Source organism: candidate division Zixibacteria bacterium HGW-Zixibacteria-1 (assembly GCA_002838945.1).
Lineage (GTDB): Bacteria > Zixibacteria > MSB-5A5 > GN15 > PGXB01 > PGXB01.
In genome coordinates, this window is record PGXB01000012.1 from 1 (window position 1) to 84830 (window position 84830).

Below are 84830 nucleotides of genomic sequence, written 5' to 3' on the forward strand. Positions count from 1 at the left end.
ACCAAAAGAACAAAACCGTTGGTTATACCAGTGTCAAGAATACAACAAGTGTTTCATATGTTCTGAGACATACTGTCTCGGATCTCATGATACTGTACATTCAATACGCCCCTACAATGGCGTCTGCGGCCGGAATTAGCATTAAAGTAATGCGGTTTTTGTGTGTGGGACGGTTTTATATCGTTTTTCTCGGCGGGTTACAAACCCGCCGCTACATATTGTGGCGATTCCCCAGGTCTCTGACATCATTTTTCCATTGCCAATTTTTCTAAAGAATCTATCTTTCATAAGTGGATTAACACATCATTGAATGACTCCACGGCGAAAATTTACGATGATAGACATGGGATTAATTGTAGGTCGGTGTTCCGAGCGCATGAGCGCCAGCGAATAAGCGAGTAACCCGACTTACTCGAATTGGACTACTTTTACCATAATGCAAGCTTTTATCATATACATTAAGAATTCAGTAAATGTAATGTCATTTATTATTATTCTAACAGCATGTAATGCCAAAATTGGAATAGATGACACAATACTATTATATGATGTTTCCTATGATGGAGAGTATGGTATTATAAAATATGTTCATATAGAGGGGGATGGATCCGATGGAAAACCGGTTCTTGTTGAAGAAAAATATTATCTTGTTGATCAGCTTAATCCCAGCGAAATGAAATGGCGAGTGCTCGATAGCCTGCCTAGTGGAAGCCTTAACCCATCACTTTCTGGATTAAACGGAGTTGTTTTTATTAGACATGATTCCGCGAAGGCGGAGATTATTTACAAGGAAATTGAATCAACCAATTTGACTACCACTCTGTTGAGTGGCAATTATCCCGATTTGATGTATTTTGACATTATCAGGACGTATGCTGTTCTCTATGACTCCGTCGACACCCTACTTTTTCTGGATCAAGGTCGGAGTAGTTTATTAATCAAATTAGCAGCCGAAAACAATTATGAAGTGTTAAGGAATTTTGGACAAGGCGGTGATATTTATTTGACGCCCGATTACTGCGAAATCATTATGGCCGGCTATTCCGTTGATCCGTATGGTTCGATACCTTCGAAAATACTTGTTTATGATATTGAAATTGATTCGCTTTGGACTTTTTATAAATCACCTAATATTATATCAAATCCCCAAAGAATGAGTCAAGGCGACAAGATATATTATTTGGAAAAGGAGTACAAGACTGGTGCCGCAAATATCTTCCGTCGAGATAATAGTGGCAATGTGGAACAGGTTACGACTTATATTTATCCATATAATGTTGAGTCTTTCTTTTTGACGAGTTGTTCGCTGGTCTGTGATATAAGCAAGCAGATAGACACAAATCGCTTCGAAACATTTTATGAAAATATAGGTCTGAAAAAGTAATAGTAGGGCTGGCGTGGCCCCGGAGCTTTGCTCCGGGTTTCAGAGAATGCAGCTTTTATCGATGAGATGGCGATGGTTGAGTAGGCGGGCGCGAAACGGGATATATGAATTTCCGCTTAGGATTGATTCAATTGAATATGATGTCAGGAGAATCATTGAGCATATTTAGAAACCCGGAGCGGAGCTCCGGGCCACACCTGGCCTAAGAAAGACGGGCAGATGTGGACATCTGCCGCGCACTAGAGTTCGAACCCACAGCCCGCCAAGGCGGATGAGGCACCCTCAATTAGGCTTGCTATTTAACTAATGAACTCCCAAAGCCTGGCTTTCATTTTATTTGTGATTAGGCCAGCTTTGTAAGTGAATTTCTTATCGGCTGTTATCGAGATTACCGGAAGGATTAGTTTAAGTGATGAGGTGACGAAGATTTCATCACTTTTAAGAAAATCGGCCAGTTTAATATCCTTTATTTTGATCGGGATTTTGTCGGTTTTGGCCAGCTCGATAATATGCTTGCGAGTCATGCCCTCAAGGCACCCGGCGGTCAGCGGGGTGGTAAACAGAACGCCATCCTTGACCCAGAACAGGTTGGCCGACGTGGCCTCGGCCACGTTGCCTTTGCGGTTGAGAAGGATACCGTCATCGAAACTCTCCGAATAGGCCCGTTTCCGTGAAGTCATCTCAATGATAAACGAAAGAGTTTTGACATTGCGGAAGGGGGAATGCTGATCGACGCGAAACGGGGAGACAGTCAGGCGGAAAGGTTGAGTGGGGATTTCATATTCGGTGACGATGACAATAATCCGCGGATCGGTTCGCTTACCGGCCCAGAAGGCGGAATCGCCGGCGGTAACGGTCACCCTCACTTTTTTGACAGGGGCGCTGTTTTTCAGATTGGCGGCGTTGATCCATTGGCGGATCTTGTCGCGGGTGACCGGCAGGTTGATGCCGATCAGGGCGGCCCCTTTTTCGAGCCGGTCGAGGTGATCATCAAGGAAAATCACTTTGTCGCCGATAGCCAGCAGGGTTTCAAACAGGCCGTCGGCATAAAAAAGCGAGTTGTCGAAAACCGAGATTTTGGCCCGGCTGTTCGGAACCGCTTTACCGTTGATGGAACAATTGATTTTCATGGAAGGTTAATATAAGGATTAAAATTATTTTCGACAATGGAGAATATATCGCGCTGCATTTTGTTGACAGAAACGGCGCAAACGGTATATTGGCCAGCCTATGATGGAATTTGTGAAGCTGCTGATTATTTTTGTCGGCATAGTTATCGGGCTGCGAAAAAAGATTTTCGTGGGATATTTACTGTTCGGGGCGGGAATCCTGACGGCCATTTTATTCAGGGCCGATTTCTGGCCGATGATTGATACCTATAAGCATCTTATACTGTCGAAATTTTTCTGGCGGCTGTATGCTATTATCATTCTGATTACCTTTCTGGGGCGGATACTCAAGGAGATCGGTTATCTCGATAAGCTGGTCAGCGCCGGGGAGGGGTTATATGGAGGGGCACGGACCGCATCGGCGGTGCTTCCGGCGATGATCGGATTGATGCCGATGCCGGGCGGGGCGCTTCTTTCGGCCCCGCTGGTGGGGCGGTTTTTGACCGATTCGAAATATTCGCCGGAGTTCAAGACGGTGGTCAATTACTGGCCGCGGCACGTGATGGAGTTTTGCTGGCCGATATATCCGGGGTTGGTGTTATCAGCGGCGCTGGCAACGGTTCCAATCGGAACCATTTCGCTGCTTCAGATGCCGATGACTTTTATCATGATCCCGATCGGCATCCTCTTTTTTATTCGCAAAATCGATGTCAATAATAAGGGAAATGGTCAGTTGTTCAGGCCGATAGGGCTGATAATTTTGCGAATCTGGCCGATTCTGCTGGCCATTATTATCTATGCCGCAACTGGACTGGAACTGCTCTGGTGTGTTCTGATTTCGATTATTTTGCTGATGGGCGTCGAGAGACCACCATGGAAAGTCATCAAAGATACCGGGAAAGAGGCTTTTTCGCCCCGGCTGGTTGTTCTGGTGTTCGGGGTGCTGTCTTTTCAGGCCATGCTGGAGCTGACCGGCGCGGTGGGCTCGATTCCCAAATTGACCACTGAGCTGGGGTTTCCGGCTGAACTGGTGATTATTATGGTCTCTTTCATATCGGGGCTTTTGACCGGTATTTTGTTTGCGCTGGTGGGGCTGGCCTATCCGCTTCTGGCCGGCTATCTTTATCAGCCCGATGTAAATCTGGCCAATATATTTCTGGCTTTCATATCCGGTTATGTCGGGATGATATTCTCGCCGACTCATTTTTGCCTTATTTTGACCAATGAGCATTACCGGTCGAATTTGGGCCAGGTTTACCGGATTCTGACCGGCCCGCTATTGCTGCTTTTTCTGGCCGGATTTGTCTTGTATTTGCTCGGGTACCCCTGGAATTTATTTTCCGGCTAAAGAAATATGTTGACTTTCAATAATTTAGAGATTTTTTCGTATTTATTCATGGAACTTTTAATTATGCCGAATGTAATATTAGAAAAGACAGGTGAATCGTAATGGCAAAAGAATCTGAAAAGCAGATAGATTACGACCTGATGGAAAGGATTCAGGGCGGGGACATGGTGGCGTTTAGCACGCTGGTGGATCGTTATAAGGATAGACTGATGAATATAATTGTAAGAATGCTGCACAGTACCGAAGAGGCGGAAGACATCGTTCAGGAGACCTTCTGCCGGGTATACCAGCATCGGGAATCCTTCGATTTTCGCCACTGTTTTTCGACCTGGATTTACACCATAGCTCTTAATCTGGCGCGAAACGAGCTGAGAAAAAGGAAACGGTTCAAATTTACGGATATTTTTGATATGCAGGGGAAGGAGATGGAGATTGCAGTGGAGATGGAGATTCCATCCAATTTACCCAAGGCAATCGAAACCGCCCTTGAGAATATACCTGAGAAATATCGGATGGCCTTTGTGTTAAGGGATATGCAGGAGCTTCCCTATGAGGAAGTGGCCAAAATTATGAATATCCCGCTCGGGACGGTTAAATCGCGAGTTAACCGTGCGAGAGCGATGCTTCGAGAGAAATTGAGACCTAGAATGGAGGAATACAATGCGTTGTCGAAAGGTACGCTCCTTCCTGTCAGCTTATTGTAATAATGAGCTGCCGGAAAAGCGACAGGCTTCTGTCAGGGAGCATCTTGGACGATGCGATGACTGTCGTCGCGAAGAAGCTGTTTTTCGCGAGCTGAAAGGGTCTGTTGATACATTGCCGAAATATCGGGTAACAGATGATTTCAACACCGGGCTTTTAAACCGGGTCGCGCAGGAACGGTTTAAGGAGACCAGAACCAAGGCTTATTTCCCGCGAAGGGCCCCGATTTTGGGCTGGGGAAGACTGGTTCCGGCGATGGCCACAGCCTGCCTGGTCTTGGCTTTTGTATTTTCAGGCGGTCTGGGAATTCTGGACAAGCATGATCAGCAGCCGACGTTTGCCAACCAGGACCAGGGCGGTCAGTATCTGGATGATCGGTATAAGGAAGTTCAGCCGGCAGACGATCATGTTTTGACCAAACACAGCTTGTCCAACTGGGCTTTCCAAAAACAGATGGCCAAGGCCAATCGGATTCGCAATTTGATGAATCAACTGGCCAACCAGAATAGTTTTGGAAACACGGCTCAGCTTGCCGGAAGCAGCTATTATGGTAATCGTCCACTGATGGTGCGTCTGCCGTTTGACAGACGGACAGTCAACGGCACTTATACTGCCCAGAGTGTATTGACGGCAGAGGAGGCCCAATAATCCCAAGAGTTCTTTAATGGTTTTCTTGTACTTCCAGCCGGGATAATATTGCTCCTTTTATCCCGGCTTTTTTATGCCCGGGCCGGACCATAATCGGGAAAAAACATAAACAGGAACAAGCTGAGTTTTATGGCATTTTGATATCAAAAAGATTATAATTAGCCACATGTTGAGTACGGAAAAACAAAAGGATTTTTTGAGTTCTCTGGCCGGCATCAGGGATGACGGCCGGGTGCGGCTGATTTCGATACTATCGGCCGCCATTGCGGTCAGTTCGGAAGAATTCACGGAAAGAATTATCGGTTATCTGAAGAACATGGAATTCAGCCGTGAAGCCATTTATGAAACGATTCTTCAGAGTTACTTATTCCTGGGTTTCCCGCGGATGATCGAAGCGGCGTTGGTCTATAACAATATTTATGGGGATATCAAAAAAGAATCCCGGGTCGAAAAAATATCGGGAAATGAAGCGGAAAAGTGGTTTCAGGATGGTATAAATTTATGCCGGAAGGTTTACGGGAAAAATTTCGAAAAGCTGGAGAAGAGATTCCTGGCGGTTTCGCCGGAGATGTTTCGCTGGATGGTATTGGAAGGGTACGGAAAGGTGCTGTCGCGGCCGGGCCTGAGCCAGATCGAGCGGGAATTAGCCGAAGTTGCGGCGCTGATTGTCGATATCAGGGAACGGCAGTTGATTTCTCATGTGCTGGGCAGCCTTAATGTCGGGGCCACGATGGACCTGATTAAAAGGGTCAATGAAGACATAAGACCAATTGCCGGCGATGAGGCATATAACATGGCCGCGGGAGTGATCAGCGGGATCGAGCAAAAAAATGAAACTGAGATATAGAATATTATTATCGATTCCAATCACGGCATTGGTATTTATCGTCACGTTCTACCTGGCGGTATTTCAGTTTAACTTAATCGAGTACATGGCCAATCGGGAGCTGGCCAATCGTATCGGAGACAATCTTCCGATGCGGGTGCATATCGGTGAAATTTCTGGAGATTATATATCACGGCTTTATTTGAAGGATATCTGGGTTATTTATGAGGACAGCCTGACGACGTACACGATGGCGCATATTCCGGAGTTATTCGCGCAGTATTCCGTGAGGCAATTCTGGATGGGACATATCGAATTCAAGAAGATCTATATCGATTCGGCCGAATTTACCCTGAGACAATCACCGGATAAAAAATGGCTGATACCGCGGCTGCTGAAAGCGTCCCAGCAGAAGAAGGATATGTTCGATTTTAACGTTAATGATGTCGGCCTGAATAACCTGAAATTGAATCTCATAAGAGCGGATGACAGTTTGACCTTCAGCAATATAATCCTCAAAGCGTCGATTGCAGGAAGCCAGAAAACTTATTCGGCCCAGATACAGGGACTTAATTTCCGCTCATCCGATTCGCGTTTCAATTTGCTGTCGGCCGACGGAAGCATCACATTAACCGGCGATCAACTTATGTTCCAGGATGTCCAGATAAGAACCGACTCATCGGATGTTACCCTGGGGGGCATGATTGTCATCGATAAAAGGCTGCAAACCGAATTTGAATTGAATGCGAGGAAGCTAAATATAAGGGAGCTTTCGCAGTTTATCAAAGCCAATCTGGACGGCAATGTCACGGCCAGCGGCAAAATGCATTACAGCGATGGCAGTATCGATGGTGCAATATCCTTATCGGGGACATTCATGAATCGCTATTTCGACTCACTTTTCGGGACCTTCACTTTCGCCGAAAATCGGCTCCATTTCGATACCCTGGAAGGTGTTGTGCTGAACGGCTGTGCCATCACCGGGAAGGGCAATATTGATTTTTCGGTCAAACCCGAAAAGTACGATCTCCTGGCCACGATCGACGGTTTCAATCTCAATAATCTGGTCTTCGACTCATACCGGTCAAATCTAAGTGGAGACCTGAATCTCAGCGGGCGGGGTTTCACCAGCCGGGATATGGTGCTCGATATTGTCGTCAACCTGGACGAGTCCTGGTTCGATGAGTACCATGCCTACAAAGTAATCGGCGATATGATCATCACGACCGACAGCCTCAACCTGAGGGACAAGTTTGCCGTCAAGTACCACGACAATACATTTATAGCGGAAGGCAAACTTGATTATACCGGCCCGGTGTCACTGACCGGCACTGCCAGCTTTAAAGACTTATCCGCTTTCAACGGCCAGACCTTCATAGAAGAAATGGGCGGAAGGGGAGATGCGGCATTCGATGTCTCCGGCGAGCTGAATAATCCCGATATCAGGGGTTTCTTCAAATCGGATTCGGTCTGGATCTATGGAATACATTCATCGGAGGCCATTATCGATTTTGACATCACCCACTTCTTATATGATCGGGATGGATATGTAAATACTCATCTGTTCCGGGGGGCAGCTTATGATGTTCCGTATGACACTATTTTTCTGCAAATGCATCTTGATTCCCAGTACGTTTTCATCGACAGTTCCGAATTATGTAATGAGTACGCCAACCTGGGCGGATATGGGACACTGGACTACCTGTCCTACCCGCAACTGCTGACCATCGATGATGTCGCCGTTACCCTGATGGGGTTGCCGTTGCGCAATGACGGCTATGTCCTGATAGATATCGATTCGACCGGCTATGATATCAAGAATTGCCGGCTGGTGCGACCGGTCGGATATATTGACGGCAAAGGGCGCATCAATTATGACGAGAGCATGGATTTCAAGCTTTCGGGAGCAGGGATTCAGATAGAACCATGGGTCAAACTTATCAACAAGGAATATGGACTCAGGGGATCGATCTCGGGCGAACTTGATTTGGCCGGAACGTTTCTGGAGCCCGAGCTTAAATTTACGGGCGGCATCGACACGCTGACCTATCAGGATCTCTGGCTCGGTGATCTTTGCCTGTGTTTTGACTACAAAGATGAATTGATCGATATCGATTCGATCGCATTGAGGAGCGAAAAAGGGTACTATAAGGCCGAAGGCGTCTATCCGATTAATCTTGCCTTCACCGAAATCGACGATCGCTTTCCCGACCGGGATCAGGACATCCGCATTCAGGCCTACGACCAGGAACTTAACCTGGTCAGCCGGATTATTTATGAGGTTGAAAGATTTGCCGGGACCTTTAATGCCGATTTCAGGTTGACGGGAACTCCCCGCACCCCTCATATAGATGGAACCGCCACGATCAGGAACGGTGTCCTGAAACCATATGATCTGGTGGATTCTCTTCAAAATCTTTACGCCGATATCAAGATGGTCAATCAGACCATTTTTATTGACAGCGTTTCCGGAATTTGCACCAATGGCAAAAAGAGCGGGACAGTCAATGCCCACGGAGAGGTAATTATAAAATCGATCGATGCCTTCGATTACAATGTTAATGTCTCGGCGCGGGATTTCCCGGTCAAATATGAGCTTGGCGATATCGAGGCACTGGCGGAAACGGCCGATTTTAAGATTCTGGGAGTGACGCCGCCCATCGTTTACGGCGATATCAAAACCAGATCGGTCGCTTACCGCGAAAATTTTGCCGAAGAGGACGAGGGGTGGATTTTATTATCGGCGCTTGAAGGGGAAAACACCTGGGATTTAAATATCAACCTCGAGGCGGTTTCGAACCTGTGGATCAAGAACGCTGACATCGATGCCGAGTTCGGGGGCAATCTGAATCTGATTCGCGAAAACGGGATTTATCGTTTTATCGGATCGATGGAGATTCTGCGCGGCAATGGATTTCTGGCGGGCCGCACTTTCAGAGTCGAGCCGGGCGGACTGATCAGTTACGAGGATATCGAATACCCCAATCCTATGCTTGATATTTATGCCACGACCAAAATCAGGGGCATGGCCCCGGATCAATCGGGCGAGGCCTCGACAACAACCGACCTGGAGCTGCGCATTCATGTCACGGGTACGCTCGACGAGCCGAATATTGCCACGGCGGAAGGATCCCAGTTCAGTACGGAGGAACTGCTGACGCTTCTGGTGCTCGATGATAACCAGCAGAACCCGGATGTCGGGTCGGTTTCATCGACCGCTTTCGGTTTTATGTCATCCCAATTCGGCCGCATCGGCGCCAAAACTCTCGGTGTGGAGACGTTCGAAATTGACCCGGTTTATGGCGACAAAGTAACGCCGCTCGGCACAAAACTGACGCTGGGTGCTTATGCCCTCCCGAATCTTTACATTTACGGCAGTCAATATCTGTCAGATAATCCGGGGTTGATCGGCGCCGGATTTGAGTACCGATTGAAAAGATTCCTGCTGCTCGAAGGGCGCGGGGATGAGGGTGATCTTTATCAACTGTTTTTGAATTTTTACTGGGATTATTGATTTGAAAACGATTTGCAGACTGATTTTCTTCGGCGTCCTGGTGCTGTTCTGTTCTGCGGCCAGGGCGCAATACACCGATGAGCAAATGTTGAATCGATGGCTCAGCAAGAAGCCGGTTATTGATTCCATTACCATAAAAATGGATGGTGACAGCCCCTTTACTCATAAGAAGATTCGGAGCGTTCTTTACTCTTACAAATCCGACATTCCACTGCTGAACCTGCTTAGTGCTATCAGAGGGGACAGGCGGCGGCGTGTCCAGCGAGAGACCATCATGCGCGACACGGCCGAAGTCAAATATCTTTTTCTATCGGCCGGATTCCTGGGAGTGCAGGTAAGGGAAAATTTCGAGCCGATTCTTCCGGACTCCAATGCCCTTGTCAGAATAAATGTCGAAACCGGGCGAAGATTCTATTATGATACCGTTCTGGTCGACGGCAGATATGAGCCGCGGCTCAATGGCGATATTATAAAATTGACCAGACCTTTCAGGAAGGAAAAGCCGGTCGATCCTTTTAAACTCAAGCAGGCCGAGTATGATATGAAATCGGTCCTGGCCAATAACGGTTATCCGTATGCCTCTGTCATATATAGTATTGATACCACCGAAGAAAATAACGAGGCGGTCATTAATTTTAATATCGACTCTGATTCACTGGTGCATTTCGGCGATGTCAGAATAGTCGGTGTCGATAAATTTGATACATCTCTGGTGGAACGCGAATTGACTTTCCGGAAAGGTGATCAATACCGCCGCAAGGATATTATCAAGTCGCAGAAACGCCTGCTTGAAACCGGCTATTACTTTACCCTGAGGTTGAACAGCACTGTCCAGGACACATCAGCCATGCAGGAGCGGCTGAATCCGGATTTCCTGCTCACTTTGCGCGAGAAGAGAGCCCAGCACATTTCGGTCAAGACCGGTGCGGCCCAGGATTCCCTGAAGGATTTGATCTGGTCGTTTTCGGGAGCATGGAGCAAGCGAAACTTTCTCCAATCACGCTATCTTGAACTAAGCGCCCGGTCATCGTTCGTAATATTCACCGAGTGGCGGTTGAATGAGCACAGCTATCGCGCTCGTATTACCGAGCCGTGGTTTCTGGGGCTGCGCATGCCGCTGACGCTGACGGCGCAGGTGGAGCCGGGGGTAAGGTCACTGGTTCAGCCCTATCGCAAGCAGACCTGGTATGTCTCGGTGACAACCACCTGGAACGTTACCGAGAAATTGAAACTGCTGACCGGGCTTCAGTATGAGAAGGTCAACATTTACGGGGTGAGCAAAGAGGCCGAATTGCAGATCAAGCAGGAAGAGGGAATAAAGGTTCGGCGGAAATTTTACGTCAATCTTGTCCGCGATTCCCGAAACAATCTTTTTGTGCCGTCACAGGGCTCGGTGACCGGGCTGCGGTTCGAGTATATCGGGGGATTTCTGGGCGGCGATGATTCGTTTTATCAACTGGAGTCAAGCTGGTCGCGGTATCGAAGGATTTGGCCGGGATGGATATCCGCCACCCGCTTCAAGGCCGGCTTTCTTCAGGAGATGAAGGATTCTCCCTCGGTACCGACCGATGACCGCTATTATATCGGCGGCGCCAACACGATCAGGGGATTTGCCGAAAACGAGCTGGGGCCGCGATCGGCGGCAGGGAATTTCAGCGGCGCCGACATTATTGTCATTTTTAACCAGGAGTTGCGTTATCCAATTATCGGCAAACTCTGGGGATCGTTATTCACTGACATCGGCAACGGCTACATAAATCGTGATGACATAAAGTTCAAAAATCTGGCTCTTTCATACGGTCTCGGCATTCAGTTTGTGTCCCCGGCCGGCCCGATTCGTCTCGATTATGCGCGGCACATCAGATCGGAGGGGATCGAGCCGGGGGATAAGGTTCACTTTACGATTCTTTACGCTTTCTAGGCCGCGTGCCGTATATACCTGATGATGTATGCGATAGGCCGATATTGACAAAATGGCGACAATTTATATATTATTTTCTAAATATAGTAATTTGGGTATAAGGATAGATCATTGAAGCAAATATATCTCGATAACAACAGCACGACGCCCCTGGATGAACGAGTTCTGGAAGCGATGCTTCCATATCTCAAAGACAAATACGGCAATGCCAGTTCGGTTCATAATTTCGGGCGGGAGGCCAAAACCGCCATCGAAGAGGCGCGGGAGAAAATCGCCGGTCTTCTTGGCGCAGACCCGGCGGAAATCTATTACACTTCGGGCGGGACCGAATCCGATAATCTGGCGGTGATCGGCACGGCCTTTTATAATGAAAAGAAAAAGAAGCATGTCATCACCTCCCGAATCGAGCATCATGCGGTTCTAGAGGCGGTCAAGTTTCTGGAGAAGCGCGGATTCGGCGCCGATTATATCGACACCGACAATGCCGGCATCGTTTCGGCCGACGAATTGAAAGAAAAGATGACGGAGCAGACCTCGATAGTATCCATTATGCATGCCAACAATGAGGTCGGGACCATTCAGGATATCCCGAGACTGGCCGAGATCGCCAAATCGAAGGGGGCGGTATTTCACACCGATGCGGTGCAGTCAGCGGGCAAAATAAAAGTTAATGTCGAGGACCTGAATGTTGACATGTTATCGATGACAGCGCACAAGATGTACGGCCCGAAGGGTACCGGAATATTATACATCCGCAAGGGATTCAAACTGACGCCGCTGTTTTACGGCGGGCATCATGAGAAGAAACGCCGTCCGGGAACCGAAAATGTGGCCGGCATCGTCGGATTTGCCAGGGCCCTGGAACTGGCCGAAAGCCGCCGCGAGAATGACCATAAGAAATGGACGGAGCTGGCTGAGTTGCTGATTGACGGGGTGCAGTCAAAAATATCGGATGTATCCCTGAACGGCCCCAGAGATGAGAGAAGGATTCCATCGACGGTGAATCTGTCATTCAAGGCGGTCGAGGGGGAATCGATAATTCTTTCGCTGGATATGAAAGGGATCGCGGTTTCATCCGGTTCGGCCTGCACGTCCGGTTCACTGGAAGCATCGCATGTTCTGACGGCCATGAATGTCCCGGTCGATCTGGCCCAGAGTTCGATACGGTTCTCGATGGGTCGTTTTACCACCCGGGATGATATTGAATATACGATTTCGGTTTTGCCGGAGATTATCGAGAGGTTGCGAGCGATGTCTCCGCTTTACAACCAATCGAAGCAATAGAGTGACATTAATCGGAAAATCAGGGGCCGGTTTTCCGGCCCTTATTTATTGAAAATATGACCGGTAAAGTTTTAGTGGCAGTTTCGGGCGGGGTCGATTCATCGACCGCCATGATGCTTTTGAAAGAAGAGGGGTACGACGTTGTCGCCGCCCACATGAAGCTGTGGGATTATGGCGAAGTCGGCGGGGAGAGCCGCCGCGACGGCCGCTGCTGCAGCCTTGAATCGATAAACGACCTGCGGTCAATCTGCACGGCCCGAGGCATCCCCTTTTATGTTCTCAATTTTGTCGATCGTTTTCGGGAGATTGTGATTGGCAACTTTGTTTCCGAGTACCGGGCCGGGAGAACGCCCAACCCGTGCATCTTGTGCAACACGCATCTGAAATGGGAGGGGCTTCTTAATAAGGCGCTGCAACTGGGATGCGATTACATTGCCACGGGACATTATGCCCAGGTCGTGTTCGATAAAGAATATTCAAGATATGTCATTAAGCGGGGCGTCGATGATTCCCGCGACCAGTCATATGCGCTCTGGGGACTGACACAGGCGGCGCTGGCACGAACATTGTTCCCGCTGGGAAAGTACCGCAAGAGCGAAGTGCGAGAGATGGCGGCACGGCTGGACCTGAAAAACGCCGCGGCGCCCGAGTCACAGGATATATGTTTTGTCGCCGACAATAATTATCATCGGTTCCTGAAGGAGTGGGAGGAAAAGGAAGGGAGAGGTTTCATACCGGGAAAGATTATCAAGTCAAACGGCGATGTGGTCGGCGAACATCAGGGCATCGCTTTTTACACGGTCGGTCAGCGGCGCGGAATGGGCATCTCGCATCCGACCCCGCTGTATGTCAAAAAAATCGATCCGGCCGCCAATACGGTTATCGTGGGTGACGATCAGGAATTATTCTCGGATACAATGACGGTCTCAAATATCAACTGGGTCGCGCTGGATAACCCGGGTCAGCCGTTCGAGGGGCAAATCAAGATCAGATATCTGCATAATCCGGCGGCGGGGAGTATAAATCCTCTTGAAAACGGCACGGCGGATGTCAAGTTTTCTCAAGCTCAGCGGGCAGTCACGCCGGGGCAGTCGGCCGTTTTCTATGATGGTGATGTGGTGCTTGGCGGCGGGCTTATCAATAGTTCAAAAAAATAGTTGAACTTCAGAGTATAATTTGTAAGTTTAAGCCGGACTATTGTATTCTTAATCAAGGAGAGAAGAATTATGCTGAAAGCTACATTTCTCGGTCATAGTTGTGTTATGGCCACGGATGGAAAAAATAGTATTATCATCGATCCTTTTCTGACCGGCAATCCCCAGGCAAATATGAAGGCCGAAAATGTAAAGGTCGGCTGGGTGCTGGTCACCCACGGCCACAGCGACCACCTCGGCGATGCCGTACCGATAGCCAAAGCCAACGACGCGACTATTATCGCCCCCAATGAACTGGCGGTTTATGTTTCCAAACAGGGCGCCAAAGCGCACAATATGCACATCGGCGGCGCCTACAATTTTCCGTTCGGAAGAGTCAAATTGACCATTGCACACCATGGATCAGGGGCCGGCGACGGCCTGGAATACACCGGAAACCCGTGCGGTTTCCTGATAACGATGGGCGGCAAGACGATGTATCACCCGGGCGACACGGGACTGTTTTACGATATGAAGCTGATCGGCGAAATGAATAAGATCGATCTGGCTTTTCTCCCGATCGGCGACAATTTCACCATGGGGGTCGATGACGCAGTCAAGGCGGTTGAATTTCTTAAGCCGAAAAAAGTGGTCCCGATTCACTATAAGACATGGGAAGTGATCGATACCGAGCCGACCGAGTTTGCCGAAAAGCTCAAAGGCTCAAAAACCGAGGTTGTTATTATTAAACCGGGTGAGTCGGTCGAAGCTTAACTTGTATAATAGATAGGATATTTAAATTTCAGGGAGGGTCGGCAGGAAGCTGTCCGCATCCATAAAATTGAGGTAATACTTTAATGAAACGCCTTAAGAAAATAATTCTCTGGGTGATAATAATCGGGATTATTATCGTTATTTTAGGCGCCGCCGGAGTGGCGCTGTTTTTCCCGAAGGAAAAGGTCAAGGCCATGGCCATCGAAAAGATTTCGACGGCACTTGACCGTGAAGTAACTATTGAGGGTATCTCGGTGTCTTTCTGGGGCGGCATTGGGGCTTATCTGGAAAACATCAAGATTGCCAATCCGGAAGCGTTTGAAGAAAAATACTTCCTGGATGCCAAAGCGCTGGATGTGAAGCTTCAATTCTGGCCGCTTCTCAAGAGACGGGTTCTGGTTGACCGGCTGATTCTGGTTGAGCCGCAAATAGCCCTGCGAAAACTCGAGAACGGCGTGACCAATTATAAGTTCGGTGTAGTCGATTCGCTGGCGCCGCAGGCGGTTAAAGAAAAATTGCCCGAGGAATCCAAGCTGGCGGTCTCGGCGGTTTCATTTGAAAATCTGGCCATAAAGGACGGTCGGATAAGCTATGTCGATGATTCTTCGAAAATGAAAATTATCGCCGCCGGATTCAAGCTTGACTCGAAAGTCGAGACGCCCCAGCCGGGTGTATTTCAATCTTCGGGAGAAATCAATATCGGCTCGCTGGCGGTAGCGATGGATACAGTGACTTACCCCGAGATGGCGGTAAAATTCAATTATAATACCACCTTCAATCAAAATGAAGACCGGATTGTGTTAAGTGACACAAAAATTGAAGTCAATGATGTTGCCCTGGCGGTTCAGGCGGAGATACCCAATTTCAGCCAATTGACCAAAGCCGACTTAAAGATTAAATCCGATAAGACAAAAATATCGAGCCTGATGGGGTTACTGCCGGATGACTATAAAGCAATGCTTGAAGGATACACAATTGAAGGCGATCTGGTCCTCGATGCCGACATAAACTACGACGAAAAAAGCATAGACACACTGGCCTATTCCGGGAACATGGCTTTGTCGGATGTAGCCGTGACCATGAGCAAATATCCGGGTAATTTATTGATTAAGAGCGGCAAGGCCGGATTCAGGAAGGATTATGCCGAAATTGATCTCGAGAATGCTTCATTTGAAAATAATCCTTTTAAGCTTTCCTGCAAGGTTAATGGTTTTGACAAGCCGGTGGTGGCGGGCGTTGTCAGCGGCAAGGTCGATCTGGCCACAGTGAATGGCTATCTTCCCAAGACGGGCAATCCCAAGGTCGCGGGAAATATGTCATTCGATATGAAATTCAGCGGCCCGGTTGGTAAATTGGCCGAGATGAAATTGGCCGGTGATTTGAATCTCGAGAAAGTCTCTTATTCGGCTGAGACACTTCCCGAACCGATCGAGTCGATGAATCTGAAGGCAAAGATAGATAACCGCAATGTCATCATCAATAATCTGGACGTAAAATTCCCGTCTTCGGATCTATCAATGAAAGGCACCCTGGCGGATGCTTTCCCGTATTTTATTCCGGGAAGCGGTGAAGGCGCCAAAAAGCCGTTCTTGACTTTTGAGATGTCATCCCGGCGATTCAATACCGACAAACTGTTCCCGGAGGTTGTCCCGGGCGAGGGGCAGAATCTTGCCGACCTGCCTCTTGATTCGCTTCCGCCAATTATTCTGCCCGATATTGACGGCAAAGGGACGGCCAAATTCGATACCCTGATATACACGAATGTAGAGTTTACCAACATAACCAGTGATGTGACCATAAAAGATCGCGTCATTCATGCCAACAACGCCAATGGGAATGTCTATACGGGAAAGGTTAAGGGAGAGGCGGCAATCGACCTGAATGATTTCGAGAAACCGGTTTACAGCGGCAATTATGACGCCTCGCAGATCGAGGTTAATGACTTCCTCAGCCGCTTTACCAAGTTCGGCGGCCATCTGTTCGGCAAGGTTAACATGAAGGGTGATTTTAATGCCTCGGGCTGGGAGCCGGAAGATTTGATAAAAACATTGACGCTTGACGGCTCGGCGCTTTTTAATGAAGCCAAGCTGGTCAATTTCGATGTTATTCAGAAGATGGCTCAGAGTTTTAATTTCAGCTCGGTCAAAGAGGAGACGATAAGGGATCTGGCCAGTTCCTTCAAAGTCCGTGACGGGCGGGTAATTTTCGATGCTTTAAAGTTCTTCAACAATATGGGGGACTGGAATATAACCGGTTCGGTCGGTTTCGACGGCAGCCTTGATTACAGCGGCGATGTTCTTCTGACAGAGAGCATGAGCAGTGAGCTGATGGCCAAATCCGACCTGGTTTCGGGCATCGCCGGCCTACTGAAAGATAAGAAGAGCGGCCGGGTTAAAGTGGGCTTCAAGCTGGGCGGGACCTATGCCGATCCCAAGCCGATGCTTGATTTAAGCCCAGCCAAAGAGCAGCTTGAGGACAAACTTAAGAATAAAGTGGGCGATGCTCTCAAGGGATTGCTTGGAAAGTAACAATATAATCAATCGCCGGATATTGCCGATACGTATTAATAATCGTTATGATTTTTAAGACTATATTGGAAGATATCAGGGCGATTTATCGCAATGACCCGGCGGCAAAAAACATCGAGTTTTTGCTGTATCCGGGGTTTCATGCCATATTCGTGCATCGCTTTGTTCATCCATTATATAAACTGGGCATACCCTTTATCCCGCGGTTGATATCACAGATTTCAAGGATGTTTTCCGGTGTGGAGATTCATCCGGGCGCCCGGATCGGCAAGGGATTCTTTATCGATCACGGGGCCGGAATCGTTATCGGTGAAACCGCCGAAATCGGCGAGAACTGCGTCATCTTTCACAATGTTACGCTCGGCGGAACGGGGCATCATTCCGGTAAAAGGCATCCGACTATCGGCAATAATGTGCTGATCGGTACCGGGGCGATTATACTGGGGCCGTTGACAATCGGGAATAATGTCCGAATCGGCGCCAATACGTTTCTGTACATGGTTGATATCCCAGATAACTGCACGGTGGTTGGGACACCGGGGCATATTACCCGGATGAACGATCAGGCGGTGAGTATCAAGCCAAAGCGAACGCGCTATCCGGTTGAAGAAGTAATATAGAATTGAAAAAGCCGCCGCCAGGGCGGTTTTTTTTGGGCAAAAGACTGACTAAAATCTTAATGGCGTCCGGTTTGCGGGAATCCCTAAATAATCTTTTTAATTGACAATTATTTCTAAAGAGCTATCTTCTTCAGTTAACTTTTTTCCTGAGTATTTAGAAGAGGTTACCATGCGCTGGACGCAAACATATATACCGACTTTAAGAGAGATTCCATCGGACGCGGAATTGATCTCGCATCAGTTTATGCTGCGAGGGGGCTTTATCCGTAAGCTGGCCGCTGGAGTTTACATATATCTTCCACTGATGCAACGAGTTATAGAAAAATTCTCGAAAATCGTGCGGGAAGAAATGAACAAGGCGGGCGCCATCGAAATAACGATGCCGGTTTTGCACCCGGCCGAAGTCTGGCTGGATTCCGGTCGTTATAATACGGTCGGCAAGGAGCAGATGCGGCTCAAGGACCGCCACGAGCATGAGATGGTGCTTGGCGGGACCCATGAAGAGGTCGTAACGACGCTTCTGCGCGGAGAACTGAAAAGCTACCGGCAACTGCCCATTAATCTATATCAGATACAGGTCAAGTTTCGTGATGAGATCCGGCCGCGGTTCGGGCTGATGCGCGGGCGCGAATTTATTATGAAGGACGCCTATACTTTTGACACCGATGAAGAGTCGTTTATGGTGGCGTACCAGAAAATGGTCGATGCTTATTTTGCAATTTTCAAGCGGGCCGGCCTGGATACCAAGAAAGTCGAGTCCGACACCGGCGCCATGGGCGGCAAAGCGGCGCATGAGTTTATGCTGATTGTCGATACCGATGGGGGCGAGGAAACGATTCTTTTCTGCGACAAATGCGAGTATGCCGCCAATGTCGAAAAAGCGGCTTTCCGCGAGGCTAATCCGGTCAAACCGGATAAGGATATGCTTAAGACAGAGGAAGTCGATACGCCGAATTCCTCGACGATCGAGGAAGTGACCGCTTTTCTTAAGGTTGATGCCAAAAGACTGGTCAAAACGCTTATCTATCTGGCCGACGACAAGCCGGTGGCGGCGCTGATTCGCGGCGACCGCGAGCTTAATCTGATCAAACTGAAAAACCAGTTGGGCGCGGTAGAACTGGAAATCGCCCCGGCGGCGGTGGTTGAAAATGTAACCAAATGCCCGGTCGGTTATGCCGGCCCGTTAGGCCTGATGAAAGAGGTTCCGATTATTGTGGACAATGAAGTCACCAGATTGAAGAATTTCATTGTCGGCGCCAATAAAAAAGAGACGCATATTTTGAATGTCAACCTGGGGCGGGATTTCAAGGCCACGGCAACGGCCGACATAATCAACGCTGTCGAGGGCGAGCTATGTCCTCTCTGCGAGGGGCATCTGACGGCCCGTAAGGGTATCGAGGTGGGAAACACCTTTATGCTGGGAACCAAGTATTCCGAGTCGATGGGCGCCCGGTTCAGCGACGCCGACGGCAATGAAAAGCCGTTTATTATGGGCTCCTATGGCATTGGAATAACCCGAACGCCGCAGGCGGCGGTAGAGCGCTACCATGATGAAAAAGGCATAATCTGGCCGAAAAATATAGCGCCGTATCTGGTTGAAATTATCCCGTTAAACTATGAGAAGGAAGATCATAAGGAAGCGGCGGAACAAATTTATGCTGAACTGGTTAATAGTAATATCGACTGCTTGCTGGACGACAGGCCGGAACGAGCTGGTGTCAAATTCAACGATGCCGATCTGGTTGGAATTCCACTGAGAATAATTATCGGAGACCGGGCCCTGAAGCAGGGGAAGGTTGAGTTAAAGAGCCGCGGCAGCGATGAGGTTATAATGGCCGATTTGAAAGATGTTTTGTCGGCCGTAAGGGAATACTTGGAGCGTATAAACTAGAATAAATAATTTGCTTTAGGATAGTGAATTTGTTATCATATTAGGTTACGCAGTCATTTTTTTATAATGATTGAGACCGGCGGGAAAACCGGATGTTGCTGAAGAGAAAAATAGAGGAATTAATCACACCGGTGATTGCAGAAGAAGGATTCGAACTGGTGGAGTTGAAGCTGGCGCGCTATAAGCGAAGCAGCCGCCTGCAGCTTTATGTGGATTCCAATAATGGAGTTACCATTGACGACTGCGCCCGCATTTCGCGGGCGGTGGACCCGGTTCTCGAAAGCAACGACATTTTCACGTATGCATATACGGTCGAGGTTTCTTCGCCGGGCCTGGATCGGCCGCTGACGACGGCACGCGATTTCAGGAGAAGAATCGGCGAGCGGGTGATGGTATATTTTAACGATTCCGGGCTGCTTCCCCAGGAGGGGGAACTGGTTGACGCCGATGATAGTCATATCGAGCTTCAGAAGGATGACAATCGAAGCCGCTATGACCTGATTAATATTAGAATGGGAAAAGTTATATTTTGACGGAGATAAATTAGATGGCCTATCACATAGTTGAAGCATTGGCACTGATTGCTCGCGAGAAGAATATTGATTTGGATACGGTTATATCCAAGGTCGAGGAATCGCTGCTGGCGGCGGCCAAGAAAAGATACCCCGATGCCGAGAATCTATCATTCAAGCTTAATCGCCAGTCAGGTGAAATAACCATGATAGCGGTAAAAAAGGTGGTTGACAAGGTCGCCAATAATTTGACGGAGATTTCGCTGACGGATGCCAAGGATATGGACGAAGATGCCGAACTGGACGACGATATGGAAGTTTTCCTGGAAGTGGATGAAGAATTCGGCCGAAATGCCATAGCTACGGCCAAGCAGGTCCTGATCCAGAAGGTTCGTGAGGCTGAAAGAGATAAAATTTACGACGAGTATATTACACGTGTCGGGCAGCTGGTTTCCGGGACGGTTCAGCAGATCGACAAGGGAAATCTGATAATAAACCTTGGCAAGGCCGAAGCAATTTTGCCCATCAAGGAACAGATTCCGCGCGAAAAGTATCGCCAGGGCGACCGTATTCGGGCCTTTATTCTGGATGTACAAAAATCTGTCGCCGGACCGCAGGTTATTTTATCGCGGGTTACCAATGATTTGTTACGCTGCCTGTTTGAACTGGAGGTTCCTGAAATTTTCGAGCGCGTTATCGAAATCAGGGCCATCGCCCGCGAACCCGGGGAGCGCTCCAAGGTAGCCGTTTACTCGGCCGATGAGCGAATCGATCCGGTCGGCGCCTGTGTCGGTATCAAGGGTGTCAGGGTTCAGTCCATTGTCAGGGAATTGAATAACGAACGTATCGACATTATACCTTTCAGTGCCAATCCTGAAGTATTTGTCACGCGTGCTCTGGCGCCGGCCAAGGTGGTCCAGATCGACACTTTCGATAATGAGCAGGCAATGACGGTGGCGGTCGAAGATGACAAATTATCGCTGGCCATCGGAAAGGCCGGCCAGAATGCACGTCTGGCATCCAAGCTGACCGGCTGGAAAATAAATATTATGTCCGAAACCGACTACAACGAGATGAAGAAGCGCGAAGCCGAGGAGATGGTTCCGGTCGGCAATCTGGAAGGAATCGGCACCAAAATACAGGAAAAGCTGGTTGATGCGGACATAAATACGGTGCAACAGTTGGCTAAGGCCAATATCGTTCAACTGACCAGAATCGAGGGTATCGGTCAGAAGACGGCCGAAAACCTGATCGATGGGGCCAAAGCCTTCATGAAGGATATTGAAGCCAAACGCGCGGAAGCGAAGAAGCAGGCCAATGAGGCCAGGAAAGCCGAGGCTGAACAAGAAGCTGCTGACGCCAAGGCCGCCGAGCAGGTCGACAGTGAGGACAAGGATGAGGATACCGACCAGGATGGGGACACTGTCATCGAAGAAATAAAAGATAATTAGGTCAGGAGGGACGCAGATGGCAAAAAAGAGATTATACGAGGTTGCAAAAGAGTACAAGGTGTCGTCGAATGCCCTTCTGACAATTCTTCAGGGATTGGGCTTTCAGCCGAAATCACATATGTCGGTTGCCACCGATGAAATGCTGGCCGCGATTAGAAGGAAATTCGACATAGAAAAAGCGGCCGCCAAAAAAGATATCGAGCAGAAAAAGAGGCCGAAAATACCTCCCAAGATAGAGAAGAAGCCCGGCGGGGCCACTTTCGATGAAAGACTGGCCAAGCTTTCCAGCGCCCTCAAGAAACACGACAAAAGCAAAAAGAAGAAATTCGACAAGAGGAAAAAGAGCAAAGAGGCCCGTCGCGTGGACCGCAAAGCGGTTGTCAAAAGTTTTCGTGCCACGATGGCCTCGATGGGTACCGGTAAAAGATCCAAGAAATACAAGAAGCGCGGAAAAGGACTCGATCGCGACTTCATTTCTGACGAAAACATGATTGAGGTCAACGAGTTTATGACCGTGGCGGAACTGGCCAATGCCATGGATAAAAAGCCGGCCGAAGTAATCGCCACCTGCTTAAAGCTGGGAATGATGGCTTCCATCAACCAGCGGCTCGATCTGGATACCATCGAAACACTGGCTCTGGAGTTTGGTTTCCATATTAAAGAGAAGGAAGAGATCGGCGTTGAGGCCCGGGAAGAAGAGCAGGAAGGGCAGCTTGAATCAAGAGCGCCGGTGGTTACCGTTATGGGTCATGTTGACCACGGTAAGACGTCGCTGCTTGATTACATTCGTAAAACGGAAGTCGCCGCGCAGGAAGCCGGGGCGATCACCCAGCATATCGGCGCTTATGAAGTTTCCGGACCGACCAATAAGATAGTTTTTATCGATACCCCTGGTCATGAGGCCTTTACGGCCATGAGGGCCTGCGGGGCGCAGATTACCGATATCGTCGTTCTCGTGGTTGCCGCTGATGACGCCGTGATGCCGCAGACGGTTGAGGCTATCGATCATGCCCGTGCCGCCGGTGTTCCAATCGTGGTAGCCATTAACAAGATCGATAAACCGACGGCCAATCCCGATATGATCCGCCAGCAGCTGGCGAAGCATAACCTGATGCCGGAAGAATGGGGCGGCAAGAATATTATGGTCGAGGTTTCGGCCAAGACGGGACAGGGCATCGAGACCCTGCTCGAGATGATTGAGCTTCAGGCCGGATTGCTCGATTTGAAAGCCGACCCGTATATCCGCGGCCAGGGTATTGTCGTCGAAGCGAATCTGGAAAAAGGGCGCGGTCCCATAAGCACCATCATCATTCAGACGGGTCACATAGAAGTGGGCGACCCGATCGTGGCCGGAAGTTACTACGGCCATGTCAGGGTAATGCTTAACGATCGCGACAAAAAGCTGCGTATCGCCGGACCGGCCACGCCTGTCCGTATAACCGGCCTTGGCGGCGTTCCGCAGGCGGGCGACAGCATCATTGTCGTAAGCGACGATCAAGAGGCCCGCGAGATCGCCCAGAAGCGCACCCAGTTGCGCCGGGAACACGAGATCCGCCGCGGTTTTGGACGAGCGACACTCGACAAAATCTATGAGCAGATCAAGGATGGTCAGATAAAGGAACTGCGCCTGGTTATCAAGGCCGATGTCGATGGTTCCGCCGAAGTGCTCGCGGAGACCCTGGGCAAAATCGCGACCGACGAAGTGCGGACGGTTATTATCCACAAAGGTGTCGGCGCCATCAATGAATCCGATGTCCTTCTGGCCGCAGCCTCAAACGCGATTATTATCGGATTTAATGTCTCACCCGACGGTCGAGCCAGAGACGCTGCCTCCCGGGAAAAGGTTGAGATTAAACAATACAGTATCATTTACGATGTCGAAGGCGATATCAGAAAAGCGCTGGAGGGAATGCTGGCGCCGGATATCAGCGAGGAATTTGTCGGGGTTGCCGAGGTTCGGCAGATATTCAGAGTGCCCAAAGTGGGCGTAATCGCCGGGTGTATTGTCAAAGAGGGCGCCATTCACCGGACCGATAAAGTTCATATAGTTCGAGACGGGCGCAAAGTATATACCGGGCACCTCAGTTCGCTGAAGCGGTTCAAGGATGATGTCCGCGAGGTCACCAACGGCTATGAGTGCGGAATCGGCGTCGAAAATTACCATGACCTTAAGGTCGGCGATGCCATTGAAGTTTATAAACTGGTCGAAACGGCAAGAAAACTGATTTAGAGACGGGTGCAGGTTGGTTGTTGGTACAATTGTAGTTGATCTGAATCTTCCCGGAGTAAACTCATTAAAAGAAAAAAGAAGGAGGCTTAAACCGCTTTTGGCAAAATTGCAGAGCCGGTTTAATGTTTCCGTGGCGGAAGTCGGTATGAACGACATTCACAGAAGCGCCCAGGTGGGCGTGGCACTGGTCAGCAACAGCAAGGTGTTTGTGGATCAGGTCATATCGAGCATCGTCGGGACGATCGCATCAACACCCGAGATTAATATGGTCGATTACCGAGTGGAGATTTTGTAGGTGAAAGCATGAAGCAGTTCAAGAGATCGGAAAGAATTCGCAGTCAGATGTTAAGGGATATTCAATTGCTCCTCGAGCACGATACCGCCGCCCATCTCGACTCCCTGGTAACATTCACCGATGTCGAAATTACCAAGGATTTGCGGTTCGCAAAAATCTTTTATTCCGTCCTCGGTGATGAAAAATCGAAGAGTAAAACGTCGGCCTACCTGGATAAAATCAGGAACCGCGTTCAGGCTCAATTGGGGCGGTTGTTGAATATCAAATATATGCCCGAGATCTCCTTCCAGTTCGACCCGTCGATTGAACATGGGATGAAAATAGAAAAGTTGTTCGATGAAATAGCTGATAAGAGAAATGATAAAGACGAAGAAAATACATAAAGAAATAGAAACCCTGATTACCGGTGCCGGAACCATCCTGATTTCATCGCACGTGGATCCGGACGGCGACTCGCTTGGCTCTCAGTTGGCTCTAAGAAGATATCTTGTCAGCCTGGGCAAAAAGGTGTGGATCGTCAATCATGGATCGATACCGAGCAAGTATATGTTTCTTCCCGACATCGACCGGATCGTTCGGATCGATAATTTCAAATCGGAGGACAGATTCGACCTGGCCATTATCCTGGAGTGTCCCGATCCTGGCAGAACCGGGGATGTGAAACACCTTATTGGCGCCAATATGCCGATGATAAATATCGATCATCATCCCGATAACAGCGGCTATGGTAAAATAGCCCATCTCGACAGCGGGGCTTCCGCCGTCGCGGAAATGCTGACCGAGTATTTTCTTGAGGTCGGTTATAAGATCGATGACCCGGCGGCGACACAGCTGTACACCGCCATCATCACCGACACCGGGCGCTTTCGGTTCAGTTCCACCACCAGGAAAACCATGGAGGTTGCCGGGAGGTTGATCGAACTGGGCGCCGATCCTCGTTACATAAGCGACAACATTTATTATTCTTTCAGCGAATCGACCATGCGCCTGATCGGAAAAGTATTCTCGAAGTTTGAGCTTTTTGACAATGGTAAAATTTGCCTGATGGCACTTGATAACGACATGATGCGGCTGAACGATTTCAATTCGGCCGACACCGAGGGCATGGCCGAATATACTCTTTTCGGAAGAGGCGTCATTGTCGGCGGCCTGCTCAAGGAAATGGGGGAGGGGTCGACAAAAATATCGCTCCGGTCGCGTAACAGTATTAATGTGGGCGAGGTGGCGCACCGATACGGCGGAGGCGGGCACAATAATGCCGCGGGATTTCAAATCGATCTGCCGCTTAAGGCGGCACAGGAGAAAATCCTGAAGGATTTAAGGGAGATTGTCAATGGTACAGTATAACGGCATTCTTCTCTGTGAAAAACCGTACGGTGTTACCAGCCATAAGGTCATCCACGAATTAAGGCAGATAACCGATCAGAAAAAGATCGGACATACCGGAACGCTCGATCCGCGGGCAACCGGCCTGCTGGTACTCTGCCTTGGACGGGCCACCAAAATATCGCAGTTCCTGGGCAATCTCGACAAATCATATGATGCCGTGATCAGGCTGGGGCGGCGTTCATCGACCTATGACACCGAAGGTTTGGACATGGATGTGGAGCCGAATCCGGTACCCGACCTGACCGAAGCCGAGATCATCGAGCTGCTCGGGCAGTTCAAAGGCAAAATTACTCAAATAGTGCCGCCATATTCGGCGGTTAAAGTCGACGGCAGAAGATTGTATGATCTGGCCCGGAAAGGCAAAGAAGTCGAGTTACCTGAAAAGGAAGTCGAAATAAAAGATATCAAGCTTGTCAGGATGGAGCTTCCCGACCTGCATATATCGGTCGATTGTTCCAAGGGTACTTATATCCGGACACTGGCCGACGATATCGGGAATAAAATCGGGTGCGGCGCGCATCTGGCTTCACTTGTCCGAACCAGGGTCGGACAGTACAGTCTGAAGGATGCCATGACACTGGGCCAGGCAAAGCATTATCGTGACGCCGGAGTCCTGAATAAATATATAAAGCCGATTGAATCGGTTCTGCCTTTTCCCTGGCTGAAAGTTCACGAGGAATTCAGTCCGTTTATTCTGACCGGACGCACTCCCCGAATGAAGGATATCACTGAGGTCGGGGGACGGTTCGAAATCGACGAACTGATATCTTTGAAGGACCATAATAATAAAATAGTCGCTGTGGGTCGTGCCGAGGTGAATTCCAATTTATTCAGAGAAGGGGCCGACCATAACTTACTTAGATATGTCAGGGTGTTGAATTGAGTCTTGAACTGATTAGAGGTATCGAAAATTTCGAGGGCTTTGACGGCCGGACAGTGGCCACGATCGGGACCTTTGACGGGCTGCACCTGGGTCATCAGGCCATTTTGCATCAATTGAAGACGGCCGCCGAGCGGAAACAGGGGCGTGCCCTGGCCATTACTTTCGAACCTCATCCCCGGGTCCTGGTAACGCCCGATTCGCCGCCGTTGCTATTAACCTGCTTGAATGAAAAAGCACGCCTGTTCGAAAATTATCTCGACGGTACCCTTCTGATTCTCAATTTTACGCGCGAGCTGATGAATTTAACCGCCGAAGAATTCACCAGAACTTATCTGGTGGAACGGATAAATCTGGCCAAGCTTATTGTCGGCTATGACCATGCTTTCGGTAAAGGACGTTCCGGTACGATCAATGACCTGATGAATCTCAGCCGAAAATACTCATTCGAGTTGGAAATAGTCGATCCGGTCATTGTCAACGGCCGTCCGATATCATCCACCCGGATACGACACCTGCTGGCTGAGAATAATCTTCCTCGTGCAATCGAATTTCTGGGGCATCCGTATCCCTTGAGCGGCAAGGTTATCGGTGGTATCGGACTGGGCAAGAAGATCGGCTTTCCCACGGCCAATATCGAATACAGCCAGCGCAAACTTTTACCGACAGACGGTGTTTACTCCTGCTCGGTCGAATTAAAGGAAAACAAATATGACGGGATGATGTTTATCGGCAAGAATCACTTCAATCCGGCCGAGGCAAAATCGGTGGAAATCAATATCTTCGATTTCGATGAAAATATTTACGGTGCCGAGTTGTTCTGCTACCCGGAGGTATATATCCGGGAAAATCGCAAATACCCCAATACCGATGCTCTCGTCGAGCAGATTAAGCTGGACAAGAAAAAAATTCTAATGACGAAGAAATAGAGGAGAATTAATCAATGGCTATCACCAAAGAACAAAAAGAGGATATTATTGCACGGTACAGGCTGCACGACAAAGATACCGGGTCGCCTGAAGTGCAAATAGCCATCCTGTCGGAGGACATTACGGCCCTGACAGAGCATTTGAAAATGCACAACAAGGACTTTCACAGCCGCAGAGGGTTGTTGAAAAAAGTCGGACAGCGCAGACGGCTGCTCGATTACTTAAAAGATCGTGATATTGAAAGTTATCGTCATTTGATCGATCAGCTAAACATCAGACGATAACGCAGGAGCTTTTTTATGGAACAACGAGTTGAACTGGAAATAGGCGGCAAAACACTAAGCATCGAGACAGGAAAGGTCGCCAAACAGGCAAACGGAGCCGTTATGGTACGGCTGGCGGATACGGTCATTCTGTCGGCGGTGGTCAGCGGCGATGATCCGAACGACGGCCGCGATTTTTTCCCACTTACGATCGATTATCGTGAGAAAACATATGCAGCCGGAAAAATTCCCGGGGGCTTTTTCAAGCGTGAGGGAAGACCGTCCGAGAAAGAAATCCTTTCAATGAGGATTATCGACCGGCCGATCAGACCGCTTTTCCCCGAGGGGTTCGTCAATGAAGTGCAATGCCATAATATTGTACTATCCGCCGACCAGGAAAATGACGCTGATATTTTGTGTCTTATCGGGACTTCGGCCGCATTGACCATATCCGACATTCCTTTTGTCAAGACCATCGCCGGAGTAAGGATCGGACGCATTGACGGCCGGCTGATTATCAACCCGACCTTCAAGGAACTCGAGGAATCGGATATCAATATTACCGTCGCCGGATCCGCCGGATCGATCACCATGGTCGAAGGGGGCGGCCGTGAGATATCCGAAGCGGAAATGATCGAGGCGTTGGCTTTCGGTCATGAGCATATCAAAATGATCGTGGCTAAAATCGAGGAATTACGCGGGCTGGCCGGCAAACCGAAGATAGAGTTTGCACCGAAAACGGTTGATGAAGGCTTGAAGAATAAAATCACCGAAATGGCCAACGCGAAATTGAATGAATACAACAGGATTGCCGACAAGGACGAACGCCGGAACCTGAAGCACAAACTGAATGATGAAATCAAGGAGGCCCTGGCGGAAGAGTTTCCGGAGATGGAAGGGACCATCGGGAACATCATTCACGATCTGGATGCTTCCATCATGCGTGAGATGATCATCAAAGAAGGACGCCGCATTGACGGCCGCGGCCCCGATGAGGTGCGTCCAATCACCTGCGAGGTCGGCGTCCTGCCGCGAACGCACGGTTCGGCGCTGTTCACACGCGGCCAGACCCAGGCGCTGGTGACACTGACTCTCGGCACCAAGATCGACGAGCAGCGCATTGACGACCTTGAGGGCGAATCAACCAAGAGCTACATGCTGCATTATAACTTCCCGTCATTTTCGGTAGGTGAAGTGCGTCCGATTCGCGGCGTCAGCCGCCGGGAAGTCGGGCATGGTGCTCTTGCCGAGCGGGCTCTCCAGCCGATTATTCCGGTCGAGGGGAAATTCCCTTACACGATTCGCATCGTTTCCGATATCCTCGAATCGAACGGCTCATCCTCGATGGCCTCGGTTTGCGGCGGATCGCTGGCCCTTATGGACGGCGGCGTGCCGACCAAAACAGCGGTGGCCGGCGTGGCCATGGGACTGATCAAAGATGATGACAAAGTCATCATTCTGACCGACATCCTCGGCGATGAGGATCATTTCGGCGACATGGACTTCAAGGTAACCGGCACCGACAAAGGTATCACCGCATTTCAGATGGATATCAAGATCACCGGTATCGACCTCAATTTGATGGCCCAGGCGATGGAGAAGGCCCGGCAGGGAAGACTTCACATTCTGGGCAAGATGAATGAGGTCATCAGCAAGAATCGGGACAACCTGTCGTCCTATGCACCCAGAATCCTAACCATCAAGATTCCGGTCGAGAAGATCGGTGAGGTTATTGGACCGGGCGGCAAGATGATCAGGTCGATCGTCGAGGCTACCGGCGCCAAGATCGATATCGAAGATGATGGTACCGTCATGATAGCTTCGGTCGATGCTGCGGCCGGTGAAAAGGCGAAGGAAATGATTGAATCGCTGACCGAAGAGGCCGAGGTCAACAAGGTCTATATGGGCACGGTCAGGCGCATAACCAATTTCGGCGCCTTCATCGAAATTCTTCCCGGAACGGACGGCTTGCTTCACATTTCGGAAATCGATGTCGGGCACGTGGCCCGTGTGGAAGACTTCTTCAGACTCGGCGACCAGGTCGAGGTGAAAGTCATCGCTATCGATCCGGAAGGAAAAATCCGCTTGTCGCGCAAAGCACTCCTGAAAGACGGGGCGCGTTCCAAGTAGCGGGCAGCCGGTCATAGAATGACGATAAAACAGAATAGTGTTTATAATAAGACAATCCTCGACAGCGGGTTGAGGATTGTCACCGAAAAAATTCCAGGTGTCCGGTCGACGGCGATCGGCATCTGGATTGATGTCGGTTCGCGAGATGAAACCAGTGATAAGAACGGGATCACGCATTTTATCGAGCATATGCTTTTCAAGGGAACCCGTTCCCGCAGCGCACAGGCTATTGCGTTATCTCTGGAAGCGCTCGGCGGTTCGCTGAACGCATACACATCCCGCGAGCAGACCTGTTTTCATGCCCTGGTCCTCGATAAGCATCTTGATCTGGCCGTGGATGTTCTCTCTGATATTCTCATGAATTCGACGATTACTTCTCTCAATATCAAACGGGAGAAATCGGTCGTCGCCGAGGAAATTCGCGAAGTTAATGAGACGCCGTCGGACCGGATCCATGAACTCTTTTCGGATCATTTCTGGCGGGGTCAGCCGCTGGGCTGGCCGATTATGGGAACGGAAGAAAATGTTTTGACTTTCAGCCGCCCGGTTATTCGAAAATACATGAATGATAATTATCTGGCGGGACGGATTGTCATTGCTGCCGCCGGGAACATATTGCATCAAAAGCTGGTCGGCCTCGTCAATGAAAAACTTCATTTTCCGCCGGGCAATGATTCTCATTGCCTGCCGGCGAAATATCCCGAGGGATTCTCGTCGCAATTCGTAAAAAACGGTTCCACCCAGACGCATATTTGTGTCGGCTTTCCGGGTGTCGATTATTCGGCTCCGCAAAGGCTGCCGATGCTGGCCCTGAATAATTATCTCGGCGGCGGGATGTCATCGGTGCTTTTCCAGAAGATCCGGGAAGATCGCGGAATGGCCTATACGGTTTTTACGTTTCCGGATTTTTACCGGGATTGCGGCGTTTTCGGAGCGTATCTGGCCACCGACCGCAAGCACCTGCATGAAGCGGTCGAGACGATGCTCAAAGAGTTTCGAAAGGTGAAGAGATCGCGTCTGCCGAATGAAAAAATCGAGATGATTAAAGATCAGCTAAAGGGCGGCCTGATTCTTGGGATGGAATCGACATCAAGCCGGATGAATCGGCTGGGTCGGCAGGAGACCGTGACGGGTCGATATATTCCGATAAAAGAAGCTTTGCGGGCAATCAATAAGCTGACGGCGAATAATATCATTGAAGCCGCGCGGAAAATTCTTGTTCCGGATAATATAGCGGTGACAGCTCTCGGTTCGGCCAGTGAAAAAGATCTCAGCAAAGTGGATTGGTCGCTTCTTTAAAATCTGAATTTAACACCTCAGTGAAATGGCAATCCTGACCTTTCATCACACCGACAGCAGGCGGCACTTCGGTCTTAACAACTATCATCCAAAGCGATTGCGAAAAGTTCTTAAAGACCTGCTTGAAGCGGGCTTCCAGTTTTTCACCCTGGATAAGTATCTGAGCCTTCCCGCAAACAGAAAGAAGGTCTGCCTGACCTTCGACGACGGATATGAATCATTCCACGAGCATGCCTTTCCGATATTAAGGGAACTGAATCTGACCGGGGTTGTTTTTATTCCGGCCAGATATATAGGTAAAAGAGCTGATTGGGACTATACCGGAAATATCCTCAAAACGATGCACCTGAATGAGGCACAGATCGCCGAAATCGCCGAATTTGGAATCGAAATCGGCTCGCACGGGAATTCGCATATTGATTTGACGGCCCTGTCCGAAAGAGGTCTAAGGGTCGAATTGGAGCACTCAAAAAGAAGACTTGAAGATTTAACCGGGGGAGAGGTTAAATATATCAGCTACCCCTTCGGGCGCTTCAATCGAAATGTAGAGCTATGGGCCGCAAAGTCCGGCTATAAGAATGGCTTTTCACTGTCATACTTCAGGAAAAGCCAATACGACTTTACCGTTCCCAGATATGCTGTCTATACCACCGACACCTTGTTTTCGACAGTAGCCAAAATTGAGGGCGGCCCCCTTGGCCTGGTGGAGAAAATTAAGGGGGCGACACTGAATGCCTATGCCGCCGGAACCATATTGCTTAACAGGATTCGTTCGCGGAATATCAATCCGCAGGTCTAATATATTTACCACTATGTCCGAAAATTCTTGATATATGTATTTATTTTGCATAAATTCGTGTTTTTGATTCTGGAAAAAGTGAAAGGCTAAGGCCGTTATGGAAAATGTGGAAAAGAAAATGTTAAAGTATAACTTTAAGGAAATAGAGTCGAAGTGGCAGAAGGTCTGGGATGAGCAGCAGTTGTACAAGGCTCCGGATCATCCTCGCGGCGAAAAATATTACATGCTGGTCATGTTCGCTTATCCGTCGGGCGATATTCACATGGGACATTTCCGTAACTACATCCTGGGCGATGCCACTGCCCGCTTTCAAATGATGAAGGGCAAAGACATGCTGCATCCTTTCGGTTGGGATGCTTTCGGCCTGCCGGCGGAGCGGGCGGCGATCCAGCGCGGGCTTCATCCGGCTGAATGGACCTATAAAAATATCGAAACCTCGCGCAAGACCCTCCAGACAACCGGCATTTCATTTGACTGGTCTCGCGAAGTGACATCCTGCAGTCCCGATTATTACAAATGGACGCAATGGATGTTTGTTCAGCTATTCAAAAAGGGGCTGGCCTATCAGAAAAAGGGCTGGGTCAACTGGTGTCCTGAGGATAAAACGGTGCTGGCCAATGAGCAGGTGGTTGACGGCAAGTGCGAAAGATGCGATACGCAGGTCGAAAAAAAGGAATTGACCCAGTGGTATTTCCGGATCACCGACTATGCCGATCGGCTGATCGACGGCCTGGACACGCTTCCCGGCTGGCCGGAAAATGTCAAAATGATGCAGAAAGACTGGATCGGGCGGTCATACGGCCTCGAAGTGGATTTCATAATAAAGGAAACCGGCGAAAAGATGCCGATTTTCACCACCCGCCCGGACACTATCTATGGCGTAACTTTTATGGCTATTGCTCCCGAATCGCCGCTGGTGGAAAAGCTGAATCTTAAAGGCGAATATAAGGAAAAAGTCGAACAGTATAAAAAAGAAGTGCTGATGCGTTCGGAAATCGATCGGGCCGCCGCCGTCGGCGAGAAAGATGGTGTTTTCACCGGAAAATATGCCATCAACCCCTTCAACGGTGAAGAAATCGAGCTCTGGGTGGCCGATTATGTCCTGGCCGGCTATGGTACCGGCGCGGTGATGGCGGTCCCGGCCCATGACAGCCGTGATTTCCTGTTCGCGAAAAAGTATAAAATCCCGATAAAGGTGGTCATTCACCCCGATGCCAAAACGACATTGAAGGTCGATGAGATGGATGATGCTTATACCGAATATGGCGTTATGGTCAACTCGGCGCATTTTGACGGGCTGGCGGGGGAAGAGGCGATCCGCGGTGTCGGTAATTATGCCGAGGAAAAAGGCATCGGCCGCAAGAAAGTCAATTACAAACTGCGCGACTGGCTGATTTCGCGTCAGCGTTACTGGGGCGCGCCCATACCGATTATTCATTGCCCGAAATGCGGGACCGTCGCAGTTCCAGAGAAGGATTTGCCGGTGCTTTTGCCCGAGGTTGAGAATTATATTCCCAAGGGGCGTTCGCCGCTGGCCGATGTGCCCGAATATATGCATGTAAAATGTCCCGATTGCGGGGGAGAGGCGCAGCGCGATCCGGATACGATGGACACGTTCGTCTGCTCGTCCTGGTATTATTTGCGTTATGCCGATCCGCACAACGAGCAAAAGCCGTTCGACAACGGCAAACTCGATCCCTGGATGCCGATCGACAAATATATCGGCGGAATCACCCACGCCACCGGGCACCTGATTTATTTCCGGTTTTTTCAGAAATTCCTGAAGGATATCGGCTGGGTCAAGGATGAAGAACCGGCGGTAATTTTGTTCAACCTGGGGATGGTGATGGATGCCAAGGGCGAAGTGATGTCGAAGTCGAGAGGCAATGTCGTCTCCCCGATCGGTCTCATGGATCAGCGGGGTATTGATATTTCGCGGCTGGGGATGTATTTCACAGCGCCATCGGAGAAAGAAGTTCTCTGGTCGGATGATGTTCTGGTGGGAATCGAGAAATTTGTCAGGAATCGATTTTTCCCGATGACCGGCCAGTATCGCGGCAGCCATCCGGACTTAAAGTCTTACTTTAAGCTGTCCGATTTGAGCGATTACGAGAAGAATACTTATATAAAGTTAAATCAAACCGTCAAAAGAGTCTCTGAAGATATTGACCGACTGCAATTTAACACCGCCATTGCGGCCCTGATGGAGCTGGAACATGACTATAAGCCGGACCAGATCAAAAGTGATACTCTAAATGACTATATAATATTGAAGGCGATTCAACTGATTGCGCCGCTGGCGCCGCATCTGGCCGAAGAAATGTGGCAGCTGTGCGGCAATGAACTTTCGGTATTCCGGTCGGCCTGGCCGGATTACGACCCTGATGCGGTCAAATTCGACACGGTCACGATTGCCATCCAGGTCAACGGTAAGCTTCGCTCGGACATGGAGATGCTTCGCGACATGGCGCAGGATGAAGTTATTAGTGCCGCTCTCAAGGATACCAGGGTAAAGGCATACACCGACGGAAAAGAGATTATAAAGAAGATCTATATACCGAACCGCCTGGTAAACATAGTTATCAAATAAGATATAATGTCTAAATTCAGGTGGGCCTTCTCAGAAAGGCCTATTTGCTTGATTGTATAAGTTAACATAATATATCTTTTGAGACACCATATTATAACCAAACGCGCATTCATAACCTACTCCTCTCAAATAAGACCGGCGGGTTATTAATTGTTAGAATGAATAACTAAAGATCAGATTTATGCCATGCTTTTGAGGGCTGTAATTGGCGTTGATATCCACTGAGGTCCGAAATAAATCGCTTAGCTTGATAGGCTCATAGCCATTTATAAATGATCCGACTATAGCCCCGGCGAGACCGCCGCCACAAGCAAAGATCACAATTGTCTTTGTGTCCGGGTCGGTTCGTTCCTTTACCGATCTCGATCCAATAAAAGTGTAAGTGTAGTCATTTTTGATTTCTTTTTCATATATATATCCAACCAGCGCCCCCACCGGAAGGCCGAATAGAAAGCCATAAGACTTGGGCACGGCCCGGTTCTTTTTCCATATATAGGCTTTCTCAATTTCCTTGGCCGCGAATCGCCTTTCCTCCCAGCCCAATAGGGTGATCGATTTACTATCGATAAGCAGCAGATCTCCCATATAATCTTGACCGCCGGAAACGACAATTTTAAGTTTATCTCCTTTTTTCAGGCTTAAAGCCATGGCGGATGTTGCCAGACAGCCAATAATTGAAGCAATCACTATAATCTTCAAGGAAATTAGATTTATTTTCCCCATGTAGAGCCTAAAACCTATCTCATTGACCTTGTTTAATGGGTTTAATGGCGTCATTTAAAAAACTGAAAACTAAATTTACCGCCAGATATTTGGAATATTATATAATTAGGAGGGATTTGTCAAGAAATGTAATGGGGCGAACATCATCCCGCTTTTTTGAAGGCGTAATTGGCCAGCTTGCGGGCCTCGCGGAAGCGGGTCTGGGGACCCGGAGCGCCCAGGACGACCACTGTAATTTCGCGGCCGAGGCCGTCCTCAAGAATTGTGGTCAGGCAATAGTCGGATTCCAGAATAAAGCCGGTTTTCCCCGCTTTGACCTTGTATTTGGAGAAAATCATTTTGTTGGTGTTAACGAGTTTCTTGGTATTTTTGCGATTGACCGGCTTGAAGACATATTTTTTAAGACTGGTAATGCGGCCGATTTCAGGGTAAAGCGTCCGGGCGGTGTTGATCAGGCGGGCGCAATCGGCGGCGGTAGCGCAGTTCTTTTCATCAAGTCCGGTCGGCTCGCACATGCGAGTATTTTTAAGACCGATATCATCGGCCTTGTCATTCATCATTTCCGCAAATTTCTCAAGATCGCCGGCAATGGTGCGGGCCAGAGCCCGAGCGGCGCGATTGTCGGATTGAAGCAGGGCCGAATGCAGGAGATCTTTGGCCCTGACCTTATCCCCCACTCTGAAAAGCGACCGGGCCGAGCGCGTGGCATCTTCCTTGGTGATGGTGATCACGGTGTCGGGGTCATAATGATCAAGGACCACCATGGCGGTCAGCAGCTTCGAAATCGAGGCCACCGGCCGAACATCATCGGCATTATAGCAGTACAGCACTTCGCCCGTTTTATTATTGACGGCTATGGCCGATTTCAAATTGAGATGGAGAGCCCGCGAGATATTGCTGTCGGGCAATTCGAAATCGAAAAGATCTTTTTCTGCAGGTTTTTGTCCTGACGAAAGCGTTTTCGATTCCGACTCGGTCAGGATAACATTCTGGAATATTAGAAATAAAGCCAGAACTCCTATAACGGAAAGTAATATAACTCTATTTCTCGCTTTTCGATCTTTTTGTGTCATCAATACTTAATCCATCTTATTATTTCCGGTAAAGTCGGCCGTTTGCCATACATCAAAATGCCGACTCTGAATATTTTCGCGGCCACCCAGATCGCGGCCAATATCGTCAATATTGTAATAACCATGCCCAGGAATGACTGCATGATAATCGGATTGGCAAGGCTGAAACCGGTCGGGCTGATAATATTCAGCCGGACCAGCATCATGGTCGGTGTCAGGAACGGAATCAAAGACAGGATAACGGCGAGCGTGGATTCCGGCTCCTGTACGATATACATGGATAAAATAATCGGCAGCATGACGGTCATGGTAATGGGAAAGACGAAACCCTGAGCTTCTTTTTCCGAATTAACGATGGAACCGATCAGGGCGAACAGGGTCGAATACAACAGATATCCCAAAATCAGATAGATCACAAAAAAGAATATCAGGACCGGATTGAACAGAACATCGGAAATTTCGGCGCTGATGCTTAAATCTCCCCGGAAAAAGTAAATTCCCATACCGATGACCATCCAGATCGCCACCTGGGTCAGGCTGGCCATGCCCAGGCCGATTATTTTGCCGGCCATCAGCTGGAATGATGTCACCGAGGACACCATAACTTCCACGATGCGCGAATTCTTTTCCTCAATCACCGACCGCATCAATATCTGGCCATACCCGACCACGGTACCAAAAATGATCATGACAAAAACGATTCCGGCCAGATAGATTATCTCAAAATTGCGTTGTTTTTCACCTGGCGCCATCTGAGTGAATTCGGTTCGATGCGTCAGACTCAGAACCGAATCAATGCCCAGATTGATCTCGGTGTTGGCCAGACGCGCCTCGGTAAGGACCCTGGTAATGGTCCAGTCGAACCGATCGGCAGTGCGGAAACTGAAGGATTTCGCGACGACGATGCAGGAGTCATTTTCGACAATGCCATCGAACAGGACCAGATAACTTTTAATCTTGTTGGACTCGAGAGCGGTATCGAGCTGGGCCCGAACAGCGGCATATTTGGCGGAATCGGAAGCATCGATATTGTATATTTCCCCAACCTCATAGGTCAGGCTGCTGTCATCCAACTTGTATCTTTCCAATTTCTCCGCGAACTTCTCCCCGACCTTGCGGCCGTCAAGATCGATAATAGCCATGTTCATGGAGGTTGCCGGTTTTTTATTTGCCAGAAGGGCCGGCAGAACGGTTATGCCTATCATAAAAACAGGCAGAAGGATGATGCCGATCAAAAATGATTTCTTTTTGACGACCTGGGCGTATTCACGACTGATAATAACCCACAGCTTATTCATTAGTCACCCCTCCCCCCGGCTTAAGTTCCTCGGGATTGACTTTGGCAACCGAGATAAAAATATTATAAAGCGACGGTTCAACGATCTCGAAGCGCTTGACATATACTTTTTCCGACAGCCGCCTTAAAATCAACTGGGTATCGGCCTTGTCGCCCAGCTTAAGTTCGATATAATTATTAAACTCGGTGATCGAATCGACGCCGGGGATTTCTCTGGCAAAGGCACCGTCACCTTCGATATCGACCTGAATACTGTCGGTGCCAAAGCGCGCTTTGACATCGGTCAGGCTGCCGTCCAGGACCTTCTTTCCCCGGTTTATCAGGCAAATAAAGTCGCATAGTTTCTCGGCCTGCTCCATAACGTGTGTCGAAAACAAAATGGTAGTGCCGCGCCGTTTTTCCTCAAGCAAGATGTCCTTTATAAGCTCGATGTTGATCGGATCGAGTCCCGAAAACAATTCGTCGAGAATAATCAGTTTCGGCTTGTGGATCATGGTGGTGACGAATTGAAGTTTCTGCTGCATACCTTTGGAGAGTTCCTCGACATTTCGCAAGCGGTATTCATGCAGTGACATTCGTTTCAACCAGGGATCGATTTCGGGCAAAATGTTTTTCCGGCTGACGCCCTTGAGTTCGCCAAAAAAAACAATAACCTCTTCCAGCTTCATTTTCTTATAAAGACCGCGTTCTTCCGGCAGATAACCGACATAATTCTTGAAGTCACTGCCCGGTTTCTTGCCGTCGATCAGGATATTACCGGAATCGGGCGCAATGATATCCATAATCATGCGAATGGTTGTCGTTTTGCCGGCCCCATTGGGGCCGATAATGCCGTAAATCGCGCCCTTAGGCACGGTCAAGCTCAGATTGTCAACCGCGACCTTGCCTTCATAGGCCTTGCGGATATTCTGTATTTCAAGATACTTTTCCATAACATCCTATAAACTTTCCAATTAATAAATTTGCTTTGCCAGGTCAACAAAAAACTACACTTCAAGCATTTGCATCATTTCTCGGGCATTTTTAACGGCTTGGCCAAGGTGGCAATTGTTGAAAAAAATGTACAGTTTTTTGAATTTGTCCTCACGTTTTTTGATTTTTTCTTTCCATTGCTCGAGTTCTTCTTTGGTATAATCATAATCGTAGCGTAGCGAGCCGCCCCGCCACCAGTGTTCGCTGTTGCGGCCGTGAAGCCTGATGTAGGCGGTCTCGGTGGTATTGAATAAATCGGGCGCCAGAAGCCCGGAAAGCGGAGGCTCATCGACCGCGACATAGCCGATACGGTCGCTTTTCAGGTTGTCGTACATGGTCCGGTTGACCCAGCTATTATGGCGGAATTCGACAAAGAGATTATGTTTCTCAAGCAGTTCCCGACAATATTTCAAATAATCCAGATTGGCCTGGTTGAATTTGAAGGAATATGGAAACTGCGCCAGGATGCCTTTGAGTTTGCCCGCCTCGATCATCGGTTTCAGGCATTCATCAAAGGCCTTCACGGCGGGTTCGATATTTTTTCTTTTATGGGTCAGTATATCCGGGGTCTTGACAATAAACTCGAAATCGGCCGGCGATTTCTTCTCGATATTGGCCATCACCGCCGGATGCGGAATGTGATAGTAGGTGGAATTAATCTCAACTGTCCTGAAGTGCTGAATATAATAATCAAACATCTTTCCCTTTTGAATATCGGTCGGGTAAAATGTTCCTTTCCAGTCATCAAAGCTGTAGCCGGATGTTCCGATTTTTATGTCCATATATTTCTATTTCCGATTTGATATACCGATATACGCATAAAATATTCGACAGCTGCAATCACTTCTTTTCCTTGATTTCCTGAAAACGGACCTTGCCGCATTTGGGGCAGATCCATTTCCGTCTCTTATGATAGGAGCGTTTCTGCTCAATCATCTTAGTCCGGCACCGGGGACAGGTCATTTTATCAGGTGGAGAAAATCGGTTAAAAGAAAATCGACACGACCGATGAAGGTGGACATTCTCGACATGACGGTATATCCGAAAGTCGCCCCGAAGAAAATCATCAGGAAATATGTCCCCAGTTTGGCCGTCTTGCCCATAAAACCTTCATGCTCGCGGCTGAAATAAAAATAAGCCAGGGTCGAAATGATACCAAGAGCGACCACAAGGGCCTCGATGTTAAAGGACCCGTTTTCCATAAGGGGCATAACCGAAGCCGACATCTGCTTCAGGGTTCGGGCATAGAGCATGGCAGGAATGGCCACGCCCGCGCCGGCACCGATCATAAGCGCAATGGGAATGCGCGACATCCAGGCGGTCTGTTTCGAGAAGCGGCTGAACATCATCAGGCCCAGAATCAAGGGAATTATCAGGATCAATCTTCCGTCGGAAAAAAGCGGAACGAGCAGCAGGTCAATTATGGTTGTCTGCCAGAAAATGACGAGGGCATAACCGATCGAGAGGCCGATCAGCCATGATTCCGCCGTTTTATAAACAGGATTATCTTTATATAAGAATGAAAATATCGCGAGAGTGAGAAGCCCTGCCACCAGCGTCCCGATGTCCATTTTATGCCCCTCCCCTCTTGCGGCGGCCCCTGAAATAAACGACATTCCCGATAACAACCAGGACAATAATGTAGAGATGCGCCGCCGACTGCGCCAGCATGCCGCGCGTTCCGCCGCCCCGCTGATCGAGCAGATTTTCATATTCGGCCGCGCCACGCAGACCGCCGACAACGGCATAGAGTTGTTCCGATGAGAGATACGGATCATAAGATGTGATCATGGCCGCCGTCAACCCGGCCATAACCGCCTGATTATAACGCGCCCCGGCATATTCCACCCACTGCACCGTACGATCGCCGTCGGCAATGGAAACGATCATCGCAATTTTATCATATTTATCTACATTGTTCATGAGCGGCAGAGTATCGACAGCATTGCCCAGGTAATCCTCGGGGAAGACGCGTTTGATCGATTCGCCCATGCCGAGTATGGCCGAAATATATTGCGGTTTGAAGCCGAGAAAGACATAATCGCGGCCGTACACTTTGCCGTATTCTCCGGCTGTTTTATTCATAAGATTATAACCTATGGCGGTGCCTTCCGCGAATAATGACAGACCAACGATCTTTATATTATTTTTAAATGCATGACGCAGGAGCGCCAGGGCGATGGGTTGAATTTCCGGAAGCGACGAGGCTTCATGATCGAAGGAAAAGATGACAATCGAGGATTCCGGCAGTGTCTCTATATATTCATAAGCTTTTAGGGTCGCCGGAGACGGGACCGTTTTGAATCTGACCGTGACCAGATAGGCGGCGATTACGACAATGGCCAGTCCCGAAAATATGATCCATCTGGTGCGCAGTCGTTCCATCATTCACCCCTCAGATAGGTTCTCTCGATTCCAAGAATGACGCGCAACGCGGTCGTCATCGATCCAAGGCCGATACCGATCAGGATTGCGCGCCGGGCGGCCATCGACGGATAGCTCTGTATCCAGAATGTCACTTTGGGAAATGATTCCGAAATCATTTCGGCTATAGGAATGCGGCCAAGTAATACAATCAGGGCGGTCAGGAGCAGGATGGTAGCTGAGACCGTTCGGGCGCGGAAACCACGGTAGGATGCCGAGGCAACAAAGAAGGCCAGCAGCGAGAAGACAGTCGCCTGCATCGGGGCCAGCATGTTCTCGAAGGACCACAGGAACGGTGAACCGATTTTCGTGCCCCCGATAACGGCCAGGATCGGCATAAGGACCAAGCCAATAAGGCCGATTGTTTTGTATGGCGATTCTTTTCCGCGACTGATGCTTTTCAGGCTGTTTTTGACAAAGGCCCCGACGCCCACAAACAAGGTAAAGGCAAAGATAATCTGCCACCATTCGAGGATATTGGTGTTGACCGACCGGGCCAGCGAATGTGACGAAAAATACTGGGCAAACATGATAACGCCGAAAACCAGGCAGACGATGAGTGGAATCTTGCTGCGCATCAGAACACCCACCAGGTTGATGACGGGTCGATGGTGGCCCAAATCATCGCTACTATTATAAATAGTGCAATCAGAATTTTTATTATATCCTGTGCCTTGACTGATGATAAAATGGATTCATTCCCCGACAGATAGCCGGAGGCGGCAAATAATTCCTCGCCGATTAACGTGTAATCGCAGGCGACGATGAAAAAGGCCAACTGAATGGTCGAGTCGGTTCCGGCGATCTGGATCGAACCGATGGCATTGCCGGTTTCGGCCAGGATCAGCGATTCGGCTTCGAATGTCCCCAGGAGAAAAACCGAAGCCGGTTTTTCACGGCTGATGATACCATCCACCGCCGCGGCATAGCCGAATTGCGATGATGAAATATAGAAGATGTCTTCGGCCCTGTAACGATCCGGATGTCCGACCTTGATGCAGGCTTCTTTAACCACTTCCTGTGCCACCGCCATAATAACCGGGTCGTGGGTCGGATATATTATCCGTGTGTCATATTCGGCGGTTTTGGTGGCTACCGATGAAAGAATATTCATCGAAGCGATGGTTGTCGGTCTCTGAATATCCCCACCCCACCCGGGTGTATATAATATCGGGGAACCCATTTCGGTGGCCCGGCCAACCGCCTCATCGACCGCTTTCAAACCGGGGATTTCGCGAATTTTGAATTTTCTGCCGGATTTGACCGACCATATGGCATAAAGCACTATTAAAAGCGAAAGAATCGAAAAAATAAGGGTGGAAAGGGTATTCGGATTCAGCCAGTCGCCGGTTTCGGCAATTTCGTTCGATGCCAGGGCTGGTCCGGCGAAGGCAATTATAACGGTTAAATATGATAAAATCCTTGAAAAATCGCGCATATTCTGAGTAAATGATTATCTCAATTCGAAATCAACAAAAAGTTTAGCTTGACATCAGTGTCCTCTGATTATATTCTCGATCTTATGAAAAAACATATCATCTTATCAGCCATATTATTGCTGGCGGCCGCTCTGCTATATTGCTCAGGTGACCGGCAGCAGGTGGGCCAGGTCACCCTTGAATGGTGGCAATTCTGGACCGATCCGGCTATTAAGCCGACAATCGAGAAAATTGCGGCCGATTATGAAGCGGCCAATCCGAATGTAAAAATCAACCTGACCGATCTTACCTGGGCCGATGGCCATGAAAAAATCGTCATCGCTTTTTCGTCAGGAACCGCTCCCGATATAATCGAACTCGGGTCGGATTGGGTGGCGGAATTCTCGTCAGCCGGGCAATTGGCCGACATAACCGAAGATGTCATTAAGGATACCGCCAATTTCCTGGGATGGTCGGCGGGTATATGGAAAGATCGGATTTATGCCCGACCCTGGATTCTGGGAACAAGGATCTTGTTCATTAATCGGGATTTACTGCGCAAGGCCGGTTTGGGCGAGAATTATGTTCCGATCAACTGGGATCAATTGAAAGAAGTTTGTTATAAGATTGACTCGCTGGGTAAGGATATTTATGGTTTTGGCTCCAATGCGGCGGAGAAGCATCGTCTATACAAGAAATTCCTGCCGTTTTTCTGGGCGGCCGACGGGCGTATTGTCAGTCTTGATGGAAAATATTCGGTCTTCGCCAGTGATAAAGCCTACCGCGCGCTCAAGTTTTACAAGGAATTGAGTGACAGTTGTTCGATGGTGGACACGCAGCGCCGGCTCGAGGATGCTTTTCTGGAAGGTAAAATAGGTGTAATAATTTCCGGCGACTGGCTTCTCAAGAGAATAAAGAATGAAAATATTCAGCTTGATTTTGTGACGACGCTGATTCCCGGCCCGAAATATCCGGGTAAATCATTCGCCGGCGGCGAATATCTGGCCGTGAGCGCCGGCTCTGCAAATAAAACGGAAGCGGCTCGATTTATGGAATTTATCACCAATAAGGACAATCAACTGCTTTTCTGCAAAGCCAATTACTCGACCAATCCATCCAGCAAGGCGGCCACGACCGATACGTTTTTTACTTCGGATGTGAATTTGCAGACTTTTGTTAAGCAGATGAATATGTCGGAAATGGTGCCGGCTACGCCTCAGTGGGTGTATGTTGAGGACATAATTGAAAGAATGTTGGAAGATGTCTTGTTTAATGATGCCCCGGTCGCCGAGTCGCTTTATGAGGCCAATCATAAAATCAAAGAATTGATTTTCAAGGAATGAAAAAACGCCAGTTTGCCGGATATTTGTTTGCCTCGCCATGGGTAATAACATTTCTGGTATTCTGGCTCTTTCCCCTGCTTTTTTCCTTATATCTTGGCTTTACCGATTACAAATTACTTAAACCGACCTACAACTGGGTCGGTTTTGGTAATTTTGCCGCCCTCTTTTCGGATCAGGAATTTCTGACGGCACTGAAGAATACCTTTATTTTTGTTGTCGGGACAATTCCATTTACAACGGTTATAGCGCTTACGTTTGCCCTCTTATTAAATAAAAACTTCCCTGGCCGGACGTTGTTCCGTTCTGCCTATTTTATGCCATCGATAACTTCAATGGTGGTCATTGCGTTGATATTTACCAATCTTTATTCCCGGGGCGGCTACATTTTTATGCTGGCCGATATGATCGGACTGTCGCCGCCCGAAAACGGGTTCCTGCTGTCGAACCGAACCGCTCTGTATGCGGTTATGGCCATGGATGTCTGGATGTCGGTGGGCTATTATATGCTATTGTTTCTGGCCGGGTTAAAGTCAATACCTGAAGAACTATATGAGGCGGCCGAAGTTGCCGGAGCAGACGCCGCCAGGAAATTTTTCTCAATAACCCTGCCCCTTCTCAAACCGGTCATGTTATTTATAATCGTTATCAATACCATCAAATCATTTCAGGTCTTTGTCGAGATTTTTGTCATGACCAAGGGACGATATGGCAGCTCGACGGCGGTTTATTTCATTTATGACACAGGATTGAGCCGGTTCGAATTCGGATATGCATCGGCAGCCGCATATATCCTGTTTCTGATTATTGCGGTGTTCTCATTGGCCCAGTTCGGCCTGTTGAAGCAACGGGGGATGCAATGAAAATAATCAAATATATCGCTCTCAGCCTGATTCTGTTGGTCATGGTGTTTCCACTGCTGTGGATGTTTCGCGTTTCCCTTATGCCGGCCACTTCAGGGCTTGGTTTCGGCAATTTTTTGTCTTCATCGTTTACCATGTTAATATATTATGATATTATCACTTCCGGCAATATGTTAAAGTATTTCGTTAACTCATCTATCGTGGGAGCGGCAGTTACGGCGGGAAATATATTGTTCTGTTTTATGGTCGGATATGCGCTTTCGAGGTATCGTTTTATCGGGCGGAGTTTCTGGTTTTATTCGGTTATTTTCGTTCTGATGATACCGGTTCATATAATGATAATTCCATTATACTTATTGATTTTTAGGCTGGGACTTTACGACACTTATGCCGCCCTGATTCTGCCCTTTCTGGTCAATCCGATCGGGATATTCCTGGTCAAGCAATATATTGATACATTGCCCTCGTCAATGGAGGAAGCGGCCCGGATTGACGGCGCCGGGGAGTTCCGGATACTTTTCCGGGTGGTCATGCCGTTATGCAAGCCGGCCCTGGCTGTGCTGGCTATCCAGGTATTCTTGACCAATTGGAATTCTTTCCTCTTCCCTTTTATCCTGACCAGCTCCGAATCGGTCAGAACCCTACCGGTCGGGCTGGCGCTTTACCAGGGGCATCAGGCAATCGACTGGCCGCATCTTATGGCCGGATCATCGCTGGCGGTCATACCGGTTTTGGTTATTTTCCTTTTATTTCAGAGGCATATCATATCCGGGATAACTTCCGGCGCGATAAAACAGTAGGGGCCAAAATTGTTTTTTTACCTTGACAATAAGGGCATTTAGGGTTATATCTTTGGGCAAAATTGAACTCAGGGTTAATTTTTAGGGAAAGGAATAACAGATGAAGATGAAAATGATGCTTCTGTTCACATTCATAGCCCTGATGCTGATTGCAGGATGCGCCAGCAAAGGCTATGTCGATGAACAGATCGCAGCGATGCAGGCCAAGGTCGATGCCGATGTTAATTCGGTTAAGGCAAAGACCGACATGAATGCCGAAGAAATCACCAAAGTCAAGGCGATGCAGGCTGAAGTTTCAAAGAAAGCCGACATGGCTCTCAATGAAGCCAAAGGCTTCGAAAATTATCAAGTGATCTGGGAAGGTGTTGTCAATTTTGATTTCGACAACTTTGATCTGACCCAGATGGCCAAGGATAATCTTTCCGGTCTTGGACAGAAGATGGGTGACTATCCGCGTTCACTTCTTGAAGTTGCCGGCCACACCGACAAATCAGGTTCGGCCAGCTATAATATGACCCTCGGTATGAAGAGAGGCGAAGCGGTAAAGCAGTACCTTGCCGATCAGTATGGCGTTGCGCTTTATCGCATGTTCTCAGTCTCATATGGCGAAGCAAAACCGGTGGCGATGCCGGATCAGAAGAATGCTGCTTCGCAGAATCGCCGCGTTGTCCTGAAACTCTGGGGCAAATTGTAATCTTCTCGGGAGAATGATTTTTGAAACGGGGTGAGAAATCACCCCGTTTTTTTTATGTCCAGACAGCATCAATCAACCTACATCAGTTCTACCACCCTCGGCGGCGGTATCAACAGGTTTTTTGACGACCAACCGATTAATTAATTTATAAATACCAAGGCCGATAAATCTGGCTGCCGCCATGTCAATCAGGGTAAAAAAGAGAAAAAACAGTAAGCCGTAGAAGATAGATTTAATATGCGTATTGTTCAAAGGCAGGGTAAGCATCGTAAATAACACTATCAAAATAATTGGTGCCGTATAGACAATGGTCGCAAGCGATATCCACTTAATCGCGGAGTGTTTGCTCGGGATTAACATGGCCGCCGTGGCGGCCGCAAGGCCCAGGCCAATAACACATGGCCAAATAATTGAGCCGCCGCGACAAAACAGGTAAAAAGACAAAATAACAATCGCCAATCCGGCACCCGAGAGCAGGGCAATCAGATATTCGTGGAATTTCTTTCTATCCTGTGAATAAAGAACGGCCGCCAGGACCAGTATGCTTAATATAAATACCACATATTCTCCATCGCCCATAGTCATCATATTATCCAGGAATATATACCACCCCATTATGGGTATAAGCATAAAGTGTTTTATCGCGACATCAAACGGCATATTCCTATACAGAATCAATTCACCGTTTCCTCCCGGCCAGTCCATCATGACCGTTTGTTTTCCGAAAGCAGGCAATGAGGTTATATTATTGCCGCCGCCGATATAACCGGTCATAAACATCTCGTCATTTTTTCCATCCTGATGCAGCCTGGCACAGGCGATTGTCATGGTATCCGGCAGTCTTAAAAGAATTGAACTCTCGAAAGTAATTTCTTCCTGCCTGACCGAGGCATACGCCTTATTATCATCCAAATGAATGGCGTATTCCCATATCTCATTATCCAACTGATGGAAGGTGGGTTCACCTATCAATATGGACCGAGGCCAGTCGGCGTCGGCATCCATCCGCGCGGCATTTTGAAGGCGAACATGTTCGGATATGGGAAAATCAGGCGTGCAAAAAGCAAAAGCTTTCTCCACCAGAGCTACTCCGCCCACTTCCATCGAACCGATATAAGCCACAGCCCCGGCCTCAACCGACCGGAGGGCAATACTGGCATTGACACCTGCACCGGTTATATCACCGGTAAGGCAGGCTTCGGCGGCAAAAACAAATGGCGGCAAATCGGGAATCCGACCACCATTGGGCCACCCCTCTCCTATCATGGCAAAACCCGACGGCCCGCCATGTTCGCAAAGCGCCAGATATGAGGCGTTTTTCAAAGCCGTTCGAACTTTAGAGCAGGTGAAATCGGTCCCGCCCAAGGCGGTCTCGAAATATCCGGCGGCCATCTGAGAATCGCTGGATATCATTTCCTGAGCCGCCATGACCAGATGCGTTTTCCAGTCGCCTGACATGGCGGAATATGAATAAGCGCGAGCTGTCAGTAAAGATACATCCCGGGCACTCAGCCCCGTCAGAATACCGACACCGACATCATAGACCTTTGATACTTCCGTGAACCGACAGGCTCCATACAATTCCCTGACCTTTTCCTTTTTCACTGTTCCGGGTTTTGTCACCCAGGCCAGATATTTTGGCTGAAACTGAGCTATTTTTTCAAAGTCATCGAGTATCGGGCAATCATGATGAGCCGCGACTTCGGCAGCCAGAAATGAATAATCATCATCATTGATGATTACCGCCATCGATTTATTTCGGGCGAGATTGTTGTAGTAATCCAGCGCCGACTCGATGTTTTCAAGCCTGATGACCTCGCCGTGGAAATTTGCATTGGAATCACCGACTATTACGGCGAATTTTCTTCCGGCTTTTTTGGGAAGAGTGTCATTATTGAAGTAAAGCGGTATTTTCAGATGAGCCGCAATGACCGAGGCAATCACCGCAAGTCTCATATTATCCGGGCAGATAACCAGAGAATCCATTCCGGCATAGATGCCTGATATAGTCAGATCAGGCGCCTTGAAATTATATTTTCGGAATTCCCCTTCATATAACTCCATAAACTTCGCAATCGACGAGGATTCCTGCTTTTCCTCATTAAAAAGCAACGGGATGTAACTATTATCATTACATACCGGGACCAGTTTAAGGAATTCATGCCAATCCGCCGCGATGCATATCGGGCATCTCCCCGCGTCCGCATCGACGCTGGAACATGCTAATGATACGATCAACAAGACCGGGACAAGCGACCTGAACAAGAATGAATACATAATCCCTCCGACATGATAATTTTTGATGCTCATTCTGTGGGTCTGTCCATGATGGGAGCAATAATAATCAAATTTGCAATAATATAATCGCGAAGTCAATAGATTATTTGCGGAATCAAGAAAATGTAATGAAAGGCGGTTCAGTCTATTTTGAAATTAATGCCGGAAGTCTCGAACCGGGCACGGACGCGGACCGTATCGGGATAGAGAGCCGATGTTTCGGCCGGCTCAAACGGATAAAGTTTTCCATAATCCTGAATTTTGTTCTCATTGCGATCAAGAAAGGCTTTGAGCAGATATTTGCCGGGCGGAAGCTCGACATTGAAAGTTTTGTCAGGAAGGGGTTGCGACAGTATTTCCAAACCCTTTTCCGTCATAAAAGTAATATGGACGATCCCGGATGAATCGATGTCGGGGCCGATGGTTATGGCCCCGGAGGCCGAACCGAGCGAATCTTTGTCATAGGTCGTGAATTTATAATTCATAATGGAGTCACCCATCCTGTTGCCGGATAAGTCATAAAAAAGCGATTCGGCAACCATGATGTCATAAACTTTACCCCAGTCGATTCCGGAGGCATAAAGCTCGAGTGTAAAATAATCCGGCCAGATGAATTTGGTACCGACACGATTGCTGTCGGCATCCATAATCATGATCGCATTTTCGGAAATTTTATTTATGTCGATAGGTTCGGAAAACCATATTTTTATCAGGCTGTCCGACGGATAAAATATTTTCCTGGTATGCGTGATTTCCTCGATGGCCGGAGGCGTCTTATCGGCCTCATATGCGATGGTCAGTTCGCCGCTCGTGATGAAGGGCATGGAATCAGACGCCTGGCCAAACAGGGAAGCATCCATCACCAGTGAATATTTGCCTTCCGGAAGCGAGTCAAAGAAGAAATCATATATCTGTTCCGAAGTCCCCGGCCTCTCCTTGAGCGCGTCAGGAATAATTATGGAATCGATCACACCTATAGGCTCGAGATATATCTTGTTCAGATTATCTCTTACAATATTGCTTTCGACTTTCCTTGATAAGCGCACTTTAACCAGCCGGTCGCCGGTCAGGCCGGCCGAAATTATCGAAACCGTCGAGGTATCTTCCTGAATGATATTGAAATCAATGGTCGGCGCCGTCGTGCCGGAAATTCGGCAGACTCTGTCAGGCAATCCAAACGGTTCGGCGGGGTAGTCAAAAAGATGATTTTTGTTTTTATCCATAAAGGCCATGACAAAATACTGCCCGTCGGGAAGAAACTCAAGCGCGTACTCCCCTGTTTTTCCGGATTGCGTGATATAGGGAGGGTACAGAGAATCAAAGCTGGTGGAAGTATCCGGTTCGGTCATATCGAACAGCGCCGCCATCGCCCCTGCAGCCGGTTTGCCGCCGGCCCGGACTGTTCCGGATACTTTTCCCTGGCTGATTTGAGCGCCGGTACTGAAAGCAAAGCTAAAGGAATTTTCCATTTTATTACGGCGCAAATCGGCGATATCGGACCCGGCATTGACGACATACGTGGTACTATCGGCAAAGGAATCGGGCAGAATAATATTCAGGGTGCTTTTGTTCCACTTGTACTTTACTTCGCCCGGCATACGCGGCGAAATAATTATAGCATTTTCGACCGATTTCTTATCGATGGATTCGGAGAACTCGAGTGAAATATTATTATCGCGGGCAACGGTGACGGCATTGCCGGCCGGCAAAGTGCCGGCCACGGACGGGGCAGTCTTATCTTCGGGGCCGCCCGGCGGCGCGGCCACCTTGGCGCACGCAAACAACATTACAAATGAAATCAGACCGATCAATTCAAATGCGGTCCATCGCCTGTCGCTCATTTTCTGAGCTTCTCCACCAAAGATTCATTGTCCGGATTAAGCTCCAGTGCTTTTTTCCAGTAAATGTGGGCATTTTCCATATCGCCCAGGGCCGCGTAGGCATCGCCGAGATGCTCGGTGACAACCGGATCATTCGCTTCCAGTTGATATGCCCGCAGCAATGTATTAAGAGCTTTTTTGTATTCGCCCATTTTGTACAGCACCCAGCCATAGCTGTCGATAAAGGCGCCGTTGTCCGGCGAAATTTCCAGGGCGCGTTCAATCAGACCGCGGGCGTACTTCAGCCTGACACCTTTCTCGGCAAGCATAAAGCCCAGATAATTCAGGGCCTGACTATGGTTGGGAATAAGATCGATTATTTTCTCGAAGGTCGTCACCGCCTCGTCAAAGCGGCCGTTTTGCTCAAGAGTAGCACCCAGATTGAACATTATTCGCACGGAATCATCGACATTGGTGACATACTTGAGACCGGTATTATATGCGGCCACTTCGAGCTCGACCGAATCTTCAAGCCGATAGACATAACCCAGATTCAGCCACCCGTCCACCACCGAATCGGCCATCACCGTCAGTTGCATGAAATGAGACTTGGCCTGCTCGAGATCACGATAGAACAGCGCGATTCTCCCGGCATAATAATGATTGACCAAATTATTATCACCGCGCTCGATAAGGGCGGTGAATATCGAATCGGAGGTTTGCAGGCTGTCGACATCGAAATACATCATGGCCAACCGCCGCGCAATAAAATCATCATTGGGCATCACCGAGAGGATCCGGCGCGCCGTTTCGATCGCTTTAAAATATTCATCGCCGGCGACGTACATATCAAGCAGGCGGCCTTGAAGGCGCATATCTTCAGGCGCCAATGTTATGACGGATTCCAGGATCTCTTTGGCCGCCGGCATATCTCCCCTGTTTTCATAAATCGCCGACAGACCCAGATATGATTGCAAATTTTCTTTTGAGGCGTCAAGACTCAGGGAATATTTATAATTCTCTTCGGCCTTATCGATATCGCCTTTCTGAATGTACATATTGCCCAATTGTTGAAAAACCAGAGGGGTCGGATTAATCCGGGCGATATTTTCAAAGCCCCAGATGGTGGAATCGATGTTGCCGGCCTCACGATAGTAATTGGAGATTTGATAATAAGCCTGGGCATTGCCGGAATCGAGTTCAACCACTTTATAATAGGCGACCATGGCGGAATCGCGATTCCCCAGTGCCCGGTGACAATTGGCCAGTAAATACCAGGCGCGCAAATCGCGATACTTCAGTTTCTTCGCTTCAAAGAGGGCATTTTCGAAGTCGCGCAGATTGAAATAGGAATTGGCATAGGCATAACGTATCTCATCAGAGCCGGGATAATATTTTAGTGCCTTGGCGTATTGCTCGTTGGCCAGATAAAATTCCCCCATCATATCAAGAATCGAACCGGTGGAATAGTAATCATAGGCCCGCAGGTTGATCGTTTCCTTGGGCGGACCGGCAGCAGGCTTGATCGGCCGTTCCATGATACCGGGAACGGACTTGGCTCCGCCGCACCCCAGCGCGCCAATCAATAAGAATGCGATTATTGGAATGGAAATCAATATTCTCATATTATTTATAATCTTCCGGCAGGCGGTTTGGTTCCAGATAATTCATCCGACACGCAATTTAATGAAGCGTCGCTTGCCCGCCTTAATCAGCATACCGTCCTGAGGCGTAATTTCCAGATTGTCATCGGTTATTTTTTCGTTATTGAGGCTGACGCCTCCGCCTTTGATAAGCCGGCGCGCTTCGCCGTTCGAAGCGGCCATTCCGGCATCGGTCAAAATTTTGACTATCCAGATTTTGGGACCCAGCCCGCTGCAGTCAAACTCCGGGACCTCATCGGGAAGCTGTTTGTGGCGAAACATGCGGATGAATTCATCGCGCGCGGCAACCGCGTCATTGTGCGAATGGTACATCTCCACGATAGTTTCGCCCAGTTTCATTTTTATATCACGAGGATTGACCGATTCATCCCTGAGACTGTTCCTTATCTGCTCCAGTTCCTCGGCCGAAACATCGGTAACAAGTTCAAAGTATGAATAAATCAGATTATCGGGAATCGACATTACCTTACCGAATATTTCATTGGGCGGTTCATCAATTCCGATATAGTTGCCCAGCGATTTGGACATTCGATTATGACCATCCACTCCGACCAGAACCGGCATGGTCAGGATTAATTGCGGCTCCAGGCCATAATCCTGCTGAATTTCCCGTCCGGTCAAAAGATTGAATTTCTGTTCGGTGGCGCCGATTTCGACATCGGCCTTAATAGCCACCGAGTCATAAGCCTGCATCAGCGGGTAAAACAACTCATGTATCGAGATCGGATTATTGGCCTTGAAACGTTTATCGAAATCATCCCGTTCGAGGATTCGGGCGACGGTAAAGCGGGAAGCCAGTCCCAATATTTCCTGGAAACTCATCTTCTTGAACCATTCACCGTTGAAGTGAATTTCGGTTTTTGATTTATCCAGAATTTTGAAAAATTGCTTCTGATATGTCTCGGCGTTGGCCATGATTTGTTCATAACTCAACTGCGGCCGGGTGGCGGAGCGGCCCGACGGATCCCCGACAAGCCCGGTATAATCACCGATGATCAGCACAATCTTATGGCCCAGCTGCTGAAACTGCTTCAGTTTTCGAATACCGACGGTATGACCGAGATGGATATCGGGGGCGGTGGGATCGAATCCCTGTTTGACCCGAAGCGGTTTGTTATCGTCGATTGATTTTTTAAGGCGGGTTTTAAACTCATCACCGGGGAGTATTTCGACGGCACCTCTGGAAATTATTTCAAATTGTCGATCAAATTCAGTTTGCATAAAATATTCTTTTTCCCAATATTATCGGTTTTGTTTCCACATAGTTAAGGCATTTGTTTTCAGCCTCTTACGACAATAATTAAAACCCTGTCAAAAGGCAAGGTTTAATATTTATGATGCAAATAATTGCTTTCAATGTATAAGCTTATACGAAAAACGGTTGAAAATGGACCGGCTTCTTTTTACTTGACTTGAATGGTCAAAAAGCCGATTTATAAGGGTTATGGAAAATACGAACAAAAAACAGAGCACCATGATGGGCAGAACCAAAAGGTCACTTTTGATTCTGGGGGGGCTGCTTTTTGTGCTGTTTGTCATTATTATTTTCAGGACCTATCAAATCTACCAAAAGGATCTACCATCATTTGAGATGCTTCATAATATCGAACCGGCTTTGAAAACCAAAGTCTATGCCGCCGATGGCACTTTACTCCAGGAATATTTTAATGAAAATCGAGTTTTGACTACATATAATCAGATTCCACCCCAGATGATCGAAATGCTTATGGCGGTGGAGGATCGAAGGTTCATGAGCCACTGGGGTATGCACCCTAAGCGCATTATCAAGGCGCTCGTCGTGGACATTATCAAATGGGATATCGCCGAGGGCGCCTCGACAATAACCCAGCAACTGGCCCGGATGTTGTTTCTGAACCGCCGGGAGACGATAGAAAGAAAAATAAAAGAGGCCCTGACGGCAGTAAAATTGGAGAGAACATATTCCAAGCAGGAAATTCTCCAGATGTACCTGAACCAGTATTATTTCGGGCGGCGGGCGTATGGAATTGCGGCCGCGGCCAGAACATATTTCAATAAAAGTGTCGGTGAGTTGACGGTAACCGATTGCGCCCTTCTGGTCGGCCTGCTAAAAGCTCCGGGACGATATTCCGTTAAAATATTCGAGGATCCTGAGTTTGCCACCAGAATCCGCAACCAGTCCCTGTATCTGTATTATGACTGTGGTAAGATGACCCGCGAAGAGTATGATTCGTTGAAAAGCCTTCCTATGGAGCTTAACCCTCCCGTGGAAGAATCGGGCCGGGCGCCTTATTTCACAGAGGAAATCAGGAAATATTTGCTGGACAAATACGGCGAACGTGCCCTCTATTCGGGAGGATTGACAGTAATAACCACTCTCGACTGGGAACTGCAGCAGGTTACGGATGAAGCCGTCAGGGAGCGGGCTGACTCGATCCAGTCGCGAATCGAGAGGACTTATAGTCTCACCAATCCTACTTATGCCTATGCCCTTCCGGATACATTGGACAGCCTGGGCGATTCGGTTCGGGTGTACAAGCAAATTCAGGCGGCGGCGGTTTCTATCGAAAATGACAATGGAAATGTTTTGGCCATGGTGGGGGGCAGATCATTTGAAACCACGAAATTCAACCGGGCGGTTCAATCGGAACTCCAGCCCGGCTCGGCCTTCAAGCCATTTGTATATACGGCGGCGATGGATAATGGATACCATCCCAGTGATATTTTCTATGACAACTCCATAAAACTGGAGATACCGGGCACCCACGAATGGCGACCACACAATTTTGATGATAAATTTATGGGTGAGATGACACTTCGGGACGGTTTAAGACTGTCGCGCAATCTGGTGGCAATAAAGCTCCTTTTGAAAATCAAACCGGAGCAGGCGATATTTTATGCCCACAAAATGGGCATCACTTCGAATCTTAAGCCGGTAGCGTCACTGGCCATGGGAACCGAAGGAGTTCGTTTGATCGAACTTGTTTCGGCCTATACCGTATTTCCCAACAGTGGCATTAAGGTGCCTTATAAAATGATTCAGAAGATTATTGACCGCTACGGCAATGTCATCGAGGATAATACGGTCGTGCAAAAGGAGGAGGTCCTTTCGGCGCGGACGGCCTATATAATGGTCAACATGATGCAGTCGGTGATGGAACCGGGCGGCACCGGCCAGGCGACCAGGTGGCGCGGCTTTACGCGTCCCGCCGGCGGCAAGACCGGAACATCCGACAACTTTGCCGATAACTGGTTTGTCGGGTACACGCCGCAGATCACATCGGGCGTCTGGGTCGGTTTTGATGAGAAGATATCAATCGGCAAGAACCAGACCGGATCGACCAATGCTCTGCCGGTCTGGACCAAGATGATGATTGCCGCCCATAATAATTTGCCGATTATGGACTTTCAGATTCCGGATGGAATAGAATTTGTGGATATCTGCCTGGAATCGGGTAAACTTGCCAACGATTGCTGTAATAATATCAGGAATGAAGTTTACCAGGTCGAAAATGTGCCGCAGGAACTCTGCCCGCTTCATCCCTGTTCCGGTCTGCGCCTGTCCCCCGGGTCCAAAAAGGATAATTATATCGATCCGGGCGACACCACCGATGTTTATCATTTCTAGGGCCACACCTTCCGTGATTTCAGTTCAAAATTATTCTTGACAGTCAAGGCGTGATGGCTATATTTGGTCGTTGATGCCGGAGTGGTGAAACTGGTAGACGCAGGGGACTCAAAATCCCCCGGTGGTAACACTGTGTCGGTTCAAGTCCGACCTCCGGCATTTTAATGCATTGCGCCACAGATAGATAGCCGAGACATTGCGATTAGCTTGCCCATATCCATTAGATAAGACAAAAAAGGGACAGACAACACTGCCTGTCCCTCTTCTCATTAAGCGGAACCTCTACTTCAATATCATCATCTTCTTTGTTTTGATAGAATCTCCTGCTTGCATGCGATAGAAATAAATACCAGTAGAGACCTGCTTGCCATCGGAATCAGTGCCATCCCATTCGATTCGATAATAGCCGGCAGACGATGGCTCATCGATCAGCTTTTTAACCTTCTGGCCAAGGATATTGAATACCTCTATCTTAACATGTGACTGCTCCGGTAGACTGTACTCAATTACAGTTATCGGATTAAATGGATTAGGATAATTCTGTGACAGCCTAAATGTTTCAGGCAAAATATCCTTAATCTCATAGGCTATTTTATCGGCATTGAGAACCAGAGGACTTCGCACGGTAGCCAGGGCCGCATCAGCCTCATACGAGACTTTTTCCGCGATATCATAAACAGCGCCGGCGTCAGGTACGAAAGCCTGAAAGTCCACTGTTTCACCGGCAACATTGTTACTATGGATCATGATGAAAGCCAAGTAACGATCAAGACCTGCGAGGTACACCGGCCGGGTCATTCCACGGCATTGACCATCGACAAAGGCCCCTATTAAGGTATTCGCATCCCGACATTCAGCATCCACAACATTCAATATGGCAGTCAACGTCATATTATATTGATAGTCGCTGCGGTCAATGGACCAGCCCGGCAAGGCCTCCTCCGATATCATGACTCCGTTCGCATTTTGCTCGGAATTCGCGGCCAATAATGGAGCCGGAGTGCCGCCGAAGCCGGGGTATATGAATCCGTCCTTTAACCTGCTGCCGTTAGCGAGGTATAGTTTGTATCCTCTATCAGGTTCCATAAAATCGAGATCACCGTACCAGGAGATTGTGTTACCGGATTTGAAACATTGAGAGAAGGCTGTTTGGCTTTTGACCATATCTCCGTTGGCCGCGATGGAATTCAAACCCTGTAAAGCAGTAGCAATGCTTAAGACCGTGTCGGGGAGATAACTCACCCAGTTCCAACCATCGGCTACAGGAATCGGAGTGGTCAGAGGATCGACAATCGAACCTTCCTGGAAAATAGTTCCCGGCTCAGACAACTTGGCCATATATCCTGAGACATTATCGAGCAACTGCAGAGTTCCGACCCAGCCCATATCAGGATCGAACTCGGCAAAAGCGGTTTGTGATTTGATAATATCTCCGGTGGCCGGTGTCAGATATGACAGGACGCCATTGACACTCATATCAATGGCCTGCACATGGGTCGAGAACCAGTTCCATCCACGGGTCAGCGGGATCACCTGCACCGTATCGGGCAGGACATCGGTAGCCGAAAGCGTCACAGGGTAACCCGGACTGCCGACGCGGCCGTCGGTTACGAAGGCAAAGCGCTCGAGGGTGCTATTGAACAACTTGCAATTGTCGTCATCCCAGACCTGAAAACGCATCGTCTCGCCGCTGGAGCGATTACTGTATACAGTCAGGAAAGCCATGTACGATCCCATGATCTGCTCAAGATTGGCCACACCGCGAAGCTGATTACCCACGAAGGCCGCTATCCTGTCTTCGGGATCAGCAGAGAGCGTGCCATCAATATCGACCTGAGCGACGATGGTCATCGTATGCTCGTACATGCGCCGATCAAAGGCCCAGACCGGCTCATGACAAGACACTGTCAGAAGGATGTTGAGATAGGTAATGCCCGTAGCGCATGAAGCCGTGACTTCATGCTCGTAGCTTCCAAGACCAATGTCTTCCTGGATGGTGAAGCTGATTGTCTGCTTTCCACCGGGCGGAAGCATATCCGATGCATATACAATTTCCGTTATCCACGACGGCAGGTTCGTGATTTCGAAAACCACGGCCGAGTCGCCGCCATTCACCAGCCCGGCGGTGATAATTCCGGGATCGCGAAACGCGACATCACAGATAAGATATTCCTGCCGCCATGTGAAGACGCTTTGTTTTACAAGAAACGCCCATGTTTCGGCTGCTTCCATCGGGTTGTTCGCTTTATCGCGAACACCTCTGACAGTCGCCTCGAGCACCCGGTCCTCAAGATCGGCCGCAGTAACACTATCAGGGTCGGGTGTGATGATTATACTTTTTCCGCTGCAGACAATATCAACGGGGATAGTACCGCCGGTATTCGGCCCGTCAAGGTACACAAGAGTTATACTATCGGTCAGAACCGAGCGGCAGTCAATCGGTTCGTTGAAAGTGATACCTATATCTTCGCCGAGCGAGAGTATGTTGTCGGCCGGTTGAGGTTTGCCGAACACCAACGGCGCGTGGCGGTCAATGGTGCCGGTCGAAATACTCGAGAACCCCCGGCCGCCGTTGTTATCACCGTTACAATCGGTGAAAGCGCGCAGTTCGTAAACACCGTCGGCCAGCGTGTCATCAGGGAACCAGTCAATGTCCGTCTGTACTCCTCCGAGGGAATCGGCCCAGACATCGACCCATTCCGACGGGCCTTCCGGCCCGGTTCCCAGACGGCGGTACTGGACACCGACATAATGAACGGCCACGGAATCGCTGATTTCGAGCTCGTAGTTGGTCAACCACATTTTAAGCGATTTGGCGGAATCCTCGTTGGCTTTGTTGAACACCCAGCCGGGTTCCGGGCGCATCAGCCTGATGTCACTGCAGGGAGCATAGAAAGAAACATCGAAATACAGGGTATCGGCATGATTCAGCGGTCCCCCCGTTCTACGCTGCCAGATATCCCATTCGCATTGCGGATAAACCATGACCGCCAGGCTGTCATAGTAATACCGTGTCGGGCCACGCCCGACCGTCATCGTGATCTGCTGCGAATTATTCGACGGATCGCCATTAACATAGTAAGTTAATCCCTCGTAAAGCCAGACACCGTTGGCGCTGATGACTGCACCGCCCGGATTCGACGTGGAGACTTCACGCAGGACATAAATCCGGGTATCCTCGGTCGGGCTCAGGTTGGCCAGAGTCAGGTTGATAACGGCAACCTCGTCCGGCTGAATATTCTTGAGATCTTCTTCCGGCGTGTCCATGTAAAGCTGTGGTTTATCGCGGTACATCATCCTCGGTTCGCCGGTTTCAAGATCGGGCCACGGCTCCCAGGGGCAGGAGCTGACTCCGGCCAGAACATCAAAGACCGGCCCGGCGTAATTTGCATCCGCCTTGATATCCACCGTGTAATGATCACCGATATTGTTATCGCCGAGTACGTACCCCACCGCCTGCGAGGTAGATGCCACAGTCTCGTCATAATCTGTTACGTACTCATAATTCACGTGCACGGGGAAACTGCAAGCTATCCCACCATGACTTGTCTTAATCCCAAATCCAAGAAAATCAGTTTTGGCGTCAAAAGTAAATGTTTGTATCCGGGTGTAAGATTTAGTGGTCATAGAATCAAGATAGTAAGAATAATCTGCCCCAGCGCTGAATGAGCGGTTTTCAAGATATTTGGCATTAATTTTAAGGGAATCATTTTCAGCTAATATATCTTGCCAAAAATCTCGATCTATCACAAAAATCCAACTGGAGTCTGAATGAAGAGTCTCCCCATCGGGACCCACAAGTGGATCAGGAGGATAAAGCGAATCAAAATAATCGATTTTGGTGCTGAAATTGGGAATAAGAACATCTTCAATATATTGATGCGTGTAAGAGTAAATTGTCTCAATTGATTCCGGCTCAAAGCCGAATGCAGTTCTTCGATTGACTAAACAATTTTCATAATCGACTTCGACAACGCCCACGCTGGAAAAAATATAATTAGACCCCATCCCGATAAAGACATCGCCGCCTTCACCAACAAAGAGTTCATCGGCACTGGTAGAAAATCTTTTTCTCATAGTAGTCGTCAGATCGGTCCTGTTTTCCGTATTCGTCATACCGCCGAGCATAAATTCTGTAGTAGTCTGTGATGTAAAGTCATAATCTTCAATTAATCCGGCTCCAAAACCAACAAAAGTTTTTATTCGGACTCCAGTATAGGTCTCTATTTTCAAGCCTGTTTCACCACTTATTTCATCCATGTTATATTGGATATTCCTTCGTATTGTGCTATTGCTATCAAGAAAGGAATATGAATAATCGCCGGGCGGGTCGCGAAGAATATATATCGGCATTTGAGCGGTGCCGGTAATGAAATCGGCGCCCTCCGGCGCCACGTGACCGGTCACCAGGACCCACTCGGTCGCCGTTATCGGCTGTCGGCCCGGGACATAGACCGTGGCACGGAGCGCTTTCTGGAAAGAGCGGTCATTGCCCTGCTGGTCAACCCGCCCGACCACAAGGCTCGGGGTGCAGGCGAAGGTGGTGTAAGTCGCTTCACCGTTGACAACTTCAAGCTCTATGAGGCTGTCCTCGATATCAAAAATCTCGTCGTAGATTCTGATGGTGCCGCTGTCCAGCGGGCAGTAACTGGGATTGCCCATGACATCGTTTCCATAAAATTCATTGACCTCGATCGTGAGATCGATCACTGTCAACTGTGGGATCACCGGCAGGGCTTCCGGGAGGATTCTGCCTTCGAAAGCGAGCTGGCAATCCGATTCCCAGCTCTCCAGGCCCTTGATGGTCACCTGGAGCGGCGCCCGGTAAACGAAGTTCAGTGATTCATCGACATCAGCCAGGTTGATTTCGCGGGTTCCCAGAGCGGTGAAGAAATTAACGACATCGGAACCTATCAAACCTGCGGGAATCGTGCTTTCATCCACATTTGCCCTGACCATGTATTTCTGCGGTGGGAGAATGATGCTGTATGCGGAATCCGTGGTCAGCGTGGTATCCAGGCAGTTGTTTTCACTGCGGATACGAATGGTTACGACGCCGACATACCGGCCGCATCCGCCGCCCACATTGCCGGCAAGAGTGCGCGTGGTTAAATCGGTAAAGTTGATACCGGAGGTATTATCCTCAAACAGCTGCGTGATGGAGACAGGGGCAATGGTATGCTTATCAATAAACGGTTCGATCTTATGCACATCATTATTCACCGACACCGAGAACTTGCCATTCTTGTCTGTCGCGCCCCTGAACTCACCATCGACGCGAATCTCGGCATTGGGTACCGGGCAACCCGTTCCGGCAAATTTGATTGTGCCCGAAACGGTGAAGGCGGTGGTCTCGATGAAGTTGAGCTGGTTTTCGACCGGATGTTCACCGCTTAACGTAATTTTCTTGAACGCCGGCGTGAACTGCCGTTGTCCCAGAAACGGCCGGACTTCGAACGAAGTTTCATCGGTGCTATTACTGGCGTAGCGTATCTTTTCGACGACGTAATTGCCTTCCATATCAGTCGGCGTGCTTATAATCAGAGGAGGTGTGTCTTCGGTCCAGTAAACGCCGTTCTCGATAACTCCATAGAGGTTTCCCCCGGATTCATCGGAAATTACGGTCCCGCCGCCCTCATCCAGCGGCCAGTAGCCGATCAACCCAGGTTCGTCGCCGGTCAGCAGGCGGTGCATCGTTGCCTTTATCTGCGATTCAGTGCGGGCACAATTCCAGATACGGATTTCATCGAGTTGACCCTTGAATTGAGTGGAACCAAGCTTTATATCATATTCATTGGCGGTATTCCCCAATTCAGTGTAATTGGCGCTCGCCGCGGGGAACGAGTCGATATACAGCCTGATTTCGTCATTGTCGGCATCATGAACGCAGGCAAAGTGATGCCATTTATCATCATTCAGGTCACTCTGCTCACTGGTGACAGTGATAATATTTCCATCACCAATATCAAATCTAAGCCGACCCAGGGCCTGTCTTAATCGGAAAGGAAACTGCTGGGTAGTTCCTTTGGTCAATATCCACCTGTAGTCATTTTCCGAATACCTGATCCATCCTTCAATCGTATAACTGGTCGTGCCGCCGAACTTCAGGGTTCCATCGTGATCGGGAATACGGACATGCCCGGCCACCCCGTCAAAAAGGAGAGAGCGGTTCGGCTGGGGAGTGAGAGCGACCGAAACCTCCTCGACACCGGCTCCGGCCATGGTCGAAATATTGCCGGTAATATTACCGTTGGGCGGGCGGCATCCGAAATCGCAGAGTCGCTCAGTCGTATTGTTGGGAAGAATTGCTTCCACACAGTATTCATAGGCCCGACCAGGAAGAGCCCCAAAGTCCTCCCAGACCACGATATCCGCAGCAACTTCACCTTGATATTCGCCATCACGGTAGATCATGAATTTTGTTTCGTTTGACCACAGATCATGCCATGTTACCCGGACCCGGCTGTTGGGGGTACCGTCGGTGGCATTGACCGTTGACGACAATATATAGACTGCGCCGGCGGTAGTAATACTATCAGCGTGGTAATCATCATATGGAGCTCCAATAATGGCCGCGTCACCGCTGATTCCGACAGAAGAGCCAAAGCGACCCCCATAATCAAGATTAACCGTTCGGAGCCAATTCCAGGCATAGGCATTTGCACGGTCATAAATAAAGGCCGAGCCTTTTTCACCATTAAAATATGGTCTGCCAACAATGATTTTGTCCCCGCTGATTCCGACAGAAGAGCCATGCTGTGAACCTGACCACCCGCTTAGTCGTGTCACCTCAGTCCACCCGGTATCACTGCGCTGATAAACATAGACCGTTCCCGCGTTTACTCCACTTGTATTGTCAGCATGGGGTGCGCCGACAACGGCTATATCACCGCTGATTGCCACGGAACTTCCCAGACGGTCATTTGCCTGGCCATCACTGGCCAGCAGTTTATTTATCTGTAACCACTTTCCGTTTGCGCCGCGTTCAAAAATGTAAGCCGAGCCCGACAGAGTACCCTTATCGTCATCATCGGGCGACCCGACAATGGCATAGTCGCCGCTTATGGCCACTCGATATCCGAAATAATCTTCTGGTGCGCCATCAGCAGCCAGAAGTTTATTTATCTGCGACCAATTGCCATTTGCGTCGCGTTCAAAAACGTAGGCCGCACCGGCATCAAGACCATTTTCATCATCAAAATTGGCCCCGACGATGGCATAATCGCCGCTTATGGCCACCGATTTTCCAAAATGACTACCACTATTGTCATCGGTGGGCAGCAGTTTATTTTTCTGTAACCACTTTCCGTCGGCGGCGCGTTCAAAAATGTAAGCCGAACCCAAATATAAAGCGTTAGCACCATGATTAAATGGCGACCCCACAATAGCATATTTGCCGCTAATTGAAACGGATAATCCAAAAACATCACCGCTTGCGATGTCACTGGCCATAAGCTTTTGCTTTTGAGTCCAACTTCCATCGGCTCCACGCTCCAAAATATAAGCTGAGCCGGTGGAATCAATATTCACCGGAGACCCGACAATGGCATAGTTGCCGCTAACGGCGACGGACGCGCCAAATTTATCTCCTGCTTCAGGGTCGGAGGCATAGAGTGTGATATCCAGATCGGTGGTGTCGCTCCTGCGGATATATTCCGGGTACTCACCCGCATCACACACAGATTCCGAGCTGCTGCCTATTTTCAGTACCTGTAATCCGGAAGCATAATCAGCCACGTAGGCATAATCACCGCTTGCGACGGTGCCGCGGGCTGATCCTGGCGTGTTATAACTTCCGGCCAACCGGGGATTTTCCGGATCACTTATGTCGATTACCTGAAGCCCGGAATTACCATCCGCCGCATAGGCATAATCACCAAATAAGGTAACGCCAAAAGCTTTTCCAGGTGTATCATAACTGCCTATACGGACCGGATTATTCGGGTCACTGATGTCAATTACCAGCAAACCTGAAATGTCGACAGCCAAACAGGCATAGTTGCCGGTAATGGCGATGTCACGGCAAGTGTCTGGTGTAATATAACTTCCTGCGAAGGTTGGGTTATTGGGATCACTGATATCAATAACTTGAAGACTGGTTTCATCTGCAATATACGCAAAGTCACCATTAATGGCGACCTGACGCGCTTGTCCGGGTGTGTCATAACGTGCCACCTCGCTTAGATTTGCCGTATCACTAACATTTATTACCCAAAGTCCGCCCCGATAATCAGCGACATAAGCAAAGTCGCCTTTCAAGGCTACCCCGAAGGCATGATTGGGTGTGGTGATGTGCCCTGCAAAGCCGGGGTTCGCCGGATTGCTGATATTAAAGATATTAAGGCCGTAGCCGTAGTTGGCCACGTAGGCATATTTGCCACGGATGGCAATGTCCATAGCCCTCGCTGAAAGCGAGTATGTTTTCACTAAATCGGGATTTTGCGGGTCAGAAATGTCCACCACAAAGAAGGCTCCATCATAAGCTGAGGCACCAAAATCCGTCACATAGGCATAGTCGCCTTTCACGGCGGCCGCTATGGCGGCATAACCATCCAAATCACAACTTCCCTCAAAGATGGGATCAGCCTGGCCGAAACCGCGCAGTGACCGGACGCAGTAATCGAATGGCGTCCTGACACCGGCAGGAATATCGGTGAAAGTATTGACATTGGACGGAGTCGTGCCGATAGGAACATTGTCTCGCAATATTTCGTAACCTGTTTCAATCTCAGATCGATCGACCCAGCTTAGAACGATTTTGTCCAGATATAAATCCGAGGCATTAACCGACACCGGCGCCATGAGAGTGGCAAATCCGGGATCAGAAGCGGGGTCGGATTCACCGTATGCGTCGAATGCACGAATACTGTATTCACTCTCTTGTCCAACCACCTCCACAAGGTCGGTGTATGACGTGAAATTATCCGGCGTGGTGCCGATCGAATCGCCGTCACGATAAATCATATAACCATCTTCAGCGGAAGAATTATCGGCCCAGGTCAGTTCAACCCGGTTTTCGAACCGGCCGTCCGACGCCAGCAGGCCGCTCGGCGCCAGAAGCACCCGCCGGCCATCGTCGCTTGCCCAATCCGATTCCCCATAGGCTTCGCCCAGGTTGTCAAAGGCGGCCACGCTGTAATTGTAGGTCACCCCGGATTCGGCGGTGATGTCGGTAATGGAGGTACTGTTGGGCGACGTGGTCCCGATCTCCTGACCGTCGCGTTTGACAACATAGCCGTGCTCGATCGATGAGTTGTCGGCCCAGGTAATAATTATTTTATTCTCATATTCTTCATCAGTTGCAGCGACCGTCGTGGGGGCCAGAAGTTCGCGGCTTCCCATATCGGGCTCACCGGTGGCCTCTACACCCAGCGCCGCCGCTGTTACCTTGTAACTATATTCTTCTCCGGCGGTGCCGCCATAATCGCTGTAAGAGCGGCTGTCTTTACTGACGGATTTGATAAAAGTATCACCGCGGAATATTTTAAACAGCAGGGCAGTCGTTGAGTTACTTTTCCAGGTTATATCCACCCGGTTTTCAAAGGTCCCGTCAGTGGCCTCCACCTCGTAAGGTGCCAGTACATAACTTTGAAAACCATTGTCACAAATCGAAGCAGACTGTCCCCCGTCATTGCTAAACGCAATCACACAATAATTATGTAATATACCGGGAGAGGCCAGAAAATCTTTATAGATTCTGACATTGGCCTGCGTCGTAGCGATCGAATCACCGTCCCGATAAATCCAGAAACCGTCTTCAAGATTGGAAGGGTCATCCCAGGTAATCTCGATATGGTCGTCGAAGGTTGCGTCGCTGGCGTTGACCGAATCAGGAGCCGGCAGGATGCCGATACCTCCCATATCGCATACCGGTATGGACTCAATAGATCCCGTGCCCAATGTCACGACACAATATTCATATTCAATGCCCATTAACGCGGTCAAATCTGCATAAGATTTTTTGTTGGCCTCCGTCACGGCCAGCAATTCATCGTTTCTATAGATGGCGTAACCCGTTTCATTTTCCGCCTGATCAGTCCAGGTAACCAACACACTGTCCTGGTATTCGCCGTCCGAGGCGGATACGTCAAGCGGCGGAAGAATATTTCCACGGAAGCCGTTATCGCCTTTCGGTAAAGCCATATTATTATTCGCATCAAAAGCGATAACTTCATAGTAATAGGAAACCCCAGCCTCGGCGGTAGTGTCATAATATCGGGTGGAATTTGCGTCCAGGACAGCAATCTCCTCAGTATTGCGGTGAATGGAGAAACCGGCCTCGATAAACGACATATCGATCCAGGTGAGGCGGACGAATTGATCATATTGGCCATCTGAGGCCGCAACTGATATCGGTGGGAAAATGATTCGGCTGCCTTCGTCACAAGCCGGTTCGGACTCCTCCCCAATCATATCCGCAACGACTATACAATAATTGCAGGTTATGCCGGGCGTGCTTGTTCTGTCCGCATAAAGCGAATCCTCACTTGACATAATCGAAATTAAAGTGTCGTTGCGAAGAATCTTGTAAATGATGGCATCGAGATTGACCCTTGACCACATAACTTCGACACGATCCTCATAAGCCCCGTCAGTTGCCAACACCGAATCCGGCGGTAGAAGAGCCTCCGCGGAGGACTGGAGTTGCAACGATGAATTATCCTCTATCATGTCCATCGCGTTGATCAGGTCCGCGAGTGATTCCGTGTAAATAGGTGAATTCTCTAAATCCTGCGAAATTCCATCTATAATTAAGTCAGCAGCCGCCTGCTTTTCAGTCCAAATATCGAGAGACTGTCTATAGGCATAAACTTGATTTATGGCGGATTCCTGTAAATTAGTCGCAACTATTATATCTTGTCCGCCAATCCATATATCTGAGCCAAACCGGCACTCTAAAAGTGATTCGGCAGGCGTGAGTTTCTGCTGTAAAAGCCATTCATTATCAACGAGTTTAAAAATGTAAACTGCCCCCTTAAAAAGATTCTGCCAGGTAGTTCCAACAATGGCAATATTTCCATTAATCGAAACTGAACTGCCGAAATGATCAAAGCGCCCAAGATCCGGTGGGACGAGTTTATATGGCTCATCCCAACCATCCTCACCGCCCTTGAAAATATATGCGGCGCCCCGGAAGTCATCATGCCATTCAGCTCCAACGATAGCATAATCGCCATCAATCGCTACAGCGTAGTCGAGAGCATTGGCTGAGGATTTAGCCGGTTCGCCACGATTGCTCGATTCGAGGTTTTTCAGGCCGTCCACCGGACGACGTTGAAAGATAATTTCATGACTATCATCAATATTGTCCTGCCGGGGGCGGACAATTGTCAGGTCACCCTCAATGGTAATCCGATACTGGAGTTGTCCAGTAACATTACTTTCTATCGTGGATTGTGTTGGCACCGATGACGATTCGGCAATCCCGGGTACCGCCATGGTGAATATTGCAATGATAGAAAGCGTAATCCACATTGGATTAAGCTTCATGTCACTCTCCCCTGTATTAAGTTTTTAGACAAGACCGCAGATTTGATCATTTTTAACCGAGGTATCTATGAATTAATTTGACTATTGCCAGCGCTGAAACAAGAACAATTAAGAACGTGCGACACAGGTTTTATAGTGTGATCAACCCAAAATACAACATGTCGTTAATAATAAATATTTTTAATAATATAATTATATATTCTGGTACATATTATGGATTCGTTACAAATTTGTCAAGTTATATCTGATTGCTGTTATTAATTAGGACTATTATAGTCGCCATTTGTGACAATCCAGGGAATGTAAATTTCATTCCATCTTGCAGTATTCGGACATGATTCCTCCACTATACTTCCAGGTGAAATACCGGACACAAAGTGTATTTATTCAGAGTTGTATTTCGGCCCGACCTTATTCTCGTCAACTAATATAATCACGTATGGATTACGCAGACAGAGTAGCTCATCTCCTCCATTGACAGATTTTGAGGCGTCTCAAAAATTACCAGACTTTCGGTTCACGCCGGATCCATTAGATTTTGATCAAAGCGAACAGATTTCGTTCTGTAGTTCTTTCTATTCCAGCTATTTTTTTCCAAATAAGTGAGTATTTTGGTCTCTGCGTTATAGTGGTGGCAAATCCGATTATGTTTGAATCATTAATTCCAACCTGAACGCAAAATTTTGTCTGTCAGGTACCCGGTCCGACCTCCGGCATTTATAAAGCAACAACATTCCCATCGTTTGCAAAGTTCTCCCGACTATAAACCATCGGCACAGAAATTATAAAAATTGAAAGACCTTGATAATTTTATGACAGGATTAATTAAATAAATGACCTATTAACAGGGGTGGACATTAGAAGTGAAACCTGTATCGACAGGCAACATCAATAACAATCATGTTTGGAGTACCTCCTATGCGAAGGATGAGTGTGGTCGAATCCAAAAGGCGAGGAAGCGGCCGGAATAATGGTTCTATAATCTCCACCTTTCTGGCTTTGTGTGCATTGGCTGTAACTTTGATGGTGCTGGCACCGGCTTGTTCAAAAGGAAATAAAGAAACTCAAAACAGGAATAATTCCGGTGTTGTCATTACGCTTGAAAACGCCGACAGCGTCCAGCTCTTGGAGACGCTTTATGACCATTCCGATAAGATCTGGACGGTCGCTTTCAGCCCTAATGGCAAACTGCTGGCATCCTGCGGACAGGATGGAAAAGTGCTTGTTCGCAGCGTTGACTCGCTCGCGGCGGCAGGGCAGATGGGAGATTTTCCTTATTGGGTGATCGGTTTAACATTCAGTCCTGACGGCCGCTATATAGCGTACGGCGGAGCCCAGGGCTTTTCGGGTCCGGTTGGGCCGATCGGAATATGGAATGTTGAAGCAGACAGTCTGGAGCGTGTTCTGGATGGCCACAAAGGCGGGTGCTGGAGTCTTGATTACCAGGAGAGTTCAGGTATCCTTGTGTCCGGCAGTTTTGATGGCACCGTGAAAATGTGGAATCCACAAACCGGCGCATTGCTTCAAACGCTGATTGGCCATACGGCGCCTGTCCTGTCGGTTGATTTTAATCCCCACCAGGACCTGATAGCATCATCCGGAATCGACTATACCGTCCGCTTGTGGGATAGCCAAGCCGGTAATCCGGTGAGTGTCCTGAGAGGGCATTCCGGGAATATCGGATATGTTAAATTCAGTCCCGACGGTCTGAAAGTAGCTTCATCCGCCGATGATGGAACGGTTAAGCTCTGGAATATTGCCGATAGCAGCCTGATCTGGTCCTGTGATGCCGGTCAGGGCTGAATTAATTGCGTCAATTTCAGCCCCGATGGCCGAGTGATGATGACCTGCGGACATGATGGATCGGTTGTGTTGCGCGATGCTGCGACCGGTCTTCAACTCAAGCGATTGGAAGGCCATCTCGCCCCGATTATTCGCGGTGCTTTCAATCGGTCCGGTACCTTGCTGGCCACGGCCGGCTGGGATAACACTGTTCGCATATGGGGAATTAAGACCGGCACTGACTAAGCTTGCATAGCTGCAGTTCAATTGATAATAATCTGGTTTGATTAGACACGCCGCAGTTTTACAAATACAGTATTTACAGCGCTTCCAGGATGTAGCAGCGGAGGTACTGCGTTTCCAGCATGGCCTGCAAAATTGGATGATCGGCGGATTGTGTCAAAAAGCGGCGGACCCGAAAAGTGCGGTGAGCGTCGCGGGCGGCGGTGCGCAGCACGCTCTGGAAAGCATCATCAGCCAGGTTCATCGAGCAACTGCAAGTCACCAGAATTCCCCCCGGCGAAAGCAGTTTCATGGCTGTCATGTTGATCTCGCGATACCCGGCTATTGCGGTTTTCAACTTGCTCTTGCTTTTGACAAATGCCGGCGGGTCGAGCGTGATAAGGTCAAACCTCTCCCCTTCCGCGGCCAGATTCCGGAGCTTCTCAAAGCAGTTGGCGCGTTCGGTGGTTATGATATTTTCCACTCCATTCAAATGAGCGTTTTCGGCCAGCAGGGAGAGCGCCGCTTCCGACTCATCGACTGCCAGAACCGATGTCGCCTCGCCCAGGGCATAATTGATTGCAAAACCGCCGCTGTAACAGAAGCAGTCAAGAACCCGCCGCCCGGAAGCGAGACCCCGAGCCGCGGCACGGGTGTCGCGCTGGTCGAAATAAAATCCTGTCTTGTGCCCCGCGAACGGATCGACCATAAACCGCACTCCCGCTTCCTCGATTGTCACCCGGGATGGTACCTCGCCGAAGATAACCTCCACGCTTGACGACAGTCCCTCGAGTTCGCGGTATGAGGTATCATTGCGCAAGAGTATGCCTTTGGGTGCGAGAACTTCCTTCAACGCCTCGATGATGACTTCGCGCAGCTTTTCCATGCCGGCGGTGAATAATTGCACCACCAGCCGGTCTTCGTACCGGTCAACAATCAATCCCGGCAAAAGGTCTCCTTCGGAATAAACCAACCGCCCGGAGCGAACCTGCCCCATGACAGACTCGCGATAGGCCAGGGCCTTTCGAAAACGCTTGATAAAGAAGGCGGTATCGATCACCTCGCTATGGCGAGTTAAAATGCGAGCAGCAATCAAAGTATGGCGATTGTAATATCCGCGACCGACGAATTGTCCCCGCGCCTGGAACACATCGACCAACCCGCCATTGTCATCCGCCCCGCTTGTTTCCGCAATCTCATTGCTGAATATCCAGAGATGTCCGGCGCGGAGGCGACGGTCCTCTTTGGGCTTAAGGATTAGTCGACCCACAGGGTTTTCCATATTATTAATCGCTATACCTCCTCATACCACGGACAAAGTATAGCGGCTATTTAAAAAAGTCAAGGTGCCGGGAGATATGTAAGGACCTGATGATGCAAGGTCGGATAGCTCTACGCAAACATAAAACCATTCAGGCAACTAAATTGAAAATACCTGGTAATTGACACATGGAGAGCGGCTCAAAACCGCCCCTGCCTTATGCATCATTAGAACGATATCTAAATAGATGGTTTTAGTATTCCGGATGTCTAATAAGTGCCTAACCTGGCCTCCTACAAAGATTATATTTATGGGCCGACATAGCTGACCTGCAGGCGGCTGTAACAGCAGTTTCCATCATAGCTGTAATAAGCATAAGTGCCATCGGTGTAGTAGTCCACTTCAAAAGTGTCGCCATCGGCAAAATACCAGGTCAGATCGACAGAAAGCGTATGCCACTCGCTCTGTGTATTCTGGACATTTTCATGAATATTGCCGCCATTCTTCATTATTCGAACCAATCCGCCCGTATTGGATTCATTGGCCGCCCAGGCATTGATACGATAAAAGCCGGCCGTTTCGACCGTGAAAATACCACTCGTTGCGATCGATAAATAACCCGAAGCGGTATTGAAATCCACGACATCGGTGCAGTACCGGTTCCAGCCCATAGATTGCCCATGAGAGGAACAGCCGCCCGACCACATTATGGGCGATGATAATTCAGCCGACTTTGCATGGAAAGCGTAAGGCGCCGTTATCAACTGTGTTCGTGGTGAAATTTCATCATCACCGGAAACGGTTATTCCGAGCCATCGGGAGCTGTCGGCTGAGAATAGATTATCCTGGAACGGCCCCAATCGAACAGAGAACAGCCCGTCAACAATGCGAACCATCATCCTGTCACTTGTCCACAGGATACCGCCGCCTTCCCCGGCATTATAAATTTTGAAAAATATGGAATAATCGCCGTCGGCAACAGGATTGCCGGCGCCATCGGTAAGCCGCCCCTGATAATTCATCGAATTCGGCACCTGCGCCACGGCCAGCCCGGAGATCAGGATTATGGCTGCCATTAGCAATAATCGAGGAATGAATGACTTTTTCATTGACCCTCCTGATGAAATTAATAAGATGAGCGATTTTGCTTAATTATAATATAAGAATAAAATATCCTTTTTGCAACAATTGAATCACTTCACCCGGCTATGTGGCTTCCGGAAAACCTGTCGCAATAATACTTGACAGAATATGTGGTTTTTCTATATTACCTGTGGTTGATACACCCCGATGGTTTTTGCATTTCATCAATCTTTCTCCGGGAGGTAGTATGTTCAGCCCTCGAATTCTGACCATTTTATTGCTCTTATTTATCGCCATAAATTCAAATCTGTCGGCTCAGCAGAGTACGACCGGGCCGGTTCCGCCGCCGGGAACCGATCGCGGGCTGATGCCGACCACACGCTCGCAATTTGTTATCCCTGATGTCCCGGCCTATATCTGGAAGCATGGCTGCGGGCCGACGGCAGTCGGAATGGTGATCGGTTTTTGGGACATGGTCGGGCCGGATCTTGTCCCGGGAGATGCCTCCACGCAGACTCCGGCAGTTAATGCCATGATTGCTTACGACAGCAATCACCCGATTTGCGGACAGCCCTATTCGGATCATTATCAGGATTACGCATGTCCAATTGATTACTCTCCGGCGCTTTACACCGATCGATCAGAGACCGGAGGCGCACATGCCGATAATTGCGTGGCGGATTATATGAAGACATCGCAAAGTCTCTACAGCAATCGTTATGGCTGGAGCTGGTTCTCCGATATTCCTGCCGGATTCCTGGGCTATGTCAATCAGGCGGCCCCCGGCATTACTCCGGTTGTTAATAATTATGATTACTGGGGATTCTCTTTCGAGAATTACAAAAACCAAATCGATCAAATGCGGCCGGTGGTGTTGCTGGTTGACACCGATGGCGACGGCTCCACCGATCATTTTGTGGCCGGTATCGGATATGATGATGTGGCCATGACCTATGGCATTCGAGATACCTGGGATCAGGGAATACACTGGTATGCATGGCGAGAAATAGGCGCCGGAGTGACCTGGGGGATCTATGGGGTCACCACTTTCGGGGGGATTGACTGGACGAAACCATACGTTGTCCTGGATTCGGCGCAATTTCTTAATTCCTCCGGCGACGCATTCAATGATATCGGCGACACGATTCAAGTTTATCTTTACCTGAAGAACTATGGTCAGGACGCCAATAATACCTTGATTACACTTTCGAGCAATGACCCTGCAATAATATTTCACACGCAATCAATATACTTCGAGGTCATTCCGGGTTCTGGTGCACAGACAAATAATCTGGGAATCCCTCTCGAGTACATCATACCTGATCTTGGAAATCCCTCCTATGACTCCATCTATGTGACTATTAACTCCGACGACAGCGCCTATATCAAGACTTTTGGTTTCGAAGAAATTGTCGGGCGGGCGCGTGTTTTGATAGTTGATGATGATCGCGGATTTTATTATGAAAATATATATTGGGGCGATCTTTATCAAAAAGATGTTCCGGCTCATGTCCACGAGAAATTGATCGAGGGGTCCCCTTCATTATCGCTAATGAGTCAGTACAATACGGTTATTTGGTACACCGGGGACAGCACTCTGGATTTTCTGCAGCCTGAAGATATAAGTGTCATGAAAGATTATCTTGATGGCGGCGGAAATCTATTTCTTACGGGCCAGGGGCTGGCCGGAGAACTGAATACAGAAGATCCTGACTTCCTGGCAAATTATATTCATGCCGGATACGGAGGCGTCAATTTCTGGTATATTCACAACGGAGTTGCGGGGTCGCCGATTGGAGACGGCTTGCATATAAGATACTACAGCGGGTCAAATCAGGCCTTCAATCTCAGCCAGAAAATAAATGCCCTGGAAGGCGCCGTTCCCGCATTCCAGTTTGCCAATACCGGCGGTGGGTATTCAGCATTAAGTTATGCGGGAGATTATAAAGTGGTCTTCTTCACTTTCGGCTATGAGGCGATTGCAAATGATCTGCCGAATTATGATTACCGCGATGTGGTAATAAGCCGGGTTTTGTCATTTCTTGATGCCTGGGCGGTTCCTCCCTGCCATGATTCCGATAACGATGGTTTCGGTGATCCGGGTCATCCTGAAAATGCCTGCGAGACCGACAACTGTCCTTACGCCTATAATCCTGATCAAGCGGACGGCGACGGAGATGGTGTCGGCGATGCCTGTGATAATTGCCCGTCGATCAATAATACCAGTCAAACAAACTCCGACGGTGACATATTCGGAGATGTCTGTGACAATTGCCCCTTTGCTATTAATAATGATCAGGTCAATTCCGATGGAGACAGTCACGGCGATTCCTGTGATAATTGCATCCACGTGAACAATGAGGATCAGGCCGATGCCAACTCCAACGGCATTGGTGATGTCTGTGAATATATTTGCGGTGATGCCAACGGCAGTGCTACAATTAATATTCTTGATGTTACATTTCTGATAAATTATCTGTATAAGGCGGGTCCGCCACCCGACCCGCAGGAGTCTGGTGATGCCAACGGAAACGGTTCCATCAATTTACTGGATGTAACTTACCTGATAGGTTACCTCTATAAAGGCGGACCAGCGCCGATGTGCCCATAGGCGAATTGTTCATAAAATAAAAAGACTTCCCTCACGAATTTCCACGTGAGGGGAGTTTTGTTGCTGGTTTCAATTCTACTTAAAACGGACTTCGTTCGATTTCTGTATTACCGATAAGTTGTTCGTGGTGGTAACTTCGACCGAAGCGGCGCCGCCGCCCGTCGGTGTTTTACCCTCAGGAGAGCGAATCCGGTAATGCAGTTTCAGTTTCTGTGACGGAGCAATCTTTTCAATTAAGATGCTTAACTTACCTCCATTGACCTCCGCTGTGATAACCCGCCGGTCAATAGCGGCACTGTTTTCGACATATACCGCGCCTTCCGGCAATATGTCGGTCAAAATACTGTTCACCGCAGCAATAGCGCTCTTGTTCTCGATAGTCAGAATAACTTCCCAGGAATCATCAAGTCCGATTTCAATCGGGCCCGCGCCGGGTTCGAAGAGCGTATCATATTTGATCGGATCAAGTGTCAGGATCGTCGAATTTTGCCACTTCTGCGCCGGTGAAGCATCGGGTGCGAGGAAACCCTCGGTTTTGGCACGGATAATCACCTCGGTGCGCCGGTTGGGCTGCAACTGTTCCGAAGTATGACCGGTGGTGACAACCGGCCGCGTGGCGGCAAAACTTTCATAGGCCAGACGGTCGCGTTCAATATTCCTCTTGTCAACCAGCCAATCCACGACGGCTTTGGCACGGGCCTCACCAAGCTCCCAGTTGGATGGAAATAGCCGGGTGTGTATGCGGCGGTAATCGGTGTGTCCATCGACCTTTATCTCGGCATCGGCATATTTCATAATCGAATCGGCCGCGGCTTCAAGCTGCGGAATGGCCGGCGCCTGCAGGTCCGCTTTCGAGGTTATAAACAGGGCGGGAGTCAGAGTAATCTGGACATCTCTGGGCGGGGCAAGCATGAGCGGACCGACGGCTACTTCCACCGGGTCGGAAACCACGGTTTTCGTTCGGTCGGCCTCAATTGGCAAAGCGCCTTCAATATGCACCTTATTGGTCAGGAATCGGCGCAACCCCGGAGCCAGGTCGCGCAGCGAATAATACGCCGACTGCTGCATCCGTTCCTGTGCCGCGGTGATTTCGTAAACAAGCGCACTGCCGTCTTTCTTCGGCGTCAAGGTTTGGTTATTATCCAGTATGAAATCGGTATTCGACGGAAATGAATCGACTATTCTGATTAACGTCGGATCGATTTGACCGTTTGATTTGATATCGATTTCATAGTCAACCAAAACTCCCAAAGTATCCTTTTTCTGATCCGGATCGATCTGTGCCGTTTTGGTCACTTTAACAGCCGGTACAATCGCGGCCTGTTTGTGAATATCCAGGCGAGGATAATCGGGGCAGACGCGGAATATGACATAGGATTCGCCGGATTCATGGACATGTACAAACACGGAGGACTGGGCATCCTCGGGAACATAATAGCCGTCAAGATCCCTTTCATCAAGAGCCACGACCCGCTCACCGGGCCTGACGGTACTGAAATAGAACAGGCCGGCTTCATTGACCTTCGACTGCGAGCCGTCATCGAGATAAACATCCATACCGACCGGACCGGAATCCATATCGGCAATTCCATCGCCGTCACAATCGACGATAACCTTTCCGCGTATGGAACCTGACAGCGTATGGCTGAGCACATAGATTCGCGCCATGGCCCGGTTGGAATGAATCAGCTGATCGCCCTGGTAAGCCTGGGCATGTGCAATGTTGTCATTAAATCCGGGATGGGCCGAAGCGCCGATAAGCACGGTATATTCCACTGTCAGGGTCGCGCTGGCCGGAAGATCACCCAATGACCAGACGAGCGGATTGTCGCCTGACGGATCACCAAGGGCGCCGCCATTGAGGATACCCGTGCCCGCGACATAAAATATTCCACCCGGCAGAGTGTCGGTCAGTTGGACATCTTCGAATAAATCGCCGGAATAATTCTCGATCGTAATGGTGAAGCGGACCAGATTACCGGTCATGGCGCTGGGCCGGTTGGTGATTTTGGTGACCACAATCGGTGTCAGACTGACGGCAGTCAGGACCTGATTGCTTTGATTATCACCCTGCGAGCTTCGGACTAAAGCTGTGTTAGGAATTTTCAGGCCGTCGGGAACGCCCGGATCAATCGTCACCTGGAACGAAACCGAGCGCGACTCAAACGGATTCAAAGTTCCGACGTTCCAGACAAGACTATCGGTGGCAGGATAATAAGTCCCGCCGGCACTGATCGAGCCGGTGACATAGGCTGTCGAATCAGGGACGGCGTCATAAATCATGACGTTATTGGCAGCGACAAAATTTCTATTCGTGACAGTTATGGTGTAAGTCAGAATATCTCCGGGCAAGGCCAGCGTAGCGCTTACGGCTTTACTGATTTCGAGCAGCTGGGTCACTTTGTCAACCGTCGTCTGGACCGTATTGCTTACAAATGTCCGGGATGAAGCAGGCTTGGCAACATCTTCGATAATAATGGCATATGCCTTGTTGGAGACAGTCGTCGGGTAAATGGTGAAGGGGCCGTCAAGAACCACTTTGAACGATACCTGCACAGTCGCCCCGGCCGCGACACCCATAATATTCCAGGTCATTTGATTTTCCAGAACATTGTACATACCACCGCCGGTGGCAGAACCGGTAACATAGGCGGTCGAATCGGGAATACTGTCAATAACAAGCAAATTTCCGATAGCATACTCACCGTTGTTTTCAATTGTCAGAGTATAAAGAAGAGTATCCTGTTCAAAAGTAATCGCCTTATCGACTGCTTTTGAAATGGTAATTGCCGGTGAAACGATTATTTCAGCCGAAGCAGTATCCGCGCCGCAGTCATTCGAAGCAATAAGAGTGACATTATAAACACCCTCGGAGTTAAACAGGTGGCTCGGATTTTGAAGATCGGATGAATTGTCGTCTCCGCCGGCGGGATTGCCGAAGTCCCATTTCCATGATAGGGTACGGCCGTTACCATTTGATAAATCGTTGAATTGCACGACGAGAGGCGCGACACCTTCGGTCGGAGAGGCGCTGAAAGCAGCCGTCGGAGGACCAAACACAGTGACGCATTCATTCTTGGTAATCACTTTAGTTCCACCGGCATCCACGGCGGTAAGTTTCACGGTGTATTTCCCGGGGATGTTGTACATGTGCTGTGCTATCTTACCCGATGCAGCATTGGCTCCGCCGCTAGCCGGGTCGCCAAAATCCCAGGTCCAGGAGCTGATTTCACACGGCCCATTGGAAATACCATTGAAGGCGGCGGTCAACCCGGCACATCCTGAGGCTGGCTCAAAAGTGAAGTCAATCTTGCAAGTATCGATTACGTAAATGTACTCTTCCCTGCTCCTGGTATCTTTGCCGCAATCATCGGTAACGGTCAAGGTGACCGTGTATATGCCCGGCGCGGTATAGGTGTGACTGGGATTTTTTTCTATGGACGTTACGAAATCTCCAAAATCCCATAACCACGATTTAATACCAAGAAGACTTGTCGACAGGTCGCTGAAATCGACTGTCAGAGGGCTTTCGCCTGTTCGCGGCGCGGCCTCAAAATCGGCCGTCGGCCCGGCATGGACCGTAATATAGTCGGTCTTGATTTCCGTATCTTCACCGCAGTTATTATATGCGGTCAAAGAAACCGTATATAAGCCGGCCGTATTATAAACGTGCGAGGGATTCTCATTCGATGAATTCGTGCCGTCGCCAAAATCCCAATACCAGGAATCGGCCATCAGCGACAGGTTGGTGAAAGCAATTTCAACCCCTTCGCAGCCCTCGTTCACTTCGGAAGTAAAATCCGCCGTCGGCAAGGGCATTAATACGATGGTCTCATCATGACTGATGGAATCCCGGCCGCATTCATTGGTAACGGTCAAAGTGACCGTAAAGACTCCATCGGAAGTATAAAGGTGACCGGGATTCTGCTCGACCGAGGTCCAGCCATCGCCGAAATCCCATGACCATGATGTTGCATACAGGGACTTATCGGTAAATGTAACCAGGATTCCCGTGCAACCAGCATCCTGGCGTGATTCGAAACCGGCTCCGGGGCCGGCATAAATGGAAATATACTCTTCTTTTGTCTCTTCATCCGAGCCGCATGAATTGTAGGCAATCAACCTGACGGTAAAGTAACCTTCGCTGGAATAAGTATGAGAGGGATTTTCTTCGAGAGACTCTGCCCCGTCGCCGAATTCCCATTTATAAGAATCGGCTTCCGTTGACAGATTCGTGAATGAAACCACCGTTCCCGAGCAACCTTCAAGGTTGTCTGCCGTGAAATCGGCCGTCGGTCTCGAAAGTATGGTGATATAATCAACCATCACGGTATCATCCTGGCCGCAGGGATTGCCCACCGTCAGCGTAATCGTGTAAATCCCGGCTTTCATATAAGTATGTGACGGATTCTGATCAGGCGACGAGATCCCATCCCCAAAATCCCATTGCCATGAGAAGGCGTTGCTCGACATGTCGGTGAATGAAACCGATTCACCCTCACATTTCTCACGAATGTCGGCGGCAAAATTCGCAACCGGTTCCGGATAAATTGTGATGTACTCCGTTTTAATTTCTTCATCATCACCGCACTCATTGGTGACCGTGAGTTCGATCGTATAAGTACCGGCGGCGGAATAGACATGACTCGGGTTCCTGTCATCGGTCCCTGTACCATCGCCAAAATCCCATGACCAGGAATCGGCGTATTGAGACAAATCCGTAAAGCTGACCGTCCCATTTACACAGCCTTCGGTTATATCGGCAGAGAAATCGGCCGTCGGCTTGGGGAATATCGTGATATATTCGGTCTTGACAGCCTCATCCTCACCGCAACTATTGGCAATCAGCAAGGATACCGTATAAATACCGGCTGTGGAATAAGTATGTGAGGGATTCTGTTCGTCCGAGGTTGCGCCATCGCCAAAATCCCATTTCCAGGAATCGGCATACCGGGACCGGTCAGTAAAGTTGACTGTGGTTTCGGCACATCCTTCAGTTATATCAGATGTGAAGTCTGCTTCAGGAGACGGGTAAACGGTGATGTACAGCTCACGTACTCTCATATCTCGGCCGCATTCATTATATGCCTTCAATGTCACCGTATATTTGCCGGGCATTGAATAAGAATGAGCAGGATTTTGTTCTATGGAACCGGCTCCATCACCGAAATCCCACCACCAGGCGACCGCATAGAGCGACAGATCGGTAAATTGCACAAGGCCCCCGGTGCAGGTCTCGGTTGTTTCCGAGGTGAAATCGGCAACCGGCCTGGACAGGATGGTAATATATTCGTTTTTGACGGCGGTATCTTCGCCGCATTCATTTACCACCGTTAAAGTAACCGTGTATTTTCCGGCGGTCGAATAATTATGAGTCGGATTTTGCTCTATCGATGTCGCACCGTCGCCAAAATCCCAGGACCATGAGGTAGCATAGGTCGACCGGTCGACAAAACTGATGACCGATCCTTCACACCCGGATCTGGCATCGGAACTGAAATCGGCAACCGGGTCGGCGCCGACCGAAATGATTACTTTCCGTTCCTTTAGGTCCCGGCCGCATTCATTGTAGGCCTTCAGTGTGACCGTATATGTTCCGGCCGAGGCGTACGTGTGCGTGGGATTCTGATCGCTTGAGTAATTTCCGTCGCCAAATGTCCAGTACCAGGTATCGGCGCCGATCGAGCGGTCGGTGAAGCTCACCGTCGTCGACTGGCAACCATCATGCAATGAAAATTCGAAATCCGCGATGGGGACGGTCTTGACTATTATAAAATGTTCCTTTATCGCGGTATCCGTTCCACCGGGACCGATAACAGTCAGAGTTATGGTATACTTGCCGGTCGATCGATAAAGGTGTGTCGGATTTTCATCATTGGAATAATTATCGGCTCCGCTCGCAGGATCACCGAAATCCCAGTTCCAGGTGTCGATATATCCCGTGGATAAATCCGTAAAGCTTACCAACAGCGAATCACATCCCTCTCTGGGGAAGGCACAGAAATCGGCAACCGGTTCGGGACACCTGGCCTTGTCCAATCCCGGATCATAAGTATGAATTTCATTGGTCAGAGGACTGACACACTCGTCGGTGTTTTCAATATCAGCCATGATGGGAAGATTCATGAGGCCGATTATTCCTAAAATCAGCAGGAGCGTTACCGCGACGCGCCCACAACTGCTATTATGATATATTTTCATCATGATGGCACGCTCCTACATCTTTCCCGTAAAGCGGACAAACAGCCCCTGGCCGGTGTAATTCCGATCGGGGTACAGATCAATGTCGCTTTCGATTCGTTCATAACCCAACGACACCCGATACCAGCGCTGGCTGTCATAGCCGACCTCCAGTCTGGTGAATGTCTTTTGATCATCGAGAGGGGCATTCAGCAGGATACTCTTGACCGAACCTCTGATAAATAATTCCCGTGATACTGAAACCGAGCCACTGAGAAGCAGAATGTATGATGATGATGTCACTTCGGGATTCGGCATGTAATTCTGCAGCTGCCACCGGCGGATCAGACCGGCCGTAAACTCATTGAGACGATCCCGGTTCCAATTGACCTTTAACCCGAGGTCCCATATTTTATCGCATGAATGCACGCTGTATTCTCTGTCTTTTCTGCGGAGTTCACTTTCGGCGTTAAACGAAAGATGATGCGTGTGAAAGTAAGTGAGCTGTCCCAGTACAAAATCCTCCGTTGCGCGGGTGGTGGAATCGGCGAACCACTGGCGTGTCTCATGACGTCCGACTTTGCCGACGGCTTTGATTTTTTGAAGCGGCAAATATTCCACCGCGAAAGTGCCGGCCCGTTGCGTCCGGCTCGGATCATCCTGCCAGAGTTGCACACTGCCACCCGGAGCCGTATAGCGTTTGTACTCATAGGTAGCTAGCGTGTTGAGATTTACATGCGGGCGATACTGAACAGTGGCAAAAGTCACGTCCTGTCGCTCGTCATAGGTATCCAGCTTGCGGTCGTTACGGAGCGCCAAGCGCTGTGTCAACTTGATGGCGGCATTTTCGCCGGGTTTGCTCGTCAAGGTCAGAGCCAACTGGTTGGTATTGGCATCATGATCGCCCAACTGTATTTCATTCCGAAACATGATCATTTCATAATTAGCAACATATCCGAACTGTCCCAATAGGCCGACATTTTCGAAACTTCCCCCGATATCGGCCATGACCCGGTTTTGATAATTGTCCGCAAGGGCCGCATTATTGCGGTCCTTGATATCGCGCCTTTCAAGTTTCAAACCAAACCCGAGCTTATTCGTCAAATCATTCCGATATCCGAGTAGGTAAATATTTTCATTGCGTAAATAATCAAAGGTGTTGTACTGCCCGTTTTCTTCCAGACCTCTGATATCGGCGAAAGCAGCCGTGGCCTTTTGTTTTGAAGTCAACTGGTAGTCTCCGCCGAGAAAAAGTCGCTGCTGGTTCTTCGTGGGATTAAGATCCGAATTCGTAAATGACCGGAACTGATCATCAATTCTCTGAAAATCGGCATTCAATTTGAGATTATCAATGACATTTGATTCGATGCCCGCCCTGAGAGCAGAGTAATCGGCATTTGTGCCTTGATTTTCGGCACCGGCGACTTCTACATAACCTGAGGTATGATTTTGCACTTTGAATGAACAATCGGCTCCAAGCAGATTCTCCGGCTCCGCCTCGCCGGTTCCTGAAGCCTCATTATCGGTAAAACGGTGCAAATATGATCCGCTTACCTGAACATCGTCGAGAGGGGTGATCTTCCCGCGCCCGCCGACGATCTCATCATTTTCATCGCGCAGATAATCATAAGTAATGACGATATAGACCGGATCGGCGGTCGGTGATTCACTGGCCACCGGCTGGTGAAGCAGCACCCTTCCCAGCAAATAGTCCATATTATAATCAATATCACGGGTGAGCATTTGAGTCGATATTACAATAGTTTCATTAAAACGATCGCGGACTTCGATCTTAACCTCTTCACTTCCCCGGGTAACGGGTGCGTGGGTCAGGTCGAAGGGGCCGCTGGTACCATCGGCGCGGAGCCCCACGGAGGTGCCCTCACGGTATGCTTTGCCTTCAAGCTTTCCGCCAACCGCTTCGACGCCGACCGGCCCACTGTGTAAATCGGCATAGGCCCCGAATATCGAACGCTGGTGCAGGGTAAATTTCGAGTTTTTGAAACTCGGGCGAAGGGAACCGCCCTCGATAAGGCCATAATCCTCGGATTCAAGGCGCATCAGCAGCTCGAGCCGGGCGGGATCCTGAGGCTGGGTTAGCAGACGGGAATCGAGATTTTCGAGCTCCCATTGGCGGTTGGGATCATATAACCCCCGGCCAGTGAAGCGCCAGGTGTCCCAAATGGGCTCTGTCGATTCAACCGACATTTTCAGGCGAAAGATCGAAGGATCGATCGTTTGATATTCTTCTCCTATTCGTGAGTCAATAATGGCCGCGCCATTGACCAGGAAACCATGGGTGGCATTTCCATTGGCGAACATCGACAGGCGGTAATTGGTTGAGAAATCGGCTTTGAGAGACGGATTGGCCTCCTCAAAAGCCTTTTCATTACCGCTGACGTCAAGCGCCTGCATGGTCAGTTCGCCAAAGCCAAGCAGGAGCAAATCCTGATGGTTTTTCGAAGAATCATACCACTCGAATATTTTGGCATATGTCGGCTGCGCCGCCATAAACGCCAACAGAACAATAATCAGCCCGAATTTTCCAAGTATGGTTTTTAGAGACATTTACATTTACCCCGTCTCTTGGTGTTGAATAAACATTGCCGTGTTTGCCGATTGGGAAAAGCGGCATTGAAAGTATATCGATCTATGCAGATATAATATTTGTAATGTAACACGTCGACAATAATATACAACTGCATCCAGATATGTCAATGATATTCCGACGTTAATGCGATGTCCGGTCGAATCTTAGCAATAATTGTATGACAAATGAACATTTGGAATATAGTTTCACCCATGATTTAATGAATTGTGCATTATTTGCGCAAAGAGGATATAATTCGACCTATTTTCGAATCATTTTTCCGGTTTAGAATGAGGCCGTTTTATTTTTTCAGGGACGATTGTGGAGACAGGCTTCGGAAGGCAGGCTGTTGTTTTCCCGCGCCAAAGCTTCAAAAGTCGTCCAAGGGCGCATTTTCCATGCTTAATAGTTATAACTTAATAACTTACATTATATGCAAATGAATTTGTAAACCCTTATCGTCTAATGCGTTCTAAATAATTTTCATTGACAAACAGCAATAACTTCTTATATTATTTTAACGCTTAGCAGTACGATACTGCCAGGTATTATTGTCTTGCATTGGTCGGGCGACTAAATATCGGAGATAAGTTACCTGTGACCGGCTGTTGTGGTTTTGCCAAATTCACTCCTATTTGCGACAATTATTTTGCAAAAGATTTACATGTATTATAAACTGTTAATGATAAATAAAATGTTAATGGAAGGGAGGTGATTTTCTCGCGCTCGGTTTTTATACCGAAAACCGAACCAGGGTTTTTGACGCGATTGCAAATTTCCTTTTCTCAGTTACGCGCGACGGAGGGATAAGTTGGGATTCTAACTTGCTATTTTCGAAAGGAGAGAAAGAATGACAAGAAAATTTTTACCGATTGCCATACTCTCCCTGTCTATTGTCGCCTTTATGGCGCTTTCGGTCTTCGCGGCAAAAACTGCCGATAACAATATTTGGAAGTACAGGGAATATATCACCAAGAATTCCAAGAGCAAACTTGCCGGTGCCGAAAATTATACCGGCTATTTTAATCCGGGTTCCGAGGGCTCTTTGAGTTTTGACGGCGCTCAGGCGGCCTCACCCGGTATTCAGGTCGGTATTACGACGTACGATCTCCAGAGCAATTGTCGCATGAACCGTCAGATTGACTGGCGCGGCAGCAAGAATATGCAAATTGTCTGGATGAAATCCACCATTTATAATCTGACGAACCTGGATCGGGGTACCGCTTATGAAATGTATGATGCCAGTCTGGGATCATTCACTTTCGAAGGGGCGGGCGGCGGCTGCGATATCCATCCACGCAGCGGCCCGGGCAACAATTATTCCGGTTATGTCGGCCTGGATGTCGACACCGAAGGCAAGGTCGTGATCGGCAACCATCATGATGAAGGCGCCGGTTGGCTGACGACCGTTTGGTATGATTTCGATGTCGCTTCATGCTTCTTCTCCCCCTATAAAAGAAGATTACCGGACTCGGTTTCAAAGTATGGTGTCCCGCCGGACCAGATAACATCGGGTGAATGGCAGTTTATCTGGCCCCAGATGGAATATCAGGTTTTTGAAGGTGACACCGTGACTCACGTTTTTTCGATGCAGTATGAGGAAGAAATCGATCCCTCTTTTGTACACTATTACAGAAGAGTCGGGTCCGATACTCTCGGCGCCTGGGATTATCCCCCGATGATCGTCGACACGATTCCGACCATTGCCCAGAGTGTTACCGCTTCACGAGTCAGCGGCAAGGTGGCTCTGGTCTGGCAGGCTCCTCCGGGCGCCTATCCCGGCGATCCGGAATCCAATGCCCGTGACTGGATCGACCCCGGCCTGGGTGTCAACCAGCGAATCAATGATATTTATTACAAGATTTCGACCAACATGGGCGCTTCCTGGGGTCCCAAGGTTAACATGACTGCCTATGACTCTACCGAGGGCGGTTTCCTTGGCCATGGCGATATGTCGATTCTGATTGATACCGACGACATTCTCCATATTCTCTGGCCCGCTCGTATTATCGATCCGACCGGAGTCGATGGCGGTCTTGGAACCTATACCTATTTCTGGGGATCGCGTATGCTTCACTGGGATGAGACCAGTAATGAAATCAGAACGGTGAAGGATGCCAACTGGGATATTGCCGACGAAGACATCAATGACAGCACCTGTACCGGCGGCGCCTGGAACGAAATGAGTCT

At 49.0% G+C, this 84830-nt stretch carries 54 protein-coding genes and 1 tRNA gene; 36 read left to right on the forward strand and 19 right to left on the reverse strand.

The window, feature by feature from the left end:
• Positions 1-478 precede the first annotated feature (478 nt).
• Positions 479-1384, forward strand: coding sequence for a hypothetical protein (locus CVT49_06515; protein PKK83786.1), 906 nt, complete (start codon positions 479-481; stop codon positions 1382-1384).
• 299 nt (positions 1385-1683) lie between these two features.
• Here CVT49_06515 and CVT49_06520 read toward each other — a convergent pair whose 3' ends face one another.
• On the reverse strand, positions 1684-2514 hold the full coding sequence (locus CVT49_06520) for a hypothetical protein (GenBank protein PKK83787.1): 831 nt from the start codon (positions 2512-2514) through the stop codon (positions 1684-1686).
• A gap of 100 nt (positions 2515-2614) precedes the next feature.
• On the opposite strand from CVT49_06520, the gene CVT49_06525 reads away from it, so the two are divergent.
• The 25 genes from CVT49_06525 (at position 2615) to CVT49_06645 (ending at position 34449) form a co-directional block, all read left to right on the forward strand.
• A complete protein-coding gene (locus tag CVT49_06525) occupies positions 2615-3841 on the forward strand; it encodes a hypothetical protein (protein ID PKK83788.1) in 1227 nt (408 codons plus the stop codon).
• A gap of 101 nt (positions 3842-3942) precedes the next feature.
• Entirely contained in the window at positions 3943-4545 is a 603-nt protein-coding gene (locus tag CVT49_06530; GenBank protein PKK83789.1) for an RNA polymerase subunit sigma-24, read from the forward strand.
• Positions 4502-5191: a hypothetical protein gene (locus tag CVT49_06535; GenBank protein ID PKK83790.1), complete on the forward strand. Its 690-nt coding sequence runs from the start codon at positions 4502-4504 to the stop codon at positions 5189-5191. The genes CVT49_06530 and CVT49_06535 overlap by 44 nt, the downstream gene beginning before the upstream one ends.
• Before the next feature lie 196 nt (positions 5192-5387).
• Complete coding sequence (locus CVT49_06540; GenBank protein ID PKK83791.1) at positions 5388-6038, forward strand: hypothetical protein; 651 nt, start codon at positions 5388-5390, stop codon at positions 6036-6038.
• Positions 6022-9531, forward strand: coding sequence for a hypothetical protein (locus CVT49_06545; GenBank protein ID PKK83792.1), 3510 nt, complete (start codon positions 6022-6024; stop codon positions 9529-9531). Before CVT49_06540 ends, CVT49_06545 begins: the two co-directional genes overlap by 17 nt.
• Before the next feature lies 1 nt (position 9532).
• Positions 9533-11452 (forward strand): hypothetical protein, encoded by a 1920-nt coding sequence (locus tag CVT49_06550; GenBank protein ID PKK83793.1) that lies wholly within the window; start codon positions 9533-9535, stop codon positions 11450-11452.
• 111 nt (positions 11453-11563) lie between these two features.
• On the forward strand, positions 11564-12736 hold the full coding sequence (gene nifS / locus CVT49_06555; GenBank protein PKK83794.1) for a cysteine desulfurase NifS: 1173 nt from the start codon (positions 11564-11566) through the stop codon (positions 12734-12736).
• A gap of 56 nt (positions 12737-12792) precedes the next feature.
• Positions 12793-13893: a tRNA 2-thiouridine(34) synthase MnmA gene (locus tag CVT49_06560; protein ID PKK83795.1), complete on the forward strand. Its 1101-nt coding sequence runs from the start codon at positions 12793-12795 to the stop codon at positions 13891-13893.
• Positions 13894-13965: 72 nt separating this feature from the next.
• Positions 13966-14643: a metal-dependent hydrolase gene (locus CVT49_06565; GenBank protein PKK83837.1), complete on the forward strand. Its 678-nt coding sequence runs from the start codon at positions 13966-13968 to the stop codon at positions 14641-14643.
• A gap of 83 nt (positions 14644-14726) precedes the next feature.
• Positions 14727-17171, forward strand: coding sequence for a hypothetical protein (locus CVT49_06570; GenBank protein ID PKK83796.1), 2445 nt, complete (start codon positions 14727-14729; stop codon positions 17169-17171).
• A gap of 47 nt (positions 17172-17218) precedes the next feature.
• Complete coding sequence (locus tag CVT49_06575; protein ID PKK83797.1) at positions 17219-17791, forward strand: serine O-acetyltransferase; 573 nt, start codon at positions 17219-17221, stop codon at positions 17789-17791.
• 169 nt (positions 17792-17960) lie between these two features.
• Positions 17961-19682 carry a proline--tRNA ligase gene (locus CVT49_06580; protein PKK83798.1) on the forward strand — a complete coding sequence of 574 codons (1722 nt, stop codon included), beginning with the start codon at positions 17961-17963 and terminating at the stop codon, positions 19680-19682.
• A 92-nt stretch (positions 19683-19774) separates the two neighbouring features.
• Positions 19775-20215, forward strand: a complete 441-nt coding sequence (locus CVT49_06585) for a hypothetical protein (protein ID PKK83799.1) — start codon at positions 19775-19777, stop codon at positions 20213-20215.
• A gap of 14 nt (positions 20216-20229) precedes the next feature.
• Positions 20230-21645 (forward strand): transcription termination/antitermination protein NusA, encoded by a 1416-nt coding sequence (locus tag CVT49_06590; protein PKK83800.1) that lies wholly within the window; start codon positions 20230-20232, stop codon positions 21643-21645.
• A gap of 16 nt (positions 21646-21661) precedes the next feature.
• Positions 21662-23875, forward strand: a complete 2214-nt coding sequence (locus CVT49_06595; protein PKK83801.1) for a translation initiation factor IF-2 — start codon at positions 21662-21664, stop codon at positions 23873-23875.
• Between the two features lie 13 nt (positions 23876-23888).
• Complete coding sequence (locus tag CVT49_06600) at positions 23889-24170, forward strand: DUF503 domain-containing protein (GenBank protein PKK83802.1); 282 nt, start codon at positions 23889-23891, stop codon at positions 24168-24170.
• Positions 24171-24178: 8 nt separating this feature from the next.
• Positions 24179-24553: a ribosome-binding factor A gene (rbfA, locus tag CVT49_06605; protein PKK83803.1), complete on the forward strand. Its 375-nt coding sequence runs from the start codon at positions 24179-24181 to the stop codon at positions 24551-24553.
• A complete protein-coding gene (locus CVT49_06610; GenBank protein ID PKK83804.1) occupies positions 24528-25517 on the forward strand; it encodes a hypothetical protein in 990 nt (329 codons plus the stop codon). The genes rbfA and CVT49_06610 overlap by 26 nt, the downstream gene beginning before the upstream one ends.
• Positions 25504-26442, forward strand: coding sequence for a tRNA pseudouridine(55) synthase TruB (gene truB, locus CVT49_06615; protein ID PKK83805.1), 939 nt, complete (start codon positions 25504-25506; stop codon positions 26440-26442). Before CVT49_06610 ends, truB begins: the two co-directional genes overlap by 14 nt.
• Positions 26421-27368 (forward strand): riboflavin biosynthesis protein RibF, encoded by a 948-nt coding sequence (locus CVT49_06620; protein ID PKK83806.1) that lies wholly within the window; start codon positions 26421-26423, stop codon positions 27366-27368. Before truB ends, CVT49_06620 begins: the two co-directional genes overlap by 22 nt.
• Before the next feature lie 14 nt (positions 27369-27382).
• Positions 27383-27652, forward strand: coding sequence for a 30S ribosomal protein S15 (locus CVT49_06625; protein PKK83807.1), 270 nt, complete (start codon positions 27383-27385; stop codon positions 27650-27652).
• Positions 27653-27667: 15 nt separating this feature from the next.
• Positions 27668-29761, forward strand: coding sequence for a polyribonucleotide nucleotidyltransferase (pnp, locus tag CVT49_06630; GenBank protein PKK83808.1), 2094 nt, complete (start codon positions 27668-27670; stop codon positions 29759-29761).
• An 18-nt stretch (positions 29762-29779) separates the two neighbouring features.
• Positions 29780-31060, forward strand: a complete 1281-nt coding sequence (locus CVT49_06635; protein ID PKK83809.1) for a peptidase M16 — start codon at positions 29780-29782, stop codon at positions 31058-31060.
• 25 nt (positions 31061-31085) lie between these two features.
• Positions 31086-31859, forward strand: coding sequence for a hypothetical protein (locus CVT49_06640; GenBank protein ID PKK83810.1), 774 nt, complete (start codon positions 31086-31088; stop codon positions 31857-31859).
• Positions 31860-31977: 118 nt separating this feature from the next.
• Entirely contained in the window at positions 31978-34449 is a 2472-nt protein-coding gene (locus CVT49_06645) for a leucine--tRNA ligase (protein PKK83838.1), read from the forward strand.
• Positions 34450-34602: 153 nt separating this feature from the next.
• Here the strand turns inward: CVT49_06645 and CVT49_06650 are convergent, their stop codons facing one another.
• The 9 genes from CVT49_06650 to CVT49_06690 form a co-directional block, all read right to left on the reverse strand.
• Positions 34603-35172: a hypothetical protein gene (locus tag CVT49_06650; protein PKK83811.1), complete on the reverse strand. Its 570-nt coding sequence runs from the start codon at positions 35170-35172 to the stop codon at positions 34603-34605.
• 143 nt (positions 35173-35315) lie between these two features.
• Positions 35316-36245 (reverse strand): hypothetical protein, encoded by a 930-nt coding sequence (locus tag CVT49_06655; GenBank protein PKK83812.1) that lies wholly within the window; start codon positions 36243-36245, stop codon positions 35316-35318.
• A complete protein-coding gene (locus CVT49_06660; GenBank protein PKK83813.1) occupies positions 36245-37543 on the reverse strand; it encodes a hypothetical protein in 1299 nt (432 codons plus the stop codon). The genes CVT49_06655 and CVT49_06660 overlap by 1 nt, the downstream gene beginning before the upstream one ends.
• Positions 37536-38474, reverse strand: coding sequence for an ABC transporter (locus CVT49_06665; protein PKK83814.1), 939 nt, complete (start codon positions 38472-38474; stop codon positions 37536-37538). The genes CVT49_06660 and CVT49_06665 overlap by 8 nt, the downstream gene beginning before the upstream one ends.
• Before the next feature lie 54 nt (positions 38475-38528).
• Entirely contained in the window at positions 38529-39296 is a 768-nt protein-coding gene (locus tag CVT49_06670) for a DUF72 domain-containing protein (protein PKK83815.1), read from the reverse strand.
• A 177-nt stretch (positions 39297-39473) separates the two neighbouring features.
• Positions 39474-40085, reverse strand: a complete 612-nt coding sequence (locus CVT49_06675; GenBank protein PKK83816.1) for a hypothetical protein — start codon at positions 40083-40085, stop codon at positions 39474-39476.
• Position 40086: 1 nt separating this feature from the next.
• Positions 40087-40902, reverse strand: a complete 816-nt coding sequence (locus tag CVT49_06680; protein PKK83817.1) for a hypothetical protein — start codon at positions 40900-40902, stop codon at positions 40087-40089.
• Positions 40899-41516 carry a hypothetical protein gene (locus CVT49_06685; protein ID PKK83818.1) on the reverse strand — a complete coding sequence of 206 codons (618 nt, stop codon included), beginning with the start codon at positions 41514-41516 and terminating at the stop codon, positions 40899-40901. The genes CVT49_06680 and CVT49_06685 overlap by 4 nt, the downstream gene beginning before the upstream one ends.
• Entirely contained in the window at positions 41516-42376 is an 861-nt protein-coding gene (locus tag CVT49_06690; protein ID PKK83819.1) for a hypothetical protein, read from the reverse strand. The genes CVT49_06685 and CVT49_06690 overlap by 1 nt, the downstream gene beginning before the upstream one ends.
• A gap of 84 nt (positions 42377-42460) precedes the next feature.
• Between CVT49_06690 and CVT49_06695 the strand changes: the two genes are divergently transcribed.
• From CVT49_06695 to CVT49_06710, 4 genes are all read left to right on the forward strand, one after another.
• On the forward strand, positions 42461-43699 hold the full coding sequence (locus tag CVT49_06695) for a hypothetical protein (GenBank protein ID PKK83820.1): 1239 nt from the start codon (positions 42461-42463) through the stop codon (positions 43697-43699).
• A complete protein-coding gene (locus CVT49_06700) occupies positions 43696-44559 on the forward strand; it encodes a sugar ABC transporter permease (GenBank protein ID PKK83821.1) in 864 nt (287 codons plus the stop codon). The genes CVT49_06695 and CVT49_06700 overlap by 4 nt, the downstream gene beginning before the upstream one ends.
• The gene (locus CVT49_06705; protein PKK83822.1) at positions 44556-45359 is read left to right on the forward strand and encodes a carbohydrate ABC transporter permease; all 804 of its coding nucleotides are present in this window, start codon (positions 44556-44558) and stop codon (positions 45357-45359) included. Before CVT49_06700 ends, CVT49_06705 begins: the two co-directional genes overlap by 4 nt.
• A 100-nt stretch (positions 45360-45459) precedes the next feature.
• Positions 45460-46053, forward strand: coding sequence for a hypothetical protein (locus CVT49_06710; protein ID PKK83823.1), 594 nt, complete (start codon positions 45460-45462; stop codon positions 46051-46053).
• A gap of 72 nt (positions 46054-46125) precedes the next feature.
• Here CVT49_06710 and CVT49_06715 read toward each other — a convergent pair whose 3' ends face one another.
• The 4 genes from CVT49_06715 to CVT49_06730 all read right to left on the reverse strand — a co-directional run bounded on the left by CVT49_06715 (position 46126) and on the right by CVT49_06730 (position 53035).
• Complete coding sequence (locus tag CVT49_06715) at positions 46126-48363, reverse strand: hypothetical protein (GenBank protein ID PKK83824.1); 2238 nt, start codon at positions 48361-48363, stop codon at positions 46126-46128.
• Between the two features lie 107 nt (positions 48364-48470).
• Complete coding sequence (locus CVT49_06720) at positions 48471-50171, reverse strand: hypothetical protein (protein PKK83825.1); 1701 nt, start codon at positions 50169-50171, stop codon at positions 48471-48473.
• Positions 50168-51775 (reverse strand): hypothetical protein, encoded by a 1608-nt coding sequence (locus CVT49_06725; GenBank protein ID PKK83826.1) that lies wholly within the window; start codon positions 51773-51775, stop codon positions 50168-50170. Before CVT49_06725 ends, CVT49_06720 begins: the two co-directional genes overlap by 4 nt.
• A 42-nt stretch (positions 51776-51817) precedes the next feature.
• Positions 51818-53035, reverse strand: coding sequence for a tyrosine--tRNA ligase (locus tag CVT49_06730; GenBank protein ID PKK83827.1), 1218 nt, complete (start codon positions 53033-53035; stop codon positions 51818-51820).
• Positions 53036-53258: 223 nt separating this feature from the next.
• Here CVT49_06730 and CVT49_06735 point away from each other — a divergent pair, with 223 nt between their 5' ends.
• On the forward strand, positions 53259-55421 hold the full coding sequence (locus CVT49_06735) for a hypothetical protein (protein ID PKK83828.1): 2163 nt from the start codon (positions 53259-53261) through the stop codon (positions 55419-55421).
• 75 nt (positions 55422-55496) lie between these two features.
• Positions 55497-55580: transfer RNA gene (locus CVT49_06740), tRNA-Leu, on the forward strand.
• Positions 55581-55703: 123 nt separating this feature from the next.
• On the opposite strand, the gene CVT49_06745 is transcribed toward CVT49_06740, so the two are convergent.
• The gene (locus CVT49_06745) at positions 55704-66911 is read right to left on the reverse strand and encodes a hypothetical protein (protein ID PKK83829.1); all 11208 of its coding nucleotides are present in this window, start codon (positions 66909-66911) and stop codon (positions 55704-55706) included.
• A 900-nt stretch (positions 66912-67811) separates the two neighbouring features.
• Between CVT49_06745 and CVT49_06750 the strand changes: the two genes are divergently transcribed.
• Both CVT49_06750 and CVT49_06755 read left to right on the forward strand, forming a co-directional pair.
• A complete protein-coding gene (locus CVT49_06750; protein PKK83830.1) occupies positions 67812-68714 on the forward strand; it encodes a hypothetical protein in 903 nt (300 codons plus the stop codon).
• 36 nt (positions 68715-68750) lie between these two features.
• A complete protein-coding gene (locus CVT49_06755; protein ID PKK83839.1) occupies positions 68751-68939 on the forward strand; it encodes a hypothetical protein in 189 nt (62 codons plus the stop codon).
• Positions 68940-69012: 73 nt separating this feature from the next.
• On the opposite strand, the gene CVT49_06760 is transcribed toward CVT49_06755, so the two are convergent.
• Together CVT49_06760 and CVT49_06765 are read right to left on the reverse strand one after the other, a co-directional pair.
• Entirely contained in the window at positions 69013-70197 is a 1185-nt protein-coding gene (locus tag CVT49_06760) for an rRNA large subunit methyltransferase I (GenBank protein PKK83831.1), read from the reverse strand.
• A 287-nt stretch (positions 70198-70484) separates the two neighbouring features.
• Positions 70485-71285 (reverse strand): hypothetical protein, encoded by an 801-nt coding sequence (locus CVT49_06765; protein ID PKK83832.1) that lies wholly within the window; start codon positions 71283-71285, stop codon positions 70485-70487.
• Between the two features lie 221 nt (positions 71286-71506).
• Between CVT49_06765 and CVT49_06770 the strand changes: the two genes are divergently transcribed.
• A complete protein-coding gene (locus CVT49_06770) occupies positions 71507-73870 on the forward strand; it encodes a hypothetical protein (protein PKK83833.1) in 2364 nt (787 codons plus the stop codon).
• 75 nt (positions 73871-73945) lie between these two features.
• Here CVT49_06770 and CVT49_06775 read toward each other — a convergent pair whose 3' ends face one another.
• Together CVT49_06775 and CVT49_06780 are read right to left on the reverse strand one after the other, a co-directional pair.
• Positions 73946-80074 (reverse strand): hypothetical protein, encoded by a 6129-nt coding sequence (locus tag CVT49_06775; GenBank protein ID PKK83834.1) that lies wholly within the window; start codon positions 80072-80074, stop codon positions 73946-73948.
• Positions 80075-80086: 12 nt separating this feature from the next.
• A complete protein-coding gene (locus tag CVT49_06780; protein ID PKK83835.1) occupies positions 80087-82618 on the reverse strand; it encodes a hypothetical protein in 2532 nt (843 codons plus the stop codon).
• Between the two features lie 872 nt (positions 82619-83490).
• Here CVT49_06780 and CVT49_06785 point away from each other — a divergent pair.
• Positions 83491-84830 (forward strand): hypothetical protein (locus tag CVT49_06785; GenBank protein ID PKK83836.1); only part of this gene is annotated, 1340 nt, incomplete at its 3' end.

Bases quoted from the DNA above. Each gene is read 5' to 3' on its own strand.
- CVT49_06675 (PKK83816.1), bottom strand. From the start codon at position 40,085: ATGGACATCGGGACGCTGGTGGCAGGGCTTCTCACTCTCGCGATATTT.
- CVT49_06745 (PKK83829.1), bottom strand. From the start codon at position 66,911: ATGAAGCTTAATCCAATGTGGATTACGCTTTCTATCATTGCAATATTC.
- CVT49_06545 (PKK83792.1), top strand. From the start codon at position 6,022: ATGAAACTGAGATATAGAATATTATTATCGATTCCAATCACGGCATTG.
- CVT49_06680 (PKK83817.1), bottom strand. From the start codon at position 40,902: ATGATGGAACGACTGCGCACCAGATGGATCATATTTTCGGGACTGGCC.
- CVT49_06590 (PKK83800.1), top strand. From the start codon at position 20,230: ATGGCCTATCACATAGTTGAAGCATTGGCACTGATTGCTCGCGAGAAG.
- CVT49_06710 (PKK83823.1), top strand. From the start codon at position 45,460: ATGAAGATGAAAATGATGCTTCTGTTCACATTCATAGCCCTGATGCTG.
- CVT49_06525 (PKK83788.1), top strand. From the start codon at position 2,615: ATGATGGAATTTGTGAAGCTGCTGATTATTTTTGTCGGCATAGTTATC.
- CVT49_06535 (PKK83790.1), top strand. From the start codon at position 4,502: ATGCGTTGTCGAAAGGTACGCTCCTTCCTGTCAGCTTATTGTAATAAT.
- CVT49_06530 (PKK83789.1), top strand. From the start codon at position 3,943: ATGGCAAAAGAATCTGAAAAGCAGATAGATTACGACCTGATGGAAAGG.
- CVT49_06515 (PKK83786.1), top strand. From the start codon at position 479: ATGTCATTTATTATTATTCTAACAGCATGTAATGCCAAAATTGGAATA.
- CVT49_06645 (PKK83838.1), top strand. From the start codon at position 31,978: ATGTTAAAGTATAACTTTAAGGAAATAGAGTCGAAGTGGCAGAAGGTC.
- CVT49_06765 (PKK83832.1), bottom strand. From the start codon at position 71,285: ATGAAAAAGTCATTCATTCCTCGATTATTGCTAATGGCAGCCATAATC.
- CVT49_06665 (PKK83814.1), bottom strand. From the start codon at position 38,474: ATGGAAAAGTATCTTGAAATACAGAATATCCGCAAGGCCTATGAAGGC.
- CVT49_06690 (PKK83819.1), bottom strand. From the start codon at position 42,376: ATGCGCGATTTTTCAAGGATTTTATCATATTTAACCGTTATAATTGCC.
- CVT49_06640 (PKK83810.1), top strand. From the start codon at position 31,086: ATGGCAATCCTGACCTTTCATCACACCGACAGCAGGCGGCACTTCGGT.
- CVT49_06625 (PKK83807.1), top strand. From the start codon at position 27,383: ATGGCTATCACCAAAGAACAAAAAGAGGATATTATTGCACGGTACAGG.
- CVT49_06695 (PKK83820.1), top strand. From the start codon at position 42,461: ATGAAAAAACATATCATCTTATCAGCCATATTATTGCTGGCGGCCGCT.
- CVT49_06660 (PKK83813.1), bottom strand. From the start codon at position 37,543: ATGAATAAGCTGTGGGTTATTATCAGTCGTGAATACGCCCAGGTCGTC.
- CVT49_06705 (PKK83822.1), top strand. From the start codon at position 44,556: ATGAAAATAATCAAATATATCGCTCTCAGCCTGATTCTGTTGGTCATG.
- CVT49_06655 (PKK83812.1), bottom strand. From the start codon at position 36,245: ATGACACAAAAAGATCGAAAAGCGAGAAATAGAGTTATATTACTTTCC.
- pnp (PKK83808.1), top strand. From the start codon at position 27,668: ATGGAACAACGAGTTGAACTGGAAATAGGCGGCAAAACACTAAGCATC.
- rbfA (PKK83803.1), top strand. From the start codon at position 24,179: ATGAAGCAGTTCAAGAGATCGGAAAGAATTCGCAGTCAGATGTTAAGG.
- truB (PKK83805.1), top strand. From the start codon at position 25,504: ATGGTACAGTATAACGGCATTCTTCTCTGTGAAAAACCGTACGGTGTT.
- CVT49_06580 (PKK83798.1), top strand. From the start codon at position 17,961: ATGCGCTGGACGCAAACATATATACCGACTTTAAGAGAGATTCCATCG.
- CVT49_06775 (PKK83834.1), bottom strand. From the start codon at position 80,074: ATGATGAAAATATATCATAATAGCAGTTGTGGGCGCGTCGCGGTAACG.
- CVT49_06770 (PKK83833.1), top strand. From the start codon at position 71,507: ATGTTCAGCCCTCGAATTCTGACCATTTTATTGCTCTTATTTATCGCC.
- CVT49_06595 (PKK83801.1), top strand. From the start codon at position 21,662: ATGGCAAAAAAGAGATTATACGAGGTTGCAAAAGAGTACAAGGTGTCG.
- CVT49_06520 (PKK83787.1), bottom strand. From the start codon at position 2,514: ATGAAAATCAATTGTTCCATCAACGGTAAAGCGGTTCCGAACAGCCGG.
- CVT49_06715 (PKK83824.1), bottom strand. From the start codon at position 48,363: ATGAGCATCAAAAATTATCATGTCGGAGGGATTATGTATTCATTCTTG.
- CVT49_06650 (PKK83811.1), bottom strand. From the start codon at position 35,172: ATGGGGAAAATAAATCTAATTTCCTTGAAGATTATAGTGATTGCTTCA.
- CVT49_06585 (PKK83799.1), top strand. From the start codon at position 19,775: ATGTTGCTGAAGAGAAAAATAGAGGAATTAATCACACCGGTGATTGCA.
- CVT49_06760 (PKK83831.1), bottom strand. From the start codon at position 70,197: ATGGAAAACCCTGTGGGTCGACTAATCCTTAAGCCCAAAGAGGACCGT.
- CVT49_06725 (PKK83826.1), bottom strand. From the start codon at position 51,775: ATGAGAATATTGATTTCCATTCCAATAATCGCATTCTTATTGATTGGC.
- CVT49_06635 (PKK83809.1), top strand. From the start codon at position 29,780: ATGACGATAAAACAGAATAGTGTTTATAATAAGACAATCCTCGACAGC.
- CVT49_06685 (PKK83818.1), bottom strand. From the start codon at position 41,516: ATGCGCAGCAAGATTCCACTCATCGTCTGCCTGGTTTTCGGCGTTATC.
- CVT49_06755 (PKK83839.1), top strand. From the start codon at position 68,751: ATGATGACCTGCGGACATGATGGATCGGTTGTGTTGCGCGATGCTGCG.
- CVT49_06610 (PKK83804.1), top strand. From the start codon at position 24,528: ATGATAAAGACGAAGAAAATACATAAAGAAATAGAAACCCTGATTACC.
- CVT49_06670 (PKK83815.1), bottom strand. From the start codon at position 39,296: ATGGACATAAAAATCGGAACATCCGGCTACAGCTTTGATGACTGGAAA.
- CVT49_06575 (PKK83797.1), top strand. From the start codon at position 17,219: ATGATTTTTAAGACTATATTGGAAGATATCAGGGCGATTTATCGCAAT.
- CVT49_06780 (PKK83835.1), bottom strand. From the start codon at position 82,618: ATGTCTCTAAAAACCATACTTGGAAAATTCGGGCTGATTATTGTTCTG.
- CVT49_06750 (PKK83830.1), top strand. From the start codon at position 67,812: ATGTTTGGAGTACCTCCTATGCGAAGGATGAGTGTGGTCGAATCCAAA.
- CVT49_06720 (PKK83825.1), bottom strand. From the start codon at position 50,171: ATGAGCGACAGGCGATGGACCGCATTTGAATTGATCGGTCTGATTTCA.
- CVT49_06730 (PKK83827.1), bottom strand. From the start codon at position 53,035: ATGCAAACTGAATTTGATCGACAATTTGAAATAATTTCCAGAGGTGCC.
- CVT49_06560 (PKK83795.1), top strand. From the start codon at position 12,793: ATGACCGGTAAAGTTTTAGTGGCAGTTTCGGGCGGGGTCGATTCATCG.
- CVT49_06570 (PKK83796.1), top strand. From the start codon at position 14,727: ATGAAACGCCTTAAGAAAATAATTCTCTGGGTGATAATAATCGGGATT.
- CVT49_06735 (PKK83828.1), top strand. From the start codon at position 53,259: ATGGAAAATACGAACAAAAAACAGAGCACCATGATGGGCAGAACCAAA.
- CVT49_06700 (PKK83821.1), top strand. From the start codon at position 43,696: ATGAAAAAACGCCAGTTTGCCGGATATTTGTTTGCCTCGCCATGGGTA.